Origin of the sequence: Kitasatospora setae KM-6054 (assembly GCF_000269985.1) — a bacterium.
In the GTDB taxonomy this organism is placed as follows: Bacteria; Actinomycetota; Actinomycetes; order Streptomycetales; family Streptomycetaceae; genus Kitasatospora; species Kitasatospora setae.
Genome location: NC_016109.1, coordinates 2,806,732 through 2,922,074, shown reverse-complemented (window position 1 = coordinate 2,922,074; position 115,343 = coordinate 2,806,732). Strand labels below are relative to the sequence as shown.

Below are 115,343 nucleotides of genomic sequence, written 5' to 3'. Positions count from 1 at the left end.
CCGCGCCACGCTTTGACGGATCGTCACTGCGCGCCCCGGGACGGGGGGTTGCCGTCCCGGGGCGCGCGGAGTCGGTCAGGTCACGGCATCGCGTGCAGGTGCGCGCCGATCGTGTTGGCGATCTGGTTGCCCGCGGTGGCGTCCCAGTTGGTGGACCAGGTCATCGCGCCGCCGATCGTCGGCCAGGTCTGACTCGGCTTGAACGAACCGCAGTTGGTGCCGGAGGCCAGGCAGTCCAGCGCGTTGTTCACGGTCGCCGGGCTGATGTACCCGCCGCCCGCCGCGCTGGTGGAGGCCGGGACGCCCAGGCCGACCTGGTCGGGCCGCAGGCCGCCCTGGAGCTGGATGCAGGCCAGGCCGGTGAGGAAGTTCTCGGTGCCCTGCGAGTACACGCCGCCGTCGCAGCCGAGCATCGCCCCGCTGTTGTAGTACTGCATGTTGACGATGGTCAGGATGTCCTTGGTGGCCAGCGCCAGCTTGAAGTACTCGCCGCCGGTGGACTGCATGCCGATGGTCTCCGGCGCCATGGTCAGCACGAAGCCGGACCCGACCTTGGCGGCCAGGCTGTGCAGCGCCTGCGACATGTAGGTGGCGTTGACGCCGTTCTCCAGGTCGATGTCGATCCCGTCGAACCCGTACTGCTGGATCAGGCTGTAGGCCGAGTTGGCGAAGGTGGTCGCCGAGGCCGAGTCGGAGACCGAGACGGTGCCGTTCTGCCCGCCGACCGAGATGATCACCTTCTTGCCGGCCGCCCGCTTGGCCGCGATGTCGGCCTTGAACTGGGCCTCGGTGTAGCCGCCCAGCTTGGAGGAGAGCGTCGGGTCCAGGGTGAAGCTGAGCCCGCCCCGGGTGCTGGTGGCGTCCGCGAAGGCCACCGCGATGATGTCGTACGCGGCCGGGACGTCACTGATCCGCTGCGGCGTCGCGCCGTTGTAGAAGTCCTGCCAGTAGCCGGTCAGCAGGTGCTTGCGCGGCGGCGGCGCGGTCGGGCTGCCCGACGGGGACGTGCTGCCCGTCGGGGTCCCCTCGGTGACCGACGGGGACGGCTTGGGGCTGCTCTGCGACGGCGACGGCGTCGGGTCGACGATGATCGTCGGCGTGGGCGACGGGCTGCCGGGGGCGGTGCCCGGGCCGACCAGCGAGACCTTGTCCACGGTGAACGGGGTCTGCCCGTACCAGCCGTGGAACCAGACCGACACCGAGGTGGTGGACGCGCCGGTGGTGAAGGTCGAGGTCAGGGTGTTCCACCCGGCGTTGGAGCTCCAGGTGGACGGGTCGGTGCCGCCGGTGCCGGTGACCCCCGCGAAGACGTAGCCGCCCTGCACGACGGCGCTCAGGGTGTACGTCGAGTTGGGCAGCACGGTGACGCTCTGGCTGCAGTTGGCGTAGTCGTTGCCGGCCGGCGCGCCCTGCAGGTCCCAGCCGGTGGCGGTGTTGTTGACCGCGGTGACGGTCGGGCCGCAGGTCCACGGGCTGATGTGGTTGCCGGCCGCGAAGTCGCCGTTGGCGACGACGTTGACGTTCGGCGCGACGTCGGCGGTGGCCGTGCCGGAGCCGGCCAGGGTCAGGCCGACCAGGCCGACCGAGGCCGACAGCAGGCCGGCCAGCAGGACCCGGCCGGTGCGCGGGCGGGGCGGGGGCGGGGGCGGTAGTGCACGCATGCCATCTCCATGTGGGGGAGTGTCGATGGGTCGCGGTGCGGGGAGCTTCGTGCGGGAGCGTGGGAGCGCCTCACACGGTGGAGTAGACCAATTCCGGTGTCAAGAGGGCCTGTCGGCGCTCCGCGGGCGAACCGCCGCTCCGGCGCCGGTCAGACCTCCAGCGCGGTCGGCGCGCCGGCCACCGTCAGCTCGGCGTTGCGCCGGGTCTTCGCCCAGCCGGTGCGGCCGCGCAGCTCCCGCCAGACGGCGCGCGGCGCGACCAGGAAGAGGTGGTAGGTGTACAGCCACAGCGCCAGCCCCCAGAGCAGCCCGACCGCCCAGCGCAGCCCCGGGTACTCGCGCCGGCGGTAGCCCACGCCCCAGGCCGCCATCGGCAGCGCGCCCAGTGCGAAGGCCGCCAGCGCCAGCAGCCCGAACCGGGCCCAGAACGCCGCCGAGTCGGCCGGGTAGAACGCCTCGCCGGCCAGCGCGATCCCCGCCGCCAGCGGGGTCAGCACCACCAGCGCCACCGCCACCACCGGCTGCAGGCAGGTGTACAGCACCTCGGCCCGCCCGCCCCAGCCGTAGTGCGGCGAGCGCATCACCCGCGGCACGTACCGCAGGCACTGCAGGGTGCCCTGCGACCAGCGGGTGCGCTGGGTGAGGAAGCGCCGCCCGGAGACCAGCGCCTCCTGCGAGACCCGGGCCTCCGGCACGTGGGTCAGCCGGAACCCGGCCAGCCCCAGCTCCAGGCTCGACTCGTAGTCCTCGATCAGCCCGCGCTGCGGCCACGGCCGCCCCTCGCAGCCGTCGACGCCCGCGGCCAGCGCGTCCAGCGCGGACAGCCGGACGAACTGCCCGTTGCCGCCCAGGCCGACGCTGCCGGTGCGGCGGCGCAGCAACTGCATCCCGGTGTTCGCGGCCAGGAACTCGACGTCCTGCATCCGGGCCAGCAGTCGGGCGAAGGCGTTGGCGGCCCGCCCCCGGCCGGGCAGCGGGACGCGGACGTCGGCGTTGCGCATCACCACGCCGATCTGCACCGCGGCGGTGTCCGGCCGCCCCATCGCCCGCGCGTTGGCGACGTGGCCCAGCGCGCCGGGCTCCAGCCGGCCGTCCGCGTCGATCACGCCGAGCACCACCCGCGAGCGGTCGGTGCCGGGCGGCAGCCAGGCGCCGACCGCCCGGTAGGCGGCGTTCAGCGCCGCGCCCTTGCCGATCCGGGCGTCCGGCCGGCGGCGGCGGACCGGGTGCACCATCGGGTCGCGCCCGGCGGCGGCCGCGACGATCTCGCCGGTGAGGTCCTCGCTGGCGTCGTCCACCACCCACAGGTGCGCCTGCGGGGCGGCCCAGCGCAGCTCGGCGATGGTCCGGCCGATCACGGTCTGCTCGTCCCGGCAGGGCACCACCAGGTGCCAGTCCAGCGCGTCCGGGTCGCCGGGCGGGATCCCGCGGCCCCGCCGCATGGCGCTCGCCGAGCCCGCCCAGTACAGCAGGTACCGGCCGAGCACCAGCACCATGTAGGCGAGCACCAGCGCCGACAGCACCGGTGCGATCCGCAGGAAGAACAGGTCCATGCCTCCAGGGTCCGCGAGCCCCGGGCCGCGCCGACCGGGACGGACGGCCCGTCCGGCCGGGACCTTCGGCCCGGCCCGCGGCGGGGCGCCCGTCCGGGCCGGACGCGCGGAGTCCTTAGACTGGCGGGGTGAGCGACAAGGCCGAGCCGAACCCCTACACCGTCCGTCCCGCCGACGCCGGTGGCACCGACCCCGAACTGCGCGCCGTCGAGGCCGAGCTGGCCACCCGCTGGCCGGAGAACAAGCTGGAGCCCTCGCGCGACCGGATCGAGGCGCTGATGGACATCCTCGGCCAGCCGCAGCGCTCCTACCCCTCGATCCACATCACCGGCACCAACGGCAAGACCTCCACCGCCCGGATGATCGAGCAGCTGCTCGGCGCCTTCGAGCTGCGCACCGGCCGCTACACCTCCCCGCACGTGGAGTCGGTCACCGAGCGGATCAGCCTGGACGGCGCGCCGATCAGCGCCGAGCGGTTCGTCGAGACCTACCGGGACGTCGAGCCCTACGTGCGGATGGTGGACGCCGCCCAGCCGGTCGCGATGTCCTTCTTCGAGGTGCTCACCGGCATGGCGTACGCGGCCTTCGCGGACGCCCCGGTGGACGTCGCGGTGGTCGAGGTCGGCATGGGCGGCACCTGGGACGCCACCAACGTGATCGACGCCCAGGTCGCGGTGATCACCCCGATCGGCCTGGACCACACCGACAAGCTCGGCGACACCACCGGGAAGATCGCGGTCGAGAAGTCCGGGATCGTCAAGCCCGGCGCACTCGCCGTGGTCGCCCAGCAGCAGTTGGACGCCGCCGAGCAGATCCTGCGCCGCGCCGTCGAGGTGGACGCCACGGTCGCCCGCGAGGGCATGGAGTTCGGCGTGCTGCGCCGCGAGGTCGCGATCGGCGGCCAGCTGGTCACCCTGCGCGGCCTCGGCGGCCACGAGTACCAGGACCTCTTCATCCCGCTGCACGGCGACCACCAGGCGCAGAACGCCGCGCTGGCGCTGGCCGCCGTCGAGGCGTTCTTCGGCATCGGCCAGGGCGGCGCCGAGCACCTGGACGAGGAGAAGGTCCGGCAGGCGCTGTTCGGCGTCTCCTCCCCGGGCCGGCTGGAGGTGGTCCGGCGCAGCCCCACCGTCATCCTGGACGCCGCGCACAACCCGCACGGCGCGCAGGCCGCCGCCGCCGCGATCGGCGAGGCGTTCGGCTTCACCAAGCTGGTCGGCGTGATCGCCACCAGCGGCGACAAGGACGTCACCGGCCTGCTGGAGGTCTTCGAGCCGATCCTGGCCGAGGTGGTGATCACCCAGAACTCCACCCACCGCGCGATGCCGGTCGACCGGCTGGCCGCGATCGCCGTCGAGGTCTTCGGCGAGGACCGGGTGCAGGTCGAACCCCGGCTGGACGACGCGATCGACGCGGCCGTCACGCTCGCCGAGGAGGAGGACCTCGGCGGCGCCGGCGTCCTGGTCACCGGCTCGGTCATCACGGTGGGCGAGGCCCGCCTGCTGTTCGGAAGGAAGTAGCCGCCGATGCGCATCCTGTGCTCCTCCACGCTGATCGGCGAGGCCCTGCTGATCATGTTCGCCGGCCTGGTCGCGATGAAGCTCACCGACGTCGGCGCCGGCACCATCTGGACGGTCAGCGCGGTCGCGATGGTCCTGTGCGTGCTGCTCTGCGGCGTGATCACCCGCCCCGGCGCGGTGTACGTCGGCTGGGCGCTGCAGGTGGCCGTGCTGGCCAGCGGCCTGGTGCTGCCGACCATGTACGCGTTCGGCCTGGTCTTCGGCGGCCTGTGGTGGTGCTCGGTGCACTACGGCCGCCGGATCGACGAGATCAAGGCCCGGCGGGCCGCCGCCGAGGAGTCGGCCCCCGCCGTTCCGGCCACCGCCTGACGGCCGGGTGGACGGCCTGGTCACCGGGCCGTCCACCTCGCCGGGGTAGTGTCGGGGACACAGTCAGGCACGACCGAACACCTCAGGAGCCGCACCGTGTCCCAGCGCACTCTCGTCCTGCTCAAGCCCGACGCCGTACAGCGCGGCCTGGCCGGCGAGATCATCAGCCGGATCGAGCGCAAGGCCGGCTGGCGGTTCGCTGCGATGGAGCTTCGCACCTTCGACCGCGCCACCCTGGAGCAGCACTACGCGGAGCACGTCGGCCGCGACTTCTACGAGCCGCTGCTCGCCTTCATGACCTCCGGCCCGTCGATCGCGCTGATCGTCGAGGGCGAGAACGTCGTCCCCGGGATCCGCGCGCTGGCCGGCGCGACCGACCCGTTGGCGGCCGGCGCGGGCACCATCCGCGGCGACTACGCGACCATCACCCGGGAGAACCTGATCCACGCCTCGGACTCCGCCGAGTCGGCCGAGCGCGAGATCAAGATCTTCTTCCCCGCGCAGGCCTGAACCCCCGCCGGGCCGCGCGCCCGGGTGTGAGGGTCCGGTGGTGATCCGGTGCCCCGCGCCCACCCGGGCGCGGGGCACCGCTCCGCGCGGGAACGCCCAGCTCAGCGGCCGAATGGCGGGTCGGGTTGCTCCCTCTGGGCGTTAATCCTCAAATCACGGAACCCTACCCTCCGACACGGCGTCCCAATGCCAGGAGAAGCTGATTCGCCCCCGGAGAATGGGCGGGACGCCGTACCAGCGGTCCGCCTCCGGCGGCGTGGCTACGATGGACCCCAACTCACGGGCACGGAGCGGCCGCTCAGCCGCCGTCAGCCCCTCCACGGGCCCGCACGGCCGGCCCGTTCTCCCCGCCCTTGATCCGAACTCGGGAAGGCACTCGACATCCCATGGCGAACAACCTGTCGTTTCTCGGCCGGGACCTGGCGATCGACCTAGGCACCGCGAACACGCTGGTGTACGTCCGTGGCAAGGGCATCGTGCTGAACGAGCCGTCGGTGGTGGCCGTGAACACCAACACCGGCGGGATCCTCGCGGTCGGCGCCGAGGCGAAGAAGATGATCGGCCGGACCCCCGGCAACATCGTCGCGATCCGCCCGCTCAAGGACGGCGTGATCGCCGACTTCGAGATCACCGAGCGGATGCTGCGGTACTTCATCATGAAGATCCACCGCCGCCGCTACCTGGTCCGCCCGCGGGTCGTGGTCTGCGTCCCGTCCGGCATCACCGGCGTCGAGCGCCGCGCCGTGGTCGAGGCCAGCATGCAGGCCGGCGCCCGCCAGGTGCACATCATCGAGGAGCCGATGGCCGCGGCGATCGGCTCCGGCCTGCCGGTGCACGAGCCCACCGGGAACATGGTGGTCGACATCGGCGGCGGCACCACCGAGGTCGCGGTGATCTCGCTCGGCGGCATCGTCACCGCCCAGTCGCTCCGGGTGGCCGGCGACGAGCTGGACAGCGCGATCGTCCAGCACATCAAGAAGGAGTACAGCCTGCTGCTGGGCGAGCGCTCCGCCGAGCAGATCAAGATGTCGATCGGCTCCGCGTTCGGCCTGGAGGGCGAGAAGGACGAGCACGCCGAGATCCGCGGCCGCGACCTGGTCTCCGGCCTGCCCAAGACGGTGGTCATCTCGGCCGCCGAGGTCCGCGAGGCCATCGACGAGCCGGTCAACTCGATCATCGACTCGGTGAAGACCACGCTGGACCAGTGCCCGCCGGAGCTCGCCGGCGACGTGATGGACCGCGGCATCGTGCTCACCGGCGGCGGCGCCCTGCTGCGCGGCCTCGACGAGCGGCTGCGCCGGGAGACCGGCATGCCGGTGCACATCGCGGAGAACCCGCTGGACTCGGTGGCGCTGGGGGCGGGCAAGTGCGTCGAGGAGTTCGAGGCGCTGCAGCAGGTACTGGACGCCCAGCCGCGTCGTTGAGCAAGGCAAATCGAACTACACACCGAGCCGGGCAGACGAACACCCGGCACGAAGGGGCGGCGGCGGCACCGTGAGGGACACCCGAGAGAGTCGACTACTGCTGGTCCTGCTGGTGATGGTGGCCTTCGCCCTCATCACCGTGGACATCAAGGGCGGTGACGACTCACCGCTCGGCGGTGCCCGCCGGGCCGCCGCCTCCGTGCTCGGCCCGGTGGAGAACGCCGCGGCCGGCGCGGTCGACCCGGTGGCCGGCTACATCCGGGCGATCCGCGACGCCGGCACCCACCAGCAGCGCCTCGACCAGATCACCCGGGAGAACACCGAGCTGCGCCAGAAGCTCGCCTCCTCGGACGCCGCGGTCGGCCGCACCAAGCAGCTCGACGACATGCTGCGCACCGCCGGCGCCGGCGGCTACACGGTCAAGGCCGCCCAGGTGATCGCGATCGGCGCCGCCCAGGGCTTCTCCTGGACCATCACCATCGACGCCGGCAGCGACGACGGCCTGACCCGCGACATGACCGTCATCGACGGCCAGGGCCTGGTCGGCCGGATCACCACCGTCGCCCCGACCACCGCGACCGTGCTGCTCGCCTCCGACCCCGGCTTCACCGCCGGCGTCCGGCTGGAGGGCGGCGGCGAGATCGGCTTCGCGGCCGGCCAGGGCGCCTCCCCGATGCGGATCGAACTGCTCAACGGCCGGGCCCAGGTGAAGGCCGGCGACCGGCTGGTCACCTTCGGCTCGCAGAGCGGCCGCCCGTTCGTGCCCGGCGTGCCGGTCGGCACCGTCAAGGAGGTCCAGGCCACCCCCGGGCAGCTCACCAAGACCATCCTGGTCGAGCCGTACGTCCAGTTCACCCGGCTCGACCTGGTCGGCGTGGTGGTCGTCCCGCCGCGCACCGACCCGCGGGACGCCGTGCTGCCGCCGGTGCCCGCCGCGTCCGCCGGCGCCGCGGGCAACCCGCAGGCGCCGATCGCCGCCGTACCGCCGACCACCGGGGGGAACTGATGCCGCGCGTCAACCGGATCCTGCTGTCCGCCGTCCTGCTGGTGCTGGCCCTGGTGATCCAGGTCAGCGTCCTCGGCCGGCTCCAACTTCCCGGCGCCACCCCGGACCTGCTGATGCTGGTGGTGGTCGGCCTGGCCCTGGTCTACGGCCCGGCGGGCGGCTGCGCGGTCGGCTTCGCCGCCGGCCTGCTGGCCGACCTCGCCCCGCCCTCCGACCACGCGGTCGGCCGCTACGCCCTGGTGCTGTGCGTCGTCGGCTACGGCGCGGGACTGCTCAAGCCGGAGGGCGGCCGGCAGCGCTCGGCGCTCTCCGCGATCGGCGTGGTCGCGGTCGCCGCCGTGGTCTCCACCCTGCTGTACGCGACGGTCGGCGCCCTGGTCGGCGACACCGCCGCCCGGCACGTCGGCCTGACCGGCCTGGTCTTCAGCGCCCTGCTGTACGACGTGCTGCTGGCCCCGTTCACGGTGCCGCTGGTGATGCTGCTGGCCCGCCGCTTCGACGGCGACCGGGTGGTCAACGAGACGGTGCGCGGCGCGGACGGCGGCTCCGGCCTCGGCGCGCTGGCCCGCTACCGGACCACCCGCGAACCCTCCGCCAGCCCCTACAAGAAGAAGCGCGCGCTCGGCCTCGCCAAGCGCCCCTGAGCCGGGACGGAGTCCGCGCACGTGAGCAACATCCCCGAGACCGGCCGGACCCGCCGGGTGACCATCCGGCTGGTGGTCCTCCAGGTGCTGGTGCTGTCGCTGCTCGCCACCCTCGGCGGCCGGCTGTGGTACCTGCAGATCCGCAACGGCAAGGAGTTCACCGAGAAGGCCCAGGGCAACCACATCCGCGAGGTGGTCGAACCCGCCGTCCGCGGCGAGATCCTGGACGCCTCCGGCCGGATCCTGGCCGGCAACGAGACCAAGCTGGTGGTGTCGGTCTCCCGGACCGCGCTGCTCCAGCAGAAGGACCGCGGCAAGGCCGTGCTGACCCGGCTGGCCGACGTCCTCGGCGTCCCGGCCGACGAGGTCAAGAACAAGGTCCGGCTCTGCGACGCCAAGACGCCGCAGCCCTGCTGGAACGGCTCCCCGTACCAGCCGATCCCGGTCACCCAGCAGGCCACCACCCAGCAGGCGATGCAGATAATGGAACGCCGCGAGGACTTCCCCGGCGTCACCGCCCAGCCCACCGCGCTGCGCCGCTACACCAACGCCGAGGGCGCCAGCGCCGCCCAGATCCTCGGCTACCTCTCGCCGGTCACCGACGACGAGGTCACCAAGAGCGCCGACAAGGCGGGCCGGGAGCGCCGGCTGCCCTCCGACCAGGTCGGCCGGGCCGGCCTGGAGTCGGTCTACGACGACGACCTGCGCGGCACCACCGGCGTCGACCGGCTGGAGGTCGACAACCTCGGCCGGGTGATCGGCAGCGCCGGCAACACCCCCGCGCAGTCCGGCAACAACCTGGTCACCTCGATCGACGCCAAGGTGCAGAAGGTGGTCGAGGCCCAGCTCGCCCAGGCCATGGCCGACGCCCGCACGGTGTACGACAAGGAGAGCCACCGCAACTACATCGCCGACTCCGGCGCCGCCGTCGTGATGGACGTGCACACCGGCCGGATCGTGGCGATGGCCAGCGCCCCCACCTACGACCCCAACCTGTGGGTCGGCGGCATCTCCGCCAAGGACTACGAGTCGCTGAACAGCAAGGACTCCAACTACCCGCTGATCAACCGGGCCATACAGGGTCAGTCCGCCCCCGGCTCCACCTTCAAGGTGATCTCCACCACCGCCGCCGTGCAGGCCGGCTACGACCTCAACGGCCGCTACCCGTGCCCGAAGTCGCTGTACATCGGCGGCCGCGAGTTCAAGAACTTCGAGAGCGAGCAGTTCGGCGACATCACGCTGGAGAAGGCCCTGGAGGTCTCCTGCGACACCGTGTTCTACGGCCTGGCCTACGACCAGTGGATGAAGGACGGCGGCCTCAAGCCCAAGAAGGACGCCCAGGACTGGTTCTTCAAGAGCGCCCACGAGTTCGGCCTCGGCGCCAAGACCGGCGTCGACCTGCCCGGCGAGGTGGCCGGCCGGGTCCCCGACCGGCAGTGGAAGCAGGCGTACTACGACGCGATGAAGGACTCCTGGTGCGCCCAGGCCGCCAAGGGCGGCCACGAGTACGACGACGAGATCGCCCGCGAGAACTGCGCCGACGGCAACCAGATGCGCGCCGGTGACATGGTCAACTTCGCCATCGGCCAGGGCGACACCCTGGTCACCCCGCTCCAGATGGCCCGGATCTACGCGGCGCTCGCCAACGGCGGCACGCTCTACCGGCCCACCATCGGCAAGGCCGTGGTCAGCCCCGACGGCACCCTGGTGCGCGACATCGCCCCGCACGAGGACGGCAAGATCCCCGCCCAGGGCAAGCTGCTGGAGTACATCGACCAGGCCACCGCGGGCGTCATCACGGCCGGCACCGCCGCCTGGAAGTTCACCGGCGCCGGCTGGCCGCAGGGCAAGATCGAGCTGCACGCCAAGACCGGCACCGCCGAGGTCGCCGGCAAGCAGACCACCTCCTGGCTGACCACCTACAGCAACGACTACGCGGTGGTCATGACGATCAGCCAGGGCGGCACCGGCTCCGGCGGCTCCGGCGACTCCGTCCGCCGGATCTACCAGGCGCTGTACGGCGTCGACGACAAGGGCAACATCGACAACGCCAAGGCGCTGCTGCCCAAGCCGCAGGCCGAACTGCCCAAGTTCAACCCGGACGGCACCGCGATCGTCCCGACCTCCTTCGGCTACGAGCCGGGCGCCACCTTCCTGGACCCGGCCCCGCCGACCCGGGCCGACCAGCCGGCCGGCGTGCTGCTGGCCGCCGTCGAGCCCACCAGGACCGGCGGCTACGGAAGGGGACGGGCATGACCTCGTACGGCGATTCCTACCGCTCCTTCCGCTTCGGGCCCCCGCGGTCCTCGCTGGGGCGGGCGCTGGCCAAGGACTCACCGCTGCGGCGGCTCGACTGGATCATGATCCTGGCGGCGCTGGCGCTCTCGCTGATCGGCTCGCTGCTGGTCTGGTCGGCGACCCGCGGCCGGGACTCGCTGACCCACGGCGACCCGCAGTACTTCCTGTACCGGCACCTGACCAACCTGCTGATCGGCGTCGGCCTGTGCGCGGCGGTGGTCCTGCTCGGCACCCGCCGGCTGCGCACCGCGGTGCCGTTCATCTACCTGGCCGTGATCCTGCTGCTGTTCGCGGTGCTCAGCCCGCTCGGCTCGACCATCAACGGCGCGCACTCCTGGATCCAGTTCGGCGGCGGCTTCTCCATCCAGCCCGCCGAGTTCGCCAAACTGGCGATCGTGCTCGGGATGGCCGTGGTGCTCTCCGCCCGGGTCGACGCGGGCGAGCGGGAGTTCCCGCCCACCCGCAGCGTGCTGCAGTCACTGGGCGTCGCCGCCTTCCCGATGGCCGTGGTCATGCTGATGCCCGACCTCGGCTCGGTGATGGTCATGGTGGTCACCGTGCTGGGCGTGCTGATGGCCTCCGGCGCCGCCAACCGCTGGGTGATCGGCCTGCTGGCCGGCGGCACCGTCGGGGCGCTGGCGATCTGGAAGCTCGGCGTGCTCAGCCAGTACCAGATCGACCGCTTCGCGGCCTTCGCCAACCCGGCGCTCGACCCGTCCGGCGTCGGCTACAACACCGCGCAGGCCCGGATCGCGATCGGCTCCGGCGGCCTGACCGGCATGGGCCTGTTCCACGGCACCCAGACCACCGGCCAGTTCGTCCCCGAGCAGCAGACCGACTTCGTGTTCAGCGTGGCCGGCGAGGAACTCGGCTTCGCCGGCGGCCTGGTGATGATCGGCCTGCTCGGCGTCATCCTGTGGCGGGCCTGCCGGATAGCGCGCCAGGCCACCGACCTGTACGGGACGATCCTGGCGGCCGGCGCGGTCACCTGGTTCGCCTTCCAGGCCTTCGAGAACATCGGGATGAACCTCGGCATCATGCCGGTCGCCGGCATCCCGCTGCCGTTCGTCTCCTACGGCGGCTCCTCGATGTTCGCGGTCTGGATCGCGGTCGGCCTGCTGCAGTCGGTGCGCTCCCAGCGGCCGATAGGGGTCTAGCGCCGGGCCCGGCGCCCGGCAGACGCGTGGAAACAGTGACCCTCGGGGCTCGGCTACCCTGAAGGGTCACTGCTTTTTCTGCCGTAAAGGTCCTTGCGCATGACTGTCGAATCGGTCTTCCCACGCCTGGAGGCCCTCCTCCCGCACGTCCAGAAGCCGATCCAGTACGTCGGCGGCGAGCTCAACTCGACCGTCAAGGACTGGGACGCCTGTGACGTCCGGTGGGCCCTGATGTACCCCGACGCCTACGAGGTCGGCCTGCCCAACCAGGGCACCATGATCCTGTACGAGGTGCTGAACGAGCGCGAGGGCGTGCTCGCCGAGCGCAGCTACAGCGTCTGGCCCGACCTGGAAGCGCTGATGCGCGAGCACGGCGTCCCGCAGTTCACGGTGGACGCGCACCGGCCGATCAAGGCGTTCGACGTGTTCGGCCTGTCGTTCTCCACCGAGCTCGGCTACACCAACATGCTGACCGCGCTCGACCTGGCCGGCATCCCGCTGAACGCCGCCGACCGCACCGTGGACGACCCGGTCGTCCTCGCGGGCGGCCACGCCGCGTTCAACCCGGAGCCGATCGCCGACTTCATCGACGCCGCCGTGATCGGCGACGGCGAGCAGGCCGTGCTGGACATCACCGACATCGTCCGGGCCTGGAAGGCCGAGGGCCGCCCCGGCGGCCGCGACGAGCTGCTGCTGCGGCTGGCGAAGACCGGCGGGGTGTACATCCCGCGGTTCTACGACGTCGAGTACCTGGCCGACGGCCGGATCGGGCGCGTCGTCCCGAACCGCCCCGGCGTGCCGTGGCGGGTCTCCAAGCACACCGTGATGGACCTCGACGAGTGGCCCTACCCCAAGCAGCCGCTGGTCCCGCTCGCCGAGACCGTGCACGAGCGGATGTCGGTGGAGATCTTCCGCGGCTGCACCCGCGGCTGCCGCTTTTGCCAGGCCGGCATGATCACGCGCCCCGTGCGGGAGCGAAGCATCACCGGCATCGGCGAGATGGTCGAGAAGGGCCTGAAGGCCACCGGCTTCGAGGAGGTCGGCCTGCTCTCGCTGTCCTCCGCGGACCACTCCGAGATCGCCGACATCACCAAGGGCCTGGCCGACCGCTACGCCGAGGACAAGGTCGGCCTCTCGCTGCCCTCCACCCGGGTCGACGCCTTCAACATCGACCTGGCCAACGAGCTGTCCCGCAACGGCCGCCGCTCCGGTCTCACCTTCGCCCCCGAGGGCGGCTCCGAGCGGATCCGCAAGGTCATCAACAAGATGGTCTCCGAAGAGGACCTGATCAACACGGTGGCCGCCGCGTACGGCAACGGCTGGCGCCAGGTGAAGCTGTACTTCATGTGCGGCCTGCCCACCGAGACCGACGAGGACGTGCTGCAGATCGGCACCATGGCGAAGAACGTCATCGCCAAGGGCCGCGAGGTCACCGGCACCAACGACGTCCGCTGCACGGTCTCGATCGGAGGCTTCGTCCCCAAGCCGCACACCCCGTTCCAGTGGGCCCCGCAGCTGTCCGCCGAGGCCACCGACGAGCGGCTGACCAAGCTGCGAGACTCGATCCGCGGCGACCGCAAGTTCGGCAAGAACATCGGCTTCCGCTACCACGACGGCAAGCCCGGCATCATCGAGGGCCTGCTCTCCCGCGGCGACCGCCGGATCGGCGCCGTCATCCGGGCCGTCTACGAGGACGGCGGCCGCTTCGACGGCTGGCGCGAGCACTTCTCGTACGACCGCTGGATCGCCTCCGCCGAGAAGGGCCTGGCCGGCACCGGCGTCGACGTCGACTGGTACACCACCCGCGAGCGCACCTACGAGGAGGTGCTGCCCTGGGACCACCTGGACAGCGGCCTCGACAAGGACTGGCTCTGGGAGGACTGGCAGGACGCGCTGGAGGAGGTCGAGGTCGAGGACTGCCGCTGGACCCCGTGCTTCGACTGCGGCGTCTGCCCGCAGATGGACACCCACATCCAGGTCGGCCCGACCGGCAAGAAGCTGCTCCCGCTGAGCGTCGTCAACAACTGACGCCGGTTCACCCGAAGGGCCCCGCCGCGACCGCGCGGCGGGGCCCTTCGGCATCGGCCGTCCGGTCGTGTTTTGACTGCGGCTTCTGCTTCCAGAACGCAAGGCAAATCCGGCTCTGGGGCGGACCTTCCGCACTGGCACTACGATCTGCTGATCGGTCCACGGGGGACGCGCGGGGGAGTGAGCATGGCACAGCAGGGGCAGCAGGGGCAGGGGTGCCTGGTCGCGGTGGTGCGGCCGGTGGTGGTGGCGGTGGTGGTGCCGCTGCGGCTGCTGTGGGAGCTGGTGCTGCTGGTCGCCCGGGGGATCGGCTGGGTGGTCGACAAGGTGCTGCTGTGGCCGCTGCGGCTGCTCTGGCGGTACGTGCTGCGGCCGCTGCTGAAGTGGCTGGTCGTCATGCCGCTGCGCTGGCTGTGGCGGTACGTGCTGGAGCCGGTGCTCGGCTTCCTGTGGAACTACGTGCTGGAGCCGGCCTGGAACGGGATGGCCGCCGTCGCCCGCGGCTTCGGCAAGGTGGTCGCCTGGCTCGGGTACCACCTGGTCGCGGTGCCGCTGCGGGCGCTCTGGCACTGGGTGCTGGTGCCGCTCGGCAAGGCGTTCTACCACGGGCTGTGGCGGCCGGTGCTGTTCCCGGTGCTGCGCGCGCTGTGGCTGGCGTTCCGCTGGGCCTGGCGGATCGGCGGCCGGATCTGGCGCTTCACCGTCCTCGCCCCGTGCCGCTGGGTGCGCCGGAGCGTCTGGTGGCCCGTCAAGGCGGAGATCCGCCGGGTGGCCCGGGAGGTACGGCGGACGCTGTTCGGCTGACGCACCGCGTACCCTTGGGGGGACAAGGTCCGGCCGGAGCCGCACGCGGTGCGCGGCCGGACGGGGACCACTGACGAAGGACTGAGCCCCCTGGCACGCCGCACGCCCGACGGTCCGCCGCCCGCGCCGACGGTGCAGCGCATCCGTCTCCGCTACACCAAGCGCGGCCGTCTGCGCTTCACCAGCCACCGGGACTTCCAGCGGGCGTTCGAGCGCGCGCTCCGCCGCTCGGCCGTCCCGATGGCCTACTCCGCGGGCTTCACCCCGCACCCCAAGGTCTCGTACGCCAACGCCGCCCCCACCGGCACCGCGAGCGAGGCCGAGTACCTGGAGATCGGCCTCGCCGAGCACCGCGACCCCGAGGCGCTCCGCCGCCAGCTGGACGAGTCGCTGCCGCCCGGCCTGGACATCACCGAGGCCGTCGAGGTCGCCACGAGCAACTTCGTGGAGCGCCTGGAAGCCTCCGAGTGGCTGCTGCGCCTGCCCGGCGTGGAGCCCGCGGAGGCCGAGCGGGCCGCCGCCGCGTTCCTGGCCGCCGAGGCGGTCGAGGTCCAGCGGATGACCAAGAACGGCCTGCGCACCTTCGACGCGCGCTCCGCCGTCGCCGCGGTGGAAATCGTCCCGGAGGGCTCCGCCCTGGTCGGGATCGGTGACAACACGGCCACGGACGGTGCGGACGATGTTCGGACGGGCACTCCCTGTGCGATACTGCGCCTGGTAGTACGACACGCCACACCCGCCGTACGACCCGACGACGTATTGTCCGGCCTCCGTTCGACGGCCGACCTCGCGCCGCCGGTCCCCGCAGAGGTGACCAGGCTGGCGCAGGGGCCGCTCGACGAGCAGACCGGCACGGTGACCGACCCGCTGGCGCTCGACCGCGCCGCGGCCGAGGTCGGCCGGTAGGCCGCCCCGCCGCGCGCAACCGCCGTCCGCCGAGTGGGCGGGAGCGCAGGCACGGAGAGAACTCCGGGCCTGCGGCTCCCCGGCCCCCGCGGCTCCCCAGGGGAGCGAGCGTCGTCGCGCGCAGGCCCGGCCACCCCCTCGGCCAGGCCGTTGAAAACTGAGAAGACTGGTCAGACCAGAAGACTTTTCGCCGCACCGCGCCCCGCGGTGGGCGAGCGAGACTACGAGCCCCTGTGCGGCCTCACGTCCGCACGACGGCACCGTGGGAGCCGGACCGCCCGAAGCGGCCGTCCGGCTGGTGAAAGCGGTGGAGCGTCGTGCCCGGACGCGGAGCCCGGGGGCCTGACGGGAGACACACCCGCATGCTCGAAAACACCGAACCGCAGCCCGCTGCGGCCGACAGCAACGACAACAGCGCCGCCGACGGCGCCTCCGCGGCCCCGCCGCGGCGCCGGCGCCGGGCGGTCTCCCGCCCGGCCGGCTCCCCGCAGGGGGCCGTGAGCGAGACCGCCGAGACCGTGGTCGCGGCCGCACCCGCCGCCGAGCCGGCGGCCGCGGTGGCCGCTCCGGTAGCCGCTCCGGCCGCCGAGGCGTTCGTCGAGGCGGCGCCCGAGAAGCCGGTCCGCGCCCGGCGCGCCCGCAAGCGCGTCGAGTCCCCGGCCGGTGCGCCGGAGGCGCCCGCCGCGGTCGAGCCGTCGGCCGCACCCGCCGCCGAGTCGGCTGCCGTCGAGCCGGTCGCCGCCGAGCCGGCTGCCGAGGAGAAGCCGGTGCGGGCCCGTCGGACCCGCAAGCGGGCGTCCGCGCCCGTGCAGTCGCCGGTGGTGGCCGAGGAGCCCGCCGCCGAGCCCGAGCCCGAGCCCGAGGCCGCTGTCGAGGCCGAGGCCGTCGCGGAGCCGGCTGCCGCCGAGCCGGTCGCCGAGGAGAAGCCGGTGCGGGCCCGTCGGACCCGCAAGCGGGCGTCCGCGCCCGTGCAGTCGCCGGTGGTGGCCGAGGAGGCCGCCGCCGAGCCCGAGCCCGCCGTCGAGGAGGAGCCGGAGGCCGAGGTCGAGGCCGTCGCGGAGCCCGAGCCGGTCGTCGAGGCCGAGCCGCCGCGCGCCCGCCGCCGGGCTGTCCGCCCGTCCACCGCGATCTTCCAGGCGCCGGTCTTCCAGGAGCCCGCGCCCTACACCGCCCCCGCGCCCGCCGCGAAGGCCGCCGAGCCGACTCCGGCCGCCGCGAAGGCCGCGGCCAAGGCCGCCGAGCCGGAGGCGCCCGCCGCGCCCGCCGAGGACGAGTTCGAGTACAGCGGCGTCGGCCGCCGCCGGGTCCGCACCGCGGTGCGGGTCCAGCAGTCGGCCAAGCCCGCCCGGGCCGCCCAGCAGGCCGCCAAGGCCGCTCCGCAGCCCGCCGCCCCGGCCGCGCCCGCCGTCGAGGCCCCCGCCGAGGCCGAGGCGCCCGCCGCCGCCCCCGAGCAGGACGCCGAGTGGGAGGACGACCGCCCGTCCCGCCGCCGCCGTCGCGGTGGCCGCCGCCGCCGTCGCGGTGACGCCGAGGACGCCCCGGAAGCGGTCGAGGCCGACACCGCCGAGACCGAGGCCGAGGACGCGCACGACGAGGACGCCGAGGGCCACGACGAGGCCGAGGACGAGCACGAGGACGACCTGGCCGCCGGCCTGTCCTCCTCGCGCCGCCGTCGCCGTCGCCGCCGCCGCTCCGGCGAGGGCGGTGCCGAGCAGCCCGAGACCACCGAGGACGGCGTGCGCACCGTGGTGAAGGTGCGCGAGCCGCGCCGCCGCTCCGCCGAGCCCGCGTTCGACCCGGACGAGGTGCAGTCGATCAAGGGCTCCACCCGTCTGGAGGCCAAGAAGCAGCGCCGCCGCGAGGGCCGCGAGCTGGGCCGCCGCCGCGTCCCGATCATCACCGAGGCCGAGTTCCTGGCCCGCCGCGAGTCGGTCGAGCGGGTCATGGTGGTCCGCCAGAACGGCGCCCGCACCCAGATCGGCGTGCTGGAGGACGGGGTGCTGGTCGAGCACTACGTCAACAAGGAGCAGGCCACCTCGTACGTCGGCAACGTGTACCTGGGCAAGGTGCAGAACGTGCTGCCGTCGATGGAGGCCGCGTTCGTCGACATCGGCAAGGGCCGCAACGCCGTGCTGTACGCGGGCGAGGTCAACTTCGGCGCGCTCGGCGGCCACGGCGGCTCGCGCCGGATCGAGTCGGTGCTGAAGTCCGGCCAGTCCGTGCTGGTGCAGGTCTCCAAGGACCCGATCGGCCACAAGGGCGCCCGGCTGACCAGCCAGATCTCGCTGCCCGGCCGCTACCTGGTGTACGTGCCCGAGGGCTCGATGACCGGCATCTCCCGCAAGCTGCCGGAGAACGAGCGGACCCGCCTCAAGCAGATCCTCAAGAAGATCGTCCCGGACGACGCGGGCGTGATCGTGCGCACCGCCGCCGAGGGCGCCTCCGAGGAGGAGCTCACCCGCGACGTCCAGCGCCTCCAGCAGCAGTGGGAGGAGATCCAGAAGAAGGCCGCCACCGGCAACGCCCCGGCGCTGCTCTACGGCGAGCCCGACATGACCGTCCGGGTCGTCCGCGACATCTTCAACGAGGACTTCACCAAGGTCATCGTCAGCGGCACCGACGCCTGGAACACCATCCACGACTACGTCTCCAACGTCGCCCCCGACCTCACCGAGCGCCTGCAGCGGTGGACCTCGGACGTCGACGTGTTCGCCACCTACCGGATCGACGAGCAGCTGATGAAGGCGCTGGACCGCAAGGTCTGGCTGCCCTCCGGCGGCTCGCTGGTGATCGACCGGACCGAGGCGATGATCGTCGTCGACGTCAACACCGGCAAGTTCGTCGGCCAGGGCGGCAACCTCGAAGAGACCGTCACCCGCAACAACATCGAGGCGGCCGAGGAGATCGTCCGCCAGCTGCGGCTGCGCGACCTCGGCGGCATCATCGTGATCGACTTCATCGACATGGTGCTGGAGTCCAACCGGGACCTCGTGCTGCGCCGCCTGCTGGAGTGCCTGGGCCGCGACCGCACCAAGCACCAGGTCGCCGAGGTCACCTCGCTCGGCCTGGTCCAGATGACCCGCAAGCGGGTCGGCCAGGGCCTGCTGGAGTCCTTCTCCGAGCCCTGCGTGCACTGCAACGGCCGCGGCGTGATCGTCCACATGGACCAGCCCAGCCACAGCCACAACCACAACCACGGCGCCCCGCAGAACACGGCCGCCGCCGGCACCGGCGAGGGCGGCGGCAAGCGCCGCCGCCGGGGCCGCGGCGGGGCCGGGAACGCGGAGGCCGACGCGGTCGGGGCCGAGGGCACCGAGACGGCCGAGACGACGGAGGCCGCCGAGGCGGCCGCCGCCGAGATCGAGGCGGTCGAGGCCGCGGTCGAGGCCGTCGCCGAGCTGGAGCAGGCCGTCGCGGACCTGGAGATCGTCGAGGAGGACGCCGTCGAGGCGGTCGCCGAGGCGGTGGCCGTCGCGGTCGAGGCCGCGGAGCCGGTGGCCGCTCCGGTCGCCGCGGAGCAGGCCGGCCAGGCCGAGACCCCGTCGGCCGCGCCCGCGGCGGGCGGCCGCACCCGGCGCCGCGCGGTGCGCAAGGCGACCGCTCCGGCCGGGTCGGCCGGCGAGGCCGAGATCGTCGTCCTGCAGGCCCGTGCCGAGGCCGCGATGGAGGCCGCGCTGAGCGCCGCCGCCGAGAAGTCGGCCGCCGAGGCCGCCGAGGCCGCCGAGACCGCCGAGACCGAGGCTGTCACGGAGGCCGTCGCGGAGGCGGAGCCGGCCGCGGAGGTCGCCGTCGAGGCCGAGGCCGAGCAGCCCGCCGAGGCCGTCGCCGAGGCGGCCGCGCCGAAGAAGCGGGCCCCGCGCAAGACCGCGACCAAGACCGCCGCCGCCAAGAAGGCGGCGCCGGCCAAGGCGGCGGCGAAGAAGACCGCGGTCAAGAAGGCCGTGGCGGAGAAGGCCCCGGCGGAGAAGACCGCCGCCCCGGCCGCCAAGAAGACCGCCGCGCGCAAGACCGCCACCAAGCGGACCAGCACGGCGGCGAAGAAGGCCGCGGCCGCCGAGGGCGACGGCGCCGCGGAGTGAGTCCGAAGGGGGCCGGGAGCACCGCCGAGGCGGCGCTCCCGGCCCCCTCGCACGTCCCGGTTTGTCTTCGGATGGACTGGTCCGTATTCTTGACCCTCGGCGTGTTGACGCCATGCTCCAGAGCACCTCACCTCCCGGGTGGACGTCGGTTCCGGCGTCTGACGGGGGAGGCCCGCTTGTGTCCATACCCAGGCGGCTGGCATCCGGAGTTCCGACCGAGTTAGGAAAGCAGGTACCGCATGTACGCGATCGTTCGCGCCGGCGGCCGCCAGCACAAGGTCGCCGTCGGCGACGTGCTGGAGATCGACCGCATCGACGCCAAGCCGGGTGACTCGGTCGAGCTCTCGACCATCCTCGTCGTCGACGGTGAGTCCATCACCTCCGACCCGTGGGTGCTCGGCGGCGTGAAGGCTCACGCCGAGGTCGTCGACCAGACCAAGGGCGACAAGATCGTCATCCTGCGCTACAAGAACAAGACCGGCTACCGCCGTCGTCAGGGCCACCGCCAGAAGCACACCGCGGTGCGCATCACCAGCATCGACTCGGTCAGCAAGTAACAACTTCCTGCGGTCTTTCCTAGAAAGGGGATAGCCAGATGGCACACAAGAAGGGTGCGAGTTCCACTCGCAACGGTCGTGACTCGAACGCCCAGCGCCTCGGCGTGAAGCGCTTCGGCGGCCAGGTCGTCTCCGCCGGCGAGATCATCGTCCGCCAGCGCGGCACCCACTTCCACCCGGGCGCCAACGTCGGCCGTGGTGGCGACGACACCCTCTTCGCGCTGACCGCCGGTGCCGTGCAGTTCGGCAACCGTCGCGGCCGCAAGGTCGTCAACATCGTGGCCGTCGAGGCCTGAGTCCGTACAGACTCGCTGTGAAGGGTGGGCCGGGATGATCCGGGCCCACCCTTCCGCTTTACCGCAGGACAACCTCATTTCTTCGCACGGGAGGCACCCCTCATGACCACCTTCGTGGACCGCGTCGAACTGCACGTCGCCGCGGGTAACGGAGGCCATGGCTGCGCCTCCGTGCACCGGGAGAAGTTCAAGCCGCTGGGCGGCCCCGACGGGGGCAACGGCGGCGAGGGCGGCTCGGTGATCCTGGTCGTCGACTCGCAGGTCACCACGCTGCTGGAGTACCACCACTCGCCCAAGCGCAAGGCCACCAACGGCAAGCCCGGCGCCGGCGGCCACCGCACCGGCGCGCTCGGCCCGGACATCGTGCTGCCGGTGCCGGACGGCACCGTGGTGCTGGACCGCCAGGGCAACGTGCTGGCCGACCTGGTCGGCCACGGCACCAGCTTCGTCGCCGCCCAGGGCGGCCGCGGCGGCCTCGGCAACGCCGCGCTGGCCTCCGCCCGCCGCAAGGCCCCCGGCTTCGCGCTGCTCGGCGAGCCCGGCGAGGCCCGCGACATCGTGATGGAGCTGAAGTCCGTCGCCGACGTCGCGCTGGTCGGCTACCCGAGCGCCGGCAAGTCCTCGCTGATCTCGGTGCTCTCCGCCGCGAAGCCGAAGATCGCCGACTACCCGTTCACCACCCTGGTCCCCAACCTCGGCGTGGTCACCGCCGGCGAGACCGTCTACACGATCGCCGACGTGCCCGGCCTGATCCCCGGCGCCAGCCAGGGCCGCGGCCTGGGCCTGGAGTTCCTGCGGCACGTCGAGCGCTGCGAGGTGCTGGTGCACGTGCTGGACTGCGCCACCCTGGAGCCGGGCCGCGACCCGCTCACCGACCTGGAGACCATCGAGGACGAACTCGCCCAGTACGGCGGCCTGGAGGACCGGCCGCGACTGGTCGCGCTCAACAAGGTCGACGTCCCGGACGGCCAGGACATCGCCGACCTGACCCGCGCCTCGCTGGAGGAGCGCGGCTACCGCGTCTTCGAGGTCTCCGCGCTCGCCCACAAGGGCCTGCGCGAACTCTCCTTCGCGCTGGCCGAGATCGTCTCCGCCGCGCGCGCCGCCAAGCCCGTCGAGGAGAGCACCCGGATCGTCCTGCGGCCCACCGCCGTCGACGACGCCGGCTTCACCATCGAGGAGGAGGACGGCGCGTACCGGATCCGCGGCGGCAAGCCCGAGCGCTGGGTCCGGCAGACCGACTTCGCCAACGACGAGGCCGTCGGCTACCTCGCCGACCGGCTCGCCCGGCTCGGCGTCGAGCAGCAGCTGTGGAAGATCGGCGCCAAGGAGGGCGACACCGTCATCATCGGCCCCGACGAGAACGCCGTCGTCTTCGACTGGGAGCCCACCATGGCGGCCGGCGCGGAGATGCTCGGCCGCCGCGGCGAGGACCACCGGATGGAGACCCAGCGCCCCGCCGTCGACCGCCGCCGCGAGCGGCAGCGCGGGCGGGACGCCGCGGAGCAGGAGTACCTGGACTTCGAGGCGCTCTCCTCGGGCCGCGAGGAGCTCGACGAGTAGGACCTCCGGCCGGGGCGCGGGACGGTCGCGCGGCTGTCGCGGCGCGGGACGGTCGCCGGGCGGTTGCGGCGCGGGGCGTTCGAGGCACGGCAGGGGCGCGGACTTCACGGTCCGCGCCCCTGCGCGCGTCCCGGCGTCCGGCGGCGTCTCACACCTCGTCGCGATTTCCTGAGCCGCAATCCGGCTCGCTAGATTGCGGACGTACACAGGGCGTGCACGGGCTCCTCGGAAAGGTCGGACTGATGGTGGATCAGTTGCTCCGCGAGGAGGTCGTCTCGGCGCGGCGGGTCGTGGTGAAGGTCGGCTCGTCCTCGCTGACCACCGCCGCCGGCGGACTGGACGCGGACCGGGTCGACGCCCTGGTCGACGCGCTGGCCAAGCTGCGGGCCCGGAAGGACGCGCCGGAGGTCGTACTGGTCTCCTCCGGTGCGATCGCGGCCGGCCTGGCCCCGCTCGGACTGGCCAAGCGGCCCAAGGACCTGGCCCGCCAGCAGGCCGCCGCCAGCGTCGGCCAGGGCCTGCTGGTGGCCCGCTACACCGCCTCCTTCGCCCGCTACGGGGTGCGGGTCGGCCAGGTGCTGCTCACCGCCGAGGACGCCAGCCGCCGGGCCCACTACCGCAACGCGTACCGGACCCTGGACCAGCTGCTGACGATGGGCGCGATGCCGATCGTCAACGAGAACGACACCGTCGCCACCGCCGAGATCAAGTTCGGCGACAACGACCGGCTGGCCGCACTGGTCGCCCACCTGGTGCGGGCCGACCTGCTGGTGCTGCTCTCCGACGTGGACGGCCTGTACGACGGCGACCCGGCCAAGCCCGGCAGCAGCCGGATCGAGGTGGTGCGCGGACCCGAGGACCTCGCCGGCGTGGAGATCGGCAGCGCCGGCAAGGCCGGCGTCGGCACCGGCGGCATGGTCACCAAGGTCGAGGCGGCCCGGATCGCCACCGGCGCGGGCATCCCGGTGGTGCTGACCGCCGCCAGCCAGGCCGCCGACGCGCTGGCCGGCCGCCCCACCGGCACGCTGTTCCTGCGCACCGGCAGCCGCTCCGCCGACCGGCTGCTCTGGCTGGAGCACGCCTCCTCCCCGCGCGGCACGCTGACCCTGGACGACGGCGCGGTGGCGGCCGTCGTGCACGGTGGGAAGTCCCTGCTGCCGGCCGGGGTGACCCGGGTCGAAGGGGAGTTCGCCGCGGGCGATCCGGTCGACCTTCTTGGCGAAAACGGTCACATCGTCGCCCGCGGACTGGTCAACTTTGATGCGAGGGAGTTGCCCCGTCTGCTCGGCCGGTCCACCCGAGAACTGGCCCAGGAGCTCGGCGCCGCGTACGAACGCGAGGTCGTCCACCGCGACGACCTGGTCGTGCTGCGCGGCTGAGCACGAGCTGCGGGGCCGGTACGGGGGGTGGGAGCAGCGGGCCGGGGGGCCCGCGCGACACGCTGAATGGGAGGCCGCCGGTGGTTCGCAGGCGGGAGGAAGCGCTGCCGGGGCAGAGGCCCGAGCGGCGGCTCACCAGCATCGAGGGCGGCCGGGGCGCTGAGCGGGGCGTCGAGCGTGGCGCTGAGCGAGACGTCGAGCGGGACGTCGAGCCGGACGTCGAGCGGCGTGGCCCGCAGGAGGCTGCTGCCGGAGCGGTGGTCGGGCGCGAGCAGGCCCGGATGTGGCACGTGGTGCTGAGCGTGGCCGGGGCCGCGACACCACTGCCCGAACTGCGGACCGCACTGGAGAAGCTGGCCCACGACCACTCGTTCTTCCTGACCGCCCGGTACGCCACCGACCACGCCGAGGTCCGCTACTGGGAGGAGGCCCGCGACCTGCACGACGCGGCGGCGATCGCGCTGCGGCTGTGGGGCGAGCACAAGGCCAGCGCGAAGCTCCCGGCCTGGGAGATCGTCGGCCTGGAGGTGGTGGACCGTCCGACGTACCACCAGCGGGTCGCCGAGGGCTTCGGCGATCCGCCGCCGCAGCTCGGCGGGGTGCACCCGTACTGAGCCGCCGGGCGCGGGCGCGGTGTGTTCCGGTCTCTTCCGGTGGGTTCCGGCGTGTTTCGGCGCGGACGTCTCAGCGGGCGAAATGCGGGGCGGGGAACGGGGGGCGGCTCGCTAGGCTTGGCGGCATGAGCGACCTCACCGCCACCGCCGACAGCCCCGTCCTCGCCGCCGCGCGCCGTGCCCGGGAGGCGGCCGCCGCCCTGGCGCCAGTGCCGCGCTCGGTGAAGGACGCCGCGCTGCTGGCGATCGCGGACGCGCTGGTCGAGCGGTCCGCCGAGATCACCGCCGCCAACGCGGAGGACGTCGAGCGGGCCCGGGCGGCCGGTACCGCCGAGTCGGTGATCGACCGGCTGACGCTCACCGCGGAGCGGATCGCCGCGATCGCCGCCGACGTCCGCAGCGTGGTCGGCCTCCCCGACCCGGTGGGCGAGGTGGTCCGCGGCTACACCCTGCCGAACGGCCTCGACGTGCGCCAGGTCCGCGTCCCGCTGGGCGTGGTCGGCATCATCTACGAGGCCCGGCCGAACGTCACGGTGGACGCCGCCGCGCTCTGCCTGAAGTCCGGCAACGCGGTGCTGCTGCGCGGCTCGGGCTCGGCCTACCGCTCCAACACCGCGCTGGTGGAGGTGCTGCGCGCGGCGGTCGCCGGCGCGGGCCTGCCGGCCGACGCGATCCAGCTGGTGCCGGGCGAGAGCCGCGAGTCGGTGCAGGAGCTGATGCGCGCCCGCGGCCTGGTCGACGTGCTGATCCCGCGCGGCGGCGCCTCGCTGATCCGCACCGTGGTCGAGGGCTCGACCGTCCCGGTGATCGAGACCGGCACCGGCAACTGCCACGTGTACGTGGACGCCCAGGCCGACCTGGCGATGGCCGTCGGCGTGCTGCTGAACTCCAAGGCGCAGCGGGTCAGCGTCTGCAACTCCGCCGAGACCCTGCTGGTGCACCAGGACGTCGCGGACGCCTTCCTGCCGCTCGCGCTGGCCGCGCTGGCGGAGGCCGGCGTCACCGTGCACGGCGACGACGCGGTGCTCAAGGCCGCCGAGGGCACCGGGGTGACGGCCGTCCCGGCGACCGAGGAGGACTGGGAGACCGAGTACCTCTCGCTCGACCTGGCCGCCGCGGTGGTCCCCTCGCTGGAGGCCGCGGTCGAGCACATCCGCCGCTACTCCTCCGGCCACACCGAGGCGATCGTCACCGGCTCGCAGCCCGCCGCCCGCCGCTTCACCCAGCTCGTCGACTCCACCACGGTCGCGGTCAACGCCTCCACCCGGTTCACCGACGGCGGCGAGTTCGGCTTCGGCGCGGAGATCGGCATCTCCACCCAGAAGCTGCACGCCCGCGGCCCGATGGGCCTGCCGGAGCTGACCAGCACCAAGTACATCGTCACCGGCGACGGGCACGTGCGCGGCGAGGCCCGGCAGACCGTCGGGGGCTGACGGTTTCGTTCGGCTCGGCTCGGCTCGGTTCCGCTGGGCCGAGCCGAGCTGGGCGCGGCTCCTTGAGCGCGGTCCGCGCGGCCGAATGCGGTAGCCCGTCCGGACCCGATCGGCCCGACCCACAGACAAACGCCCCGGCCGGTAATACATTGAATCCGTGGCTGAGGATGTGGGGGGCTCGCCGTACTCCGACGGCGCCGACCACGGTGATGCGGACGACGAGTTCGCCACCGTGGTTTTTGACGAGAGCTTCGTCCGCTCCGCCGCCGTGCACGAGCCGAGCGCCCGGGAGCGGCAACTCGCCGCCGCCGAGGCCCGGTTCGAGCCGGAACAGGCCGGAGCGACCCGGGGCTACGAGTTCACCGCGGGCAACGACGCGCTGCCGTTGGAGCTGCGCCCGCTGCCCGGCGGACTGGACGAGGACCGCTTCTACCCCGACCCGTGGTCGGGCGGCGACCGGCAGGAACGGCGCACCCGCCGCTCCCGGGGCCGCGCCTTCGACCCGCTGCGCGGCGGCGGCGTCGCCCAGCAGCGCTGGCACCGGCCGGTGGCCTGGGTGCTGGCGCTGGTGATGGGCGTCGGCCTGGTCGCGCTGTCGGTCGCCGCCGTCTACCGGGGCGTCGGCGGGGCCGCGCCGGAGTCACCGGCCCGGCCGACCAGCGGCAGCAGCAGCCAGGGCGGCAGCGGCGGTGGCGCACCGGTGGAGAGCAGTCCGTCCGCGATGCCCGCGCAGTCGCCCGCGGTGGCCGTCGTCTCCGTCGGCTGAGGGTCGGCGGGGTCGCCGGGGCCGCCAGGGCCGGCGGCCTGCGGCTGACGGGCCGGCGGTGCCGGTCGGCCCCGGTCGGCTCCTGCGGTGCCCTGCGGTGATCCGGGGCGCTCCGTGCCGCTTCGCGCCCCCGTCACGCACCGTCGCGCGCTCGTTACCCGCGCACCCTCGTCGTGGGCGGTCGGCGAGTCTACCCTGGTGTCATGGGTGACCCGCGCGAGCCTCCTGGGGGCACGCCCGAGGGTGGTTCCAGCGACAACGATGACGAGTTCCGGTCCGTCGTCTTCGACGAATCGTTCGTCCGTGCTGCCCGGATCCAGGAGCTGTCCGCGCAGGAGCGGTTGGCCGGCGCCCTGGGGCGGGCCACCCGGCCGCGCGGCTGGGGCCGGCTGGCGATGCCCCGGCCGGCCCTCGCCCTGCTGCTGGTGGTCGTGCTCGCGTTCGCCGCGGCCGTCTACTTCGGGATCAGCGCCCCGCGCGGCCAGGTCGTCCAGCCCAGCGGCACCCAGCTGACCGTCAGCCTGACCCCGCTCGCCCCCGCCGGCACGGTCACCGCGGCCGCTGACCACGCCGCCCCGTTCGCCGGGCTGCCCGCCGGGTACGCCGACGGCTCCGCCGGGTTCGGGCTGCCGGCCGCGACCGCCACCGCGCACTTCACCGGCTCCCAGGTGCAGCGGGCACTGGACTCCGTCCAGCAGTACCTGGTGCTCTCCGAGCTGGCCCCGGCCACCCTGACCGCCAACGAGACCGCGCAGGTCCGCAAGCTGCTCACGGCCGGCGAGCTCGCCCAGTACGACGACAGTACGAACGCGCCCCGCGACGACCAGCACCACGCCGCCACCGGCTGGATGGTCCGCTTCGACCCCGGGCAGGTGGCCCTGGCCACCGACACCGTCAGGACCGCCGGCAGCGTGCACGTCGGCGAACTCGACGCCGACACCCTCGAACTCACCACCGACCACACCCTGGTGTACGCGCTGCGCCCGGCCGGCACCACCAGCGACCCGGCGGTCACCCTGTACGCGGTGCGCCGGGCGGTGCGCGTCGACGTCAGCCGCGCCGACCTGGACGCCGGCCGGCTGCGGGTGGTCGACGCGGCCGTGCAGGCCGGGCCCAGCCCCTGCACGGCCGGGCAGACCGACTACCTGCAGCCGCTGCTGGCGACCACGGCGGGCGTCCGCCCGAGCAGCCCGCCGGCCGTCGACCCGACCGACCACGGCCGGCCGGCCTGGCAGACCTGCGGGGTGCTCGGGGCGATCGCCGGCTGAGCCGGGGCGGCCGGGCGGGGGCGCGGGCGGTCGTTTCCGGTGGTCGGACCGTCCGGTCAGTCCTGGGTGTCGCCGTTCTTGCCGCCGTCACTGTCACCGCTGCCGTTGCCGCTGCCGTTGCTCCGGCCGGCGCCGGTGAAGGTGTCGCGGAGCTTGCCGCCGACCGTGCCGACGCCGTTGCCCAGGTCGCGGAGCAGGCCCATCAGCGGGTCCTTGCTGTCCTTCACCGACTGCGAGTACGACTCGGCGGCGGCCTTCCACTGCGCGCTGACCGAGGCGTCCGGGTCGTCGCCGCGGCGCGGGTACGCCCCGGCCAGGATCGAGCGGTACTCCTCGCTCTCCGCCCACTTCTTCAGCTGCGACACCCGCACCACCGCGAACGGGTGCGACTGCGGCAGCACCTGGAGCAGCTTCAGCACGCTGTCCCGCAGGTCGCCGGCCCGGTCGTACTCGGCGGCCTGCTCCAGGAACGCGTCCACGTTCATCTCGGCCATGTGCGCGCCGCCGGCCAGCTTCATCAGCGCCCGCATCGACGCCTGCAGGTCCTGGCCGGCCAGCAGGCCGGCCCGGTCGCTGGACAGCTCGGCCTTGCGGAACCACTCCTTGAGCGCGGTGATCAGCGCCATGATCGCCAGGTTGCCCAGCGGTATCCAGGCCACCCGGGTCGCCAGGTTGGTGAGGATCAGCAGCATCGTCTGGTAGACGGCGTGCCCCGACATCGCGTGACCGACCTCGTGGCCGATCACCGCGCGCAGCTCCTCCTCGTCCATCAGCTCGACCAGGCCGGTGGTGACCACGATCACCGGGGTCTCCATGCCGATGCAGTACGCGTTGACCTTCGGGTCCTGCGAGACGTACAGGTCCGGGACCTTCTCCAGGTCGAGGACGTACGCGGCGTCCCGCACCATGTCGTACAGCTCCGGGAACTGACGCTCCGACGTCTTGACCGCGGTGGCCAGGAACATCAGGCGCACGCTGCGCTCCGACACCAGACCGGCCAGCTTCTTCAGGACGTCGTCGAAGCCGCTGAGCTTGCGCATCGCCACCAGCCCGGAGCGGTCCGCCGGGTGCTCCCAGGCCCGGGTGGAGATCTCCGGGAAGCGCTGGCGCCGGCGGCTCGGTGCGGAACCCTTGGTCATGTCGGTCATTGAGTACCTCTCCTGGATCGACGCCGGCACCGGCCTCCCCGGCCGGCCCCCGCTGCTTTCCACTTCAACGTCGCTGTGTACGTACTCGTCCCCGCGGTCACGCTACGCCGTCCGGACCGGCCGGGGGAGGGGCCGGGGCGCTTCCCCGGGGCCCGCCCCGCAGCCCGTTCCGCGCACCGCTCCGCAGCCCGTTCCGCGCACCGCCCGGACGCCCCGGGGGTGCCGGGCGGGCGCGGCGGTAAACGGGACTACCCTGGCACTGCCGTACCGAACAAGGAGCCCGTGATGTCCCCTGCCGCCCTGGTCCAGCTCGCCGGACCGATCTCCAGCGAGGACGGCCCCGGTCTGTTCCTGCGGATCATCCTGATCGCCTCCTTCGTCGGAGTCGGTCTGATGGTCTGGGCCCTGGCCCGGGCGAGCCGGGACGGCGCCAAGCGCGACGCGGCGCGCGCCGCCACCCGCGAGGCCGAGCGGACCGGGCAGGCCGGGCGCACGGCGGCCGACGACCTGGGCTGACCCCTTGCCGGGGCCGGTTCCCGGGCCGGAACCCGGAGCCGCCGACGCGCGGCCGGCCGGCCCGACGCTCACGAGGGGTCAGACGCGGTGGGCCGCCGCGCGGTTGCGTGTCAGCCCCCCGTACGATGAGCGCGCGGGCCGCACGGTCCGTGACCGCCTGGTCCTCACCGAGCCGAGAAGGTCCCGCAGACCATGACCACTGCCGCCCTGCCCGCCATCGCCCGCCTCGCCGAGGAAGGCGGCAACCACGACAGCCTCAACCCCCTGCTGACGGGTGGCTCGGCGCTGTTCATCCTGCTGCTCCTGCTGTTCATCACCACCCGCTTCAACCGCGACCGCTGATCCGGCGGCCGACCCGGCCGTCCCGCCGCACCGCCGCCCCGTCCGCTGAGTAGCCGCGGCCCGGGGCGGCGGTGCGTGGTGCTCGGTGGGTGGCGCGCGGTGCTCTGTTCACGGTCCGCGGGTACCGGTGGGCCCGGGGCCGTCGACGGGGAATCCCCCGGGACATCCGGGTCGCGTAAGGTGTGGCGCCATGAGAGAGCAGGTCGAGACCTCCGGGACGAACGTGGCGCCGGGCACCTCCGCACCGGGCGAGGGTTCGCGCAGGCGACGGCTGGGCGTGATGGGCGGCACCTTCGACCCCATCCACCACGGGCACCTGGTCGCCGCGAGCGAGGTGGCGAGCGCCTTCCAACTGGACGAGGTGGTCTTCGTCCCCACCGGCCAGCCCTGGCAGAAGTCCGACCGGCAGGTCTCGCCGGCCGAGGACCGCTACCTGATGACGGTGATCGCCACCGCGGAGAACCCCCAGTTCTCGGTCAGCCGGATCGACATCGACCGCGACGGCCCCACCTACACCGTGGACACGCTGCGCGACCTGCGCAGCCTCCACCCCGACGCCGAGCTCTTCTTCATCACCGGCGCCGACGCCCTCGCCCAGATCATCTCCTGGCGCTCCTCCGAGGAACTCTTCGACCTCGCGCACTTCATCGGCTGCACCAGGCCGGGCCATACTCTCTCCGACACCGGCCTGCCGGTCGGCGGCGTCTCGCTCGTCGAGGTGCCCGCGCTCGCCATCTCCTCCACCGACTGCCGGGTGCGCGTCGCCAAGGGCGAACCCATCTGGTACCTGGTGCCGGACGGCGTGGTCCGATACATCCACAAGCGGGCGCTGTACGCGTCGGCCCGGCCTTGATGCCCCCAGGAGGGACGACGTGACCGGAACGTCCGACGACCAGAACTGGTTCGGCCAGCAGCAGCCCCCCCAGCCCCGCCGCCCCCACCCGCAGCCGGAGCAGCCGCAGCCCGACTACTACGCGCAGCAGCAACCGGGCTACGAGGGCTACGAGCAGCAGCCGCAGGCACGGCAGCAGGGCTACGAGCAGCAGCAGGGGTACGGGCAGGGCGGCGGTCAGTACGACCAGTACGACCAGTACGGGGCGCAGTACCGGCAGCCCGGGGCCGGTGCCGACACCGGGACCGGGGCGTACCCGCAGGATCCGTACGGCGGCGGCCAGCAGGGCGGGTACCAGGCCCAGGGGTTCGAACAGCGCGGCTACGAGGCGTCCGGGTACGAGGCGTCCGGGTACCAGCAGGGCGGCTACGGCCAGAGCGGGTACGAGCAGGCCGGGTACGAGCAGGGCGGTTACGAGCAGGGCGGCTACGAGTCGCAGGGGTTCGAACAGCGCGGCCACCAGGGGCAGTTCGGCGAGCAGCAGGGCGGCGGGGAGGCGTACGGGCAGCAGTCCTACGACCCCTACTACGGGCAGCAGTCGTCCGCGCGGGGGCCCTACCAGGAGACGGCCGCGTCCGCTGCTCCGGCGCAGGCGCCCGTGCAGGCACCGGTGGCACCGGTGGATCCGGTGGGTGCCGCGGGCGGGGTGGGCGCGGCTCCGGCCGGGCCGGCCGCCGGGGTGGTGCCGCCGCGGGCGCGTTCGAGGGCGTCCGCTCCGGTGCCGGCTCCGGTGCCGACGCCGACACCGGTGGCCGCGCCGGCGGAGGAGCCGTCCGAGCTGGTCGGCGGCCGGTCGGCAGCCGCGGCGGCCCGGGCGAAGGCCAAGGGCGGAGAGTCGTACACCACGGGCGAGTTCAGCTTCGTCGACGAGCAGACGGAGGAGTCCGAGGACGCGATCGACTGGCTGAAGTTCGCCGAGTCGCGCAGCGAGGTGCGGGCCGAGCGCCGGCGCCGGCTGCGCAACCGGCTGGTCTCGCTGCTGGTGGCGGTCGCGGTGCTGGCGGCGGGCGGCGTGGGCTACCTGTGGTGGGCCGGGAAGTTCGGCGGCGGTGACGACGCGACCAAGGCGGTCGGCGGCCGGTACGTGAACGTGGTGCACCTGCGGGACCCGCAGGGCAAGGTCACCACCGCGCTGCTGGTCGACGACGAGGGCGGGAGGAAGGCGACCGTCCTGCTGCTGCCGGACACCCTGCAGCTGCCCAGCAACGGGGACTCCGTCACCACCACGGTCGGCAAGTCCCTGGACGAGGTCGGCGCGTCCGCCACCCGCGAGGGCCTGACCTCGGTGCTCGGCGCCAAGGTGGCCGGCACCTGGCGGCTGGACACCCCCTACCTGCTGCTGCTGGTCTCCCAGCTCGGCGGCGTCAGGGTCGACACCAACGCCGAGGTGCGCGAGGACAACAAGGCCGACGGCAAGGTGCTCGCCCCGGCGGGCAAGGACGTCCTGCTGAACGGCCACGCCGCCGTCGCCTACGCGACCCTGCAGGCACCCGGGGAGAAGCGGGACGCCCAGCTGGCCCGCTTCGGCCAGGTGATGTCCGCGGTGATCAACACGATGCCGGTCACCATGGCGGACGCCACCGACGACGTGCGCCGGATGAACTCCGTCGCCGACCCGTCGCTCCCGGAGAACGCGCTGGCCGGCGTGCTGGTCAACCTGGCCAAGCAGGCCAAGGCCGGGCACCTGTCCACCGCCGTGCTCACCACCAAGGCCGACGGCACCCTGGACGACGCCACCGCGGGCAAGCAGGTGAAGGAGATCCTCGGCGGTGCCCTCGGCAGCGTCAAGGGCACCGGCGGCTCCACCCGCGTCACGGTGGTCAACGCCTCCGGCAGCGACACCTCGGGGGCCGCCGCGAAGGTCGCGGTGATCAACTCGGGCATGGACCCGCTGCCCTCCAGCGCGAAGGCGCCCGAGCAGGCGGTCTCCGAGATCCGCTACACCGACGACGCCAAGCAGCCGGCCGCCCTCACCCTGGCGACCAGCATGGGCCTGCCGGACTCGGTGGTGAAGAAGATCACCGACGCGCAGAACGCGGACCTGGTGCTGGTGATCGGCAAGGACTACCAGCCGCCGTCGCAGAAGACGCAGTGACGGCCGGCCGCCGGTAGCCGGGGCGCTTCCGGTGTGCCGCCGGGGCCGGGAGGCCCCGAGGACGCGCGGCGCGGGGCTGGTGCCGGGCTGCTGCCGGGAGGGCCCGGTACCGGGCCGGCGTGAGGCCGGTAGGCGGCCGGTACGGGGTCGATGCGGGGCCGGTCGGAGCCCCCGGGCGGAAAACGCTCGGGGGCTCCGTCGCGTTCGTGAGATCCTGGGAGGGTATCCCCACAGCCGATCCGGAAGAGCATCGTGACCGTCACCGACCGAAGCCAGGAACTCATCACCGTCGCCGCGCAGGCGGCGGCCGACAAGCTGGCGCACGACATCATCGCCTTCGACGTCAGCGAGGTGCTGTCGATCACCGACGCCTTCCTGATCGCCTCCGCCGCGAACGACCGCCAGGTGCGGGCGATCGCCGAGGAGATCGAGGACCAGCTGCGCGAGAAGCTCGACGTGAAGCCGGTGCGCCGGGAGGGCGAGCGCGAGGGCCGTTGGATCCTGCTCGACTACCTGGACATCGTGGTGCACGTCCAGCACTCCGAGGAGCGCTCCTTCTACTCGCTCGACCGCCTCTGGAAGGACTGCCCCGAGCTGCCGCTCCCCGAGGAGGCGCTGGCCACCCGCAATCGCCCGGAGAACGCCGTCACCGACGCCGCTGGCAACGCCGTCTCCGGAGGCGACCTCTGAGCCGCCCCGGGGCCTGGCCGCGCATCGTCTTCTGGCGGCACGGCCAGACCTCCTGGAACCTCGAATCGAGGTTCCAGGGCACCACCGACATCGAGCTCACCGACCAGGGCGTCTTCCAGGCCAAGCGGGCGGCCCGACTGCTCGCCGGGCTGCGGCCCGACCTGCTGATCTCCTCCGACCTGCAGCGGGCCCGGCACACCGCTGCCGAGCTCTCCGTGCTCACCGGCCTCGAAGTGCACCACGACGAGGGCCTGCGGGAGACCTACGCGGGGGAGTGGCAGGGGCTCACCAACGCCGAGATCCGGGCCCGCTACCCGGAGCAGTACGAGGCGTGGGCGAACGGCGAGCAGGTCCGGCGCGGCGGCGGCGAGCTGGCCACCGAGGTGGCCGACCGCTCCGTTCCGGTGGTGCTGGACGCGGTGGAGAAGCTGCCGGAGGGCGGCACCCTGGTGGTGGTCAGCCACGGCGGCACCATCCGCACCATGATCGGCCGGATGCTGGGCCTGGAGCCGACGTTGTGGGAGCGCTTCGGCGGCCTCTCCAACTGCTGCTGGTCGGTGCTCGGCCAGGACTCGCGCGGTTGGCGACTGCTGGAGCACAACGCGGGCACCCTGCCGCAACCGGTCATCGGCGACGAGGCCTGAGGCGGCGGCCCGAAGCCTGAGGCGGAAGCCGAGGCGGGACCTGACGGCCGGCCGACCGACCCGGATTTCACAGTTCCGGCTCTGACCAGCTAGAGTCTTCCTCGTTCGCAGCGAAGAACGCAGACGGGAAACCGGGGGCGGGAGTCGCGGAACTGCGGGGCTATAGCTCAGTTGGTAGAGCGATTGCATGGCATGCAATAGGTCAGGAGTTCGATTCTCCTTAGCTCCACTCCGCACCGGTGGTCCGTGAGTGGTCGTCAGTGTCGCGGGGCTATAGCTCAGTTGGTAGAGCGATTGCATGGCATGCAATAGGTCAGGAGTTCGATTCTCCTTAGCTCCACAGCAGTTCCGCGAGGCCGCTGCCCGAACAGGGCGGCGGCCTTCGGTGTTTCCGCGACCGTTCTCGTCGCCGCTCCCGGGGGTGCGACCCCTCGGGTGCCGGGCGGGTCCGCCCTGCGGGCCCGTCGCGGAGTCCGCTCCGAGGTCTGCCGCGGTGCCTGTCACGGACCCCCTCTCGGGGGTGCCGGAACAGATTAGGGCCGGGGGCGACGACCGTGTACAGTTGTCGATGTCGCCAAGGGAAACCGCAGGTGACAGCAGTAACAGCATGGGGCTATAGCTCAGTTGGTAGAGCGATTGCATGGCATGCAATAGGTCAGGAGTTCGATTCTCCTTAGCTCCACAGCAGTCCGAAGGCCGCCCCGCGAGGGGCGGCCTTCGGCCGTTCACGGGACTTCCCTGCCGAGCGGGGTGCGCGGCCGCTACGGTCGTGCCATGGCCGACCTGGTGCGAAAACGGAACGACGAGCTCGCCCGGATACTCCACCAGCTCGGTTGGAGCCCGGAGCGGCTGGCCCGCGAGGTGAACGCGGTCCTCCCGGTCGGCATGGCGATCAGTTCCACCGCGCCGTACAAGTGGCGCGACCGGGGCATGGTGCCGCGCTCGCCGCACGACCAGACCGTCTGCGAGGTGCTCGGCCGCAGCGTCGGCATCGCCGTCACCTACGAACAGCTCTGGGGTCGGATGGGCTCCCACCGGGGCGCGAAGATGCTCTCCCCCCGGCTGCTGACCGATCCGTGGACCGCCGGCACCGCGCAGACCGCGCTCCACGAGGCGGGCGCCGACGGTGCCCCGGTCCGGCTCACCGACCTGTTCCGCGGCGACGAGCTGGAGCAGGCGGCCCGGCACTGGGCCTCCCCGCCGCCGCCGGTCACCGGCGGCGAGGGCGCGCTGCGGATCGCCCCGGAGCAACTGGCCGACCTGCGGCTGTCCTACGAATCCAAGCAGCGCCTGGAACGCGCCTACGGCGGCGGCCTGATCCTCGACCTCGCCAAGGCCGAACTCGCCATGGTCGGGAAGCTGTTGGAACTCGGCAGCTACGACGAGCCGCTCGGCCGCGAGCTCTACGGCGCGGCCAGCCGGCTGGCCCGGCTGGTCGGCTGGGCCAACTACGACATGGGCAACGACGCCGCCGCGCAGCGGGCCTTCGTCGCCGCGCTGCGGGCCGCGCACGTCTCCGGCGACCCCCGGCTCGGCGTCGGCGTGGTCGGCTGCCTCGCCGTCCAGGCGACGTACAACCCCGGCGGGCGGGGGCTGGACCCGGTGGCGATGCTCTCCACCGCGCTGCGCGCCGCCGAGGGCGTGCTGACGCCGCGCGAGCGGGCCCTGCAGTTGGGGCGGATCGCCCGGGCGCACGGCCGCAAGGGCGAGCAGATCAGCGCCGAGGCGGTCGCCGAGCGGGCCTTCCGGGTGCTGGCGGACGTGGAGGGGCACGCCCAGGAACGGGCCGACCTGGAGGGCATGGTCGGTGAGGGGTACCTGCTGCTCGGCGAGCACGGGCAGGCGCGCAGCCTGCTGCTGGCCGCGATCGACTCCCTCTCGGTGGAGCGCGCCCGGGCCAAGGCGCTGTTGATGGTGCGCCTCGCCGACTCCTACCGGCGCACCGGTGAGCGGGCTGAGGCCGAACGCACCGCCGACCGGGCCCGGTCGCTCGCGGCGGGCATGCAGTCGGCCCGGGTGGCCCGGGCCCTGCGGGACTTCGACACCGCGATGCGCGCGGAGGCGTAGCGGCGCGTGATGCGGGGGCCGAGGGGTTTGGGCGTGGTGGAGGCGCCGGGGGCGGTCGGGGTAGCCCGGGCGATCGGGTCGGTCGGGGTTCGGGGGCCGGGGTCGGGGCTCCTGGGGGTGTTGGGGCTGTTGGGACTGTTGGGTGCTCGGGCTTCGGAGGCGCTGAGGGGCCTGGGGGTGGTGCGGGAGCGGGAGCCGGTCGTGCGCTTCGGGTGGGTGCGGCGGGCCGGGGGCGGGCGGGGGATTGACGTGGTGGGGCGAAAGGGGGTTGAGGGGGTGCGGTACCCTGAGCCCATGCGAGCTGTGCGCCTGCTTCTTAGTCGGCCGCGCTGACCAGGACCGGCCCGAGGGCCGGAGTCGGCGTGGCGTCCCCTCCTGCGGAGGGGTTTTCTGCTTTCTACGGCCTGTTCGCTGACTGATGACGATGGAGCCCGAAGGACCATGAGCGAGACGACCCCCGCTTCCGGCTCGGCCGAAGCCGCCACCGAGCCTTTCCGCTACGGCGCCGCGCTGGCCGCCGAGATCGAGTCCCGCTGGCAGGACCTGTGGGAGAAGGAGGGGACGTTCGACGCCCCCAACCCGACCGGCCCGCTGGCCGACGGCTCGCCCGTCGCCGCGAAGCCCCACAGCTTCATCATGGACATGTTCCCGTACCCGTCGGGCGCCGGCCTGCACGTCGGCCACCCGCTGGGCTACATCGCCACCGACGTGTACGCCCGCTTCCAGCGGATGAACGGGTACAACGTCCTGCACACCCTGGGCTACGACGCCTTCGGCCTGCCCGCCGAGCAGTACGCGGTGCAGCACGGCGTGCACCCGCGGGTGTCCACCGAGGACAACATCGCCAACATGCGCCGGCAGCTGCGCCGGCTGGGCCTGGGCCACGACTCGCGCCGGTCGATCTCCACGATCGACCCGGAGTACTACCGCTGGACCCAGTGGATCTTCCTGCAGATCTTCAACTCCTGGTACGACGAGGCGGCCGCCAAGGCCCGTCCGATCACCGAGCTGGTCGCCCAGTTCGAGTCCGGCGAGCGCGAGGTGCCGGGCGGTCGCGCCTGGGCCGGGCTGTCCGGCGTCGAGCGTGACGAGGTGCTGGGCGAGTACCGGCTGGCCTACTCCAAGGAGGTGCCGGTCAACTGGTGCCCCGGCCTGGGCACCGTGCTGGCCAACGAGGAGGTCACCGCGGACGGCCGCTCCGAGCGCGGCAACTTCCCGGTGTTCAAGTCGAACCTGCGCCAGTGGATGATGCGCATCACCGCCTACGCGGACCGCCTGATCGACGACCTGGACCTGCTGGACTGGCCCGAGGCGATCAAGCTGCAGCAGCGCAACTGGATCGGCCGCTCCGAGGGCGCCCGAGTGGACTTCACGGCCGGCGGCGACACCGTCACCGTCTTCACCACCCGCCCCGACACCCTGTTCGGCGCCACCTACATGGTGCTGGCGCCCGAGCACGCCCTGGTCGACACGGTCGTTCCCGCCGAGTGGCCGGCCGGGACGCGCGAGGAGTGGACCGGTGGTGCCGCCAACCCGGCCGACGCCGTCGCCGCCTACCGGGCCGCCGCCGCCGCCAAGTCCGACGTGGAGCGCCAGGCCGACGCCAAGGTCAAGACCGGCGTGTTCACCGGTGCCTTCGCGACCAACCCGGTCAGCGGCGAGCAGATCCCGGTGTTCATCGCCGACTACGTGCTGATGGGTTACGGCACCGGCGCGATCATGGCCGTCCCGGCGCACGACAGCCGTGACTTCGCCTTCGCCCGGGCCTTCAACCTGCCGATGCGCTGCGTCGTGCAGCCCACCGACGGGCGCGGCGAGGACCCGCAGGACTGGGACGACGCCTTCGACACCTACGACTCGGTGCTGGTCAACTCCGAGCGCGAGGGCCTGTCGCTGAACGGCCTGTCCGTGGTCGACGCCAAGGCCCGGGTCACCGCCTGGCTGGGCGAGCGCGGCATCGGTGAGGGCACCGTCAACTACCGCCTGCGCGACTGGCTGTTCAGCCGCCAGCGGTACTGGGGCGAGCCCTTCCCGATCGTCTACGACGAGACCGGCGCGATGCACGCGCTGCCCGAGTCGATGCTGCCGGTCGAGGTCCCCGAGGTGGAGGACTACTCGCCGCACACCTACGACCCCGACGACGCCGCATCCTCCCCGAAGACCCCGCTGTCCCGGAACGAGGACTGGGTCAACGTCGAGCTGGACCTGGGCGACGGAGTCAAGACCTACCGCCGCGAGACCAACACCATGCCCAACTGGGCCGGTTCCTGCTGGTACGAGCTGCGCTACGTCGACCCGGTCAACTCCACCTCGGTGGTCGACCCGGCCAACGAGGCCTACTGGATGGGCCCGACCGCCGAGAAGCCGGCCGGTGGTGTCGACCTGTACGTCGGCGGTGCCGAGCACGCCGTGCTGCACCTGCTGTACGCCCGCTTCTGGCACAAGGTGCTGCACGACCTGGGCCACGTCTCCTCCGTCGAGCCGTTCCACAAGCTGTTCAACCAGGGCATGATCACCGCGGACGTCTACCGCGACGCCCGCGGCTTCCCGGTGCCCGCGGCGGAGGTCGAGGATCCGCAGGGCAACGGCCAGTACGTCTGGCAGGGCGAGCCGGTCCGCCGCGAGGCGGGCAAGATGGGCAAGTCGCTGAAGAACGCGGTCGCCCCCGACGAGATCGCCGACGAGTACGGCGCGGACACGCTGCGCCTGTACGAGATGGCGATGGGCCCGCTGGACGTCTCCCGCCCCTGGGACACCCGGGCCGTGGTCGGCTCGTACCGCTTCCTGCAGCGGCTGTGGCGCAACATCGTCTCGGAGGTCACCGGCGAGCTGGTGGTGACCGAGGAGGAGCCGGACGAGGCGACGCTGCGCGCGCTGCACAAGACGATCGACGGCATCCGCGGCGACATGGCGGGCATGCGGTTCAACACCGCGGTGGCCAAGGCCATCGAGTTGAACAACTTCCTGGTGAAGCGCGGCTCCACACCGCGTTCGGTCGCCGAGTGGATCGTCCTGCTGGTCGCCCCGCTGGCCCCGCACATCGCCGAGGAGCTGTGGCGCCGGCTGGGCCACGAGGAGTCGCTGGCCTTCGCCGACTACCCGGTGGCCGACCCGGCGTACCTGGTCGACGACACCGTGACCTGCGTCGTGCAGATCAAGGGCAAGGTCAAGGCCCGCCTGGAGGTGCCGCCGTCGATCTCGGACGCCGAGCTGGAGGCCCTGGCCCTGGCGGACCCGGCCGTGGTCGCGGCCGTCGGCGGCGCGGAGGTGCGCAAGGTCATCGCCCGCGCGCCGAAGCTGGTGAACATCGTCACCGCCTGACGTGACACCGGCCGACGCGCTGTCGGCCGGGCCGGGCCGGTCGTCCCCGTGCTGGGGCGGCCGGCCCTTCGCCGTTTGCGGGCCCTGGCGGGCGGGCACGCGGAGGAACGTGCACGCGGACGTGCGGAGGAACGCGAACAAGGATGGCTCCGTTCTTCGAGTGGACGTGGATTCGAGCGGCCGTGGGAACGGCCGGGGAGTTCAGGGAAATCGCTTGGGGGACATCCCTGAGCTGTCCCTGATCTCGGCCGCGAGGGGCTCCGGCGGCCTGCTGCCGGCCGCCGCTCGGGGCTACGGTGGAGATCCGGCGGCAAACGGGCCGCGCCGGGCGGTCCTTGACCGGTCACGGGCGGAAGGTGGGCTCCCGATGGAAGCGCTCGGTGTGGTGATGGCGCTGGTCGCGCTGTTCGGGGTGGCGCTGTTGGTGATGGCTGTGGTCGGCACGGTGAAGGCGGCGAAGGCGGTGGCGGCCAAGGTCGACCGGCACAGCGCCAACGCCCAGCGGGCGATGGAGAACGCGGCCCTGAAGGCGAAGAGCTTCGCCAAGCCGGGTGAGCAGGGCCGGATCGCCGCGCTCCGGCTGTCCCTGCGCACCTCGTTGGACTCGACCCGCCAGGTCCTGCAGGCAGGACTCCCGCAGGACGGCCAGCTCACCGACGCGCTCCAACTGCTTGCCCGTCTCGACTCGCATGCGGGGGAGCTCGACACCGAGCTGCGGATGCTGGAACGGGAGCCGATGAGCAGCCGGGTCACCGCCAAACTCCCCGAACTACGCGAGCGAGCCGAGCGGATCACCCACTCCGCGGACTCCCTGCGCTGGGCGGCCCAGGACCGGATCCGTCGCTTCGCCGACGACGAACTCGCCCGCCTCGGCAAGGAGTGCCAGGACGAGGCCGGAGCCCTGCGCCATTGGACCCCCGCCGACCCCGGTGGATCCGCCGCCGACCGGGCCGCCGAAACCCCCGCCGCCGGAACGGACTCCCCGGGCACGGCCGCGTCCTCCGCCGAGGAACCCGCCGACCGCCGTAAGGGGCTCGGCTCCGGTCGTCCGAGCAGTGCCGAGGAACTGCTCGGGCTCGCCGCCGAACCGCTCTCCCGCCTCGCCGACCGCCTCCGCAAGCCGAACCCGGCGGGCCCCAACCGTTCATGACCCCGCGTCATGGTCTGGTTGCTTTCCGTGCTCGAGGAGGTTACCCGGCCTCCATGGGGCAAAACCACCGAATAACGAGCGCTGTCCTCCCGGCCCCGCGACGGGTAACCTCCGGCTCATGCCCGGCCACCTCGCACTTGTCACGGATTCCACCGCGTATCTGCCCCAGCAGGCGGTGGACCGGCACGGCATCCGGGTGGTACCACTCAGCGTCGCGGTGGGTGACGAGGTCTTCGCGGAAGGCGTCGAGATCTCTCCTAAGGACGTCGCTGAGGCCCTGCGCTCCAAGCAGCGGGTGACGACCTCCCGCCCCAGCCCCGAGACCTTCGCCGCCGCCTACCGGGCTGCAGCCGAGGCCGGTGCGCGCGGCATCGTCTCGATCCACCTGTCGGCTGAGCTCTCCGGTACGGCGGAGGCCGCCCGCCTGGCCGCCTCCGCCGTACCGATCCCGGTCCGGGTGGTCGACAGCCGGCTCGTCGGCATGGCGCTGGGGAGCTGCGTCCTGGCCGCCGCCGAATCGGCCGCCGCCCTGATTGCGGCCCGTGCCGCTTCGGTGCCCGGCGTTGACGGCGACGGTGGCGGTGCGAGCGGTGGTGGCGTGGGCGATGGCGTCATCGAGGCGGACCTCGACCTGGTGGTCGCGGCCGCCGAGAGCCGGGCCGCCGGCACTGCGGGCTTCTTCTACGTCGACACCCTGGAACACCTGCGGCGGGGCGGTCGGATCGGAACCGCCCAGGCGCTGGTCGGCTCCGCGCTGGCGGTGAAGCCCCTGTTGCACCTGGCCGGGGGCCGGATCGAGCCGCTGGAGAAGGTGCGTACGGCCTCCCGCGCGATCGCCCGGCTGGAGGAGATCGCCGTGGACCGGGCGGGACAGCGGCCGGTGGACGTCACCGTTCACCACCTGGCCGCCGAGCACCGGGCCGAGCCGCTGGCGGAACGGCTGCGCGAGCGGCTCCCCGGTCTGCGGGAGCTCTACGTCAGCGAGGTGGGTGCTGTTATCGGTGCGCACGTCGGCCCCGGGCTGCTGGCCGTAGTGGTGGCTCCGATCATCTGATCGTCGCACCGAAGTTGATCGATATCACCCTTTCGAGTGACAAGAGTTATCCACAAGCCCGGGTTATCCACAGGGGTGGACGAATTCTCTGACGGTTCGTCGGCGTCGTTCTACCGTCCTCGCCATGAGGACCATGACCACCCCCCAGACCCGCCGCCGTCAGACCACCGAAACCGCCCGGACCAGGCTCGACCGGATCTTCCCGGCCGACCTGCCCGCTCAGCCCGACCCGGTCGAACCGTCGGAGGACGGCGTCAGCACGATCGGGAGTGCTGACGCCGGGTCGCCCGAACCCGACCGGCCGGACGATCCGCAGCCGGCCCTGCCCTCGGCACGCCTCCCCGCGACGCAGGGCGCACCCGCGCACCCCGCGCGTTCGGTGCCCGACACCACCCGCGCGACCGCCCGACCCGACCCGAGGAACGACAGCCCGCCATTCCTCGACCATGGCCGACCCGGCACGCGGCCGGAGCGAGACCCGCCTCACCGAACAACTGACGACAACCCTCCGCCGGACGGTCCTACGACTGGTGGCCGACCGGGCTCAGAGCCGGAGCCGGAGTCGGAACCTGATCCGGAGCCGGCATCGGACCTGCCATCGGCCGGTCCGGCGCCACCCGCGAACCCTGCCGACGCCTCCCATCGCACCCCGCCGAAACTGCCCTTGCGATTCCGCCTCCCCACCGCGTTCGCCCTCGACCGCCGGGCCGTACTCGGCCTGACCGTCCTGCTCGTCCTCGCCACGGGCTACGCCGTCCAGCACTTCTGGCTCGGCCGGCCGCGTCCCGTGCCCGTCCCGGTCATCGCCATGGCCGGACCCGCTTCCGACCAGGCCCCGGAGGGAGCGTCGGTGCTCCAGCCGACCGGGCCGTCCCTCGTCATCGACATCGCCGGAAAAGTTCAACGCCCCGGCCTGCGAACCCTCCCCGCGGGTTCAAGGGTCGCCGACGCCCTGACCGCTGCCGGTGGACCGCTCCCCGGCACCGACACCAGCCTCCTCAACCTCGCCCGCCCACTCACCGACGGAGAACAGATCCTCGTAGGTACCGATCCCCCGCCCGGCGGCACGACCCCGACCGGGCGCGCCGGCCCCGTCAGCCTCAACCACGCCGGTGCGGACCAACTCGACTCGCTCCCAGGTGTCGGTCCCGCCCTCGCCCAGCGCATCCTCCAGTACCGCCTCGCTCACGGCCCCTTCCAATCCCTCGACCAACTCCGCCACGTCCCCGGTATCGGCCCGCGCAAGTACGAAGACCTCAAGCCGTTGTTGACCCTCTGACGACCCGCCGACCCGCCGACCCGCTGTTCCCGCTCGCCGCCGCCCGACCCGAGCGGCCGCCGTCCTCCGCCGAACGGCGCCGCGCACTGTCCGGGTCGTACCCCTGGGGTGCGACCACCGAGACGACACCGCCGCACTGATTGGAGGCTGCCCCTGTAATCAGACCACCCACGCTGCCCGGGAAGGAGCCGCACCCGGGGGAAACACCCTGCTTCGTGAACCACCAGCACACCAGCACACCATCCGCCGCCGACTGCCGCTCACGCCGAGAGGAGGCACCCCGATGTCGGTCACACCTTCCACCGCCCGCCGAAACGTCGACTACCGGCTGCTCCTCCCGGCCGTCACCGCATGGGCCGTGACCTCCGCCGTCATCGGCCTGGAGCCGAATCGCCATCCCCCGCTGTTCATGGCCGCGTTGGTCGTCGCAGTTTCCTCCTGCGCCCTGCTCGCCACGAAAGGACCCCGCCGTTCGATCCATCGCCTGACCGCCGCCGTCCTGCTGACCGCTGCCGCGGCGGCGACCACCACCGCCCTGCACACCGCCGACCTGCACCGCGGCCCGCTACCCGCGCTGGCCCGTCCGCCCGCACCGCTCACGCCGCCCCCACCGCCCACGGCGCCTCCACCGTTTACGGTGCCCGCACCCTCTACCGGGCCAGGGCAGTCGGATAGCGAGGACGAACGGGCCGCCGCGGGGCGGCCCGTGGGCGAGAGACCCGTCAACCCCGAAGTCACCGTCCAGCTGACCGTCACGGGCGACCCGAAGCAGCGCGGCCCGCACCCCGGGGGAAGCCCGCTCTCCAGGCCGACCCTCACCGTCCCCGCACTCGTCACCCGGGTCCGCCTCGACCCCGTGCCGCACAGCGGCTCCGCGTCGGACCTCACCACCCGGACACGGACACCCGTCACCCTGCTGATCCGCTCCCAGGAGGACTATCCATGGCGGCAGTTGATCCCCTCCACCGAACTGGAACTGCGCGCGGAGGTGCTGCCGGAGCGTCCGACCGCGTCCGGCGGGCGCTCCCGGACCGACTCCGCGGCGCTGCTCGTCCCACAGGGGCCGCCGCGCGTCACGGCACCGCCGAGCCTTCCGCAGCGACTCGCGGCGCACCTGCGCGAAGGGCTGCGCGACGCCTGCGACCACCTGCCGCCGGATTCGCGCGGGCTGCTCCCCGGATTAGTGGTGGGAGACGTCTCACGGCTGCCCGACGACCTGGCGGACGCGTTCCGGGCCACCGACCTCGGTCACCTGGTCGCGGTGAGCGGCGCCAACCTGGCGATCATCCTGGCCGTGCTGGTCGGCGGCACCTCCAGCGAACCGGAAGCTCCCGTCCGCGGCGGCCTGGCCGGGGTGCTGGGCCTCTCGTTCCGCACCACGGCGCTGCTCGGCACCGTGCTGACGCTGGCGTTCGTCACTGTCTGCCGCCCTGATCCGAGCGTGCTCAGAGCGGCCGCGACCGGGCTGATCGGATTGCTGGCGTTGGCCACCGGCCGCCCCCGGAGCGGTGTTCCCGCACTGGCCGGCGCCGTGCTGATCCTGATCCTCGTCGATCCCCAGCTGGCCCGCTCGTACGGGTTCCTGCTCTCGGCACTGGCCACCGCCGGGCTGCTGGTGCTCGGGCCGAGGTGGACGGCGGCGCTGCGGGCGCGCGGTTGGCCGCGCCACCTGGCATCGGCGGTTGGCGCCACCGCGGCTGCGCAGGCCTTCTGTTCGCCGGTCACCGTGCTGCTCGCACCCCGGGTCAGCCTGGTCGGGGTGCCGTGCAACCTGCTGGCCGAGATCGCGGTGGCCCCGGCCACCCTGCTCGGGTTCGGCGCGCTCGCGGCCGCACCCCTCTCGAAGGGGACGGCCGAGTTCCTGACGGACCTCGCGGCACTGCCGGTCGGATGGCTGGCCACCGTCGCGCGGCACGGGGCGGAACTCCCCGGGGCAGAACTCGCCTGGCCGGCCGGGCCGTTCGGCGCGGTGCTGCTGGTCGTGGTGATCCTGTCGCTGGCCTGGGCGGTGCCGCCGCTACTGGCCGGCCACCGGTCCCGGAGCCGACGGACACGGGGCCTGGTCGCGCTCGCGGTCGCTCTGCTGCTGCCGGTGGTGCTGCTGCGGCCGCCCTCCGTCGTCCGGTTGGCGACCGGCTGGCCGGCCCGGGGGTGGCGGCTGGCGGTGTGCGACATCGGACAGGGTGACATGACCGTCCTGCCCGTGGGGCCGGGCAGTGCCGTGGTGGTGGACGCCGGGCCCGACCCGAAGGCGGCCGACGACTGCCTGCGGGGCCTCGGGGTGACCGAGATCCCCCTGCTGCTGCTCACCCACTTCCACGCCGACCACGCGGAGGGCATCCCGGGCGTGCTGCGGGGTCGGTCGGTCGGGGCGATCGAGGTGACCGCCGCGGAGGAGGCGGATGGTGAGAGGTCCCGGGTGCTTCGCTGGGCGGGAGCCGGCGGCATCCCGGTGGTGCGTGCGCAGCGCGGTGAGCGGCGCACTGTCGGAGCCGAACTCGCGTGGCAGGTCCTGTGGCCGACCTCGCCCCTGGCCCCCGAGGCGGAAGGGGCGAACAACTCCAGCATCGCTATCCTCGCCACGGTCGGCCCGTCCGCCGCCCCGCTGAGAGTCGCACTGCTCGGAGACCTGGAACCGCCGGCCCAGGCCGCCGTGCTGGCGCTCGGTCTGCCGCCACCGGCACCGCCCGCTCCGCCTCCGGCGGTTCAGGGGGTTCCGACGGTCCCGACAGCTCCGACGGTTCGGGCGGCCCCACCGGCCACCACGAACAGGACGTCGGCGCGTGGATCGGCTGACGGGGTGTCGGTGGCCGGGAGCGGCGCTGATGGTGCGGGGCGGTCGGTGCTCGCGGGTTCGGCGGGGAGCGCGGCGCCGAGCGGTCCGGGGCCGCCGGGAGTGGGGCGGGTGGACGTCCTCAAGGTGGCGCACCACGGATCGGCCGGCCAGGACTGGTCGTTGACGGCCGCGCTCCGCCCCCGGCTGGCCCTGATCTCCTGCGGGGAGGGCAACCCGTACGGGCATCCGGCGGCGCGGACCGTGGCGGGGCTCAGGGCGCTCGGGGCGATGGTGGTCAGGACCGACCGGTCCGGCGATATCGCGGTCCTGGGTGATGCGCGGACCCTGGCCGTGGCGACGCACCCGCGTCCGGCGCGCGGCTGAACGGGGGCCGATGCGGCGGGCGGTCCGTTCCAGGGCGGGGAGGCGGCGCGGAGAGAGGAAGGAACCGCTCACGCAAACGCCCGCCCGGGCGGGTGAGGCACCTCGCCCGGGCGGGGCCAGGGAGTATCGGTGGGAGGGGCGGTGAGAGACGCGGGCGGGGTCAGCCCTGTTCGCGCCAGCCGTCCTGTTCGGCGACGAGCTGGTCGAGTTCGGAGAGCAGGCGGGGGGTCCAGCCCTCGTCCTCGGGGGCCTCGACCACCACCAGCCACTGGGCGTCCTCGGCATCGTCCTCCCCGGCGAGGGAGTCCCGGACCACCTCGACGTCGCCCAGTTCGGGCCAGCGCGCGCCCAACTCCTCGGCGACCTCCTCCGCCGCACCGCGGTCGGGGAGGACGAGCAACTGACGGTCAATGTTCTCGATCACGTCATCATTCTCCTCAGCCGCGCGGTCCGAAGGGCATCGACCCCGCTCTCCGACCGACCGGGCGGGCGGGCACGGGTGGACACGGGCGGGGCACAGGCGGGTGGCGAGCGGATGCACGGTGAACGCGGGTGGAAGGAGAGGGCGGACGGAGGGTCCGGGGCGTGCCGGGCTGTCGGCGCGGCGTGCGATCCTGGTAGGCGATGGCCAGGAAGAGTGCACCCGACGACCTGCTCGCCCCGCTGACCGTTGCGGTCGGTCAGGAGGAGTTGCTGCTCGACCGCGCGGTCGCCCAGGTGGTGGCCGCGGCGCGGGCGGCGGACCCGGACACGGACGTGCGGGATCTCGCGCAGGGCGTGCTGCAGCCGGGGCAGTTGGCGGAGCTCACCACGCCCTCGCTCTTCGCGGAGCGGAAGGTCATCGTGGTCAGGGCCGCGCAGGACCTCTCGGCCGACTCGGTCAAGGAGGTCAAGGCCTACCTGGAGTCACCCGCCGAAGAAGTGATCATGGTGCTGGTGCACGCGGGCGGTGCCAAGGGCAAGGGTCTGCTGGATGCGGCGAAGAAGGCGGGCGCCCGGGAGGTCGCCTGCGCGAAGCTCACCAAGGCGGGCGAGAAGCTGGCCTTCATCCGCAACGAGTTCCGCACCCTGGGCCGGGCCGCCAGCCCCGAGGCGTGCCAGGCGCTGCTGGACTCGCTGGGCAGCGACCTGCGGGAACTGTCGGCCGCGTGCAGCCAGTTGACCGCGGACATCGAGGGGCCGATCGACGAGACGGCGGTCGCCAAGTACTACAGCGGCCGTGCCGAGGCGACCGGCTTCGAGGTGGCCGACCTGGCGGTGACCGGTCGGGCCGCCGAGGCGCTGGAGCGGCTGCGCTGGGCCCTGGCGGTGGGCCAGCCGCCGACCGGCATCACCTACGCCCTGGCCTCCGGCGTCCGCAGCATCGGCCGGCTGGCCTCGGCGGGCCGCAACATGCGGCCCGGCGACCTGGCGCGCGAACTCGGCATGCCGCCGTGGAAGATCGACCGGGTCCGGCAGCAGATGCGGGGCTGGACCGGTGACGGCGTGGCTGCCGCGCTCACCGCCGTCGCCGAGGCCGACGCCGCGGTGAAGGGCGGTTCCGACGACCCCGCGTACGCGCTCGAACGGGCCGTCGTCGCCGTGGCCCGCGCCTCCCGGGCGGGCTCCCGCCCTTACTGACGGCTGACGCCCACGCCCACGGTCGAGCGGGCGGCAGGTGCCAGCCGGTGCCGGTGCTTCGGCGCGCTCGCGCCCGCTGTCGGGTCGGTGGCTCGGGGCGGGCGGTGGCGGCCCCGGGTGGTGCCGGGCGGCGTGGCCGGTCAGGTGGGGGAGCCGCCGAGGGCGTGGAGGAGGTCGCGGGTGTCGGAGAGCAGTGCGGCGCGGACCTGGTCGAGGTCGGGGGCGGTGGCCTTGCCGTCCTGGTAGGAGCCGGACCAACTGGCGTAGCAGGTCATGCCGCCCTGTCGGACGTACAGGACCTGGGTGAGGTAGTGCCAGCTCGGGTCGCTCCGGCCGGGGTCGTCGAGGTAGCCGAGGTAGGCCTCGTCGCCGAGGGCGTCCACCGGGCTGATCAGGTAGCGGCGCTGGGCCAGGCCCTCGCGCTGGGCGCCGAACTCCGGGGCCGGGTCGACCTGGTGGTGGAGTTGCACCTGGAGGTAGAGCGAGTAGTGGTCGGAGTCGGTGGCGGCCTTCTTGCGGTACTGGCTGCAGTACATCTCGTCCGTCACCCGGTGGCGCGTCGTGTAGTGGTACGGGCTGCCGGAGGGAGACGGGTACAGCCGGCCGAGGGCGGGCAGGGCGGCGGTGGCGCACAGGTCGTCCTCCGCCCGGTACCCGGCGGAGGAGGGGGCGGGCGGCTTCGCGAGGCCGTCGCGGACCAGCGGCGGCACGGTCAGCACGGTGACCGCCCACACCGCCGAGGCCGCCAGTGCTCCGCCGACGCCCCACCACACCCCGGGGCCTGGCCCGCGGCGTCCGCGCCCGCGCTCCCGCCGCCGCCGGCCACCGCCCCGGGCGGGCGGGACGGTGGGAGCGGGCCCGTACCCCTGGAGCGAAGGCGGCGGCGGTGGAATCGACATCGTTCCCCTGCGTAGTCGGGCGGGCACGGAAGGTGCCGAGTACCCTACTCCCGCCGCTCGGCGGGGGCCGATTCCGCGCCGGTGCCCCGGTTGACGCCGTCACTCGTGCGGTGGGTGGCGACGGGTGGCGCGGGGAGGCGGGGGCCGGAAACGCCGACTGCCCGTCCGGTGTGCACCGGACGGGCAGTGGGGGCGAGGGTCCTGGACGGGACGCTCTCGCCGTGGAGCCGGGTACCGCACCCGCGTGGCGAACGCAGGCCGCGTGCGGTACGGGTCGTGCGGCTCGTCGGGACTCCGGGTAGAGGGCCGGGGTCTCCGGGAGCGGGTGGTCGGCGGTGGCGGGTAGAGGGCCGCGGGTTCACGCCGACCGGGGCGGTGCGGGGGGCACCGGGTGCACGGCGGGGCCGTGCGGGGAGAACCTGGATCAGGCGGCGACGGTGACGCGCTTGGTGATCGCCGACTTCTTGTTGGCGGCCTGGTTCTTGTGGATGACGCCCTTGCTCACGGCCTTGTCGAGCGCCTTGGAGGCGGCGCGGGCCAGCACGACGGCCTTCTCGGTCTCGCCGGCGGCAGCGGCCTCGCGGGCCTTGCGCAGAGCGGTCTTCAGCGAGGACTTGACGGCCTTGTTGCGCAGGCGCGCCTTCTCGTTGGTCTTGTTGCGCTTGATCTGGGACTTGATGTTCGCCACGAAAGAGCCTCAGTCTGTGTGAATCGACGTGAATCGACAGCTAAACGGGTCGCACCCGTTCGCCGTTCGGGCCTGCTGAGAGGGCATGCCGACGGCGGAGTGCAGCCGCCCACGCTACCAGGGCCCGCCCGGCCGCCCCAAACCGGACCGCCGGGCGGGAACGGTGGTGCGGCCGGCGGTCAGGCGGTGAGCAGCGGTTCGCCGTAGTGCTCGACGACCGGGAACGGGTCGTAGAAGTGGTGCAGCAGCTCGCGCCAGCGGGCGTACTCGGGGGAGCGGCGGAAGCCCTCGGTGTGGTCCTCCAGGGTGTCCCAGCCGACCTGGAGCAGGAAGCGCGAGGTGCTGCCCGCGTCCAGGCAGCGGCGCAGTTCGAGGGAGCGGAAGCCGCGCTGGGCGGCGATCAGCGGGCGGGCCTCGGCGAAGGCGGCGAGGAAGGTCTCCTCCTGGCCGGGGAGGACGTCGAGCAGGGCGCTTTCCAAGATCATGGGGTGATCGTCCCGCACGCCCGCTCGGGCCGGAAGGACCGGGGGTCGTCCGGCATGGGAGGATGGGCGGAACCATTATTGATCGGATCAGAAATCGGACCAAGGTGCCCGCGACCCCCAGCAACGTGCCAGAGCCCAGCCGTACTGACCCGGCGGTGATCCGCAACTTCTGCATCATCGCCCACATCGACCACGGCAAGTCGACGCTCGCCGACCGGATGCTGCAGATCACCGGCGTGGTGGACCCCCGGCAGATGCGCGCCCAGTACCTCGACCGGATGGACATCGAGCGCGAGCGCGGCATCACCATCAAGTCCCAGGCCGTGCGCCTCCCGTGGGCGCCCAAGTCCGGTGAGAACGCGGGCACGACGCACATCCTCAACATGATCGACACCCCCGGCCACGTGGACTTCACGTACGAGGTGTCCCGCTCCCTCGCGGCCTGCGAGGGGACCATCCTGGTGGTCGACGCCGCCCAGGGCATCGAGGCGCAGACCCTCGCCAACCTGTACCTGGCGCTGGAGAACGACCTCACGATCGTCCCGGTGCTCAACAAGATCGACCTGCCGGCCGCCCAGCCGGAGAAGTACGCCGCCGAGCTCGCGCACATCATCGGGTGCGACCCGGACGACGTGCTGAAGGTCTCCGCGAAGACCGGCCTCGGCGTCGAGGAGCTGCTCGACCACGTGGTCGACCGGATCCCGGCCCCGGTCGGCGCCAAGGACGCCCCGGCCCGCGCGATGATCTTCGACTCGGTGTACGACTCCTACCGCGGCGTGGTCACCTACGTGCGAGTGGTGGACGGTCAGCTCACCAAGCGCGAGCGGATCGCCATGATGTCCACCGGCGCGACCCACGAGCTGCTGGAGATCGGCGTCATCTCGCCGGAGCCGAAGGTCGCCGACGGCCTCGGCGTCGGCGAGGTGGGCTACATCATCACCGGTGTGAAGGACGTCCGGCAGTCCAAGGTCGGTGACACCATCACCTCGATGCACAAGGGCGCCACCGAGCCGCTGGGCGGCTACAAGGACCCGCGCCCGATGGTGTTCTCCGGCCTCTACCCGCTGGACGGCTCGGACTACCCGCTGCTCCGCGACGCGCTGGACAAGCTGCGGCTGAACGACGCCGCGCTGGTCTACGAGCCGGAGACCTCGGTCGCGCTCGGCTTCGGCTACCGCTGCGGCTTCCTCGGCCTGCTGCACCTGGAGATCATCCGGGAGCGGCTGGAGCGCGAGTTCAACCTCGACCTGATCTCCACCGCCCCGAACGTGATCTACCGGGTGGTCATGGAGGACGGCAGCGAGCACACCGTCACCAACCCGAGCGAGTTCCCCACCGGCAAGATCGCCGAGGTGTACGAGCCGGTGGTGCGCGGCACCATCCTCGCCCCGAACGAGTTCGTCGGCGCGATCATGGAGCTCTGCCAGGCCCGCCGCGGCAACCTGCAGGGCATGGACTACCTCTCCGAGGACCGGGTCGAGCTGCGGTACACGCTGCCGCTGGCCGAGATCGTCTTCGACTTCTTCGACCAGCTGAAGTCCAAGACCCGCGGTTACGGCTCCTTCGACTACGAGCCGATCGGCGAGCAGGCCGCCGACCTGGTGAAGGTCGACATCCTGCTGCACGGCGACGCGGTGGACGCGTTCTCCGCGATCGTGCACAAGGAGAAGGCCTACAACTACGGCGTGATGATGGCCGGCAAGCTGCAGAAGCTGATCCCGCGCCAGCAGTTCGAGGTGCCGATCCAGGCCGCGATCGGCTCCCGGGTGATCGCCCGCGAGACGGTCCGCGCGATCCGCAAGGACGTCCTCGCCAAGTGCTACGGCGGCGACATCTCGCGCAAGCGCAAGCTGCTGGAGAAGCAGAAGGAAGGCAAGAAGCGGATGAAGATGGTCGGCCGGGTGGAGGTCCCGCAGGAGGCCTTCATCGCCGCGCTGTCGACGGACGCGGAGGCCCCGAAGGAGAAGAAGTAGCTCCTCCGGCACGGGCAAGCACCCGGGCACGCACCCGACGGGCCGGCACCCCCTGATCCAGGGCGGGTGCCGGCCCGTCGGCGTCCGGGCGGCCCGGACGCCGGAACGGCCCGGCCCGGCGGGCTCAGCGCAGCGACAGCGGGAGGCCCTTGACGATGCCCGCCTTGACCAGCCGCCCGGCCGCGCCGGTCAGCACCCGGGGCCGCACCGAGTCGTCGCGGTGGATCAGCTGCACCAGCGCCTCGCCGCGCCCCAGGCTCAGGCACTGGGTGGCGTACCGGAACGCGAACGGCTTGCCGGTGCGGCCGGTGAGCAGCTTCGCCAGGTAGCGGCCCTGCGGCATCGCGGTGGCGCAGGCCATCCGCAGTTCGCCGATGCCGGGCACCTCGACGGCGGCGGCGTCCCCGACCACGTGCACCTCGGGGTGCGAGAGCGAGCGCAGGTGGTCGTCGACCAGGGCGCGGCCGCGCGCGTCGACGGCCAGGCCGGCCGCGGCGGCCAGCGGGTGCGGCTCCAGCGAGGCGGCCCACACCACCACCTCCGCCGGGACGTCCCCGTCCTCGCCGCAGGTGAGGCCGGACGCGGTGACGGCGGTGACCCGGCGGTGCTCGTCGACCCGGACGCCGAGGCGGCCGAGCACCGCCAGGACGTGCGCCCGGCCGCGCTCCGACAGCCAGCCGCCGACCAGGCCGGACGCGACCAGCCGGACCGGCCGGGCCGGGTACGCCTCGGCCAGTTCGGCGGCCAGCTCGATGCCGGTCGCCCCGCCGCCGACCACGGCGAGGATGCCCGTCCCGGGAGCCTGGGCGAGCCGCCGGCGCAGTTCCTCGGCGCGCTCGGCCGAGTACGCGTGCTCGGCCGCGCCCGGCACGCCGCCCCAGGCGGTGCGGCTGCCCAGCGCGTACACCAGGGTGTCGTACGCCAGCCGGCCGCCGTCCTCGGTGCGCACCTCGCGGGCGGCCAGGTCGAGTTCGACGGCCCGGGTGGCCAGGTGCTCGACCCGGCGGCCGCGCAGCACCCGGGCGATCTCGGGGCGGGCCACCGGGTGTCCGGCGGCGATCTCGTGCTGCCGGACGCGGTGGGCGAAGCGCCGTTCCGGGGCGACCAGGGTGACCCTCCCCGGTCCGCGGCCGATCTCGGCGGCGGCGGACAGCCCCGCGTAGCCCGCGCCGATCACCACGATGTGCTTGCCGGTCATCTCGTCCTCCTCGGTCTCCCCGCCGCTGTCACGTTCCGGCGGTTCCGCAAGGGGGACCGGACAGCCCGCCGGAACGTGACAGTGGTGCGGAGGTGATCCGGGTCACGGCGCGGCGGGCCCGGGAACGCGGCGGGGGCCCGCCGGAACGGCGGGCCCCGGCACGGTGGCGGCGGGTGGGCGGGGTCAGTCGACCTCGGCCACCGCCTGGGCGAACTGGGCCTGGTAGAGCCGGGCGTAGGCGCCGTCGGCGGCGATCAGCTCGTCGTGGCCGCCCTGTTCGACGATCGAGCCGTTCTCCATCACCAGGATCACGTCGGCGTCCCGGATGGTGGAGAGGCGGTGGGCGATCACGAAGCTGGTGCGGCCGGTGCGCAGTTCGGCCATCGCGCGCTGGATCAGCACCTCGGTGCGGGTGTCGACGGAGCTGGTCGCCTCGTCCAGCACCAGGATCGAGGGCTGGGCCAGGAAGGCCCGGGCGATGGTGATCAGCTGCTTCTCGCCCGCGCTGACGCCGGTGCCCTCGTCGTCCAGGACGGTGTCGTAGCCCTCGGGCAGGGTCCGCACGAAGCGGTCGACGTGCGCGGCCCGCGCGGCCGCCACGACCTGCTCGCGGGTGGCGGACTCGGCGCCGTACGCGATGTTCTCGGCGATGGTGCCGCCGAACAGCCAGGTGTCCTGGAGCACCATGCCGATGCCGGAGCGCAGTTCCTCGCGGGACATCGCGGCGATGTCCACGCCGTCCAGGGTGATCCGGCCGCCGCTGACCTCGTAGAAGCGCATCAGCAGGTTGACCATGGTGGTCTTGCCGGCGCCGGTCGGGCCGACGATGGCGACCGTGTGGCCGGGCTCGACCTTCAGGGACAGGCCGTCGATGAGCGGCTTGGCGGGGTCGTAGCGGAAGGAGACGTCCTCGAACGCGACCCGGCCGCGGACCTCGGCGGGGCGCTCGGGGTGCTGCGGCTCGGGGGACTGCTCCTCGGCGTCCAGCAGTTCGAAGACCCGCTCGGCGGAGGCGACGCCGGACTGCACCAGGTTGGCCATCGAGGCGACCTGGCTGAGCGGCTGGCTGAACTGTCGGGAGTACTGGATGAACGCCTGCACGTCGCCGATGGACAGCGCGCCGGTGGCCACCCGCAGGCCGCCGACCACCGCGACCAGCACGTAGTTGATGTTGCCGACCAGCATCATCGCGGGCTGGATGATGCCCGAGATGAACTGCGCCCGGAAGGACGCCTCGTAGAGCGCCTGGTTCTCCCGCTCGAAGAGCTCCGCGGCCTCCTGCTGGCGGCCGAAGACCTTCACCAGGCTGTGCCCGGTGAACATCTCCTCGATGTGCGCGTTCAGCTTGCCGGTGGAGCCCCACTGCTTGATGAACTGCGGCTGGGCGCGCTTGCCGACCTTGGTGGCGACCACCACCGAGACCGGCACCGAGACCAGCGCGATCACCGCCAGCAGCGGCGAGATCCAGAACATCATCGCCAGCACGCCGACGATGGTGAGCAGCGAGTTCACCACCTGGCCCATGGTCTGCTGCATGGACTGGTTGATGTTGTCGATGTCGTTGGTGACCCGGCTGAGCACCTCGCCGCGCGGCTGCCGGTCGAAGTAGCTGAGCGGCAGCCGGGACAGCTTCGCCTCGACCTCCTCGCGCAGCCGGAACACCGTCCGGTTGATCGCCAGCGCGGCCAGCCGGCCCTGCACCACGCCGAACAGGATCGCGGCCAGGTAGATGCCGAGCACCCAGAGCAGGACGGTGCCGATGGCGCCGAAGTCCATGCCCTGGCCGGGCGTGAAGTCGATGGTGGAGAGCAGGTCGGCGGTGTGCTGCCCGCCCTTGGCGCGGGCGGCCTCGACGGCGGCTTCCTTGCTGGGGAAGCCGGCGAACCGCGGCCCGGTGGCGCCGGCGACGATCAGGTCGGTCGCCTTGCCGAGCACCCGGGGGCCGACCACCTGGGCGCCCACGCCGAGCACGCCGAAGCCGAGCACGGTGAACAGCAGCGTGCGCTCCGGGCCGAGCAGGCCGACCAGGCGCTTCGCGGAGCCGCCGAAGTCCTTGGACTTCTCGGTGCCCTGCGCGCCCATGAACCGGCCGGGCCCGCCGCCGCCGCGCCGGGCGGCGGCCTCCTGCGAACCGGACGGCACCTCGGTGGCCTCCGGGGCGTCCGGCGCCGCCGCCTTGGCGAGGTCCGGCGGCGTGCCGGGGGCCTCGTCGGCGGGCGGGTTCTCGGGGTTCGAGGGGGTCTCGGAGCTGGTCACGCCGCCTCCTGCTCGGTGAGCTGGGAGAGCACGATCTCCCGGTACGTCGGGTTGTCGGCCATCAGCTCCTGGTGGGTGCCGGTGCCGACGACGGCGCCCTCGTCGAGGACGACGATCCGGTCGGCGTCGCGGATGGTGGAGACCCGCTGGGCGACGATCACCACGGTGGCGTCGCCGGTCTCCCGGGCGAGCGCGGCGCGCAGCCGGGCGTCGGTGGCGTAGTCGAGGGCCGAGAAGGAGTCGTCGAACAGGTAGATCTCGGGCCTGCGGACCAGCGCGCGGGCGATCGCCAGGCGCTGGCGCTGGCCGCCGGAGACGTTGGTGCCGCCCTGGGCGATCGGGGCGTCCAGGCCCTCGGGGAACTTCCGGACGAACTCGGCGGCCTGCGCGGTCTCCAGCGCCTGCCAGAGCTCCTCGTCGGTGGCCTCCGGCTTTCCGTAGCGCAGGTTGGAGGCGACGGTGCCGGAGAACAGGTACGGCTTCTGCGGGACCAGGCCGATGAGTTCGGAGAGCTTGGCCGGGTCGAGTTCGCGGACGTCCACGCCGTCGATCAGCACGCTGCCGCCGGTGGCGTCGAACAGCCGGGGGACCAGGCCCAGCAGGGTGGTCTTGCCGGAGCCGGTGGAGCCGATCACGGCGGTGGTCCGGCCGGGCCGGGCGGTCAGGTCGACGTCGCGCAGCACGGACGCCTCGGCGCCGGGGTAGCGGAAGTCGACGCCGCGCAGCTCCAGGGTGCCGCGGGCGCGCAGTTCGGTGACCGGGTGCAGCGGCGGGACGACGCTGGACTCGGTGTCCAGCACCTCCTGGATGCGCTCGGCGCAGACCTCGGCGCGCGGCACCATCATGAACATGAAGGTGGCCATCATGACGCTCATCAGGATCTGCATCAGGTAGGAGAGGAACGCGGTGAGCGCGCCGATCTGCATGCCGCCGCTCTCGATCCGGTGCGCGCCGAACCAGAAGACGGCGACGCTGGAGACGTTCACGACGCCCATCACGATCGGGAACATCAGCGCCATCAGCCGGCCGACCCGCAGCGCGTAGCCGGCCAACTCGCCGTTGGCGGTGGTGAACCGGGCCTTCTCGTGGTCGTCCTTGACGAAGGCCCGGATGACCCGGATACCGGTGATCTGCTCGCGCATGATCCGGTTGACCGCGTCGATCCGGGTCTGCATGCCGCGGAACTGCGGCCGCATCCGGCCGACCAGCACGACGACCACGGCGCCGAGCGCGGGGACGACGGCGAGCAGCAGGCCGGAGAGCGGCACGTCCTGGTTGAGCGCCATCACGATGCCGCCGACGCACATGATCGGCGCGGCGACCATCAGGGTGAAGGTCATCAGCGCCAGCATCTGCACCTGCTGGACGTCGTTGGTGGTGCGGGTGATCAGGGAGGGGGCGCCGAACTGGTTGAGCTCGCGGGCGGAGAAGTCCTGCACCCGGGAGAACACCGCGGAGCGGATGTCACGGCCGATCGCCATCGCGGTGCGGGCGCCGTAGTAGACCGCGCCGATCGAGCAGGCGGCCTGGGCCAGCGACACGCCGACCATCACCCCGCCGACCCGCAGGATGTAGCCGGTGTCGCCCTTGAGCACGCCGCTGTCGATGATGTCCGCGTTGAGCGTCGGCAGGTAGAGCATGCCGATGGTGGACACCAGCTGCAGCAGCACCAGCAGGGTGATGTCCCGGGAGTAGGGGCCCAGATGGGCGCGTAGGAGTCTGAAAAGCACCGTGACACTCTCGTCTGCGAAGGGGGATGCGCGCATCCCGAATTCGGGTACACGTGGGAAAGCTTCACGTCTGGACGGGTCCTGCCGCTGGTCCTGCACTGCCGGCCCGGGAGTGTGCCAGGTCACGCCACCCCCTTACGGATCGGCTTTCCACCCCCTAGGCTGCTGGTGCCCTCTTGTTACTCGCCGGTTAAGTCGGTGTCGGTCGTCCCACCCGCGGCCGTCGCCCGGCCCTCGGTCCACCCGCCCCCGGAGGTCTCGTTGAGTTCCGCGCAGTCCATGATCGAGCGGCGTCCGCCCTCCGTGGCCCACCTCCTGCTCAGCAGGGTAGAGGCCACCCCGAACGGCGAGGCGTACCGGTACCCGGTTCCGGTGGACGAGCAGGCCGCGGACAGCACGCCGGGCGCCGAGCAGTGGCGTTCGCTGACCTGGGCGCAGGCGCACCGGCGGATCGCCGCGGTGGCGGCCGGCCTGATGTCGCTCGGCATCCGGGCCGAGGACCGGGTCGCGATCGCCTCCGCCACCCGGATCGAGTGGATCCTCGCCGACCTGGGCAACATGTGCGCCGGCGCGGCCACCACCACCGTCTACCCGAGCACCAACGCCGACGAGACCGCGTTCATCCTGGCCGACTCCGGCAGCCGCGCGCTGTTCGCCGAGAACGAGGGCCAGCTGCGCAAGGCCGCCGAGCAGAAGGACGCGCTGCCCGACCTGGAGTGGGTCGTCCTGTTCGACGCCCCCGCGGGCGAGCCGCCGACGGTCGACGGCCTGACCGTGCTGACCCTCGCCGACCTGGAGGAGCGCGGCGCCGCCCACCTCGCCGAGCACCCCGACGCGGTGGACCAGGCGGTCGGCTCGCTCGGCAAGGAGCAGCTCGCCACCCTGATCTACACCTCCGGCACCACCGGCCGCCCCAAGGGCGTCCGGCTGGTGCACGACTGCTGGGCGTACGAGGCGGTGGCCCAGGAGGAGAGCGGGCTGCTGCGCGCGGACGACGTGCAGTTCATGTGGCTGCCGCTGTCGCACGTGTTCGGCAAGACGCTGATCTCCGGGCAGATCGCCACCGGTCACGTGATGGCGGTGGACGGCCGGGTGGACCGGATCATCCACAACCTGCCGGTGATCCGGCCGACCCTGATGGCCTCCGCGCCGCGGATCTTCGAGAAGGTCTACAACGGCATCGCGGGCCGGGCCCGGGCCGAGGGCGGCGCCAAGTACAAGATCTTCATGTGGGCGGCCGGGGTCGCCCGCGAGTACGCGCAGACCGTCCAGGCCGCGCAGGTCGCCACCGGCCGGGAGAGCGCCCCGCTGGGCCTGCGGCTGCGGCACTCGCTGGCCGACAAGCTGGTGTACACCAAGATCCGGGCCGCGTTCGGCGGCCGGCTGCGCGGCGCGGTCTCCGGCAGCGCCGCGCTGGCCCCGGAGATCGGCTACTTCTTCAAGGGCGCGGGCGTCCCGGTGCTGGAGGGCTACGGCCTGACCGAGACCTCGGCCGGCTCCACGGTCAACCGGGCCGAGGACTTCCGGGTCGGCACCGTCGGCCCGCCGCTGCCCGGCACCGAGGTCCGGATCGGCGAGGACGGCGAGATCCTGCTGCGCGGCCCCGGCGTGATGCGCGGCTACCACCGGATGCCCGAGCAGACCGCCGAAGTGCTGGAGCCGGACGGCTGGTTCCACACCGGCGACATCGGCGAGCTCACCGAGGGCGGCTACCTGCGGATCACCGACCGCAAGAAGGACATGTTCAAGACCTCCGGCGGCAAGTACGTCGCCCCCAGCGAGGTCGAGGGCAAGTTCAAGGCGATCTGCCCGTTCGTCAGCAACGTCCTGGTGATCGGCAACGGCCGCAACTACTGCACCGCGCTGATCGGCCTGGACGAGACGGTGCTGATGCCGTGGGCCGCCGAACACGGCCTGGCCGGCAAGCCGTACGCCGAGGTGGTCGCCGACCCGGCCACCGTCGAACTGGTCGACGGCTTCGTGCAGCGCCTCAACGGCGAGCTGCAGCGCTGGCAGACGATCAAGAAGTTCGCGCTGCTCCCGCGCGACCTGGACATCGAGCACGGCGAGCTCACCCCGAGCCTGAAGATCAAGCGCCCGGTGGTCGAGCGGACGTACGCGGACGAGGTCGCCGCGATGTACGCGGGCACCAACGAGGCCTGAGCCCGCGCCCCCTGCGCCCGCCCGCCCACCCGCGCCCGCCCGCACCCGCCCGCCCGTTCCGGTAGCGGTCGGCGGACCCCTTTCGGGTTTCGCCGGCCGCTACCGGACAATGGGCGCATGCCCTCCGCACTCCCCGACGGCGAACCCGTGCCGTCCGACGGCTCGCTGCCCGCCCACGCCCTGCACGGACTCGGCGAGCGGCCGTTCGGCTTCTACCTGCACGTGCCGTACTGCGCCAGCCGCTGCGGCTACTGCGACTTCAACACCTACACCGCCACCGAGCTGCGCTCCTCCGGCGCCGTCGCCTCCCAGGAGACGTACGCCGACAACGTGATCGCCGAGATCCGGCAGGCCCGCCGGGTGCTCGGCGAGGTCGACCTGCCGGTCGAGACGGTCTTCCTCGGTGGCGGCACGCCCACCCTGCTGCCCGCCCGCGACCTGGTCCGGATGCTGGCCGCGCTGCGCGAGGAGTTCGGGCTGGCCCCCGGCGCCGAGGTCACCACCGAGGCCAACCCGGAGTCCGTCGACCCGGCCTACCTGGCCGAACTGCGCGAGGGCGGCTACAACCGGATCTCCTTCGGCATGCAGAGCGCCCGCCCGCACGTGCTCGCCCTGCTCGACCGCCACCACACTCCCGGCCGCCCCGAAGCCTGCGTCGCCGAGGCCCGCGCGGCCGGCTTCGCGCACGTCAACCTCGACCTGATCTACGGCACCCCCGGCGAGAGCGACCAGGACTGGCAGGTCTCGCTGGACGCCGCGATCGGCGCCGGACCCGACCACGTCTCCGCCTACTCGCTGATCGTCGAGGACGGCACCCGGCTCGCCGCCCGGGTCAAGCGCGGCGAACTCCCGATGATCGACGACGACGTGCACGCCGACCGCTACCTGATGGCCGAGACCGCGCTCGCCGCCGCCGGCTACCACTGGTACGAGGTCTCCAACTGGGCCACCACCCCCGAGGGCCGCTGCCGCCACAACGAGCTGTACTGGACCGGCGCCGACTGGTGGGGCGCCGGACCGGGCGCGCACAGCCACGTCGGCGGCGTCCGCTGGTGGAACGCCAAGCACCCCGCCGCGTACGCCCAGGCCCTCGCCGAGGGCCGCACCCCGGCGCTCGGCCGCGAGGTGCTCGCCGACGAGGACCGCCGGGTCGAACGGATCCTGCTCGAACTGCGCCTCGCCGAGGGCTGCCCGCTCGACCTGCTCACCGCCGCCGGCCGCGCCGCCGCCGCCCGGGCCCTCGCCGACGGCCTGCTCGACCCCGTACCGTATGCGGCGGGCCGGGCCGCGCTCACCCTGCGCGGACGGCTGCTGGCGGACGGCGTGGTTCGCGACCTGGTCGACTGAGCGGACGCGGGGCGCGCCGGGGCTCAGTGGGGCGATGCGGGGCGCGGCGGGGCTCGACGGGGTGAAACGCCGCGGGGCGCTGCGGCCAAGTACCCGGTGAAGGAACCGACCAGGGTTCCCCGACCGAGGAGGGACGCATGCGCCCGCGCGAGCAACGCCGCGACCCCGCGCACCCCGACGGCCGGCCACCGGACCTGACCACTCCGGACGGCTTCGGCACGTTCTACCACCAGCACGTCGACGCGATACTCGGCTTCGTCACCCGCCGGGTCGGCGACCCGCACCTGGCCGCCGACCTCACCGCCGACATCTTCGTCGCCGCCCTCGAAGCCGCCGCCGGCTACCGGCCCGAGCGTGGCACCCCGCTCGGCTGGCTCTACGGCATCGCCCGCCACACCGTCGCCGGACACCGGCGCGGCGACGACCGCGAACGCCGCGCGCTCGGCCGCCTGCAGGGCCGCCGGCTGCTCGCCGAGGAGGACATCCTCGCCCTGGAGGAGCGGATCGACGCCCAGCGCGCCGTCCGCGACCTCGCCCAGCGGCACGCCCGGCTCAGCGCCCCGCTCCGCGAGGTCCTCGACCTGGTCGCCCTCGACGGCCTCAGCACCGCCGAAGCCGCCCAGGCCCTCGGCATCGCCCAGGCCACCGTCCGGGTCCGACTGCACCGCGCCCGCCGCCGGCTCGGCGCCGAACGGCACGACCCCCGCCCCGTCCCGACCACCGCCGCACCGATGCTCGAGGTGACCCCGTGACCAGCACCGACCACACCCCGTCCACCACCCGCTTCGAGCGCGCGCTCGGCGAGGAACTGATCGCGCTGGCCGCCGAACGCGCCGCCGGGAGCACCGCCCCCGCCCCCCGCCGCCGCCGGGCGCGCCGCCCGCTGCTCGCCGCCCTCGCGGTCGGCGCGGCTGCCGTCACCGCCGCCCTGGTGCTGCCCGCCGCGCTCGGCGGCGCCCACGGCGGCAACGCCGCGTACGCGGTCACCGAGGAGTCCGACGGCACCATCGCGATCCGGCTGTTCGACCCTGACGGCCTGGACGGCATGGTCGCCGCGGTGCGCGCGCACGGCGTGAAGGCGGCCGGATTCGAAGTCGCGCACGACACCGACACGTGCCCGTCGGCGTCACCCCTGGACTCGGCCGAACCCCTCGCGATGCGCCTCTCAGGCGGACCCAGCGTGCGGTTCGATCCCAAGGACGTCCCGGCCGGCAAGACGCTGCTGCTGGTGATCGAGCACGGGGTGGGCAGGGGCTTCACGTTCCTCACCTGGCTGGTGGACGAGGTGCCGGCCTGCGTGCCGCGGATGATCCCGGACGCCCCGGGCTTCGTCCCCCCGCCGGGCAGCCCGCAGTCGGGCAGCCCGACCGACCTGCCGGCCACGCCGTCCACGCCGTCCCCGCCGGCCGCGTCGGTCACGCCGGCCAAGCCGATCGCGCTCGCCTAGCTCGCTCGGTCCCCGCCCGGGAGGGTCACGAAGTCGATCAACTCCTCGACCCGGCCGAGCAGTTCCGGCTCCAGGTCCTTCCAGCCGTCGACCGCGGCGAGGATCCGCTTCCAGGCGGCGGGGGTGTCCACCGGCCAGCCCAGGCGGCGGCAGACGCCCTCCTTCCACACCTCCCCGCGCGGGACCTCCGGCCAGGCCGGGATGCCCACGGCGGTGGGTTTCACGGCCTGCCAGACGTCCACGTACGGGTGGCCGACGACCAGCACGTGGTCGCCGGTCACCCGTTCGGCGATCCGGTGCTCCTTGGTGCCCGGCAGCAGGTGGTCGACCAGCACGCCCAGGCGGCGGCCCGGGCCGGGGGCGAAGTCCGCGACGATCGCGGGCAGGTCGTCGACGCCCTCCAGGTACTCCACCACCACGCCCTCGATCCGCAGGTCGTCGCCCCAGACCCGTTCGACCAGCTCGGCGTCGTGCCGGCCCTCGACGTAGATCCGCGACTCCCGGGCCACCCGGGCCCGGGCCCCCGGCACCGCGACCGAACCCGACGCGGTCAGCCCCGGTCCGCGCGGCGGGGCCGGCGCCGCCGCGGCCGGGCGCACCAGCGTCACCGGCCGGCCCTCCAGCAGGAAGCCGCGCGGCACCAGCGGGAACACCCGGTGCTTGCCGAACCGGTCCTCCAGGGTGACGGTCAACCCCTCGGCGGTCCGCTCGCAGCGCACCACCGCCCCGCAGAACCCGGTCGCCGCCTCCTCCACCACGAGGTCCCGCTCCGCCGCCACCTCGGGCGCCGGCTGCTGCCGCTTCCACGGCGGGGTCAGATCCGGCCCGTACTCCCTGCTCCGCATGGGCGGCAGTCTACGGAAGCCGACGCCGCGTCAGCCCGGCCCGGCGCGGGCGGGCGCTGTTCCGGTCGGGCGGGGCGTGGCATATTGCCGTCCAGGGCGGCGGACGGTGAACGGCGGACGGCGGGCGGAGGGGCGGGACAGGTGCGCGGACGGTGGCGGGCGGCGGCGGTGGCCGTCGCGGTGGTGCTCGGCGCGGCCGGGTGCGCGAGCGGCGGCGGGGACGCGGTCGCGGGGCGGGCCCCGCGCGAGCTGCGGGACGGGCTGCTGACCGCGGAACGGCTGCCGGCGGGCTACGGGCTGGTCACCGGCGCCGACGACTCGGACGACTCGGACGGTTCGGACGGCTCCGGCGGTTCGGGCGGGTCCGATCCGCTCGACCGGCAGCCGACGGAGTCGCTGGCCCGGATGCCCTGCGAGGAGCTGAACTCCACCCCCTTCCTGGCCCGGTACGCCCCGGCGCTGGAGGAGGCCGCGGTCGGGCTGGCCGGGCTCCCGGCCGCGGGCGGGAGCCGGGGCTGGTACGGCCGGCAGTCGCTGGAGCGCTACCCGCCCGGCCGGGCCGCCGGGGTGCTGGCCGACCTGCGGGCCGTCGCGCTGCGCTGCGCCTCGCCCGGACCGGTGTTCGCCGACGGCGTCCGGAGCGAGCGGCGGGTCACCGTCGAACCGCTCGGCGGCGGCCTGCTGCTGCGGGCCGCCCAGGTCGACGCGGCCGGCGACCCGGTGCTGACCGACCGGATCGCCGTGCTGCGCGACGGCGACGTGCTGCTGGTGGTGCAGGAGGTCGCCGGCCGGGGGGAGGCCGAGCGGCTGCCGATCCTGGTCGACGCGGCGGTGGCCGCCTACCGGGCCGCGCCGAGGCCCTGACCTCCGCGGTCGGTGCGGCTACCCCTCCAGGCCGGGGGCGCCCCAGACCGGGAACCAGCGGGAGAGGTCGGGTTCGATCCGGAGGTCGTCGCGGAGCAGGTTCGAGACCTCGATCTCCAGCGGGTTGTCGCGCTTCTCCTGCCCGGCGACCTTGCACATCGGGTAGAAGGTGCCGCGCTTGTACAGGTAGACCAGGGCCAGCGAGCGGCCCTCGGCGTCCCGGAAGGCGACCAGCGAGCAGAGCAGTTGCGGGCCGAAGCCGTTCGCCTCCAGTTCGCTGTTGACCGCGTGCAGGTCGTTGACCAGGTCGGGCAGCTCGTCCGGGGTGTGCCGGGCGAGCAGCCAGGAGTACCCGTAGGCGTCCCGGGACGCCTCGACGGGGACGCCGCCGCGTGCGGTGTCCGCGTCCAGCAGGGCCCGGACCTGCTGCTGGACCTCGGTGAACGCGGCGCCCTCGACGGCGGCGAAGCAGACCGAGCCGAGGCCGGTCGGCAGGAAGCCCTTGGCGGCCCGCAGGGTCAGTGCCGCCGACGGGACGCCGAACAGCTGGTCGAGGTCGGGCTTGACCGGCTTGCTCCGGCCGAACAGGGCGTCCAGGAATCCCACGTGCAGCGCTCCTCGGTTCGTCGGGTCGTCGGTTCGTCGGGTGGTCGGTTCGGTGGTCGGTTCGTCGGACGGCCGGGCTCACTGCCCGAGTTCGTCGGAGACCTTCCGCAGCTGCGCCAGCCGCTGCTCCAGCGACGGGTGGGTGGAGAACAGCCGGGAGGCGGCCTCCTTGGCGCTGAGGGCCGGGGCGAAGTAGAAGGCGTTGTACGGCTGGGCCTGCCGCAGGTCCTTGGTCGGGATGGCGGCGATCTGCCCGGTGACCTTGGTCAGCGCCGAGGCCAGCGCGGCGGGCCGGCCGGTCAGCTGGGCGGCGGCCCGGTCGGCGGCCAGTTCGCGGTAGCGGGACAGCAGCCTGGTCAGCAGGAAGCTGATCGCGTACACCACCATCGAGGCGAGCGGGACCAGCACCATCGCGATCGCCGCGTTCTGGTCGTTGCTGTTCCGGTTGCCGCCGCCCATCATGCCGCCGTACAGGGCGATCCTGGTCATCGCGCCGGCCAGCACGCCGAGGAACCCGGCGACCGTCATCACCGCGACGTCCCGGTGCGCGACGTGCGACAGCTCGTGGGCCAGCACGCCCTCCAGCTCCTCCGGCTCCAGCCGGCGCAGCAGGCCGGTGGTCACGCAGATCACCGCGTTCTGCGGGTTGCGGCCGGTGGCGAAGGCGTTGGGCATGTCGTTGTCGGCGACCGCGACCCGGGGTTTGGGCATGTCGGCCAGCGCGCAGAGCCGGTCGACCGCGCCGTGCAGCTGCGGGTACTGCTCGGGGGTCACCCGGTGGGCGCCCATCGCCCGCTCGGTGATCCTGTCGGAGAACCAGAACTGGGCGACGAACAGGCCGCCGGAGATCAGCACGACCAGCGGCCAGGCGCCGCGCAGCAGCACGATCAGCAGGCCGGTGAAGCCGACGTAGACCAGTCCGATCAGGAACATGGTGGTGACCATCCGGCCGGTCAGGCCGCGGTCGGGGGTGAACCGGGAGTGCCGGGACGCCGACATCGCTGCTCCTCCTCTGCCTCGCGCGGGCCGGACCCGGCCGCTCGGCCGGCCGCCCCGCTCGCCTTCGATGCTGCCACCGGCCGGGCCCGCGGGCACCATCCGAAACGGGTCGAATCCGCCCGGAACCCGACACGCCGGGCGCCCGGGCGGGCCGCATTCGGACGAGGATCACGCGGGCGGACCGTTCCTGCCGTCAGGCCCGGGCCGTACACTGGCAGATACGGTGCTGGCACTCTGACCGGTTGAGTGCCAGGCCGGCCCGGACAGCGGAACGACGGACGACGACGGAGGTGCGTGCCCCATGCCGGACGACGGCAAGCCCGACGGCCGACTGATCGACCCGCGGCCGTCCGTCCGACCGCTCGACGAGCGGCGGCTCGCGGTGCTCCGGGCGATCGTCCAGGACTACGTGGGCACCGAGGAGCCGGTCGGCTCCAAGGCCCTGGTGGAGCGCCACAACCTGGGCGTCTCCCCGGCCACCGTCCGCAACGACATGGCCGCGCTGGAGGAGGAGGGGTACATCCACCAGCCGCACACCAGTGCGGGCCGGATCCCCACCGACAAGGGCTACCGGCTGTTCGTCGACCGGCTGGCCGAGGTCAAGCCGATGACCCCGCCGGAGCGCCGGGCGATCCGGCACTTCCTGGAGGGCGCGGTCGACCTGCACGACGTGGTGGCCCGGACGGTGCGGCTGCTCGCGCAGCTGACCCGGCAGGTCGCGGTCGTCCAGTACCCGTCGCTGACCCGTTCCACCGTGCGGCACATCGAACTGGTGTCGCTCACCCCGACCAAGCTGATGCTGGTGCTGATCACCAACACCGGCCGGGTCGAACAGCGGATGGTCGACTGCCCCGCCCCGGTCGGCGAGGCCCTGCTCGGCGATCTGCGGGCCAGGCTGAACGGCATGGCGGGCGGCTGCCGGCTGCCCGAGGTGCCGACCGTCCTGGAGGACCTGCCGGCCGGCTTCGAGCCCGCCGACCGGCCCACCGTCAGCACCGTGCTGACGGTCCTGTTCGAGGCCCTGGCCGAACAGAACGAGGAGCGGATCATGCTGGCGGGCACCGCCAACCTGACCCGCTTCGGCCACGACTTCCCGCTCACCATCCGCCCGGTCCTGGAGGCCCTGGAGGAGCAGGTGGTGCTGTTGCGCCTGCTGGGTGAGACGACGGACTCGGCGATGACGGTCCGGATCGGCCACGAGATCGCCTACGAGGGGCTCAATTCCACGTCCGTCGTCTCGGTCGGTTACGGTTCGGGCGACCAGAGCGTGGCAAAACTGGGAGTGATCGGTCCGACCCGGATGGATTACCCGGGCACAATGGGGGCGGTGCGCGCGGTGGCACGGTACGTCGGCCAGATCCTGGCGGAGTCGTAACGGCAACGGCGCAGCGGAACGGCGCAACAGGCAGCGTGCTGTCGCAGGCACTTCAAGAGGCGGAACAAAGCGGAGCATTTGGTGGCCACGGACTACTACGCGGTACTCGGCGTCCGACGCGACGCGGGGCAGGACGAGATCAAGAAGGCGTTCCGGCGCCTCGCCCGTGAACTGCACCCGGACGTCAACCCGGACCCGAAGACGCAGGAGCGGTTCAAGGAGATCAACGCCGCCTACGAGGTGCTCTCCGACCCGCAGAAGCGTCAGGTCTACGACCTCGGCGGCGACCCGCTGTCGCCCGGCGGCGGGGGCGGCTTCGGCGCCGGAGCGGCCGGGTTCGGCTTCTCCGACATCATGGACGCCTTCTTCGGCGCCGCGACCGGCCAGCGCGGCCCGCGCTCGCGCACCCGCCGCGGCCAGGACGCCATGATCCGGCTGGAGATCACCCTGGAGGAGGCCGCCTTCGGCACCACCAAGGAACTCCAGGTCGACACCGCCGTCACCTGTACCACCTGCAGCGGCGAGGGCGCCGCGCCCGGCACCTCCGCGCAGACCTGCGACATGTGCCGCGGCAAGGGCGAGGTCTCCCAGGTCACCCGGTCCTTCCTGGGCCAGGTCATGACCTCCCGCCCCTGCCCGCAGTGCCAGGGCTTCGGCACCGTCGTCCCGACCCCGTGCCCCGAGTGCGCCGGCGACGGCCGGGTCCGCGCCCGCCGCACCCTCACCGTCAAGATCCCGGCCGGCGTCGACAACGGCACCCGGATCCAGCTGGCCGGCGAGGGCGAGGTCGGCCCCGGCGGCGGCCCGGCCGGCGACCTGTACGTCGAGATCGCCGAGACCAGCCACCCGACCTTCCAGCGGCGCGGCGACGACCTGCACTGCACCGTCACCATCCCGATGACCGCAGCGTCGCTCGGCACCCAGGTGCCGCTGCAGACCCTGGACGGCCTGGAGGAGGTCGACATCCGGCCCGGCACCCAGTCCGGCCAGTCGATCCCGCTGCACGGCCGCGGCATCACCCACCTGCGCGGCGGCGGCCGGGGCGACCTGATAGTGCACGTCGAGGTGCAGACGCCCACCAAGCTCGACCCGGAGCAGGAGGAGCTGCTGCGGCGGCTCGCCATGCTGCGCGGCGAGGAGCGTCCCTCCGGGCAGTTCGCGCCCGGCCAGCAGGGCCTGTTCTCCCGGCTGAAGGACGCCTTCAACGGCCGGTGAGACCCGTACGACCCGGGCCGGGAACGGCGCAGGGGCTGCGTGCCCCCGCCGGTCCCGGCCGGTTTTTTTGACGGCCCCGCGATGGGCTCCTGCTGAGAGGACCGCTGCCCCGATGACCGCACCCGTGTTCGTCGTCGACGACCTGACGGGGGCCGCCCCCGGCACGACCGTCCGCCTCGACGGCGCCGAGGGCCGGCACGCCGCCGCCGTCAAGCGCCTCCAGCCCGGCGAGGCGCTCACCCTCGCCGACGGCCGCGGCCGCGGCGCCGACGGCACCGTCAGCGCGCTGCACGGCAAGGACGCCCTCGACGTGCTGGTCGCCGCCGTCCGCGAGGAACCCGCCCCCGCGCCCCGGATCACCGTCGTCCAGGCGCTGCCCAAGGGCGACCGCGGCGAACTCGCCGTCGAGACCATGACCGAGGCCGGCGTCGACGCGATCGTGCCCTGGGCCGCCTCCCGCTGCATCACCCAGTGGAAGGGCGAGCGCGGCGCCAAGGCGCTCGCCAAGTGGCGGGCCACCGCGCGCGAGGCCGGCAAGCAGGCCAGGCGGCTGCGCTTCCCCGAGGTCGGCGACGCCCTCACCACCCGGCAGCTGCTGCCGCTGCTCGCCGCCGCGGACTTCGCCGCCGTCCTGCACGAGGAGGGCGCGCTGCCGCTGGCCGGCGCGGACCTCCCGGCGGCCGGCGAGATCGTCCTGGTGGTCGGGCCCGAGGGCGGCGTCTCCCCGGACGAGATCGCCGCCTTCGCGGAGGCCGGCGCCGCCCCGTACCGGCTCGGCCCGTCCGTGCTGCGCACCTCCACGGCGGGCGTCGCGGCCGGCGCGCTGCTGCTCGGGCGCACCGGGCGCTGGGGGTAGGTCCGCGGGGCCGGGGTTCCGGAACCGGCAACCGCGTGGTCCCGCAACCTCTGACGTTCGGTGAGCCGGGCGCCCTAGGGTGGCAGGATGACGGAATCGACGCGCGGCTACCTGCGCCACCCCCACCTGCATGGCGACGTCGTGGCCTTCGTCGCCGAGGACGACGTCTGGCTGGCGCCGCTGGAGGGCGGCCGGGCCTGGCGGTTGACGGCCGACCGGGCGCCCGTGGCGACACCGCGGTTCTCGCCGGACGGGCGGTCGCTGGCGTGGACCTCGACCCGGGACGGCGCGCCGGAGGTGCACGTCGGGGCGGTCGAGGGCGGCCCCGCCCGGCGGCTGACGTACTGGGGCAGCCCGTTCACCGCGCTGGTCGGCTGGACCGCCGACGGGCGGCCGGTCGCGATCACCGCCGCCGGGCAGGAGACGATCCGCCGGACCTGGGCGTTCGCGCTGCCGCTGGACGGCGGGGAGCCGGAGCGGCTGCCGTACGGGCCGATCGGCGCGCTGGCCTTCGAGCCGGTGCCGGAGGGCGCGAGCGGCGGGCGGGTGCTGCTCGGCACCCACAACCGGGAGGCCGCGCACTGGAAGCGCTACCGGGGCGGCCGGGCCGGGCGGCTGTGGATCGGCGCGGCCGGGTTCGAACCCCTGCACGCCGGCCTGGACGGGCAGCTGGAGTGCCCGATGTGGGTCGGCGACCGGATCGCGTTCCTGTCCGACCACGAGGGCACCGGACGGCTGTACTCCAGCCTCCCGGACGGCTCCGACCTGCGGGCGCACAGCCCCGCCGGGGACGGCTTCTACGACCGGCAGGCCGCCACCGACGGCACCCGGGTGGTCTGGCAGCGGGCCGGCCGGCTCTGGCTGCTGGACGACCTGGACGGCGCCGCGCCGCGCCCGCTGGACGTCGCCCCGGCCGGGCCGCGGACCCGGCGCCACCCGCACCCGACGCCCGCCGCCGGACAGGTCGAGACCGCCGCCCCGGACCGCACCGGCCGGGCCGCCGCCGTGGTGGTCCGCGGCACCGTGCACTGGCTGACCCACCGGGACGGCCCGGCCCGGGTGCTGGACGAGACGCCCGGGGTGCGGAACCGGCTGGCCCGGGTCGTCCCGGGCGAGGACGGCGCGCAGGGCGCGGTCTGGGTCACCGACGCCGACGGCGACGACGCGCTGGAGTACGCCCCGGCGGTGCTCGGCGCGGAGCGGCGGCGGCTGGCGGCCGGGCGGCTCGGCCGGGTCCGCGCGCTGGTGGCCTCGCCGGACGGCAAGCAGCTCGCGGTGGCCGCGCACGACGGCCGGGTGCTGCTGGTGGCGCTCAGCGACGGCGCGGTCAACGAGCTGGCGCGCAGCGGCGACGGCGAGGTCAGCGGGCTGGTGTTCAGCCCCGACTCGGCGTGGCTGGCCTGGTCGCAGCCGGTGCTCGGCCCGTGGTCGCTGCGCCAGATCATGCTGGCCGACCTGACCTCGCGCACCGTCAGCGAGGCCACCCCGCAGCGCTTCCACGACTACTCGCCGGCCTTCACCGCGGACGGCGCGCACCTGGCGTTCCTCTCGGTGCGGACCTTCGACCCGGTGTACGACCAGCACGCCTTCGACCTGTCGTTCCCCGGCGGCACCCGCCCGTACCTGCTGACGCTGGCCGCCGACACCCCGTCGCCGTTCGGCCCGCGGCGGGCCGGCCGGCCGGTCGGCGGCGAGGAGGACGACGCCAAGGACGGCGAGAAGGAGGCCGCCGCGGTGCCGGTCACCCGGGTCGACCTGGAGGGCCTCGCGGACCGGATCGTGCCGTTCCCGGTGGAGGCGGGCCGGTTCGGGGTGCTGCGGGCCGCGAAGGACGGGGTGCTGTGGACCAGGTACCCGTTCAGCGGTGAACTCGGCGACAGCGCCGCCTCGTTGGACGACGAGCCGGCCCGCACCGCGCTGGAGCGGTTCGACCTGGGCAAGCGCCGGGCCGAGGAACTGCTCTCCGGCGTCGACGCGTTCGCGGTCAGCGGGGACGGCGCCCGGCTGGCCGTGCTGGACGGCGGCTCGCTGCGGATCGTCCCCGCCGACCAGAAGGCCGCCGAGGACGAGGAGGCGGACGTCGACCTGGAGCGGATCCGGGTCACCGTCGACCCGGCCGCCGAGTGGCGGCAGATGTTCGACGAGAACGGCCGCCTGATGCGGGACAACTTCTGGCGGGCCGACCTGAACGGCGTCGACTGGGCCGGCGTGCTGGAGCGCTACCGGCCGCTGGTCGACCGGGCCGGCAGCCACTCCGACCTGGTCGACCTGCTCTGGGAGACGGTCGGCGAGCTCGGCACCTCGCACGCCTACGTGCTGCCGCCCGGCCGCGGCACCGAGGCCGCCCGGCGACAGGGCCTGCTCGGCGCCGACCTGGTGCGCGACGGCGAGGTCTGGCGGGTGGCCCGGGTGCTGCCCGGCGAGTCCTCCGACCCGCGGGCCCGCTCCCCGCTGGCCGCGCCCGGCGCGGCGGTCCGCCCCGGCGACGCGCTGCTGGCGGTCAACGGCCGCCCGGTCGACCCGGTCACCGGCCCCGCCCCGCTGCTGGCCGGCACCGCGGACCACCCGGTCGAGCTGACCGTCCGGGGCGCGGACGGCGCCGAGCGGCACCCCGTCGTGGTGCCGCTCGACGACGAGGAGGCGCTGCGCTACCACGACTGGGTGGCCGGACGGCGGGCCGCCGTCCGCGAGCTGTCCGGCGGCCGGCTCGGCTACCTGCACGTGCCCGACATGCAGAGCGCCGGCTGGGCGCAGCTCCACCGCGACCTGCGGTTCGAGATGTCGCTGGAGGGCCTGGTGATCGACCTGCGGGAGAACCGCGGCGGCCACACCTCGCAGCTGATCGTCGAGAAACTGGCCCGCCGGATCGTCGGCTGGAACCACGGCCGCGACCTGGCCCGCCCCGACCCGTACCCCGGCGACGCCCCGCGCGGCCCGGTGGTCGCGCTCGCCAACGAGTTCTCCGGCTCCGACGGCGACATCGTCAACGCCGCGATCCAGGCGCTCGGCATCGGCCCGGTGGTCGGCACCCGCACCTGGGGCGGCGTGATCGGCATCGACAGCGCGTACACGCTGGTCGACGGGACGCTGGTGACCCAGCCCAAGTACTCGTACTGGGTGGAGGGCTACGGCTGGCACCTGGAGAACCGCGGCGTCACCCCCGACGTCGAGGTCCCGATCGCCCCGCAGGACTGGGCGGCCGGGCGGGACCCGCAACTGGAGACCGCCGTCCGGCTGGCGCTGGAGTCGCTGGAGCGGACCCCGGCGAGGACCGCGCCCCCGCTGGAGTGACGGCCCGGGGTCTTGACCCCGGGAGCTCAACCGTTTGCGAACGACCGGCCGCCCGACGGGTGGCCGGTTTCCCGTCGTGTCCTTTCGGTGCCGCCCTGTTGTCGCTAGGGTGCACGCAGTGACGGCCGAGGGGGGAGCGTTGGGGACACCGGATTTCAGCGTGGACCACGAGGCGCTGGAGGAGTGCGGCCGGAAACTGGACCGGGCCGGGGACGACCTGGAGTCGGCCGGCGGCCGGTTCAGCGGCCCGCCCGACTTCAGCCGGGACTACTTCGGCGACTACGGCGTCCCCGAGGCCGCCGGGAACTTCTTCACCTCCTGGCTGGACGAGTGGCGCCTGGACGTCCAGGCGCTGCGCGAACTCGCCGAGAAGGTGCGGCTCAGCGCGGAGAACTACCGCAGCGCCGACGACGGGCTGGCCGGCGCGGCCGCCTGGTCGCCGGGCTGAGCCGCCCGCGCGGGTCGGTGCGGGCTCGTGTGGGTCCGCTCGGATCCGCGTGGGTCCGCGTGGGGAGGGGACCGTCCGGCACGGCTGAAGGGGAGTCAGCACGGCGATGTCGACGCAACGCGAGCAGGTCGAGAAGCTCAGCCGCGCCATCGAGCGCGCCCACGGCATGTGGGGCGCCGGGGCCCTGCGCGACGCGGTCCGCGACGCCGTCCGGCTGTCCGGGCCCGCGGGCGTGCCCGGCACGATCGACCGGCTCGGCCGGGACTTCGCCGCGATGTCCGGGCAGGTCGACAGCGTCCGGGCCGAGGTCGCCGACGTCGCCCGGAGCCGGCTCCCGGACGTCTGGACCGGGCAGGTCGGCGAGAAGGCCGTCGAGGCCGTCACCGCCGCCGCGCACGACCTGGACCGGATGACCGAGGACTTCACCCGGGCCGGCCGCGTCCTGGTCGAGCTCTGCGACGTGCTGGCCCAGGCCCAGGCCACCCACGCCCAGGCCGGCGGCCCGCTGTCCCGGGCCACCGCCCTGCTGGCGGAGATCACCACCATCGGCGGCCTGCCCGACCCGGTCGACTGGGACGACGACAAGATGCACGAGGCCAAGGCCGAGGCCAGGTACGCGATCGGCCTGATGCTGACCGCCGCCACGCACGCCGAGGAGGCCGGCCACCGCGCCGCCGCCGAACTCAACCGGCTCGCCGCCCAGGCCGAGGCCGCCCGGCTGAAGGGCGGCGGCCTGAGCGCCGCCGACCGGCTGGTGCTCACCGACGCCGCCGGCTTCGCCGACCTGAACCGGATCCTCAGCGCGACCGACGCCACCCGGGCCGGCCAGTTCCTCGAACGCCTCGCCCCCGAGGACCGGCGGCGGCTGAACGCCCTGCTGGCCGGCGCCCGGTCCCCCGACGAGCGCGCCTACCTGCTGAAGGCGCTCGCCGCCGGCCACAGCGTGGACGAGGTCGCCGCGTTCGACGCCCGGATCCACGAGCACGCCACCGACCGGGCCTGGCTCGACCGGCACCTGAACCCGACCCGGCACGACCCGTCGCCCCGCACCGGCATCGACCACCTGGAGACGCAGAACTTCATGGGCGCCAAGTGGGCCCAGGACGGCAACACCTGCGTGGCGGCCTCCACCGTGACCGCCCGGGCCGTGGTCGACCCGGTGTACGCGTTCCAGCTGACCACCGGCGGCCGCCCCGGCGACCCGGCGCACGAGAGCCCGGCCGCCTTCGCCGAGCGGTTCAGGGCCGAGCAGAACCGGGTCTACGACGGCAGCCGGCAGTGGTACCAGGACCTGCCGCTGATCGGCAAGGAGGGCCTGAGCGACGACCAGTCCCGGGACGTGGTGAGCGCGGAGGTCGGCAGCCGCACCGGCACCGACTACCGCGACGTCCCGCTCGGCGGCCAGGACGAGCGGCGGGACGTGCTGGTCGACGTGGAGAAGGCCGTGGACGAGGGCAAGCCCGTCCCCGTGACCATCCGGGGCGGCGAGAACGGGCACGCGCTGATGATCATCGGGCACGACGGCGACAAGCTCCAGGTCTACAACCCGTGGGGCTACACCGTCTGGATCACGGAGGACGACTTCGTCGACAACCGGATGGACAACGCGCTCGACCAGCCGCCCTCGATGAACACCGCCACCAGCGTCCGCCTCCCCAAGTGACCACTCAGGCGAACGCCCCGAGTGAACAGAGAGTCCCCATCATGACCAGCCCTCCGCCCGGCCGGACCGACGCCGAACTCGCCGCCCTGGACGTGCCCGCGCTGCTGCGCTTCGGCCTGCCCCTGGACGGCCCGCGCCGGCGCGCGCTGTTCGCCGACGGCGCGGTGGCCGCCGCGCTCGCGGCCGAGGAGTGCGAGGTGCCCCCGCACGCCGTCGCCTTCCTCTCGGAGGTGGTCCGGGCCGCCGGGCTGCGGGCCGCCGCCGGACTGCCGGAGCCGCTGGTCGGCCCCGGCGCGGCCGACCTCGCCGACGACTGGCTGCACGCGGCCGGCTCGGTGCTCGACCCCGACGACGTGGCCGCCGGGGAGTTGGTCGCCGACTGGCTGGCCGCGGTCGCCGCGCTGCTCGAAGCGCGCCACGTGAGCCGTCGCGCGTGAGGGTGCGGCGGACGGTGAGGGGCGAGGCCCTCTGGGCGGCGGTGCTGGCGCTGGTGCTGGCGGTGCCGGTCTGGGGGCCGCGCTGGCAGGCCAACCACGGGCGGGTGTTCGCCTCGGACACCCCGGTGATCGCGGTCCGGAGCGGCCAGGTGTTCTCGCTGCACTGGTCGCTCTCGGTGGACCCGGGGATGTACCACCGGCCGGCGCAGCCCCCGCCCGACCCGGCGGTGGTGGTCTTCACCGGGATCGACCGGACCCACGGCGACCCCGCCCTGGCCGGCTACGCCGGGGAGCTCTACCTGGTGTTCCGGGCCGAGGGCCGCGGCACCACCGAGCTGACGGTCGACAACTGCCAGGCGGACTGCGGCGGTTCCCTCGACAACTTCCGCGAACGCCGGACCTACCGGATCGTGGTCCGCTGACGGCGGTAAGGTCGTGGCACCAGTGACGGTGAACCAGGAGAGGACGCGGGAGATGGTCGGCGAGCCGCAGGCGGACTGTGTGTTCTGCAAGATCGTGTCGGGGGACATCCCGGCGACCGTGGTGCGCGAGACCGAACGGACCCTGACCTTCCGGGACATCAGCCCGCAGGCCCCCACCCACCTGCTGGTCGTCCCGCGGACGCACCACGCCGACGCGGCCGAACTCGCCGCCGCCGAACCGGGCACCGCGGCCGAACTGCTCACCGAGGCGGGCGCCGCGGCGGCCGGCGAGGGCCTGGCGGCGTACCGGCTGATCTTCAACACCGGCGCGGAGGCCGGGCAGACGGTGTTCCACGCGCACGTGCACGTGCTGGGCGGCAAGCCGCTCACCGAGGGGCTGGTCTGAGCGTTGTCGCAGCGTGAGCTCGTCGTCCTGGGCACCGCCAGCCAGGTGCCGACCCGGCACCGGAACCACAACGGGTACCTGCTGCGCTGGGACGGCGAGGGGCTGCTGTTCGACCCGGGGGAGGGCACCCAGCGGCAGATGCTGCACGCCGGGGTGAGCGCCACCGGGATCACCCGGATCGCGCTCTCGCACTTCCACGGCGACCACTGCCTGGGCCTGCCCGGCGTGGTGCAGCGGATCAACCTGGACCGGGTGCCGCACCCGGTGGACGCCTACTACCCGGCCTCCGGGCAGGTGTACTTCGACCGGCTGCGGCACGCCAGCGCCTACCACGCGACCGCCGAGATCCGGGAGCGCCCGATCACCGCCCCCGGCCCGCTGCCGGCCCCGGGCGCCCCGTTCGCGCTGGCCGCGGCCCGGCTCTCGCACCCGGTGGAGTCGTTCGGCTACCGGCTCACCGAACCGGACGGGTTCCGGCTGCGGCCCGAGAAGCTGCGCGAACTCGGCCTGCGCGGGCCCGCCGTGGGCGTGCTGCAGCGCGAGGGCCGGGTCACCCTGGACGACGGGCGGACGGTCACCGCCGAGCAGGTCGGCGAGGTCCGGCCGGGCCAGCGGTTCGCCTTCGTGATGGACACCCGGCTCTGCGACGGGGTCCACGAACTCGCCGCCGGCGCCGACCTGCTGGTGATCGAGGCGACCTTCCTCGACCGGGACGCCGGGCTCGCCGAGGAGCACGGCCACCTGACCGCCGGGCAGGCCGCCCAGGTGGCCGCCGAGGCCGGCGTGCGCACGCTGGTGCTCACCCACTTCTCGCAGCGCTACCCCGACCCGGCCGGCCACCTCGCCGAGGCCGCGAAGCACTTCGGCGGCGAGATCGCGGTCGCCGAGGACCTGGCCAGGATCCCCGTCCCGCCGCGCCGTTGACCGCGCGCCGCCGGCGCCGGGCCGCCGACCGCGGGCCGGGCCCGCGGTCGGCGGGGGAGCTCCCGGGAAAACCGCTCGCGGATCGGGCCGGGAGAGCCCACCATCGAAGCCGCCGCGCCGCTCCGGCGGACACCCGCGCGGCGTACCCTGGTGACCCGGAGAGCCCGAGCCACACGACACGACGGATTGGGATGAGGCAGGCCGCAGCGCCGACCCATGACTGACACACCGCAGACCCGCACCGACGGACAGCGGCGCCCCGACGAGGCGTCCACCAGCACCCGGATCGTCATCCCGGAGAAGCACCCGATGGTCACCCTGCTGGGCGCGGCCGACTCGCTCCTGCGAGTGATCGAGGAAGGCTTCCCGGGCGCCGACATCCACGTCCGCGGAAACGAGGTGACGGCCACCGGCACGCCCGCCGACGTCGCGCTCGTCAAGCAGCTCTTCACCGAGATGATGCTGGTGCTGCGCACCGGCCAACCCCTGACGGAGGACGCCGTGGAGCGCTCCATCAGCATGCTCAGGAGCGCCGCCGAGGACCCGGCCCACCCGGCCCCGTCCGAGGTGTTCACGGCGAACATCCTGTCCAACCGGGGCCGCACCATCCGCCCCAAGACGCTGAACCAGCAGCGCTACGTCGACGCGATCGACAAGCACACCATCGTCTTCGGCCTCGGCCCGGCGGGCACCGGCAAGACCTACCTGGCGATGGCCAAGGCCGTGCAGGCGCTGCAGGCCAAGGAGGTCAACCGGATCATCCTGACCCGGCCGGCCGTCGAGGCGGGGGAGCGGCTGGGCTTCCTGCCCGGCACCCTGTACGAGAAGATCGACCCGTACCTGCGCCCGCTCTACGACGCGCTGCACGACATGATGGACCCCGACTCGATCCCGCGGCTGATGGCGGCGGGCACCATCGAGGTGGCGCCGCTCGCCTACATGCGCGGCCGCACCCTGAACGACGCCTTCATCATCCTGGACGAGGCGCAGAACACCTCGCCCGAGCAGATGAAGATGTTCCTGACCCGCCTGGGCTTCAACTCCCGGGTGGTCGTGACCGGCGACACCAGCCAGATCGACCTGCCGGGCGGCACCCGCTCCGGCCTCAAGGTGGTCCAGGAGATCCTCGTCGACGTGCCGGACATCCACTTCTCGGTGCTGACCAGCACCGACGTGGTGCGTCACAAGCTGGTCGGCCGCATCGTGGATGCGTACGAGCGCTGGGACGCCCGGCAGGAGGCCGAGGAGTCCGGCGACCGCAAACCCGTCCAACGGCGGGGCGCCCGGGCGCCCCGGCAGTCCCATCGCACCGAAAGCTGAGTACTGAGCCCTCCATGTCGATCGACATCGCCAACGAGTCCGGGTGGGACGTCGACGAGGAGTCCATCCTCGACGTCGCCCGCTACGCCCTCGACAAGATGCGGATCCATCCGCAGTCCGAGCTCTCCGTGATCCTCTACGACAGCGAGTCGATGGCGGAGCTGCACGTCCAGTGGATGGACCTGCCCGGTCCGACCGACGTGATGTCCTTCCCGATGGACGAGCTGCGTCCGGGCAAGGAGGGCGAGGACCTCCCCGAGGGCCTGCTCGGCGACATCGTGCTCTGCCCCGAGGTGGCGAAGGAGCAGGGCCTGGCCGCCCCCACCAAGCACTCGATGGACGAGGAGCTGCAGCTGCTCACCGTCCACGGGGTGCTGCACGTGCTCGGCTACGACCACGAGGAGCCCGACGAGGAGCGCGAGATGTTCGCGCTGCAGAAGCGGATCCTGGACGACTGGCGGGCCGGCCGCGGCCTGTCCGGCCTGTCGCCCGCGCCGACCGTCCACTGAGGGCCGGCCCGCTGTGAGTGGTGAGAGTACGAGCTTCCTGATCGGCGCGCTGCTGCTGGTCGGCCTCGGCTGGCTGGCGGCGTGCGCCGAGGCGGGCATCTCCCGGATGTCCCGGTTCCGGGCGGAGGAGGCGGTCCGCTCCGGGCGGCGCGGCTCCGACCGGCTGCTGACCCTGGCGTCCGACAACATCCGCTACCTCAACCTGGCGACGCTGATCCGGGTCGCCAGCGAGATGGGCGCCGCGGTGCTGGTCACCGTGGTGTGCGTGCGCGGCTTCCAGCAGACCTGGCAGGCCGTGCTGGTGGCGTTCGGCGTGATGGTGCTGGTGTCCTTCGTGGCGGTCGGGGTCTCCCCGCGCACGATCGGCCGCCAGCACCCGCTGAGCACCGTCACCGCCGCGTCCTACGTGCTGCTGCCGCTGGCCCGGATCCTCGGGCCGATCCCGCGGCTGCTGATCCTGCTCGGCAACGCGCTGACGCCCGGCAAGGGCTACAAGGAGGGCCCGTTCGCCTCCGAGGCCGAGCTGCGGGCGCTGGTCGACCTCGCCGAGAAGGACGACCTGATCGAGGACGAGGAGCGCCGGATGGTGCACTCGGTCTTCGAGCTCGGCGACACCATCGTCCGCGAGGTGATGGTGCCGCGCACCGACCTGGTGATGATCGAGCGGCACAAGACCGTCCGGCAGACCCTGACCCTGGCGCTGCGCTCCGGCTTCTCGCGGATCCCGGTGGTCGGCGACAACGAGGACGACGTGGTCGGCATCGTCTACCTCAAGGACCTGGTCCGCCGCACCCACATCAACCGGGACGCCGAGTCCGAGCAGGTCGACTCGGTGATGCGCCCGGCGGTGTTCGTCCCCGACTCCAAGCCCGCCGCCGACCTGCTGCGCGAGATGCAGCAGATGCGCTCGCACGTCGCGATCGTGATCGACGAGTACGGCGGCACCGCCGGCCTCGTCACCATCGAGGACATCCTGGAGGAGATCGTCGGCGAGATCACCGACGAGTACGACCGGGAGATCGCCCCGGTCGAGGACCTCGGCGACGGCTCGTACCGGATCACCGCCCGGCTCACCGTCGAGGACCTCGGCGAGCTGTTCGGGATCGAACTGGACGACGAGGACGTCGAGACCGTCGGCGGCCTGCTCGCCAAGTGCCTGGGCCGGGTGCCGATCCCCGGCTCCTCCTGCGAGGTGCCGGTGCCGGAGGGCAGCGGACTGGCCGCGATCAGCCTCACCGCCGAGAGCTCGGCGGGCCGGCGCAACCGGATCGGCACCGTGGTGGCCAGCCCGGTGCGGATCCCGGAGGAGAGCGGGGAGCCGGCCGAGGAGGCCGCCTCCTAGCGGTCGCGCCGGGGCCGGCGCCAGCGCCTGCGCTGTTGCGGCGGGCCCCTGGACGGGTCGTCCCAATCGGCGGTGCCGGTTGGGACGGTTCGGCCGGGGGCCCGTTTGCCATGCCGCCCCGGGCGCGCGCACCGTGGAAGACATGGCACATCTACTGCGCGCGGAGTACGGCCCGAGCGGGCCGGCCGGCGGGGTGGCCAGGTGGCACGTGGTCCGTGCCGCCGACCCTTCGCACGGCATGTGCGGCGCCGAGATCGCCTCGGACGCCGAGAGCAGGCCGGAGGAGGCCTGGGGCACCGGGCTGCACTGCTGCCAGCAGTGCGGGTCGCTGTACCTCCACGAAGTGCCGTTCCTCCGGTCCGACCACGCGGGGAGGACCTGATGAGACTGCACGACGAACTCCCGGTCGACCACCGGCTCGGCACGGTCTACCGCTACGGCGCCGGCCTGGGCGGACTGTTCCTGGTGGTGTTCGGGATCCTCGGCCTGACCGGCACCAGCCCCGGCTTCCTGGACACCTCCGGCAAGGAGGTGCTCGGCCTGTCCAGCAACGGGGCGCTCAGCGTGCTGTCGCTGGTGGCCGGCGGGATCCTGATCCTGGGCGCGGTGATCGGCGGCAACACCGCCTCCACCGTCAACATGGCGGTGGGCACGCTGTTCGTGCTGGCCGGCTTCGTCGGCCTGACGGTGCTGGACTCCAGCGCCAACCGGCTCGCCTTCCACATCTCCAACGTCATCTTCAGCTTCGTGTTCGGCTTCGTCGTCCTGACCTTCGGCATGTACGGCCGGGTCAGCGGCCACCTGCCGCACGACAACCCGTACTGGCGCGAACGCCACCCCGGCACCGGCGCCGGCACCCGCCCGGACGGGCCGCCCGCCCTGGTGAAGGTGCTCCGCCCGGGCCCGCCCAACCCGACCGGGCACTGACCCGGGGGCACCGGCCGACCCGTCGTAGAGTATGACCGCAATGGCCCGACGGACCGTCAGATCCGCCGGGCCGCAGTCTGCTTGGAGGGGGAACGACGATGACGGGGCGCACGCTCGGCACACTGGTCAGCTCGCCGATCGGGTTCGGGGCGATGGTGCTCTCGCCCGGCATGTACGGCGAGATCGACGAGCGGCGCGGACAGGACGCGCTGCGGGCCGCGATCGGCGCCGGGGCCCGGATGATCGACACCGCCGACGCCTACGGTGCCGACGGCCACAACGAACAGCTGGTCGGCCGGGCCCTCCGGGGGCGCCGGGACGAGGTCGTGCTGGCCACCAAGTTCGGCCTGCGGGTGCCGGAGGGCGCCGAGGCGCACCGCTTCCCGGTGCACTTCGCGTTCGGCGAGCTGGCGGTGAACTGCGAGCCCGAGCGCGTCCGAGGCTACGCGGAGCAGTCGCTGCGCAACCTCGGCACCGACGTGATCGACCTGTACTACCCGCACTTCCCGGACCCGCAGGTGCCGTTCGAGGAGACCGTCGGCGCGGTCGCCGAACTGATCGCGGACGGGCTGGTGCGGCACCTGGGCGTCTCCAACGTGACGGCCGCGCAACTGCGCGCCGCGCACGCGGTGCACCCCGTCGCCGCGGTGCAGACCCAGTGGTCGATGTGGCAGCCGATCGACCCGGAACTGCTGGCCGCCGCCCGCGAACTGGGCATCGGCGCGGTCGCCTGGAGCCCGCTCGGCGGCGGCTTCCTGACCGGCACCGTGCGGCAGGTCGCCGAGGGCGACTTCCGGCAGCACCACGCCCGCTTCTCCGCCGAGAACCTGGCCGCGAACAACGACCGGTACGCCCCGCTGCGCGCGATCGCCGCGGAACTCGGCGTCACCCCCGGCCAGTTGGCGCTCGCCTGGCTGCTGCACCAGGACGACCACGTGGTGCCGATCCCGGGCAGCCGGACCCCGGCGCACATCGCGGAGAACCAGGCCGCGGCGGAACTCGCGCTGGACGCCGCGACCCTGGGCCGGATCGAGACCGCGCTCGCCGCGTTCGCGCCGGTCGGCGAGGGGGCGCTGCTCAAGGACTGAGCGGCGGCGGCCGGCCCGGGCCCAACGCCTATGCTCGGGGCCATGACCGAGATTTCCGAGCTGGACCCCGAGGACAAGAAGATCATCACGCTGGCCCGCTCGGCCCGCGCCCGCAACGGCGTGGCCGAGGGCGCGGCGGTCCGGGACGAGACCGGGCGGACCTACGTGGCCGGCACGGTGGACCTGGCCTCGCTGAAGCTGAGCGCGCTGCGGACGGCCGTGGCGATGGCCGTGGCGAGCGGAGCGAAGGGCCTGGAGGCGGCCGCGGTGGTCTCCGCCGCCGACGCCCCGGCGGCGAACGACCTCGCCGCCGTCCGGGACCTGGGCGGCGCCGGCACCCCGGTGCTGCTGGCCGGGCCGGACGGGACGCTGAAGCTGGCCGCCGCGGCGGAGTGACGCCGCTCGGCGGGGCCGGGCGGTCGGCGTCGGTCGGGCGGTCGGCGTCGGTCGGGCCGGGGCGACGCGGGACGGACGTGGGGCGGGCGGGGCCGGGCAGGCTCTCGTCCGCCCTTTTGCGGGCCCGATGGGTGCGATAATCGCATCGGTCGGGGTTCGGTCCCGGCGGGGGAGGGGACATGGGCGTCGCGGCGTTCTTCTGCGGGCTGCTGCTCTGCGTCATGGGCTTCGGGCGCTGGCACGAGACCGGCTCCCCGTGGTGGCTGGGCGGCACCCTGGCACTGCTGGCGCTCGTGGTGGTCGGCGCGATCACCGGGGGCGGGAAGAAGACCGGCTGAACGCCCGCCGACCGTCCGGCCGGGTCTCCCGGCGGGGGTCGGCTAGGACTCGGCGGAGGCCCGGCGGGGGCTCGGCGGGGGCTCGGCGTGGGCTCGGCACGGCCTCGGCGGGGGCTCGGGCGGGCGGTGACCGGCGCGGCCCCGGGGATCGGGGACAATGGGTGCCATGAATGCCCCTTCCTCCCCGTACCGCTCCGGGTTCGCGTGCTTCGTCGGCCGTCCCAACGCGGGCAAGTCGACCCTGACCAACGCCCTGGTCGGGACGAAGGTCGCGATCACCTCCGACCGTCCGCAGACCACCCGGCACACCGTGCGCGGCATCGTGCACCGCCCCGACTCCCAGCTCGTCCTGGTCGACACCCCCGGGCTGCACAAGCCCCGCACGCTGCTCGGCGAGCGGCTCAACGACCTGGTCCGCACCACCTGGGCCGAGGTGGACGTGATCGGCTTCTGCGTCCCCGCCGACCAGAAGCTCGGCCCCGGCGACAAGTTCATCGCCAAGGAGCTCGCCGAGATCCGCAAGACCCCGAAGGTCGCGATCGTCACCAAGACCGACCTGGTCGACTCCAAGCGGCTCGCCGAGCAGTTGATCGCCGTCCACCAGCTGGGCGCCGAGCTCGGCATCGAGTGGGCCGAGATCATCCCGGTGTCGGCCGTCGGCGACCAGCAGGTCCAGCTGGTGGCCGAGCTGCTGGCCAAGCTGCTGCCGGAGGGCGTGCCGCTGTACCCGGACGGCGACCTCACCGACGAGCCCGAGCAGACCATGGTCGCCGAGCTGATCCGGGAGGCCGCGCTGGAGGGCGTGCGCGACGAGCTGCCGCACTCGCTGGCCGTGGTGGTCGAGGAGATGATCCCGCGCGAGGGCCGCCCCGCCGACCGCCCGCTGCTGGACATCCACGCCAACGTGTACATCGAGCGGCAGAGCCAGAAGGCCATCGTGATCGGGGCCAAGGGCGCCCGGCTCAAGCACGTCGGCACCACCGCCCGCAAGCAGATCGAGGCGCTCCTGGGCACCCCGGTCTACCTGGACCTGCACGTCAAGGTGGCCAAGGACTGGCAGCGCGACCCCAAGCAGCTGCGTAAGCTCGGTTTCTGACGGGGAGTCGCGCGGGGAGGGGCCGGGCTCGATGGAACTGCACACCCACGAGTGGGGCCGGGGCGACCGCACCGCCCTGCTGGTCCACGGCATCCAGGCCGACCACCGCACCTGGCGGGTGATCGGCCCCGCGCTCGCCGAGCGCGGCTACCGGGTGCTCGCCGTGGACCTGCGCGGCCACGGCGCCTCCCCGCGCGGCACCGGCGCCACCCCCGTCGAGCGGTACGGGCCCGAGCAGTTCGCCGCGGACCTGGTCGACACCCTGCCCGCCGGGGCGGACCTGGCGATCGGCCACTCGATGGGCGCCCTGGCGCTCCAGCGGGCCGTCGAGGCGCTGAAGCCCGCCCGGGCGGTCTACAGCGACCCCGCGTTCGTCTACGACCGCCCCGGGCTCGGGCCGGAGCCGTTCATCGCCTTCAAGCGCTTCGGGACCAGGCGGTTCATCGCCACCATGCACCCCGACTGGTCCGCCGAGGACGTGGACACCGAACTCGCCGCCCTCGACCTCTGGGACGCCGACACCGCGACCGGCCTCTGGTCGCACCCCGGACTGTCCGTCCTGCCCGGCCCCCCGAGCGTCCCCTCGCTGGTCCAACTCGCCGACCCCAGCGGCCTGGTGACGGACGAGGAGGCCGCCGAACTGCGCCGCCGCGGCTACCTGCTGCGCACGGTGCCGGGCGCCGGGCACTGCATCCACCGCGACGACCCCGCGGGCTTCCTCGCCTCGCTGGACGGGTGGATCTGAGCCGCCCGGTGGCGAGCGGTCCGCCGGAGCGGTCGGTGGTCGGCGATCCGCGGTCCGTGGCGGGAGCGGCGGCGGGCGGGGTCAGGCGCCTTCGCGGAGCACCAGGCCCACCAGTTCGCGCTGGGACTCGGTGAGCTTCGGGTCGGCGCAGTGGACGGTGCGGCCGTCCACGGTGATCTCGTAGTGGAAGCCGTCGGGCACGCCGTACGCGGGCGCGCGCAGCCCGCCGGCCACCGCCTCCCGGGCCAGGGCGTGCACGTGCGGGGCGTCCGTGCGCTCCGCGGTGTCCATCTCGGCATAACGGAGCAGGCCGGCGAACCCGCCGGTGCGGGTGACCTGGATGCGCATGGTTGTCAGTGTGCTACGCACCGGAGGTGTTTGCCGAGGCTTTTCACCAACTCCCCCGCAGCGTCCGCCCGCTCCCGGGCGGACGGGGGCCGGTGCCGGACCGGACGGGCGTCCGCTGCTCGGGCGGGCTTTCGGTTCGACACCGGTCGGCCGGCCGGCCCGTCTCAGTGGGTGGGATCGTGGCCGGGCTCACTGCGCCGGCCCGGCCGGTCTTGTTACAGTGGCGGCATCATGCGTATCCGGCTGCTTCTTCTTAGCTGCCGCGGCGAGGGCCTGTAGTCCAGTGAAGGCCGGCCCCCTCGCCGCGGGGAGTCGTGTTGCGCCCAGTGTGATGTTTCGCGGCGCATTCAGTCGGCCGAGTCGGGTGTCCTGTATCCCCCGACCGCAGACCGCCTTCGACAAGGGAAGCCGAGAGCCTCACCCATGACCGAACAGTCCTCCGTCGCCCGCCCGTTCGTCGACCGCCCCACCCCGATCACCGCCGCCACCGTGCAGCAGAAGCCCTCGGGGATGCCCTTCCGGCGCTACGTGCCGTTCGGCACCGTCGACCTGCCGGACCGCACCTGGCCGAGCAAGGTGATCACGCAGGCCCCGCGCTGGCTCTCCACCGACCTGCGCGACGGCAACCAGGCGCTGATCGACCCGATGTCGCCGGCCCGCAAGCGCAAGATGTTCGACCTGCTGGTGAAGATGGGCTACAAGGAGATCGAGGTCGGCTTCCCCTCCTCCGGGGCCACCGACTTCAACTTCGTCCGTTCGCTGATCGACGAGGGCGCGATCCCCGAGGACGTCACCATCTCGGTGCTGACCCAGGCCCGCGAGGACCTGATCGAGCGCACCGTGGAGTCGCTGAAGGGCGCGCCGCGGGCCACCGTGCACCTGTACAACGCGACCTCACCGCTGTTCCGCCGGGTGGTGTTCCGGGCGGGGAAGGAGGAGATCAAGGCCATCGCGGTGGACGGCACCCGCCTGGTGATGGAGTACGCCGAGAAGATCCTGGGCGACGAGACGGTCTTCGGCTACGAGTACTCGCCGGAGATCTTCATCGACACCGAGCTGGACTACGCGCTGGAGGTCTGCGAGGCGGTGATGGACGTCTGGCAGCCCGGCGAGGGCCGCGAGATCATCCTGAACCTGCCGACCACCGTCGAGCGCTCCACCCCGAACGTCTACGCCGACAAGATCGAGTGGATGTCGCGGAACCTGTCGCGCCGCGAGTTCGTCTGCCTGTCCACCCACCCGCACAACGACCGGGGCACCGGCGTGGCCTCCGCCGAGCTGGCCGTGATGGCCGGTGCCGACCGGGTCGAGGGCTGCCTGTTCGGGCAGGGCGAGCGCACCGGCAACCTGGACCTGGTCAACGTCGGGATGAACCTGTTCTCCCAGGGCGTCGACCCGATGATCGACTTCTCGGACATCGACGAGATCCGCCGCACCGCCGAGTACTGCAACCAGATGCCGGTGGCCGAGCGCCACCCCTACGCGGGCGACCTGGTCTTCACCTCCTTCTCCGGCTCGCACCAGGACGCGATCAAGAAGGGCTTCGACGCCCTGGAGGCCGACGCGGCCGCCGCCGGCGTCCCGGTCGGCGAGCACACCTGGGGCGTGCCCTACCTGCCGATCGACCCGAAGGACGTCGGCCGCAGCTACGAGGCGGTCATCCGGGTCAACTCGCAGTCCGGCAAGGGCGGCATCGCCTACGTCCTGAAGAACGACCACAAGCTGGACCTGCCGCGCCGGATGCAGATCGAGTTCTCGCGGATCATCCAGGCCAAGACCGACGCCGAGGGCGGCGAGGTCACTCCCGCCGCCATCTGGGCGGTCTTCCAGGACGAGTACCTGCCGACCCCGGCCAACCCGTGGGGCCGGATCTCGCTGAGCGGCTCCCGCAGCCTGACCACCGAGGACGGCCGCGACGCGCTGAGCACCGAGGCCGTCGTCGACGGCACCCCGATCACCCTGACCGGCACCGGCAACGGCCCGGTCTCCGCCTTCGTCAACGCGCTGGCCTCGATCGGCGTGGACGTCCGAGTACTGGACTACGCCGAGCACGCGCTGAGCGAGGGCGGCGACGCGCAGGCCGCCGCGTACGTCGAGTGCGCCGTCGGCGACAAGGTGCTGTGGGGCGTGGGCATCGACGGCAACACCGTGCTGGCCTCGCTGAAGGCCCTGGTCAGCGCCGTCAACCGGGCGGCCCAGCGCGACTGACGCCGCGGCCCGGCGCGCGCCGCGCGCCCCGCTGTTGCGAGGGGACCCGCCACCGGCGGGTCCCCTCCGCGGCTTCGGCGGCCCGGACCCTTGCCCGGTACGGACATTGACGGATCATCAGGAGATATCCGGCCCGCGGTGCGGGCGTTCGGACCGTGTCGTCGATCACATGTGGCCCCGGTCACAAATTTTCCCCTCGGCACCCGTTCAGGGTGCTGACACGAGCCGGTAACCGTGGCAACATCGTCGAACCGGAACCGGGGTCGGTGGGACGACTCCGGAGTCCGGTCGCGTGACCTGCCCATTGATGTGCAGGCCGCCTGCCATGTCTGGGGAGTGGCGCCGTGACAGGGTTGTGGGGTGTTCGCCCTAGGTGGCGGACGGATGTCCTCGGTGAATTCTTCTGCCCGGGCTGTGGCGGAGACCGCAACTACCGCCGGCAGCACGGCCGGCGGTGGCTGCGGTTGCTCGGGACGCCGGTCCTGCCGCTCGGCGGCGTGGCCCGCAGCGTCCAGTGCACCTCCTGCCGCGGCCGCTACGGCACCGAAGCCCTGGAGCAGTTGACCTCGGTCCGGCTCGGCGCGATGCTCCGCGACGCCCAGTACACCATCGCCCTGGCCGCCCTCGCGGCCGGCGGCACCGCCGGGCGCAGCGGACGCGAGGCGGCCTGCGCGGTGATCAGGGAAGCCGGGTTCGAGGACTGCGGCGAGGCCCAGGTGCTGGCCGCACTGGCCGCGCTCTCCGGCCACGGCGGCGGCGAACCGCTCGACGTGGACGTCGAGGGCGGCGGACTCGCCGTCGAACTGCACGCCGCACTCGAACCGCTCGCCCCGCACCTGGCCGTCCAGGGCCGCGAGCGGCTGCTCACCCTCGGCGCCGTGGTCGCCCTCGCCGACGGCCGCTACCTCCCGCAGGAGCGGGCCGCGCTCGCCGTGGTCGGCCGCTGCCTGCGCCTGACCGCCCGGCAGGTCGACCAGCTCCTCGAAGCGGCCACCCGCGCCCCGCGCTGACCCCGCCGTCGCCCTCCGCCGTTCCCCTTCCTGCTCCGTCCTGTTTCCGCACCCTCCATGAGCCGGGCCCGAAACCCCCCTCCCGGGCCCGCCGTGTCCCGCACCGCACGGGTGAAAGCCCCCCACAACCCCGGTGCGGGCTCACGGCTGCGCCGCCGCACTGTCAGCGGGGTGCGGGACAATGGGTTCCACCATGAGTCTCTTCCGCGACGACGGCATCGTGCTGCGCACCCAGAAGCTCGGCGAGGCCGACCGGATCATCACCTTCCTCACCCGCCAGCACGGCCAGGTCCGGGCGGTGGCCCGGGGAGTGCGCCGGACCAAGTCGAAGTTCGGCGCCCGCCTCGAACCGTTCTCGCACGTCGACGTCCAGTTCTTCAGCCGCGGCAGCGACCTGGTCGGCCGCACGCTGCCGCTGTGCACCCAGGTGGAGACGATCGCCCCCTACGGCGCCCGGATCGTCGACGACTACACCCGCTACACGGCCGGCACCGCGATGCTGGAGACCGCCGAGCGCTTCGCCGAGAACGAGGGCCAGCCCGCGGTCCAGCAGTACCTGCTGCTGGTCGGCGCCCTGCGCACGCTGGCCGCCGGCACCCACCAGGCGCACCTGGTGCTGGACGCCTTCCTGCTGCGCTCGCTCGCCGTCAACGGCTACGGCGCGAGCTTCACCGACTGCGCCCGCTGCGGACTGCCGGGCCCCAACCGCTTCTTCTCGCTCCAGGCGGGCGGGGTGCTCTGCGGCGACTGCCGGGTACCCGGAAGTGCCGTACCCTCCCCTGAGACACTGGTACTGCTCGGCGCGCTGCTCTCCGGAGACTGGCAGACCGCCGACGGCTGTGAGCCGCGGTACTGGCGCGAGGGCAGCGGGCTGGTGGCCGCCTACCTGCAGTGGCACCTGGAGCGGGGCATCCGCTCGATGAGATACGTGGAGAAGTGAGCATGGTCGCGCGACGGCTGTTCGGCAGCAAGCGGACGTACGAGACCCCCGCACCGCACCCGAGCGGCGCCAGGCCGCCGAAGATCCCGAGCGACCTGGTCCCCCACCACGTCGCCTGCGTCATGGACGGCAACGGCCGCTGGGCCAAGGAGCGCGGCCTCCCCCGCACCGAGGGCCACAAGGTCGGCGAGGGCGTCGTCCTCGACGTGCTGCGCGGCTGCCTGGAGATCGGGGTCAAGAACCTCTCGCTGTACGCCTTCTCCACCGAGAACTGGAAGCGTTCCCCGGAGGAGGTGAAGTTCCTGATGAACTTCAACCGGGACGTGATCCGCCGCCGCCGCGACGAGATGGACGCCATGGGCATCCGGATCCGCTGGGTCGGCCGGATGCCGCGGATGTGGAAGAGCGTCGTCCAGGAGCTCCAGGTCGCCCAGGAGCAGACCAAGGGCAACGACGCGATGACGCTGTACTTCTGCGTCAACTACGGCGGCCGGGCCGAGATCGCCGACGCCGCGCTGGCCATCGCCCGCGACGTCGCCGCCGGGAAGCTCAACCCGGAGAAGGTCAACGAGAAGCTGTTCGCCAAGTACCTCTACTACCCGGACATGCCGGACGTCGACCTGTTCCTGCGTCCCAGCGGCGAGCAGCGCACCTCCAACTTCCTCGCCTGGCAGTCCGCCTACGCCGAGCTGGTCTTCCAGGACGTGCTCTGGCCGGACTTCGACCGCCGCGACCTGTGGCGCGCCTGCGAGCAGTACGCCCACCGCGACCGCCGCTTCGGCGGTGCGCTCCCCAACGAGGTCGGCGCCGAGGTGCCGCCGCAGCGCTGACCTCGTCGAGGAGCGCGGCCGCGGCCGTGGCAGCGGCGGGGGCTGGAGCAGCGGCTGCAACATCGGCGATGGCGGTGGCGGTGGCGGTGGCTGGGCACGGACGAGGGCCCGGATCGGACTGTTCCGATCCGGGCCCTCGCCGCTGCCGGGGTCGGGGCGGCGGCTGTCGCCCCGACCCCGGCAGCGGCGGTGCGGTCACTCCGGCTGCTGCCTGGCGGCGCACTCGCCGCAGGTACCGAAGATCTCCAGGGTGTGCGCGATGTCGCTGAACCCGTGCTCGGCGGCGACCGCGTTGGCCCAGCGTTCGACCGCCGGCCCCTCGACCTCGACGGTCGCCCCGCAGTGCCGGCACACCAGGTGGTGGTGGTGACCGCTGCTGCAGCGCCGGTACACCGCCTCGCCCTCGGCCGTGCGCAGCACGTCCACCTCGCCGGCCTCGGCGAGGGACTGCAGGGTGCGGTAGACGGTGGTCAAGCCCACCGAATCGCCCCGGTGCTTCAGCATGTCGTGCAGTTCCTGCGCGCTGCGGAAGTCCTCAATCTCGTCCAGGACCGCCGAGACGGCGGTGCGCTGCCGAGTCGATCGCGCGCGCGGCGACGGGCCTGCGGTGGTCACCGTGGGTCCTCCTGCTGATCGGGTGGTTTCGCACATCATTGTGCCAGCCCCCGACTTGACAGCGACTCCCCCGACGGCGGCTCTCCGGTCGGCGGCCGGTCGGCCGCCGGTCCCGACCCCGCCCGGACCGGCTCCTGGCCCCGCGGGGCCGGCTCCGGACCCGGGGAGACCGGGCCGCCGGCGCCCGCCGCGGGCGCGCCCGAGGCGCCCGGGGCCGCTCCCGGGGCGCGGCCGGGTGCCGCCTCGCCGCCGGGCAGGGCCACGTCGCACACCGCCGGCCCGTGGCCGGACTCCACCCGGTGCCGCCACCTGGCCAGCGGCGCGGCGATCGCACTGAACAGGGCGAAGGTCAGGATGGCCAGGAACACGATGGTCGGGCCGGAGGGCAGGTCGGCCTGGTAGGAGGTGCCGACGCCGAACAGCGCGGTGACCACGCCGACCCCGATCGCGGTGGCCTGGGTGGCCGCGAAGGACCTGGTCAGCTGCTGGGCGGCGGCCACCGGGACCACCATCAGCGCGCTCACCAGCAGCAGGCCGACCACCCGCATGGCGACGGTCACGGTGACCGCGGCCATCACCGCGATCAGCAGGTTGAGCACCCGCACCGGCAGGCCCGTCACCCGGGCGAACTCCTCGTCCTGGCAGACCGCGAACAGTTGGCGGCGCAGGCCCACGGTGACCGCGACGACCACCGCCGCGAGCAGGCCGATCACCGCCAGGTCGCCGGGGGAGACGAACAGGATCGAGCCCCACAGGTAGCTCTCCAGGCTGCCCGCGCCGGACTGGCTGCTCATCGAGACCAGCAGCTTGCCGCCGGCCATGCCGCCGTAGAAGAGCATCGCCAGCGCGATGTCGCCGCGCTGGTTGCCGCGGGCCCGGACCAGCTCCATCACGACGGCGCCGAGCACGCAGACCAGCACCGCCGTCCACATCGGGTTGGCCTGGAACAGGAAGCCCAGGCCGACGCCGGTCAGCGCGACGTGCCCGATGCCGTCGCCCATCAGGGCCTGCCGGCGCTGCACCAGGTAGATGCCGATCGAGGGTGCGGTGACGCCGACCAGCACGGCGGCCAGGAAGGCCCGCTGCATGAAGTCGGGTTGGAACATCTCGATCATGCCAGTAGCCCCTGGGTGGTGCGGTGGTGGTCGTCGGCGTGCGGGTGGACGTGGTCGTGGCCTGGCAGCGCGTGCTGGCCGACGCCCCGGGGCGGTGGCCCGTCGTGCGCCACGCAGCCGTCGCGGAGCACCACGGCGCGGTCGATCAGCGGCTCCAGCGGCCCGAGTTCGTGCAGCACCAGCAGTACCGCGCAGCCGCGCTCCACCTCGGTGCGGAGGATCCCGGCGAGCACCTGCTGGCTGTCCACGTCGACGCCGGCCATCGGCTCGTCCATGATCAGCAGGTCGGGGCGGCCGACCAGGGCGCGGGCGATCAGCACCCGCTGGTGCTGCCCGCCGGACAGGTGGGCCACGCCGTCGCCGGCCCGGTCCAGCATGCCGACGGCGGCCAGCGCCCGGTCCACCGCGGCCCGGTCCTTGCGGCGGAACGGCAGCAGCCCGTGCTGCGGCAGCCGCCCGGTGGAGACCACCTCGCGGACCGTGGCGGGCACCCCGCCGGCCGCGGTGGTGCGCTGCGGCACGTAGCCGATCCGGTGCCAGTCCCGGAACTTGCGCTGGGGCGTGCCGAACAGCTCCAGGCCGCCCCGGTCCAGCGGTACCGAACCGATCACGCTCTTCACGGTGGTGGACTTGCCGGAGCCGTTGGCGCCCAGCAGGGCGACCACCTCGCCCGGCCCGACGGTCAGGTCTATGCCGCGCAGCACCGGCCGGCCGCCGACGGTGGCCACCGCGCCCCGGAGGCTGATGACCGCCGGTCCGGCGTCCTCGCCCGGGGCCGGGCCCGGCCGGTCGGTGCCCGTCGTGGGGATGGCAGCACTCATGGTGGTTCCTCGCTCCGCTCTCGCCGCTCGCTCGGGTCCGTTCGGGGGTGGGTTCAGCGGGTGCCGAGCGCGGCCCGCAGGTTGGTCAGGTTCTGCCGCATGACGGAGAAGTAGTCGTTCCGGTCCGGCTCCTTGATCCCCTCCAGGGGGTCGAGCACGGCGGTCTTGAGGCCCAGGTCGGCGGCGACGGTGTTGGCCAGCTTAGGGCTGACCAGGGCTTCGAAGAAGACGGTGGTCGCGCCGTTCTCCCGGGCGGCCCGCTGGATCGCGGCCATCCGGGACGGGGTGGGCTCGGCCTCCGGGTCGACCCCGTTGATCGCGACCTGCTCCAGCCCGTAGTGGTCGGCCAGGTAGCCGAAGGCGGCGTGGCTGGTGACGAAGGTCCGGGTGCCGGAATTCGCCAGGCCGTCCCTGAACTCCTGGTCGAGGGCGGTCAGCCGGGTCACCAGGTCGTCGGTGTTGCGCTGGTAGTCGGCGGCGTTGGCGGGGTCGATCTCCGCGAACTCGGCGCCCACGCTGCGGGCCACCGCCGCGTACCGGGTCGGGTCCAGCCAGATGTGCGGGTCGCCGGCCGGGCCGTCGTGCTCGTGCCCGTGCTCGCCGTCGTGCGCCTCGGTCCCGTCCGCCCCGCCCTCGTCGAGGTGGTGGTCGACCAGCGGGGAGACGGCGGTGGCGTCGACCGGGTGCTTGACGTGGGACTGCGCGACCGCCTTGTCCACGGTCGGCTGCAGGCCCTTGAGGTAGACCACCGCATCGGCCCGCTGGACGGCCGCGACCTGCTTGGCCGTCAGCTCCAGGTCGTGCGGCTCCACGCCCGGGGCGGTCAGGTCGGTGACCTTGACGTGCTCCCCGCCTATCTGCCGGGCCAGGAACTCCATCGGGTAGAAGGACGCGACCACTTCGAGCCGCCCGCCGTCCCGGCCCGCCGCGCTGCTGGCCCCGCCGCAGCCGGAGAGCAGCAGCGATCCGGCGACGGCGGCCGCCGCGAGGGCTATCGGGGGAGTGGCGCGACGAATCTTCATGACAACCATTCTCATCTTATCTGGAAATGATTGTCAACTTGCATTGGGTGGACCCGTCACGTACCGAGCGCCGCGCCGCACCCCGAGTGCGCCCGCACCGCGCCGCGCCGCGCCCCGGCGGCGCCTCCTGCCGGGCCTCCGCGCGGGTCTTCCTCCGGACCCGCCCCGGTTTGGGGTCCCGCCGGGTGATCGCCAACACGCCGGAGAACGCACGGCTGTTCACTCCCGGTACAGCCACCCGGCGGCCCGCCCGTGCAACTATCGAGTTGAACCCCGCCCCCGCAACCCCGGTACCCTGAGTCATTCGGGCGCGCGCAACCAGCCGTGCCCTGACCGTGCCGTCGTACTGAAGAGAGCACTGTGGCCGCCGACAAGATCGACACGATCGTCAGCCTGAGCAAGCGCCGTGGCTTCGTCTACCCCTGCAGCGAGATCTACGGTGGCACCCGTGCCGCCTGGGACTACGGTCCGCTGGGTGTCGAGCTGAAGGAGAACATCAAGCGCCAGTGGTGGCGCGCGATGGTCACCGCTCGGGAGGACGTCGTCGGTCTCGACTCCTCGGTGATCCTCGCCCGCGAGGTCTGGGAGGCCTCCGGCCACGTCGCGACCTTCAACGACCCGCTGACCGAGTGCCTCTCCTGTCACAAGCGCTTCCGCGCCGACCACCTGGAAGAGGCGTACGAGGCCAAGCACGGCAAGGTGCCCGCCAACGGCCTCGCCGACATCAACTGCCCGAACTGCGGCAACAAGGGCGCCTTCACCGAGCCCAAGGAATTCTCGGGCATGCTGAAGACGCACCTCGGCGTCACCGAGGACGCGGCCGGCCTGGCCTACCTCCGCCCGGAGACCGCGCAGGGCATCTTCACCAACTTCCGCGCCGTCCAGACCACCTCGCGCAAGAAGCCGCCGTTCGGCATCGCCCAGGTCGGCAAGAGCTTCCGCAACGAGATCACCCCCGGCAACTTCATCTTCCGCACCCGCGAGTTCGAGCAGATGGAGATGGAGTTCTTCGTCAAGCCGGGCGAGGACGAGACCTGGCACGAGTACTGGCTTGAGCAGCGCTGGAACTGGTACGTCGACCTCGGCCTGCGGACCGAGAACATGCGCTTCTTCGAGCACCCCAAGGAGAAGCTGTCCCACTACGCCAAGCGCACGGTGGACATCGAGTACCGCTTCAACTTCGGCGGCAGCGAGTTCTCGGAGCTGGAGGGCGTGGCCAACCGCACCGACTACGACCTGACCGTGCACAGCGAGCACTCCGGCCAGGACCTCAAGTACTTCGACCAGGACGCGAACGAGCGGTACTTCCCGTACGTCATCGAGCCCGCGGCCGGCCTCAACCGCGCCATGCTGGCCTTCCTGCTCGACGCCTACTTCGAGGACGAGGCGCCGAACGCCAAGGGTGTCATGGAGAAGCGCGTCGGCATGCGGCTCGACCCGCGCCTGGCCCCGGTCAAGGTCGCGGTGCTCCCGCTCTCCCGCAACGCCGACCTCTCGCCGAAGGCCCGCGGCCTCGCAGCCGACCTGCGCTCCGCCTGGAACGTCGAGTTCGACGACGCCGGCGCGATCGGCAAGCGCTACCGCCGCCAGGACGAGATCGGCACCCCGTTCTGCGTCACCGTCGACTTCGACACCCTTGAGGACAACGCGGTGACCGTGCGCGATCGCGACACCATGGCGCAGGAGCGGGTGTCGCTCGACCAGGTGAAGTCCTACCTGGCCACCCGCCTGATCGGCTGCTGACGCCGAACGGCGCCGCACCGGCAGCGGTTCTTCGAACGGCCGGCGGGCCGCCCCCTCACCGGGGCGGGCCGCCGGCCGTTCGCCGTTCGCACCGTTCGCCGGGGTGCCGCCGGAGTTGCCGCAGAGGTGTCGTTCGGGGTTCCGCCGGGCTTCCGGTCGTGGTCGCGCCCGTCGGGGTTCCTGGGGCGGGCCTCGTTCAGCGGCGCTGGCGGGACTTCCGGGGGCGGGGCGCCGGCTGGGTCGGCAGCCCGGCGGTGCGCAGCGCCGCGAACGCGCTGCGGGCCCGGCTCTCGTCCAGGTCGTCGGCGGCGAACAGCAGCGCGTCGTACAGTTCCACCGATCCCTGGACCGCGGCCGCGAACTGGCCGACATCGCTCGCCGAGCGCAGTCGCACCAGCTCGCCGATCAGCTCGGTCGCCGACTCCTCGTCCAGTGCCGCGGCGATCGCGGCGACCTCCCCGGCGGGTCGGCCCGCCGCCTGGCGCAGCAGGTGGCGGGTGTCGCCGGGGCGCCCGGCCGCCCGCAGGCACCGGGTCAGTTCGGAGAGTTCACCGGCCGGGGCGGAGGCGCGTTCCCACAGCAGGGTCTGTCCGTCGGCTGACTGCCCCGACTCCTCCAGGGCCGCGAGCAGTGCCGGGAGCGCCTGCGCGCTCACCGACCACAGGGTGTGGAACAGGTCGGCGGCCTCGTCCACCAGCCCTTCCTGGCGGAGTACGGCCAGTGTGGCGGTGGCGTGCTCCGGAGTGCCCGAGGCCACCGACCGGGCCAGGTAGGTGGAGGAGCCGGCCGGCCCTTCGGCCCGCAGCAGGGTGGCCAGCCTGACCAGATCGGCCGGCGTGATCATCAGGGCGACCTGGCTCACGATGGCCGCGGACTCGTGCACCGAGCCCTGCCGGTGCAGATCGGTGATCCGTTGGACGAGGGCGATCAGTTCGGCCCGGCTCCGGGAGCGCGCACCGCCGACCGGTGCGGCCGTTCCCGTGTTGCCGCCGGGGTGCGCGGGGGCGCCATCGTCGGGGGCGGCGTTCGGATGGGTGCTGCCGACCCGGGTGTCGCCGACGCCGTCGCCCGGTTTGCGGGTGCTGGCCCAGGAGGTGCCGGGACGCTCTGCCCGGTCGTTGCCCGGGCCGGTGTGCCGGGCGGCCGCCGCGTCCTCCGCAGCACCGGGGTGCGGTTGTTCGGTGGCGGCCCGCTCCTCGTTCCTCCGGGCGGCGCGGAGGGGGCGACCGACCCTGAACCGGGCACCGCGCAGCGGCGGGGCGTCGGCGGCCGGGGTGTCCGCGGCCGAGGCGGTGGTGCCGGCCGGTTCGTCGAGCCGGGGGAGCGTGTCGGGGGCGGTCCCCGCTCGGTGCTCCCCGCCGAAGCGGGCCCCGGTCGGGAACGGGCGCTGCGGGGGCACCAGGGAGGCGGCGTGCTCGGCGGGGCGATGCGCCTGGGGAGCCGGGCCGGGGTTTCCCGGGACCTCGCCCGGGTCGGGGGCGGGAGCGGAGGCGGGGCGGCCGAACCGTCCCGCTGTCTGCTGGTCCTCGGCGGCCAGCAGACGGTCGCTCAGTTCGAGGCAGCGCGCGCCGAGGCCCTCACGGAGGTGCTGAGCCTGGGCGAGCTGTCGCACCAGCTCGGGGTCGGGCTGTCGGGGCGGGCGGCCGTAGGCGGGTGCGTGGTCGGGTTCGTGGCCGGCCCGGACGGCCTCGGCGAGTCTGCGCTCGCGCTGCGCGGCGAACTGCCGTGCTCTCAGTAGTTCGTCCAACTCCGCTCTGAGCGTTTGGACATCGGCCGAATCCGGCCCAGAACTGCGTACGGTCATCGCGCCCCGCCCCGACCTTCTCCGTGGGGGGCCACCCGACTGGCCCCCGAACACAACGACTGGTGGCCATCCTGGCGCTGCCGTACGGCGGCCACGTTACGGGAGCAAGTCTTAACCTTTTCAAGATGGAGATGCGAGTGGCCGGGGTGGTGCGGCAGGTCGGCTGTTCTCGTGAACTTCGGCCAATTCCTGTCCGAGTCGCCCTACTTGTGCGAGATGAGGGAGAACTGGCTTTTCCGGTAGGACGGTTGGGCGAGGGATCAGCCCGCCAGCCGGGCTCGCGCCTCCATCAGCGCGAAGCCGAGCAGGTTCGATCCCTGCCACTGGGCAGGGGAATTCGCCCGCTGGTCGTCGGCCGCGAGCCCGATGCCCCAGATCCGGTCGAGCGGGCTGGCCTCCACCAGGACGCGCTCGCCGGTACGGAGCAGGTACGTGCGGAGTCGCTCGTCCTGGCCGAACTTCGCGGTGCTCCCGGTAACCACCAGTTCGAAGCGGTGCTCGACCCAGCGGTCCTCGTCGAACCCCGTGACCAGTCGGCCCAGATTCTTCGCCTCCGCGGGCGTCCGGGCCCCGAGGATCCTCGGGACGATCTCCTCGTTCCCGAACAGCCGGGCCTTCCCGGCCATCATCCAGTGCTCGGCGGTGTCGTACCGGACCCCGTCGACGGTGAACGGGGAGGGCCACCACTGGCTGAGCGCACCGGGTCCGATCTGCCCGTCCCGCTGCGGGCGGTGGCCCCAGAAGCACAGGTACTTCGGGCGGGCACCGGACGCGACCGCCGCTGTCAGCTGCTCGCGGGTGCGCGTCTCACCGGGGCGGAGGGTCGGGTTCGTCGGCATTGCGCCATCCTCGCACCGCTCCAGGCCGGTGGCCTGCCATTTTCTCGCGGGTTCCTGCCGAGCTACCCGCCTGTCCCCGAGGGGGTGGCCCCTGTCGCTGGACCCCTGCCAGCCGGGTTGGGCCATGGCCCGCTTCCGGCTCCGTCGCCGGGACAGCGGGCCGTGCCCGCCGACCACACCGCGCCCCGGCGAGCGCGGCCCCGGGACGGGGCCGATGGCCAGGACGTGGTCGGTGGTCGGCGGGACGAATCGCACTGTGCAGGAGTCAAGGAGCGGGTGTACGGGAGGAAGGGGGCGCAGGGTGGTCAGGCCGGTGCCGGTACCGGCCGCCGGGAGATCGGCGAGAGGCGGCTCCTTTCCGCTGCCGGTTCGGGACGGCTGGGTCGTTCAGGCAGGGCTACGGATGTAGGGGGCGGAAAGGGCGGCCTCCTCCCCGGGACGCGCCGCCCGGGCGGATGCTCACCCTCCCACCGCGGAACGCCGACGGGGGCCGGCCGCACCCCGGTGGAGCCGCCGCGCGCGCAACTCCCGCAGACCGGGGGCCCTTTCCGCGGCGGGCCGCCGGTGCACGCCGGGGTCGCGCCGCGCGGTGGCCGCCATCCTCGCGGCGGAGGCAGGGAGCACGGCCCGGTGCGCCCGGTCGGGGCAGGGCCGTGGCGCCCACCCCTCGGCCCGGACCCGGAGCCCGGCCGCCGGTGCCCGGCGATCCGACCGCGCCGGGCGGTCTGGCCGGCAACCGGCTGTGGCGACCCGCAACCGGTCGGCCTGGCCGGCACACACCCGGCCCGCCGGAGTTCCGGAGAGCAGCCCCGGAACGGACCCCGTCAACATGTGGATGCTTCGCACTGCCACTCCTTCCGTGAGGAACCCGGTGGGCGGGCCGCCCACCGGAACCGGGACCGCGACGCGCCCCCGGGACCGACACCCGCGGCCGGCCGCCGGCACCGGGCCGCCGCCCGGCCCGACGGCACCGGCGCGCAGCGCCGTGGACCAGCAGACGGCGGCCAGCGGCAGCTCCGCGCACACCGCCATCAGCAGGGCGACCAGCAGTTCGGAACCGCCGGACGCCGTCGCGAGGTCGCACCCGGCGTCCGTGGCCAGCAGGACACCGGCCAGCCCGGCCGACCAGGACGGGGTACGGCCCCGCCGCAGCCGCAGCGCAGCGGTGGACAACGCCGCCGACTCGACCAGGTCGAGCACCGCCCAGGGTGTCCCGTCGGGCAACAGCGCCAGCAGCGCGGCCCAGGGCAGCAGCACCAACCCGCACCCCAGGAACAGCACTTCCGGCCGCAGCCACCCGGCTCGCCGGACCACCGCGCGGCGCCCGACCCGTACCACGCCACCGGCACCGTTACCGGCACCGCCGCCGGCATCCGGCCGGGACGGCAGCGCAACGAGCACGCTCATGCTGCCCGCCCCCGCTCCGCGTGCTCCGCGCAGCAGGCCGCCGCCGACAGCCGCGCCCAGCGGAACTCCCCGGCCGCCGAGGCGAACCAGAACCGGCCCGCCGTCCGCACGGTCGCGGAGCCCACCGGACGCCGCCGCAGCCCGCCGGTGAGGAAGTGCACCGGCGGGGGCGCCCCGCAGGGTGGCAGACGGCCCCAGGCGCAGGCTGCCGCTCCTTCCCCCGGCCTCCCGGTCGGGCCGCGCCGGGCCCCGCGCAGCCCGGCGCCGCCGAGCGAGGACTCGACCACGACGTCGAGCAGTTCGCCGTGCTCGTAGACCTCCATGGCCGGGCGGCGGCCCGCGCGCAGGCACGCCGTCCACGGGCCGACCGCGGCGATCAGCCCGGATCGGCCGCCGCCGCCGAGGAGTTCGGGGAGCGACCGGGAGAACTGCCGGGCGGCGGCCCGGGCGGGGGAGAGCGAGTCGCGGCCGCAGCGCATCAGGTTCGTGTTCGTCATGCCGTCAAGAATCCTTCGGCGTGGGGATCTTGTCGGTAGCCCGTGGCTCCGTCTTCTTGGTGTAGCCAGCTACACCAAGAAGACGGAGGACTGCGCCATGGAAGCCGGGTTCGACCGGCCTCTACGCTGATCCGCATGTTCCAGTCGAAGATCGACACGCCCCCGCGCCGGACGGCCCCCGCCGCGGCGGTCCGCGCCGCCGCGGCCGCGCGCGCCCCGTGGTCCGCGGGCACTCGACGGGACACGCTGTTCCTCGCCGCCGGCCTCCCGTTCGGCCTGCCCTGCGTGATCGTCATCGGCCTGCCGAGCGCGGCCCTGCTGTTCGGGCTGGCCTTGCTCACGGTCCTCTTCGACCTGCAGAGCACCGCCCAGCGCAGCCGGGTCCGCGCCCTGCGCGGGGTGGAGGTCCCAGGCCGGATCCCGCCCGACGCGCCCTGGCTGGTCCGGCTCCGCGCGGGGCTGACCTGGCGCCAGGCGGTCCACCACCTGCTGGTGGCGCCGCTGCAGATGCTCTGCGCGGGCCTGGCGCTCGGCCTCTGGGGAGCGGCGGTCGTGCTGACCGGCTTCTTCGGCTGGGTGTGGCTGCTGCCGCCGGGCTACCCGCTGAGGTCCGGCCCCGGGTGGGTCGCCGAGGGCGCCCTCGCCACCCTCGGCGGCCTGCTCCTGCTGGCCGCCACGCCCTGGCTCGTCGCCCTGCTCGCCGCCGTCGACCTGTGGACGGTCCGGGCCCTGCTCGGCCCGAACCGGGCGGAGGTGCTGGAGCGCCGGGTCGAGCACCTGGCCCGCAGCCGGGTCGACGTGGTGGACGCGGCCGACGCCGAGCGCCGCCGCATCGAGCGGGACCTGCACGACGGCGCGCAGCAGCGCCTGGTCTCGCTCGCGATGAACCTGGGCCTCGCCCGGCGCACCCTCAAACACCTCCCGCCCGAGGCGATGGAGGTGATCGTCGCCGCGCACGAGGAGGCCCAGGCCGCCGTCAAGGAACTGCACGACCTGGTCCGCGGCCTGCACCCGGCGGTGCTGGAGGACCGCGGGCTCGACGCGGCGCTCTCCGGCATCGCCGCCCGCAGCCCCGTCCCCGTGCACCTCACGGTCGACCTGCCGGGCCGGATAGCACCCACCGTGGAGGCGGTCGCCTACTTCACGGTCTCCGAGGCGCTGGCCAACGCCGCCAAGCACTCCCGGGCCTCCCGGGTCGACCTCCTCCTGCACCGGGTGGCCGACCGGCTGCGCATCACCATCACCGACGACGGCGTCGGCGGGGCGGACGCCGACCGCGGCACCGGCCTCACCGGTCTGCGCAAGCGCGCCGCCTCGGTCGACGGATCCTTCGCCATCACCAGCCCCCGCGGGGGCCCGACCACCATCACCATGGAGTTGCCATGCGAGCTGTGATCGCCGAGGACTCGGTCCTCCTGAGGATCGGCATCGTCAAGGTGCTGGAGAGCGAGGGCTACGAGGTCGTCGCCGCGGTGGGGGACGCCGAGGCCCTGCTCGCCGCCGTCGAGGAGCACCGCCCGCAGATCGTCGTCGCGGACGTCCGGATGCCGCCGGGCTTCACCGACGAGGGCGTCCGGGCCGCGCTGATGATCCGGCGGCAGTGGCCCGGCACCGCCGTCGTCCTGCTCTCCCAGTTCGTCGAGGAGCGGTACGCGGCGGACCTGCTGGCCAACAACACCAGCGGCGTCGGCTACCTGCTCAAGCAGCGGGTCGCCAACGTGGACGAGTTCGTGGAGGCGCTGCAGCGCGTCGCCCAGGGCGGTACCGCCCTCGACCCGGAGGTGGTCGCCCAGCTGCTGCTGCGCCGCGACCGCGATCCGCTGCACCGGCTGACGCCCCGCGAGCGGGACGTGCTGGCGCTGATGGCCGAGGGGCGTTCGAACACCGCGATCGCGGAGTCCCTGGTGGTCAGCGACAGTGCGGTCTCCAAGCACATCAACTCCATCCTCACCAAGCTCGACCTGCCGCCGGCCGAGGACAGCCACCGCCGGGTGCTGGCGGTGCTGCGCTTCCTGGAGGTCAGCCAGTGACCCGACCCGCCCCGCACCCGCCGGAGGCCGACCCCGGGCCGGGTCGGTTCGCCCGGTGGCTTCCGCACCCCGGGCCGGCGGGTCCGGTCGAGCCCGGCCGGGGCGAGCGCCGGGCCTGGCGGTTCCTCGGCGTCCTGGTCCTCGCCTGCATCCTGCTGCTGGGCGCCGCCACCACCGGGGCGGTCCTCGTCCAGCGCGAGAGCACCCAGGAGCGGACGTACTTCGAGTCGGTCGGCCGGCTCGACATCGACTCCGGCCCGGCCCAGGTCCTGGTCCGGGTCGGCGGCACCGACCGGGTGGTGGTCGCGGAGCGGGTCGGCTGGGCGCTCCGGAAGCCGGTCGTCGACGAGCGGATCGCCGCGGGCACGATGACGGTCTCGGTCGACTGCCCGGAGGCCCGGCTCCTGCGGGGCTGCGCGGTCACGCTGGAGATACAGGTGCCGCCCTCGACCACCGTCCACGCCCGCAACGGCTCCGGGCGGACGGAGATCATGGACGTGTCCGGCAGCGTCTCGGCGGAGACCGGCAGCGGTCAGGTGGAGCTGACCAGGGTCAGCGGGCCGATCTGGGCGAAGAGCGGCTCCGGTCAGATCATCGGTACGGGGCTGGGTGCGGCCAGGGCCCAGCTCTCCGCCTCCTCCGGCCAGGTCACCCTGCAGTACGACCGCCCGCCGGACGAGGTCGCCGTCCGCCTCGCCTCCGGGAACCTCGTCCTGCGGCTGCCGGACGACCGCAGCCGGTACCGGATCGAGCTCAACAGCGAGGGCGGCGGCCAGGAGGTCGACCAGTCCCTCCAGGACATGGACTCGCCCCGACTGCTCGACGTCACCTCCGCCTCCGGCACCGTCACCATCGGCCGCAACGGGAAGCCCTGACCGCGTCCGGAGCGCCCCCGGACCGCGCCCCACCGCGTCCGGACCGCGCCCGGAACGGCCCGGCCGTCCGGGGTCGCCCGCCGGGGAGGGGCACCGGGCCAGGCCCGTCCGGCGGGTGGGAGAGAATGGAGAGTCTGGAAGCCCGCCGTTGGGGCCCTACCCGTATCGAGGATCCGCCGCGCATGACCACCACGCCCGACACCACCCAGGCCACCCCCGCAGCACCCGGCACACCGGAGTTCGCCCCGTTGCACATCGGGCCGATGCAGGTCTGGCCGCCGGTGGTGCTGGCGCCGATGGCCGGCATCACGAACGCCCCCTTCCGCACCCTGTGCCGGGAGCAGAGCGGCGGCCGGGGCCTGTACGTCTCCGAGATGATCACCACCCGCGCCCTGGTCGAGCGCAACGCCAAGACCATGCAACTGATCAAGTTCGACCCGAGCGAGAAGCCGCGCTCGATCCAGCTGTACGGGGTGGACCCGGAGACCGTCGGCAAGGCGGCGCGGATGATCTCCGCGGAGGGCCTGGCCGACCACATCGACCTCAACTTCGGCTGCCCCGTCCCGAAGGTGACCCGCAAGGGCGGCGGCTCCGCGCTGCCGTACAAGCGCAACCTGCTGCGCGACATCCTGCGCCAGGCGGTCGCGAACGCGGGCGATCTGCCCGTCACCATGAAGATGCGCAAGGGCATCGACGACGACCACCTCACCTACCTCGACGCCGGACGGATCGGCGCGGAGGAGGGTGTCTCCGCGATCGCCCTGCACGGCCGCACCGCGGCCCAGCACTACGGCGGCACCGCGGACTGGTCGGCCATCGCCCGCCTCCGCGAGTCCGTCCCGGCCGGTATCCCGGTGCTCGGCAACGGGGACATCTGGTCCGCCGACGACGCGGTCCGGATGATGCGCGAGACCGGGTGCGACGGCGTGGTCGTCGGTCGCGGCTGCCTGGGCCGGCCCTGGCTGTTCAAGGACCTGGTGTCGATCTTCGAGGGCGACGTCGACTACGCCCGCCCGACCTTCGACTACGTGGCCCGCGCCATGGTGCGGCACGCCCAGCTGCTGGGGGAGTGGCTGGGCGACGAGGCCCGCGGCGTCATCGACTTCCGCAAGCACGTCGCTTGGTACACCAAGGGTTTCTCGGTCGGCTCCGAGCTGCGGGTGAGGTTGGCCGGCTCCAGTTCGCTGACCGAGCTGGCCGAGACGCTCGCCCAGGTCGACCAGGAGCAGAGCTGGCCGATCGGCGCCGACGGTCCGCGCGGGCGGACCAGCGGCAACAACCGGGTGGTCCTGCCCGAAGGCTGGTTGGACGATCCGTATGAGTGTGCCCGACTCACCGAAGATGCCGAATCGGACACATCTGGCGGATGATCTGTACTATTCGGCAGATTCGACCTGGATTCGAGTCTGGCCGCAGCGTCCCAGCTGGATTGTCCAAGATGGACAAGAGGGCTCCTTCAAGGCGAAATCGAGCAACACAGAGCGACGGGATCATCAACGGAAAGCGACGATTGGCGTAGGTCTCATCGGCTCGACAGTTGAGATGCGCTCGTGACGCTGGCCACATATCGTGGCGAGTGACAGTCAGTCAGCGGACTTCGCCAAGGTGTACAAGTCCGGATCGCTTCCCGAACGGGTCCCCGGGCGGATCGCCGCGGTCGGCTGCAGGAAATCAAGCCGGGGAAACGCGGCGGGGCGAACATCGTCACGGTGTGTCCGGATCGAGCGAGCTTGACGTAGTGATGTGTTCAAGTCTTGAACACTCCCTAGCGTCACCCGGACGATTTCGGTAACGCAGGTGAACGCCCGTCCGGGCATTGGATCCGCTGGCCAATCGCCCGCCTCGAAGCTCGTACGAGCTATTCGCCCCCCTAGAACGCCTTCGAAATGGGTATGTTCTCCGGCGTCAGGGCAACCGTGTGCGAGGAGAACGACCCGTGGCGGCGAAGCAGAAGTTTGTTTACTCCTTCACCGAAGGAAACAAGGACCTCAAGGATCTTCTCGGCGGGAAGGGTGCGAACCTCGCCGAGATGACCAACCTGGGCCTCCCCGTCCCTCCGGGGTTCACCATCACCACCGACGCCTGCAAGGTCTTCCTGCAGACCGGCACCGAGCCGGGCTCGCTGAACGAGGAGATCACCGGCCACCTGGTCGCCCTCGAGGCGCAGATGGGCAAGCGGCTCGGCCAGGCGGACAACCCGCTGCTGGTCTCGGTCCGCTCGGGTGCGAAGTTCTCGATGCCCGGCATGATGGACACCGTCCTGAACATCGGCCTCTCCGACGCCTCGGTGACCGGGCTCGCCGCCCAGTCCGGCAACGAGCGCTTCGCCTGGGACTCGTACCGCCGCCTGGTGCAGATGTTCGGCAAGACCGTGCTGGGTGTCGACGGCGAGCTGTTCGAGGAGGCGCTGGACGAGGCCAAGCACGCCAAGGGCACCGCCGACGACCTGGACCTCACCGCCGCGGACCTGGAGGCGCTGGTCGCCACCTTCAAGGCGATCGTGCTCCGGGAGACCGGCCGGGACTTCCCGCAGGACCCGCGCGAGCAGCTCGACCTGGCGATCCACGCGGTCTTCCACTCCTGGAACGGCGACCGGGCCCGGCTGTACCGCCGGCAGGAGCGGATCCCGAACGACCTGGGCACCGCCGTCAACGTCTGCACCATGGTCTTCGGCAACCTCGGCGAGGACTCGGGCACCGGTGTCGCCTTCACCCGCGACCCCTCCACCGGCGCCCAGGGCGTCTACGGCGACTACCTGCAGAACGCCCAGGGCGAGGACGTGGTGGCGGGCATCCGCAACACCCTGCAGCTGGCCGACCTCGAGCAGCTCGACAAGAAGTCGTACGACGAGCTGATGACCATCATGCAGACCCTGGAGAACCACTACCGGGACCTGTGCGACATCGAGTTCACCATCGAGCGCGGCAAGCTCTGGATGCTGCAGACCCGGGTCGGCAAGCGCACCGCCGCCGCCGCCTTCCGGATCGCCGTCCAACTGGTCGACCAGGGCCTGATCGACCTGGACGAGGCGCTGCACCGGGTCACCGGCGGCCAGCTCGCCCAGCTGATGTTCCCCCGCTTCGCGCCCACCGCCGAGACCAAGCCGGTCGCCTACGGCATCGCCGCCTCGCCCGGCGCGGCGGTCGGCAAGGTGGTCTTCGACTCGTACACCGCGGTGAAGTGGTCCCGTTCCGGCGAGCAGGTCATCCTGGTCCGCCGCGAGACCAACCCGGACGACCTGGAAGGCATGATCGCCGCCGAGGGCATCCTCACCTCGCGCGGCGGCAAGACCTCGCACGCGGCCGTGGTCGCCCGAGGCATGGGCAAGACCTGTGTCTGCGGCGCCGAGGAGCTGGAGGTCGACACCAAGAACCGCAAGTTCACCACCGCCGACGGCCAGGTCGTCCACGAGGGCGACGTGGTCTCCATCGACGGCGCCAACGGCAGGGTGTACCTGGGCGAGGTTCCGGTGCTGCCGTCCCCGGTGGTCGAGTACTTCGAGGGCACCCTGCACGCCGGCGCCGACGTCCAGGGCGGGCTGGTCCAGGCCGTGCACCGGCTGATGTCGCACGCCGATGGCCGCCGCCGCCTCGCGGTGCGCGCCAACGCCGACAACGCCGAGGACGCGAACCGCGCCCGCCGGTACGGCGCCCAGGGCATCGGCCTGTGCCGCACCGAGCACATGTTCCTCGGCGAGGAGCGCCGCAAGGAGGTCGAGCACCTGATCCTGGCGGACAACGACAAGGACCGCGAGACCGCGCTGTCCAGCCTGCTGCCGCTGCAGAAGGGCGACTTCCTGGAGCTGTTCCAGTCGATGGACGGCCTCCCGGTGACGGTCCGGCTGCTCGACCCGCCGCTGCACGAGTTCCTGCCCGACATCACCGAGCTGTCGGTGCGCGTCGCCCTCGCCGAGGCCCGCAAGGACCCGAACGAGAACGACCTGCGCCTGCTCCAGGCCGTCCACCGCCTGCACGAGGCCAACCCGATGCTCGGCCTGCGCGGCGTCCGCCTCGGCCTGGTCATCCCCGGCCTGTTCGGCATGCAGGTCCGGGCGATCGCCGAGGCGGCGGCCGAGCGCAAGCTGGCCGGCGCCGACCCGCGCCCCGAGGTGATGATCCCGCTGGTCGGCACCGTCCAGGAGCTTGAACTGGTCCGCGACGAGTGCGAGCGGGTGCTCGCCGAGGTCGCCGCGTCCACCGGCGTCAACCTCGACATCAAGCTCGGCACCATGATCGAGCTGCCGCGCGCCGCCGTGACGGCCGGCCAGATCGCCGAGGCCGCCGACTTCTTCTCCTTCGGCACCAACGACCTGACCCAGACCGTGTGGGGCTTCTCCCGCGACGACGTCGAGGCCTCCTTCTTCACCGCCTACCTGGAGAAGGGCATCTTCGGGGTCAGCCCGTTCGAGACCATCGACCGCGACGGCGTCGGCGCCCTGGTCAAGAACGCCGCCCAGGCCGGCCGGGCCACCCGCCCCGACCTCAAGCTCGGCGTCTGCGGCGAGCACGGCGGCGACCCCGACTCGGTCCACTTCTTCCACGAGGTGGGGCTGGACTACGTATCCTGCTCTCCCTTCCGGATTCCGGTGGCGCGCCTGGAGGCAGGCCGCGCCGCCATCGAGACGGCGGGAAGCGACTCGCGCTGACACGAAGCAGCGCGGGTCACTGACCGCACCCCTCCGAAGGGAGGGGCGTACGGCGGAGCTCGGCGCAGGAGAGCCGCCGTACGAAGCAGTCGGGGCGGGAACGGACAATGGCGTCCGCTCCCGCCCCGGCGGCGTTTCCCGGGACGGGCGCCCCATCCGTCCGGTCGTTCGCGCTGCGACGGGCCGGCAACCGGTCCCGGCCCGACCGGCAGGTGCGCGCCGTGCGCCGACCGGGTGAGCCGGTGCGGCAGGCTGGGGGCATGAACAGCCGAAACCGCCTGATCGGCCTCGTCGCCGTGGTCCTGCTCGGCATCGCCGCCGCGGTCGCCGCACTGCTGAACGGCGGGAAGGACCCGGACGGGGCGAGTGGCGCCGCGAAGCCAGCCTCCGCCCCGGCCTCCGTCACGCCCTCCACCGCCGCCGCCTCCGCCGCCGCCTCCGCCACCCGCAGCGGTGCCACGGGCGGTCCCAAGCCCTCGGCCCCGGCCAAGTCGCCCACCGCGCAGGCCGGCTGGGTGCCCACCGACGCCGCACTGGCTGACGTCTGCCGCGGCAGACTGCCCGCGCAGGCCCTCGACACCCTCGGCCTGATCGCCCGGGGCGGCCCCTACCCGTACCGCTCGGACGGCATCGTCTTCGAGAACCGGGAGAACCGACTGCCCCGTCAGGGCAGCGGCTACTACCACGAGTTCACCGTGGTCACACCGGGATCGGACGACCGCGGGACCAGGCGGATCGTCACCGGCGGCGCCGGCGAGCAGTACTGGACGGCCGACCACTACGCGTCCTTCCAGGAGATCGACCCGCGCTGCTGAGCTCTCCTGCCCGCCGAGTGCTCCTGACCCCGGGCGGTCCGTGCCACTGGGAGGCCCGCCCGGAAGGGCCGCTGACGGTCCGTCGGAAAATTACTTTCCCATCTGGAAAGTATGTGCCAGAGTGGTAGCACTTGAACCGGCAGCGGGCCGGATTCGACGGCACGTCCGCATGGGGGACCGATGGTTGAGGACAGGCAGCAGGCAGCCGGGCAGCAGCCCGAGGAGCTCGCGCCCGCAGCGGCGCTGGCGCTCGCCGAGCGCGCGCGGGCCGCCGCCCGGCGGCCCGCGCCGATGCCCTGGTGGTACGGCCCCGGGGTGGGCGCGACCCTCGCGGTCTACTGCGCGGCGATCGGGCAGAGTTTCCAACGCCAGGCGCAGTGGCTGATACCGCTGTGCGCGGCCGCGCTGATGGCGGTGATGGCCGCGATACTGCGGACGGCCATGCGCGCCAGCGGCGTCGCCGCACGGCTGGAGAAGGCCAAGGTCCCGCCGAAGATCATGCGCGCGTTCGGAGTGACCGTCCTAGCGGCGGTGCTGGCCTGGCTCGGGACGTGGCTGGCCACCGGCGACCAGGGATGGGCGATGGCCGCCGCGGGCCTGGTCGCGGGCCTGGCGGTGTGGGGCGTCATCGCCCTGGCCAATCGAGACCTCAAGGAGCAGAGTATGAGCAGCCAGCGGTGAACGGACTCGACCCAATACTCCACCAGCCCACCAGGCTCACCGTCCTGGCCTTCCTCAGCGGATGCCAGGAGGCCGAGTTCTCCGTCGTCCGGGACTACTGCCAGGTCTCGGACTCGGTGCTCAGCAAGACCGCGGCGGGGCTGGAGGCGGCCGGCCACCTGCGGGCCCGCAAGGGCTACGTCGGCAAGCGGCCCCGCACCTGGCTGTCCGCGACCCCGCAGGGCCGGGCGGCGCTGGCGGCGCACCTCGCCGCGCTCCAGCGCCTGGTCGCCACCGCCGAGGCGGCCGGGTCCGCGTCCGGTAGGGCGTCCGACGCGGTCTCCGGCGCCGAGCCGGAGCCGGGTTCGGCCGGGGCCGACGGCTGAGCCGGACCCGGCGGGCGGGCGCCGGCGGGCTGGTGGAGTGTCAGGAGGATCACACCCAGGAGCGGAGGTGGGCCCCATTCCCGTGCTGTCCGTGCTCCTTGACAACTCGACAGAGTGCCGAGAACTCCCGGAGGGGGAAACCGGTCGGGGCGGGTACCCGACGTGATCTTCGTCGCGTACCCGCCCCGAGCGGGAGGAGCGGTCCGGCCTGTGGCCGGTTCGCACGGTCGGGCCGGCTCAGGCGGCCGGCACCAGGGAGTCGCCGATCATCGGATCGGTCACCAGGGAGCTGCCGTGTCTAAGGCACTCCTGGTTGAGCGGCGCCGGGTCCGGCGCGCTGGGCGAGGTCGCGGCGGCGATCCGCAGCTCGATGATGTCCCGGACGGCGGGCCACTCCTCGTCCAGGATCGAGTAGAACGCGGTGGACCTGACCACCCCGTCCAGGCCGCGCGAGTGCGCCCGGCGGACGCCCTCGGAGGTGGCGCCCAGCCGCTCGATGGCGATCCGCGAGCGGGTGTTGCGGGCATCGGCCCGCAGCGAGATCCGCTGCACCCCCCACGCCTCGAAGGCGTGCCGCAGCATCAGCAGTTTCGCCTCCGTGTTGATGCCGGTGCCCTGGGCCCGCGGGGACAGCCAGGTGTTGCCGATCTCCGCGGCGTCCGGGACGGCCTCCAGCGGGTCGCCGTGCGGCACGCCCGGCACGGGCGGCCACACCAGCGGGCCCTGCCAGTAGTCCAGTTCCAGGAACCGGGTCGAGCCCACGACCCGGTTGTCAGCCGTGCTCACCGTGGCGAACGGCATCGACCGGCCCGCCGCCCGATCGGCGAGGGCGCGCGCGATGTACTCCCGGGCGGCTTCCAGGCCGTGCGGAACGGGGGTGAAGGCGTAGGTCGTACGGTCCTCGGAGCCGGCCACGGCCAGGGCCGCGGCGTGGTGCTCGGCGAGGGGCTCCAGCCGCACGGTGCGGCCGTAGAGGGTGACGGGTACGGGCACGGATCCTTCGGTCCTTCGGCGGTCGTCGGGGCCCGCGTGCCGGGTTCGCGGCCTTGCGGGCAGTGGTCGTGTCGCCCCGACCCCGGAGAACGGCCGCCCGGGGGCGCTACGCCAGAGGCTCGGGCGTGCGGCGGGACGGCAGCCCGGAGGCGGGCAGCGCGGTGCCGGTACGGACACGGGTCGACGGACCGATCCGGCGGGATGAGCGACGGGACAGTGTGCGTCCGCGAGATGGCCGAGAGAGAAACGAGATCACGAAGCGAAGCAGGCGGCCAAGTGAAGGCAAGGTGCGCAATGGATGGCTGGCAGCGCAACGGACCGGGGCGTGGCCCACGACGTGACAGACGGCGTGGCGCGACGACGCGACGATGCGAGGCAGCGAGAGGACGATACCCGCCCGGAGGCGGTGCGTCACTTCGCGGCGCGCCAACGGGGGCGCACGGGTCCGTTCGGCACGCCGGGACGTTTCGCCATCCTACCGGGCGACCCGAGTGCCACGCCTGCGACCAGGTGCTTTGTCCGAAGGTGAGAGGATTCGAGAGACGACGTGAAGACTCGTGCGGGGGCGGGAATTCCGACGGGCCGTCGCACGCTGGAGAGATCAGGTCCGAAAGCATTCCGAGACGACGAGACGGAACGGGGATGGGTGCGCCGTGCGTGATCCCAAGGAGCTGTACGAGCTGGAACCGCAGGGCGTGACCGCCCTGGCGGCGGCCCGCGCCGCGGCCGAGGCCGGCACCGGCCTGGTGCTGCTCTACCACTTCGAGGGGTTCATGGACGCGGGCGAGGCGGGCGGTCAAGTCGTTGCCCACCTGCTGGAGCAGGGAACCCCGCAGGTGGTGGCCAGGTTCGACCACGACCGGCTGGTCGACTACCGGGCGCGCCGTCCCGCGATGACCTTCGACCGCGAGAGCTGGACGGACTACGACCCGCCGGAGATCCTGCTCCAGTTGGCGCGCGACGCGGTGGGCGCGCCCTTCCTGGTGCTCACCGGCCCCGAGCCGGACACCGAGTGGGAGCTGTTCGCGGCGGCCATCGCCGACCTGGTGGAGCGGTTCGAGATCCGCCTCGCGCTCTCCTTCCACGGCATCCCGATGGGCGTCCCGCACACCCGTCCGGTCGGCCTCACCCCGCACGGCAACCGGATCGACCTGGCGCCCGGCCACCCGAAGTGGTTCGACCAGGCCCAGGTGCCCGGCAGTGCCCAGGCACTGGTCGAGTTCCGGCTCCTGGAGGCGGGGCACGACGTGCTGGGTTTCGCAGCCCACGTCCCGCACTACATCGCGCGATCGTCCTACCCGGCCGCCGCGGTGGCGATCCTGGAGGCCGCCCAGTCCGCGACCGGCCTGGTCCTGCCCGGCAGCGAGCTGCGCGCCCGGGTCAACGAGGTCTACGCCGAGATCGAGGACCAGCTCTCCCAGGGCGACGGCGAACTGCGCGCGGCGATCCAGGGCATGGAGGGCCAGTACGACGCGGTCTCCGGCGTCGTCGACCGGGAGAGCCTGCTCGCCGAGGCCAACGACCTCCCCTCGGCCGACGAGCTCGGCCGGAGGTTCGAGGAGTTCCTGGCCGAGCACGAGCGCGGCGCCGAGTAGGTGCGCCGCCGCCTGCCGGTCGCCCTCGCGGCGGCCCTGGCCGGGGCCGCCCTGATCGGCGCGGCCGGGTGCGGCGCCGGGGGCACCGCCCCCGCGCCGAAGCCCGACCGCGCCTCGCCGACCACCTCGCCCTCGCCGACCCCGGTCACCGGGCCCTACGTGGCCCTGGGGGACTCCTACACCTCGGGCCTGCGGATCCCGCCCCAGGGCGGCACCCCGCAGGGCTGCGGCCGCTCGGGGGCCAACTACCCGTCGCTGGTGGCCCAGCGGCTCGACCTCAAGGACTTCACCGACGTCAGCTGCAGCGGCGCGCGCACCGGAGACCTGACGGCGGCCCAGCGGACCGAGGACGGGACCAACCCGCCGCAGTTGGACGCCGTCAGTGCGGCGACCCGGCTGGTGACGCTCGGGATCGGCGGCAACGACGCCGGCTTCATGGACGTCCTGGGCCGCTGCGCGGTCGAGAACCTCCGGCACAGCCTGATCGGCAAGGGCGACGCCGCACCCTGCCGGACGTACTACACGACCGGCGCCGGGAGCGGCGAGGTCCAGCGGAAGATGACGACCACCGCCGAGCGGCTGACCGCGGTCCTCGGCGAGATCAAACGGCGGGCCCCGCAGGCCGAGGTGCTGCTCGTCGGATACCCGGCCCTGCTGCCGCAGGACCCGGGGCGCTGCGCCGAGACCCTGGGCGACGGGATCGCGGACGCCGACATCGGCTTCGTCGCGGAGCAGGAGCGGCAGCTGAACGGCATGCTCCGGCAACGTGCCGAGGCCGCCGGGGTGGCGTTCGTCGACACCTACTCCTCCTCCACCGGCCACGACATGTGCGAGGCCGAGGGGACCCGCTGGATAGAGCCCCTCGACGCCGGCAAGGGCTTGGCGCCGATCCACCCGAACGCCCAGGGCCAGCAGGGCATGGCCACCGCCGTCCTGTCCGCGCTCCGGCAGCGGAGCTGACTCCGCCCCCGCCGGCGGGACGACGGGGCGAGACCGGTCGGGGCGGGCCCGGAGCGGTCCGGCCGGGCCAGGGCCGGGGCCGATCAGGCGGCGCGGGCCGCGTGGACGGTGATCCGGACGTCCTCGTCGTCCAGGCACTCCCCGGTGGCCAGGTCGAAGCGCTGCTTGAGCAGCGGCGAGGCCACGTAGACCCGGCCGTCCGCGGTGGAGCCGAGCAGGCCCCGGGAGAGGACGTACGCGCCGGTGAACGGGTCGCGGTTGTCGGCGGCGTAGAGGCGGTCGTTGCTGTCGCGGAACACGGCGACCTGGCGGCCGTCCGGCAGCAGGGCGGCGACGCCGCGGCCGGGGACCAGCAGCTCCCACTCGCAGACCGGGGACCAGCCGGCGGTGGAGAGCAGTTCGACCCGGGGGGTAGAGGCGGTGGCAGAGGCGGTGGCGGTCATCGGGCTTCCTCCAGGATGCGGCCGGTCGGGCGCGGGGCGTTGTCGGGGCCGAGGTCGGCGAGCAGTTGGTCCGCGGTGGCCAGCAGCACCAGGTCGGGCTTGACCTGGTCGCGCTCGGGCACGAAACGGATGCTCGGGTCGGGCACCCCGGGGGCGTTGACGAAGGAGACGAACCGGCGCATCCGCTCGGGATCGGCCAGGGTCGCCGCCCACTCGTCCTGGTAGTCGCCGATGTGCCGGGCCATCAGCCGCTCCAGCTCGTCGGCGATGCCCAGCGAGTCCCGGACCACCACCTCGCGGACGTGGTCCAGCCCGCCCTCGATCCGCTCCAGCCAGGTGGAGGTGCGCTCCAGCCGGTCGGCGGTGCGGATGTAGAACATCAGGAACCGGTCGATCAGGCGGACCAGCTGCTCGTCGTCCAGGTCCTGGGCGAGCAGGTCGGCGTGCCGGGGCGCGGCGCCGCCGTTGCCGCCGACGTACAGGTTCCAGCCGTTGCTGGTGGCGATGACGCCGAAGTCCTTGCCGCGGGCCTCGGCGCACTCGCGGGCGCAGCCGGAGACCGCGGACTTGAGCTTGTGCGGCGAGCGCAGGCCCCGGTAGCGCAGCTCCAGCCGGATCGCCATGGCGACCGAGTCCTGCACGCCGTAGCGGCACCAGGTGGAGCCGACGCAGGACTTCACGGTGCGCAGCGACTTGCCGTACGCGTGGCCGGACTCGAAGCCCGCCGCGACCAGCCGGCTCCAGACCATCGGCAGCTGGTCGACGCTGGCGCCGAACAGGTCGATCCGCTGACCGCCGGTGATCTTGGTGTAGAGGCCGAACTCCTTGGCCACCTCGCCGATCACGATCAGCTTGTCCGGGGTGATCTCGCCGCCGGGGATGCGCGGCACCACCGAGTAGGAGCCGTTCTTCTGCAGGTTCGCCAGGAAGTGGTCGTTGGTGTCCTGCAGAGCGCTCTGCTCGCCGTCCAGGATGTGCCCGGAGGCCCCCAGTTCGGGCGCCAGCGAGGCGATGATCGAGGCGACCGTCGGCTTGCAGACCTCGCAGCCCTCGGAACCCTCCGGCACCCGGCCGTGTTCGGCGAGCAGCTGCCGGTGCGTCGGGATCCGCTTGACCAGGACGATCTCGTAGAGCTCGGCGCGGGTGTGGGCGAAGCACGGGCACAGGCCCCGGTCCACCTCGACCCCGCTCGCCTCCAGCTCGTCCGCGACGATCGTGCCGAGCAGCTTCACGCAGGAGCCGCAGTCGGTGCCCGCCCGGGTGCGCTTCTTCACCTCGGGCACGGTGGTGCACTCGTGGTCGGTGACGGCCGCCCGGATCGCGCCCTTGGTCACGCTGTTGCAGTTGCAGACCACCGCGTCGTCGGGCAGCGCGGAACCGCCCAGCGAGACCGCGGTGTCCGCGCCGGCCGGCAGCACCAGCGACTCGGCCGGTACGGGCAGCGGCCGCCCGGTCCCCGCCAGCGGGCGGAGGGTGGCGTAGGCCGAGGCGTCGCCGACCAGGATGCCGCCGAGCAGCGCCCCCTCGGCGTTGACCACCAGCTTCTTGTAGACGCCGGAGCGGGAGTCGGAGTAGACCACGTCGAGCGAGCCGGGCGTGCTGCCGAAGGCGTCGCCGAAGCTGGCCACGTCGACGCCGAGCAGCTTGAGCTTGGTCGAGAGGTCCGCGCCGGTGAACGGCCGGGCGGCCTGCTCGGCGAGCTGCCTGGCCACCGAGACGGCCATCTCGTAGCCGGGGGCGACCAGGCCGTAGACCCGGCCGTCCACCGTGAGGGCGCACTCGCCGATGGCGAAGACGCGCGGGTCGGAGGTGCGGCAGTGCGCGTCGATCGCGATGCCGCCGCGCTCGCCGACCGTCAGGCCGGCCTCGCGGGCCAGTCGGTCGCGGGGCCGGACGCCGGCGGAGAACACCACCAGGTCGGTCGCCAGCGTCGAGTCGTCGGTGAAGGACATGCCGACCGCGCGCCCCTCGGCAACGGTGATCGCCTTGGTGCCGATGCCGGTGTGCACGACCACGCCCATCGACTCGATGGTCCGGCGCAGTGCGGCGCCGCCCGCCTCGTCGACCTGGACGGGCATCAGCCGCGGCGCGAACTCCACCACGTGGGTCTCCAGGCCGAGGCCCCGCAGCGCGCCGGCCGCCTCCAGCCCCAGCAGCCCGCCGCCGACCACCGCGCCGACCCGGGCCCCGGCCGCGTGGGTCTCGATCGCCTGCAGGTCCTCGATGGTGCGGTAGACGAAGCAGCCCTCGGCCTCCCGGCCGTCCACCGGCGGGACGAAGGGGGAGGAGCCGGTGGCCAGCACCAGGGTGTCGTACCGAAGAGTGCGCCCGGCGGCCGTGGTGACGGTCCGGGCCGCCGGGTCGAGTGAGACGGCGGGGGAGGAGAGGTGCACCTCGAACCCGTGCCGGTCGGTGAAGCCCGCCTCGGCGAGCAGCAGGTCGTCCGCGCTCCGGCCGGAGAAGTAGGAGGTCAGGCCGACCCGGTCGTAGGCGGGCCGGGGCTCCTCGGCGAGGACGACGACCCGGTAGCGGTCGGCTGCGCCGGTGTCGACCAGGGCTTCCAGGAAGCGGTGGCCGACCATGCCGTAGCCGACCAGGAGCAGCGTGGGCTTGGCGGTGGTCATCGGGAAG

General features: G+C 73.3%; 99 protein-coding genes and 3 tRNA genes (1 of these 102 running past the window's edge). 78 read left to right on the top strand and 24 right to left on the bottom strand.

Translation table 11 applies throughout. The annotated features are described in order from the left end of the window. Positions 1-16, top strand: partial view of a hypothetical protein gene (locus tag KSE_RS12870; protein ID WP_014135748.1) — the 3' portion only. Its footprint begins 539 nt before the window's first position; 16 of the gene's 555 nt are visible here — the last part of the coding sequence; its start codon lies beyond the left edge, outside the window; the stop codon is at positions 14-16. A gap of 64 nt (positions 17-80) precedes the next feature. On the opposite strand, the gene KSE_RS12865 is transcribed toward KSE_RS12870, so the two are convergent. Next, entirely contained in the window at positions 81-1,661 is a 1,581-nt protein-coding gene (locus KSE_RS12865; protein WP_014135747.1) for a chitinase, read from the bottom strand. Positions 1,662-1,810: 149 nt separating this feature from the next. Continuing rightward, on the bottom strand, positions 1,811-3,214 hold the full coding sequence (locus KSE_RS12860) for a glycosyltransferase (protein ID WP_014135746.1): 1,404 nt from the start codon (positions 3,212-3,214) through the stop codon (positions 1,811-1,813). Between the two features lie 128 nt (positions 3,215-3,342). Between KSE_RS12860 and folC the strand changes: the two genes are divergently transcribed. The 20 genes from folC (at position 3,343) to KSE_RS12760 (ending at position 27,835) form a co-directional block, all read left to right on the top strand. Beyond that, positions 3,343-4,734 carry a bifunctional tetrahydrofolate synthase/dihydrofolate synthase gene (gene folC, locus KSE_RS12855; RefSeq protein WP_014135745.1) on the top strand — a complete coding sequence of 464 codons (1,392 nt, stop codon included), beginning with the start codon at positions 3,343-3,345 and terminating at the stop codon, positions 4,732-4,734. A 6-nt stretch (positions 4,735-4,740) separates the two neighbouring features. Then, positions 4,741-5,103 (top strand): DUF4233 domain-containing protein, encoded by a 363-nt coding sequence (locus tag KSE_RS12850; protein ID WP_014135744.1) that lies wholly within the window; start codon positions 4,741-4,743, stop codon positions 5,101-5,103. 96 nt (positions 5,104-5,199) lie between these two features. Beyond that, positions 5,200-5,613 carry a nucleoside-diphosphate kinase gene (gene ndk, locus KSE_RS12845; protein WP_014135743.1) on the top strand — a complete coding sequence of 138 codons (414 nt, stop codon included), beginning with the start codon at positions 5,200-5,202 and terminating at the stop codon, positions 5,611-5,613. 398 nt (positions 5,614-6,011) lie between these two features. Then, positions 6,012-7,037, top strand: coding sequence for a rod shape-determining protein (locus tag KSE_RS12840; protein ID WP_030458241.1), 1,026 nt, complete (start codon positions 6,012-6,014; stop codon positions 7,035-7,037). 70 nt (positions 7,038-7,107) lie between these two features. Next, positions 7,108-8,043 (top strand): rod shape-determining protein MreC, encoded by a 936-nt coding sequence (gene mreC / locus KSE_RS12835; protein WP_014135741.1) that lies wholly within the window; start codon positions 7,108-7,110, stop codon positions 8,041-8,043. Beyond that, entirely contained in the window at positions 8,043-8,687 is a 645-nt protein-coding gene (gene mreD, locus KSE_RS12830; protein WP_014135740.1) for a rod shape-determining protein MreD, read from the top strand. Before mreC ends, mreD begins: the two co-directional genes overlap by 1 nt. 21 nt (positions 8,688-8,708) lie before the next feature. Beyond that, positions 8,709-10,943: a penicillin-binding protein 2 gene (gene mrdA / locus KSE_RS12825; RefSeq protein ID WP_014135739.1), complete on the top strand. Its 2,235-nt coding sequence runs from the start codon at positions 8,709-8,711 to the stop codon at positions 10,941-10,943. Continuing rightward, positions 10,940-12,142, top strand: coding sequence for a rod shape-determining protein RodA (gene rodA, locus KSE_RS12820; RefSeq protein ID WP_014135738.1), 1,203 nt, complete (start codon positions 10,940-10,942; stop codon positions 12,140-12,142). Before mrdA ends, rodA begins: the two co-directional genes overlap by 4 nt. 99 nt (positions 12,143-12,241) lie before the next feature. Beyond that, positions 12,242-14,170, top strand: a complete 1,929-nt coding sequence (locus tag KSE_RS12815) for a TIGR03960 family B12-binding radical SAM protein (protein WP_014135737.1) — start codon at positions 12,242-12,244, stop codon at positions 14,168-14,170. Positions 14,171-14,356: 186 nt separating this feature from the next. Then, on the top strand, positions 14,357-14,974 hold the full coding sequence (locus tag KSE_RS12810; protein ID WP_014135736.1) for a hypothetical protein: 618 nt from the start codon (positions 14,357-14,359) through the stop codon (positions 14,972-14,974). A 132-nt stretch (positions 14,975-15,106) separates the two neighbouring features. Further along, positions 15,107-15,880: a TIGR03936 family radical SAM-associated protein gene (locus KSE_RS12805; protein WP_014135735.1), complete on the top strand. Its 774-nt coding sequence runs from the start codon at positions 15,107-15,109 to the stop codon at positions 15,878-15,880. A gap of 362 nt (positions 15,881-16,242) precedes the next feature. Continuing rightward, positions 16,243-19,959: an Rne/Rng family ribonuclease gene (locus KSE_RS12800; protein WP_014135734.1), complete on the top strand. Its 3,717-nt coding sequence runs from the start codon at positions 16,243-16,245 to the stop codon at positions 19,957-19,959. A gap of 239 nt (positions 19,960-20,198) precedes the next feature. Next, a complete protein-coding gene (rplU, locus tag KSE_RS12795) occupies positions 20,199-20,516 on the top strand; it encodes a 50S ribosomal protein L21 (RefSeq protein ID WP_014135733.1) in 318 nt (105 codons plus the stop codon). A gap of 38 nt (positions 20,517-20,554) precedes the next feature. After that, positions 20,555-20,812, top strand: coding sequence for a 50S ribosomal protein L27 (gene rpmA / locus KSE_RS12790; RefSeq protein ID WP_014135732.1), 258 nt, complete (start codon positions 20,555-20,557; stop codon positions 20,810-20,812). Between the two features lie 102 nt (positions 20,813-20,914). After that, entirely contained in the window at positions 20,915-22,375 is a 1,461-nt protein-coding gene (gene obgE / locus KSE_RS12785) for a GTPase ObgE (RefSeq protein WP_014135731.1), read from the top strand. Positions 22,376-22,617: 242 nt separating this feature from the next. After that, positions 22,618-23,754, top strand: coding sequence for a glutamate 5-kinase (gene proB / locus KSE_RS12780; protein ID WP_014135730.1), 1,137 nt, complete (start codon positions 22,618-22,620; stop codon positions 23,752-23,754). Positions 23,755-23,834: 80 nt separating this feature from the next. Then, positions 23,835-24,368 carry a hypothetical protein gene (locus tag KSE_RS12775; protein ID WP_014135729.1) on the top strand — a complete coding sequence of 178 codons (534 nt, stop codon included), beginning with the start codon at positions 23,835-23,837 and terminating at the stop codon, positions 24,366-24,368. A gap of 125 nt (positions 24,369-24,493) precedes the next feature. Continuing rightward, entirely contained in the window at positions 24,494-25,801 is a 1,308-nt protein-coding gene (locus KSE_RS12770; RefSeq protein WP_014135728.1) for a glutamate-5-semialdehyde dehydrogenase, read from the top strand. Between the two features lie 157 nt (positions 25,802-25,958). After that, positions 25,959-26,567, top strand: coding sequence for an SCO2584 family spore wall biosynthesis protein (locus tag KSE_RS12765; RefSeq protein ID WP_081539393.1), 609 nt, complete (start codon positions 25,959-25,961; stop codon positions 26,565-26,567). A 203-nt stretch (positions 26,568-26,770) separates the two neighbouring features. Continuing rightward, complete coding sequence (locus KSE_RS12760; protein ID WP_014135726.1) at positions 26,771-27,835, top strand: SCO2583 family membrane protein; 1,065 nt, start codon at positions 26,771-26,773, stop codon at positions 27,833-27,835. A gap of 56 nt (positions 27,836-27,891) precedes the next feature. Here KSE_RS12760 and KSE_RS12755 read toward each other — a convergent pair whose 3' ends face one another. Continuing rightward, positions 27,892-28,983 (bottom strand): M48 family metallopeptidase, encoded by a 1,092-nt coding sequence (locus KSE_RS12755; RefSeq protein ID WP_014135725.1) that lies wholly within the window; start codon positions 28,981-28,983, stop codon positions 27,892-27,894. Positions 28,984-29,268: 285 nt separating this feature from the next. Here KSE_RS12755 and KSE_RS12750 point away from each other — a divergent pair, with 285 nt between their 5' ends. From KSE_RS12750 to KSE_RS12675, 15 genes are all read left to right on the top strand, one after another. After that, positions 29,269-29,499 (top strand): hypothetical protein, encoded by a 231-nt coding sequence (locus tag KSE_RS12750; protein WP_033258262.1) that lies wholly within the window; start codon positions 29,269-29,271, stop codon positions 29,497-29,499. Between the two features lie 192 nt (positions 29,500-29,691). Continuing rightward, positions 29,692-29,841: a hypothetical protein gene (locus tag KSE_RS43365; protein WP_014135723.1), complete on the top strand. Its 150-nt coding sequence runs from the start codon at positions 29,692-29,694 to the stop codon at positions 29,839-29,841. 190 nt (positions 29,842-30,031) lie between these two features. Beyond that, positions 30,032-30,694, top strand: coding sequence for a nicotinate-nucleotide adenylyltransferase (gene nadD, locus KSE_RS12745; RefSeq protein WP_014135722.1), 663 nt, complete (start codon positions 30,032-30,034; stop codon positions 30,692-30,694). A gap of 19 nt (positions 30,695-30,713) precedes the next feature. Continuing rightward, positions 30,714-32,828: a LytR C-terminal domain-containing protein gene (locus KSE_RS12740; RefSeq protein ID WP_014135721.1), complete on the top strand. Its 2,115-nt coding sequence runs from the start codon at positions 30,714-30,716 to the stop codon at positions 32,826-32,828. Between the two features lie 252 nt (positions 32,829-33,080). Further along, positions 33,081-33,518: a ribosome silencing factor gene (gene rsfS, locus KSE_RS12735; RefSeq protein ID WP_014135720.1), complete on the top strand. Its 438-nt coding sequence runs from the start codon at positions 33,081-33,083 to the stop codon at positions 33,516-33,518. Continuing rightward, on the top strand, positions 33,515-34,162 hold the full coding sequence (locus KSE_RS12730; RefSeq protein WP_033258289.1) for a histidine phosphatase family protein: 648 nt from the start codon (positions 33,515-33,517) through the stop codon (positions 34,160-34,162). The genes rsfS and KSE_RS12730 overlap by 4 nt, the downstream gene beginning before the upstream one ends. 156 nt (positions 34,163-34,318) lie before the next feature. Then, positions 34,319-34,391: transfer RNA gene (locus tag KSE_RS12725), tRNA-Ala, on the top strand. Positions 34,392-34,429: 38 nt separating this feature from the next. Then, a tRNA-Ala gene (locus KSE_RS12720) sits at positions 34,430-34,502 on the top strand. A gap of 269 nt (positions 34,503-34,771) precedes the next feature. Next, a tRNA-Ala gene (locus tag KSE_RS12715) sits at positions 34,772-34,844 on the top strand. 92 nt (positions 34,845-34,936) lie between these two features. Next, complete coding sequence (locus KSE_RS12710) at positions 34,937-36,229, top strand: hypothetical protein (protein WP_014135718.1); 1,293 nt, start codon at positions 34,937-34,939, stop codon at positions 36,227-36,229. Between the two features lie 441 nt (positions 36,230-36,670). Continuing rightward, the gene (gene leuS / locus KSE_RS12700) at positions 36,671-39,550 is read left to right on the top strand and encodes a leucine--tRNA ligase (RefSeq protein WP_014135717.1); all 2,880 of its coding nucleotides are present in this window, start codon (positions 36,671-36,673) and stop codon (positions 39,548-39,550) included. A gap of 367 nt (positions 39,551-39,917) precedes the next feature. Further along, complete coding sequence (locus KSE_RS12695) at positions 39,918-40,700, top strand: hypothetical protein (RefSeq protein ID WP_014135716.1); 783 nt, start codon at positions 39,918-39,920, stop codon at positions 40,698-40,700. Positions 40,701-40,818: 118 nt separating this feature from the next. Further along, the gene (locus KSE_RS12690; RefSeq protein ID WP_014135715.1) at positions 40,819-41,754 is read left to right on the top strand and encodes a DegV family protein; all 936 of its coding nucleotides are present in this window, start codon (positions 40,819-40,821) and stop codon (positions 41,752-41,754) included. Positions 41,755-42,418: 664 nt separating this feature from the next. Continuing rightward, positions 42,419-43,033, top strand: coding sequence for a ComEA family DNA-binding protein (locus KSE_RS41120; protein ID WP_033258260.1), 615 nt, complete (start codon positions 42,419-42,421; stop codon positions 43,031-43,033). 283 nt (positions 43,034-43,316) lie between these two features. Then, positions 43,317-46,193 (top strand): ComEC/Rec2 family competence protein, encoded by a 2,877-nt coding sequence (locus KSE_RS12675; protein WP_014135713.1) that lies wholly within the window; start codon positions 43,317-43,319, stop codon positions 46,191-46,193. 160 nt (positions 46,194-46,353) lie between these two features. Here the strand turns inward: KSE_RS12675 and KSE_RS12670 are convergent, their stop codons facing one another. Then, complete coding sequence (locus KSE_RS12670; RefSeq protein WP_014135712.1) at positions 46,354-46,617, bottom strand: hypothetical protein; 264 nt, start codon at positions 46,615-46,617, stop codon at positions 46,354-46,356. Between the two features lie 200 nt (positions 46,618-46,817). On the opposite strand from KSE_RS12670, the gene holA reads away from it, so the two are divergent. After that, positions 46,818-47,813: a DNA polymerase III subunit delta gene (holA, locus tag KSE_RS12665; protein ID WP_014135711.1), complete on the top strand. Its 996-nt coding sequence runs from the start codon at positions 46,818-46,820 to the stop codon at positions 47,811-47,813. 140 nt (positions 47,814-47,953) lie between these two features. Here the strand turns inward: holA and KSE_RS12660 are convergent, their stop codons facing one another. The 3 genes from KSE_RS12660 to KSE_RS12650 form a co-directional block, all read right to left on the bottom strand. Further along, complete coding sequence (locus KSE_RS12660) at positions 47,954-48,586, bottom strand: hypothetical protein (protein ID WP_014135710.1); 633 nt, start codon at positions 48,584-48,586, stop codon at positions 47,954-47,956. 550 nt (positions 48,587-49,136) lie between these two features. Continuing rightward, a complete protein-coding gene (gene rpsT / locus KSE_RS12655; protein WP_014135709.1) occupies positions 49,137-49,400 on the bottom strand; it encodes a 30S ribosomal protein S20 in 264 nt (87 codons plus the stop codon). A 179-nt stretch (positions 49,401-49,579) separates the two neighbouring features. Continuing rightward, positions 49,580-49,885 carry an antibiotic biosynthesis monooxygenase family protein gene (locus tag KSE_RS12650; RefSeq protein WP_014135708.1) on the bottom strand — a complete coding sequence of 102 codons (306 nt, stop codon included), beginning with the start codon at positions 49,883-49,885 and terminating at the stop codon, positions 49,580-49,582. Positions 49,886-49,989: 104 nt separating this feature from the next. Here KSE_RS12650 and lepA point away from each other — a divergent pair, with 104 nt between their 5' ends. Further along, the gene (gene lepA, locus KSE_RS12645; RefSeq protein WP_014135707.1) at positions 49,990-51,858 is read left to right on the top strand and encodes a translation elongation factor 4; all 1,869 of its coding nucleotides are present in this window, start codon (positions 49,990-49,992) and stop codon (positions 51,856-51,858) included. A 124-nt stretch (positions 51,859-51,982) separates the two neighbouring features. Here lepA and KSE_RS12640 read toward each other — a convergent pair whose 3' ends face one another. From KSE_RS12640 to KSE_RS12630, 3 genes are all read right to left on the bottom strand, one after another. Continuing rightward, a complete protein-coding gene (locus tag KSE_RS12640; RefSeq protein ID WP_014135706.1) occupies positions 51,983-53,056 on the bottom strand; it encodes an NAD(P)/FAD-dependent oxidoreductase in 1,074 nt (357 codons plus the stop codon). Between the two features lie 183 nt (positions 53,057-53,239). After that, complete coding sequence (locus KSE_RS12635; protein WP_051055806.1) at positions 53,240-55,138, bottom strand: ABC transporter ATP-binding protein; 1,899 nt, start codon at positions 55,136-55,138, stop codon at positions 53,240-53,242. Positions 55,139-55,308: 170 nt separating this feature from the next. Further along, positions 55,309-57,042, bottom strand: a complete 1,734-nt coding sequence (locus KSE_RS12630; RefSeq protein ID WP_014135704.1) for an ABC transporter ATP-binding protein — start codon at positions 57,040-57,042, stop codon at positions 55,309-55,311. 261 nt (positions 57,043-57,303) lie between these two features. Between KSE_RS12630 and KSE_RS12625 the strand changes: the two genes are divergently transcribed. From KSE_RS12625 to KSE_RS12610, 4 genes are all read left to right on the top strand, one after another. After that, positions 57,304-59,205, top strand: a complete 1,902-nt coding sequence (locus KSE_RS12625) for an AMP-dependent synthetase/ligase (protein WP_041293887.1) — start codon at positions 57,304-57,306, stop codon at positions 59,203-59,205. Positions 59,206-59,322: 117 nt separating this feature from the next. Next, on the top strand, positions 59,323-60,552 hold the full coding sequence (gene hemW, locus KSE_RS12620; RefSeq protein WP_014135702.1) for a radical SAM family heme chaperone HemW: 1,230 nt from the start codon (positions 59,323-59,325) through the stop codon (positions 60,550-60,552). A gap of 137 nt (positions 60,553-60,689) precedes the next feature. Continuing rightward, positions 60,690-61,304 carry an RNA polymerase sigma factor gene (locus KSE_RS12615; protein ID WP_014135701.1) on the top strand — a complete coding sequence of 205 codons (615 nt, stop codon included), beginning with the start codon at positions 60,690-60,692 and terminating at the stop codon, positions 61,302-61,304. Further along, a complete protein-coding gene (locus KSE_RS12610) occupies positions 61,301-61,999 on the top strand; it encodes a hypothetical protein (protein ID WP_014135700.1) in 699 nt (232 codons plus the stop codon). Before KSE_RS12615 ends, KSE_RS12610 begins: the two co-directional genes overlap by 4 nt. On the opposite strand, the gene KSE_RS12605 is transcribed toward KSE_RS12610, so the two are convergent. Then, positions 61,996-62,844: a DUF3097 domain-containing protein gene (locus KSE_RS12605; protein WP_014135699.1), complete on the bottom strand. Its 849-nt coding sequence runs from the start codon at positions 62,842-62,844 to the stop codon at positions 61,996-61,998. The two genes, KSE_RS12610 and KSE_RS12605, sit on opposite strands and share 4 nt — an antisense overlap. Before the next feature lie 141 nt (positions 62,845-62,985). On the opposite strand from KSE_RS12605, the gene KSE_RS12600 reads away from it, so the two are divergent. Then, complete coding sequence (locus KSE_RS12600; RefSeq protein WP_033258258.1) at positions 62,986-63,708, top strand: hypothetical protein; 723 nt, start codon at positions 62,986-62,988, stop codon at positions 63,706-63,708. 18 nt (positions 63,709-63,726) lie between these two features. On the opposite strand, the gene pspAB is transcribed toward KSE_RS12600, so the two are convergent. Both pspAB and htpX read right to left on the bottom strand, forming a co-directional pair. Then, positions 63,727-64,314: a PspA-associated protein PspAB gene (gene pspAB / locus KSE_RS12595; protein ID WP_014135697.1), complete on the bottom strand. Its 588-nt coding sequence runs from the start codon at positions 64,312-64,314 to the stop codon at positions 63,727-63,729. Positions 64,315-64,392: 78 nt separating this feature from the next. Beyond that, positions 64,393-65,313 (bottom strand): zinc metalloprotease HtpX, encoded by a 921-nt coding sequence (htpX, locus tag KSE_RS12590; protein WP_014135696.1) that lies wholly within the window; start codon positions 65,311-65,313, stop codon positions 64,393-64,395. Between the two features lie 301 nt (positions 65,314-65,614). On the opposite strand from htpX, the gene hrcA reads away from it, so the two are divergent. From hrcA to KSE_RS12495, 20 genes are all read left to right on the top strand, one after another. Beyond that, entirely contained in the window at positions 65,615-66,688 is a 1,074-nt protein-coding gene (gene hrcA / locus KSE_RS12585) for a heat-inducible transcriptional repressor HrcA (protein ID WP_014135695.1), read from the top strand. Positions 66,689-66,769: 81 nt separating this feature from the next. Continuing rightward, positions 66,770-67,903, top strand: coding sequence for a molecular chaperone DnaJ (gene dnaJ, locus KSE_RS12580; protein ID WP_014135694.1), 1,134 nt, complete (start codon positions 66,770-66,772; stop codon positions 67,901-67,903). 112 nt (positions 67,904-68,015) lie between these two features. Then, entirely contained in the window at positions 68,016-68,759 is a 744-nt protein-coding gene (locus KSE_RS12575) for a 16S rRNA (uracil(1498)-N(3))-methyltransferase (protein ID WP_014135693.1), read from the top strand. 87 nt (positions 68,760-68,846) lie between these two features. Then, a complete protein-coding gene (locus tag KSE_RS12570) occupies positions 68,847-72,050 on the top strand; it encodes a S41 family peptidase (protein ID WP_014135692.1) in 3,204 nt (1,067 codons plus the stop codon). Positions 72,051-72,189: 139 nt separating this feature from the next. Further along, on the top strand, positions 72,190-72,498 hold the full coding sequence (locus tag KSE_RS12565) for a hypothetical protein (RefSeq protein ID WP_148283092.1): 309 nt from the start codon (positions 72,190-72,192) through the stop codon (positions 72,496-72,498). 106 nt (positions 72,499-72,604) lie between these two features. Continuing rightward, positions 72,605-74,161: a cysteine peptidase family C39 domain-containing protein gene (locus KSE_RS12560; protein WP_014135690.1), complete on the top strand. Its 1,557-nt coding sequence runs from the start codon at positions 72,605-72,607 to the stop codon at positions 74,159-74,161. Positions 74,162-74,202: 41 nt separating this feature from the next. Continuing rightward, positions 74,203-74,598 (top strand): hypothetical protein, encoded by a 396-nt coding sequence (locus KSE_RS12555; protein ID WP_014135689.1) that lies wholly within the window; start codon positions 74,203-74,205, stop codon positions 74,596-74,598. Between the two features lie 14 nt (positions 74,599-74,612). Then, on the top strand, positions 74,613-75,020 hold the full coding sequence (locus KSE_RS12550; RefSeq protein ID WP_014135688.1) for a hypothetical protein: 408 nt from the start codon (positions 74,613-74,615) through the stop codon (positions 75,018-75,020). A 52-nt stretch (positions 75,021-75,072) separates the two neighbouring features. Further along, entirely contained in the window at positions 75,073-75,426 is a 354-nt protein-coding gene (locus tag KSE_RS12545) for an HIT domain-containing protein (protein ID WP_014135687.1), read from the top strand. A 3-nt stretch (positions 75,427-75,429) separates the two neighbouring features. Next, a complete protein-coding gene (locus tag KSE_RS12540) occupies positions 75,430-76,350 on the top strand; it encodes a ribonuclease Z (RefSeq protein WP_014135686.1) in 921 nt (306 codons plus the stop codon). 216 nt (positions 76,351-76,566) lie between these two features. Beyond that, complete coding sequence (locus KSE_RS12535; protein WP_014135685.1) at positions 76,567-77,670, top strand: PhoH family protein; 1,104 nt, start codon at positions 76,567-76,569, stop codon at positions 77,668-77,670. Between the two features lie 14 nt (positions 77,671-77,684). Next, entirely contained in the window at positions 77,685-78,179 is a 495-nt protein-coding gene (gene ybeY, locus KSE_RS12530; protein ID WP_014135684.1) for an rRNA maturation RNase YbeY, read from the top strand. A gap of 13 nt (positions 78,180-78,192) precedes the next feature. Further along, positions 78,193-79,521, top strand: coding sequence for a hemolysin family protein (locus KSE_RS12525; protein ID WP_014135683.1), 1,329 nt, complete (start codon positions 78,193-78,195; stop codon positions 79,519-79,521). Between the two features lie 142 nt (positions 79,522-79,663). Beyond that, positions 79,664-79,903 (top strand): hypothetical protein, encoded by a 240-nt coding sequence (locus KSE_RS12520; protein WP_014135682.1) that lies wholly within the window; start codon positions 79,664-79,666, stop codon positions 79,901-79,903. Next, the gene (locus KSE_RS12515; protein ID WP_014135681.1) at positions 79,903-80,448 is read left to right on the top strand and encodes a DUF4383 domain-containing protein; all 546 of its coding nucleotides are present in this window, start codon (positions 79,903-79,905) and stop codon (positions 80,446-80,448) included. The genes KSE_RS12520 and KSE_RS12515 overlap by 1 nt, the downstream gene beginning before the upstream one ends. A 98-nt stretch (positions 80,449-80,546) precedes the next feature. Continuing rightward, on the top strand, positions 80,547-81,536 hold the full coding sequence (locus tag KSE_RS12510) for an aldo/keto reductase (RefSeq protein WP_014135680.1): 990 nt from the start codon (positions 80,547-80,549) through the stop codon (positions 81,534-81,536). Between the two features lie 42 nt (positions 81,537-81,578). Continuing rightward, complete coding sequence (locus KSE_RS12505; RefSeq protein ID WP_033258276.1) at positions 81,579-81,932, top strand: cytidine/deoxycytidylate deaminase family protein; 354 nt, start codon at positions 81,579-81,581, stop codon at positions 81,930-81,932. Between the two features lie 179 nt (positions 81,933-82,111). Continuing rightward, entirely contained in the window at positions 82,112-82,270 is a 159-nt protein-coding gene (locus KSE_RS42790; RefSeq protein ID WP_014135678.1) for a hypothetical protein, read from the top strand. 166 nt (positions 82,271-82,436) lie between these two features. Then, entirely contained in the window at positions 82,437-83,366 is a 930-nt protein-coding gene (gene era, locus KSE_RS12500; RefSeq protein ID WP_014135677.1) for a GTPase Era, read from the top strand. Between the two features lie 31 nt (positions 83,367-83,397). After that, positions 83,398-84,111 (top strand): alpha/beta fold hydrolase, encoded by a 714-nt coding sequence (locus KSE_RS12495; protein WP_014135676.1) that lies wholly within the window; start codon positions 83,398-83,400, stop codon positions 84,109-84,111. An 81-nt stretch (positions 84,112-84,192) separates the two neighbouring features. On the opposite strand, the gene KSE_RS12490 is transcribed toward KSE_RS12495, so the two are convergent. Next, a complete protein-coding gene (locus tag KSE_RS12490; protein WP_014135675.1) occupies positions 84,193-84,459 on the bottom strand; it encodes a protealysin inhibitor emfourin in 267 nt (88 codons plus the stop codon). 423 nt (positions 84,460-84,882) lie between these two features. Between KSE_RS12490 and leuA the strand changes: the two genes are divergently transcribed. The 4 genes from leuA to KSE_RS12470 all read left to right on the top strand — a co-directional run bounded on the left by leuA (position 84,883) and on the right by KSE_RS12470 (position 89,447). After that, positions 84,883-86,667 (top strand): 2-isopropylmalate synthase, encoded by a 1,785-nt coding sequence (gene leuA, locus KSE_RS12485; protein ID WP_014135674.1) that lies wholly within the window; start codon positions 84,883-84,885, stop codon positions 86,665-86,667. A 464-nt stretch (positions 86,668-87,131) separates the two neighbouring features. Continuing rightward, positions 87,132-87,677 carry a TerB family tellurite resistance protein gene (locus KSE_RS12480; RefSeq protein WP_331457822.1) on the top strand — a complete coding sequence of 182 codons (546 nt, stop codon included), beginning with the start codon at positions 87,132-87,134 and terminating at the stop codon, positions 87,675-87,677. A 193-nt stretch (positions 87,678-87,870) separates the two neighbouring features. Further along, the gene (gene recO / locus KSE_RS12475) at positions 87,871-88,617 is read left to right on the top strand and encodes a DNA repair protein RecO (RefSeq protein ID WP_014135672.1); all 747 of its coding nucleotides are present in this window, start codon (positions 87,871-87,873) and stop codon (positions 88,615-88,617) included. Positions 88,618-88,619: 2 nt separating this feature from the next. Continuing rightward, positions 88,620-89,447, top strand: a complete 828-nt coding sequence (locus KSE_RS12470) for an isoprenyl transferase (RefSeq protein ID WP_014135671.1) — start codon at positions 88,620-88,622, stop codon at positions 89,445-89,447. A gap of 195 nt (positions 89,448-89,642) precedes the next feature. Here the strand turns inward: KSE_RS12470 and KSE_RS12465 are convergent, their stop codons facing one another. Genes KSE_RS12465 through KSE_RS12450 form a run of 4 tightly spaced genes read right to left on the bottom strand, consistent with a single transcriptional unit; the run spans position 89,643 to position 93,020 of the window. Then, complete coding sequence (locus KSE_RS12465) at positions 89,643-90,062, bottom strand: Fur family transcriptional regulator (RefSeq protein ID WP_014135670.1); 420 nt, start codon at positions 90,060-90,062, stop codon at positions 89,643-89,645. A gap of 35 nt (positions 90,063-90,097) precedes the next feature. Next, positions 90,098-91,177, bottom strand: coding sequence for a metal ABC transporter permease (locus KSE_RS12460; protein WP_014135669.1), 1,080 nt, complete (start codon positions 91,175-91,177; stop codon positions 90,098-90,100). Beyond that, a complete protein-coding gene (locus KSE_RS12455; RefSeq protein ID WP_014135668.1) occupies positions 91,174-91,998 on the bottom strand; it encodes a metal ABC transporter ATP-binding protein in 825 nt (274 codons plus the stop codon). The genes KSE_RS12460 and KSE_RS12455 overlap by 4 nt, the downstream gene beginning before the upstream one ends. A 53-nt stretch (positions 91,999-92,051) precedes the next feature. After that, positions 92,052-93,020, bottom strand: coding sequence for a metal ABC transporter substrate-binding protein (locus KSE_RS12450; RefSeq protein WP_014135667.1), 969 nt, complete (start codon positions 93,018-93,020; stop codon positions 92,052-92,054). A 360-nt stretch (positions 93,021-93,380) separates the two neighbouring features. On the opposite strand from KSE_RS12450, the gene KSE_RS12445 reads away from it, so the two are divergent. Continuing rightward, complete coding sequence (locus KSE_RS12445; protein ID WP_014135666.1) at positions 93,381-94,763, top strand: glycine--tRNA ligase; 1,383 nt, start codon at positions 93,381-93,383, stop codon at positions 94,761-94,763. 196 nt (positions 94,764-94,959) lie between these two features. Here KSE_RS12445 and KSE_RS38345 read toward each other — a convergent pair whose 3' ends face one another. The 3 genes from KSE_RS38345 to KSE_RS12420 all read right to left on the bottom strand — a co-directional run bounded on the left by KSE_RS38345 (position 94,960) and on the right by KSE_RS12420 (position 99,310). Beyond that, a complete protein-coding gene (locus KSE_RS38345; RefSeq protein ID WP_014135665.1) occupies positions 94,960-96,510 on the bottom strand; it encodes a hypothetical protein in 1,551 nt (516 codons plus the stop codon). Between the two features lie 317 nt (positions 96,511-96,827). Further along, a complete protein-coding gene (locus KSE_RS12430) occupies positions 96,828-97,406 on the bottom strand; it encodes an NADAR family protein (protein ID WP_033258256.1) in 579 nt (192 codons plus the stop codon). Positions 97,407-98,809: 1,403 nt separating this feature from the next. Beyond that, a complete protein-coding gene (locus tag KSE_RS12420) occupies positions 98,810-99,310 on the bottom strand; it encodes a hypothetical protein (protein ID WP_014135662.1) in 501 nt (166 codons plus the stop codon). A gap of 135 nt (positions 99,311-99,445) precedes the next feature. Here KSE_RS12420 and KSE_RS12415 point away from each other — a divergent pair, with 135 nt between their 5' ends. The 8 genes from KSE_RS12415 to KSE_RS12380 all read left to right on the top strand — a co-directional run bounded on the left by KSE_RS12415 (position 99,446) and on the right by KSE_RS12380 (position 108,721). Continuing rightward, the gene (locus KSE_RS12415; protein ID WP_014135661.1) at positions 99,446-100,705 is read left to right on the top strand and encodes a sensor histidine kinase; all 1,260 of its coding nucleotides are present in this window, start codon (positions 99,446-99,448) and stop codon (positions 100,703-100,705) included. Then, positions 100,693-101,340, top strand: a complete 648-nt coding sequence (locus tag KSE_RS12410) for a response regulator (protein ID WP_033258255.1) — start codon at positions 100,693-100,695, stop codon at positions 101,338-101,340. The genes KSE_RS12415 and KSE_RS12410 overlap by 13 nt, the downstream gene beginning before the upstream one ends. Beyond that, on the top strand, positions 101,337-102,215 hold the full coding sequence (locus KSE_RS12405; RefSeq protein WP_014135659.1) for a DUF4097 family beta strand repeat-containing protein: 879 nt from the start codon (positions 101,337-101,339) through the stop codon (positions 102,213-102,215). Before KSE_RS12410 ends, KSE_RS12405 begins: the two co-directional genes overlap by 4 nt. 182 nt (positions 102,216-102,397) lie before the next feature. Further along, positions 102,398-103,585, top strand: a complete 1,188-nt coding sequence (gene dusB, locus KSE_RS12400) for a tRNA dihydrouridine synthase DusB (RefSeq protein WP_014135658.1) — start codon at positions 102,398-102,400, stop codon at positions 103,583-103,585. Positions 103,586-104,151: 566 nt separating this feature from the next. Further along, positions 104,152-106,860 carry a pyruvate, phosphate dikinase gene (gene ppdK, locus KSE_RS12395; RefSeq protein WP_033258254.1) on the top strand — a complete coding sequence of 903 codons (2,709 nt, stop codon included), beginning with the start codon at positions 104,152-104,154 and terminating at the stop codon, positions 106,858-106,860. A gap of 260 nt (positions 106,861-107,120) precedes the next feature. Then, positions 107,121-107,675: a ribonuclease gene (locus KSE_RS12390; RefSeq protein WP_081539392.1), complete on the top strand. Its 555-nt coding sequence runs from the start codon at positions 107,121-107,123 to the stop codon at positions 107,673-107,675. 180 nt (positions 107,676-107,855) lie between these two features. Then, complete coding sequence (locus KSE_RS12385) at positions 107,856-108,356, top strand: hypothetical protein (RefSeq protein ID WP_014135655.1); 501 nt, start codon at positions 107,856-107,858, stop codon at positions 108,354-108,356. Next, positions 108,353-108,721: a transcriptional regulator gene (locus tag KSE_RS12380; RefSeq protein WP_014135654.1), complete on the top strand. Its 369-nt coding sequence runs from the start codon at positions 108,353-108,355 to the stop codon at positions 108,719-108,721. Before KSE_RS12385 ends, KSE_RS12380 begins: the two co-directional genes overlap by 4 nt. A gap of 237 nt (positions 108,722-108,958) precedes the next feature. Here the strand turns inward: KSE_RS12380 and KSE_RS12375 are convergent, their stop codons facing one another. Beyond that, entirely contained in the window at positions 108,959-109,714 is a 756-nt protein-coding gene (locus KSE_RS12375; RefSeq protein ID WP_014135653.1) for a GNAT family N-acetyltransferase, read from the bottom strand. Positions 109,715-110,367: 653 nt separating this feature from the next. On the opposite strand from KSE_RS12375, the gene KSE_RS12370 reads away from it, so the two are divergent. Beyond that, positions 110,368-111,309, top strand: coding sequence for a PAC2 family protein (locus KSE_RS12370; protein WP_014135652.1), 942 nt, complete (start codon positions 110,368-110,370; stop codon positions 111,307-111,309). After that, entirely contained in the window at positions 111,310-112,269 is a 960-nt protein-coding gene (locus KSE_RS12365) for an SGNH/GDSL hydrolase family protein (protein ID WP_014135651.1), read from the top strand. It begins immediately after the preceding gene. Between the two features lie 83 nt (positions 112,270-112,352). On the opposite strand, the gene nirD is transcribed toward KSE_RS12365, so the two are convergent. Together nirD and nirB are read right to left on the bottom strand one after the other, a co-directional pair. Beyond that, a complete protein-coding gene (nirD, locus tag KSE_RS12360; protein ID WP_014135650.1) occupies positions 112,353-112,712 on the bottom strand; it encodes a nitrite reductase small subunit NirD in 360 nt (119 codons plus the stop codon). Then, positions 112,709-115,336, bottom strand: a complete 2,628-nt coding sequence (nirB, locus tag KSE_RS12355) for a nitrite reductase large subunit NirB (RefSeq protein WP_014135649.1) — start codon at positions 115,334-115,336, stop codon at positions 112,709-112,711. The genes nirD and nirB overlap by 4 nt, the downstream gene beginning before the upstream one ends. Positions 115,337-115,343 lie beyond the last annotated feature (7 nt).

Coding starts and splice junctions, on each gene's coding strand:
- KSE_RS12575 (WP_014135693.1), top strand. CDS start 68,016: ATGACCGCACCCGTGTTCGTCGTCGACGACCTGACGGGGGCCGCCCCC.
- era (WP_014135677.1), top strand. CDS start 82,437: ATGAATGCCCCTTCCTCCCCGTACCGCTCCGGGTTCGCGTGCTTCGTC.
- KSE_RS12510 (WP_014135680.1), top strand. CDS start 80,547: ATGACGGGGCGCACGCTCGGCACACTGGTCAGCTCGCCGATCGGGTTC.
- KSE_RS12570 (WP_014135692.1), top strand. CDS start 68,847: ATGACGGAATCGACGCGCGGCTACCTGCGCCACCCCCACCTGCATGGC.
- KSE_RS12545 (WP_014135687.1), top strand. CDS start 75,073: ATGGTCGGCGAGCCGCAGGCGGACTGTGTGTTCTGCAAGATCGTGTCG.
- KSE_RS12410 (WP_033258255.1), top strand. CDS start 100,693: ATGCGAGCTGTGATCGCCGAGGACTCGGTCCTCCTGAGGATCGGCATC.
- KSE_RS12690 (WP_014135715.1), top strand. CDS start 40,819: ATGCCCGGCCACCTCGCACTTGTCACGGATTCCACCGCGTATCTGCCC.
- leuS (WP_014135717.1), top strand. CDS start 36,671: ATGAGCGAGACGACCCCCGCTTCCGGCTCGGCCGAAGCCGCCACCGAG.
- KSE_RS12640 (WP_014135706.1), bottom strand. CDS start 53,056: ATGACCGGCAAGCACATCGTGGTGATCGGCGCGGGCTACGCGGGGCTG.
- KSE_RS12450 (WP_014135667.1), bottom strand. CDS start 93,020: ATGAAGATTCGTCGCGCCACTCCCCCGATAGCCCTCGCGGCGGCCGCC.
- KSE_RS12865 (WP_014135747.1), bottom strand. CDS start 1,661: ATGCGTGCACTACCGCCCCCGCCCCCGCCCCGCCCGCGCACCGGCCGG.
- leuA (WP_014135674.1), top strand. CDS start 84,883: ATGACCGAACAGTCCTCCGTCGCCCGCCCGTTCGTCGACCGCCCCACC.
- KSE_RS12615 (WP_014135701.1), top strand. CDS start 60,690: ATGCGCCCGCGCGAGCAACGCCGCGACCCCGCGCACCCCGACGGCCGG.
- htpX (WP_014135696.1), bottom strand. CDS start 65,313: ATGTCGGCGTCCCGGCACTCCCGGTTCACCCCCGACCGCGGCCTGACC.
- recO (WP_014135672.1), top strand. CDS start 87,871: ATGAGTCTCTTCCGCGACGACGGCATCGTGCTGCGCACCCAGAAGCTC.
- KSE_RS12760 (WP_014135726.1), top strand. CDS start 26,771: ATGGGTGACCCGCGCGAGCCTCCTGGGGGCACGCCCGAGGGTGGTTCC.
- KSE_RS12535 (WP_014135685.1), top strand. CDS start 76,567: ATGACTGACACACCGCAGACCCGCACCGACGGACAGCGGCGCCCCGAC.
- KSE_RS12675 (WP_014135713.1), top strand. CDS start 43,317: ATGTCGGTCACACCTTCCACCGCCCGCCGAAACGTCGACTACCGGCTG.
- KSE_RS12650 (WP_014135708.1), bottom strand. CDS start 49,885: ATGATCTTGGAAAGCGCCCTGCTCGACGTCCTCCCCGGCCAGGAGGAG.
- KSE_RS12415 (WP_014135661.1), top strand. CDS start 99,446: ATGTTCCAGTCGAAGATCGACACGCCCCCGCGCCGGACGGCCCCCGCC.
- KSE_RS12710 (WP_014135718.1), top strand. CDS start 34,937: ATGGCCGACCTGGTGCGAAAACGGAACGACGAGCTCGCCCGGATACTC.
- KSE_RS12420 (WP_014135662.1), bottom strand. CDS start 99,310: ATGACGAACACGAACCTGATGCGCTGCGGCCGCGACTCGCTCTCCCCC.
- rodA (WP_014135738.1), top strand. CDS start 10,940: ATGACCTCGTACGGCGATTCCTACCGCTCCTTCCGCTTCGGGCCCCCG.
- rplU (WP_014135733.1), top strand. CDS start 20,199: ATGTACGCGATCGTTCGCGCCGGCGGCCGCCAGCACAAGGTCGCCGTC.
- KSE_RS12815 (WP_014135737.1), top strand. CDS start 12,242: ATGACTGTCGAATCGGTCTTCCCACGCCTGGAGGCCCTCCTCCCGCAC.
- nirD (WP_014135650.1), bottom strand. CDS start 112,712: ATGACCGCCACCGCCTCTGCCACCGCCTCTACCCCCCGGGTCGAACTG.
- ybeY (WP_014135684.1), top strand. CDS start 77,685: ATGTCGATCGACATCGCCAACGAGTCCGGGTGGGACGTCGACGAGGAG.
- holA (WP_014135711.1), top strand. CDS start 46,818: ATGGCCAGGAAGAGTGCACCCGACGACCTGCTCGCCCCGCTGACCGTT.
- KSE_RS12635 (WP_051055806.1), bottom strand. CDS start 55,138: ATGGGCGCGCAGGGCACCGAGAAGTCCAAGGACTTCGGCGGCTCCGCG.
- KSE_RS12455 (WP_014135668.1), bottom strand. CDS start 91,998: ATGAGTGCTGCCATCCCCACGACGGGCACCGACCGGCCGGGCCCGGCC.
- KSE_RS12800 (WP_014135734.1), top strand. CDS start 16,243: ATGCTCGAAAACACCGAACCGCAGCCCGCTGCGGCCGACAGCAACGAC.
- KSE_RS42790 (WP_014135678.1), top strand. CDS start 82,112: ATGGGCGTCGCGGCGTTCTTCTGCGGGCTGCTGCTCTGCGTCATGGGC.
- nadD (WP_014135722.1), top strand. CDS start 30,032: ATGAGAGAGCAGGTCGAGACCTCCGGGACGAACGTGGCGCCGGGCACC.
- obgE (WP_014135731.1), top strand. CDS start 20,915: ATGACCACCTTCGTGGACCGCGTCGAACTGCACGTCGCCGCGGGTAAC.
- KSE_RS12490 (WP_014135675.1), bottom strand. CDS start 84,459: ATGCGCATCCAGGTCACCCGCACCGGCGGGTTCGCCGGCCTGCTCCGT.
- KSE_RS12390 (WP_081539392.1), top strand. CDS start 107,121: ATGAACAGCCGAAACCGCCTGATCGGCCTCGTCGCCGTGGTCCTGCTC.
- hemW (WP_014135702.1), top strand. CDS start 59,323: ATGCCCTCCGCACTCCCCGACGGCGAACCCGTGCCGTCCGACGGCTCG.
- mreD (WP_014135740.1), top strand. CDS start 8,043: ATGCCGCGCGTCAACCGGATCCTGCTGTCCGCCGTCCTGCTGGTGCTG.
- KSE_RS12695 (WP_014135716.1), top strand. CDS start 39,918: ATGGAAGCGCTCGGTGTGGTGATGGCGCTGGTCGCGCTGTTCGGGGTG.
- KSE_RS12605 (WP_014135699.1), bottom strand. CDS start 62,844: ATGCGGAGCAGGGAGTACGGGCCGGATCTGACCCCGCCGTGGAAGCGG.
- KSE_RS12520 (WP_014135682.1), top strand. CDS start 79,664: ATGGCACATCTACTGCGCGCGGAGTACGGCCCGAGCGGGCCGGCCGGC.
- KSE_RS12770 (WP_014135728.1), top strand. CDS start 24,494: ATGAGCGACCTCACCGCCACCGCCGACAGCCCCGTCCTCGCCGCCGCG.
- KSE_RS12505 (WP_033258276.1), top strand. CDS start 81,579: ATGACCGAGATTTCCGAGCTGGACCCCGAGGACAAGAAGATCATCACG.
- KSE_RS12850 (WP_014135744.1), top strand. CDS start 4,741: ATGCGCATCCTGTGCTCCTCCACGCTGATCGGCGAGGCCCTGCTGATC.
- KSE_RS12470 (WP_014135671.1), top strand. CDS start 88,620: ATGGTCGCGCGACGGCTGTTCGGCAGCAAGCGGACGTACGAGACCCCC.
- KSE_RS12515 (WP_014135681.1), top strand. CDS start 79,903: ATGAGACTGCACGACGAACTCCCGGTCGACCACCGGCTCGGCACGGTC.
- KSE_RS12460 (WP_014135669.1), bottom strand. CDS start 91,177: ATGATCGAGATGTTCCAACCCGACTTCATGCAGCGGGCCTTCCTGGCC.
- KSE_RS12385 (WP_014135655.1), top strand. CDS start 107,856: ATGGTTGAGGACAGGCAGCAGGCAGCCGGGCAGCAGCCCGAGGAGCTC.
- KSE_RS12750 (WP_033258262.1), top strand. CDS start 29,269: ATGTCCCCTGCCGCCCTGGTCCAGCTCGCCGGACCGATCTCCAGCGAG.
- KSE_RS12560 (WP_014135690.1), top strand. CDS start 72,605: ATGTCGACGCAACGCGAGCAGGTCGAGAAGCTCAGCCGCGCCATCGAG.
- KSE_RS12555 (WP_014135689.1), top strand. CDS start 74,203: ATGACCAGCCCTCCGCCCGGCCGGACCGACGCCGAACTCGCCGCCCTG.
- KSE_RS12495 (WP_014135676.1), top strand. CDS start 83,398: ATGGAACTGCACACCCACGAGTGGGGCCGGGGCGACCGCACCGCCCTG.
- KSE_RS12810 (WP_014135736.1), top strand. CDS start 14,357: ATGGCACAGCAGGGGCAGCAGGGGCAGGGGTGCCTGGTCGCGGTGGTG.
- KSE_RS12430 (WP_033258256.1), bottom strand. CDS start 97,406: ATGCCGACGAACCCGACCCTCCGCCCCGGTGAGACGCGCACCCGCGAG.
- KSE_RS12755 (WP_014135725.1), bottom strand. CDS start 28,983: ATGACCGACATGACCAAGGGTTCCGCACCGAGCCGCCGGCGCCAGCGC.
- proB (WP_014135730.1), top strand. CDS start 22,618: ATGGTGGATCAGTTGCTCCGCGAGGAGGTCGTCTCGGCGCGGCGGGTC.
- KSE_RS43365 (WP_014135723.1), top strand. CDS start 29,692: ATGACCACTGCCGCCCTGCCCGCCATCGCCCGCCTCGCCGAGGAAGGC.
- dusB (WP_014135658.1), top strand. CDS start 102,398: ATGACCACCACGCCCGACACCACCCAGGCCACCCCCGCAGCACCCGGC.
- KSE_RS12860 (WP_014135746.1), bottom strand. CDS start 3,214: ATGGACCTGTTCTTCCTGCGGATCGCACCGGTGCTGTCGGCGCTGGTG.
- hrcA (WP_014135695.1), top strand. CDS start 65,615: ATGCCGGACGACGGCAAGCCCGACGGCCGACTGATCGACCCGCGGCCG.
- rpmA (WP_014135732.1), top strand. CDS start 20,555: ATGGCACACAAGAAGGGTGCGAGTTCCACTCGCAACGGTCGTGACTCG.
- nirB (WP_014135649.1), bottom strand. CDS start 115,336: ATGACCACCGCCAAGCCCACGCTGCTCCTGGTCGGCTACGGCATGGTC.